General features: G+C 72.6%; 108 protein-coding genes and 1 tRNA gene (2 of these 109 cut by a window edge). 57 read left to right on the forward strand and 52 right to left on the reverse strand.

The window, feature by feature from the left end:
• Positions 1-137 carry the final stretch of an MFS transporter gene (locus tag ABZX67_RS10700; protein WP_355357051.1) on the forward strand. It extends 1,594 nt beyond the left edge of the window, so 137 of the gene's 1,731 nt are visible here — the last part of the coding sequence; its start codon lies off the left edge, out of view; its stop codon occupies positions 135-137.
• 111 nt (positions 138-248) lie between these two features.
• On the forward strand, positions 249-1,439 hold the full coding sequence (locus tag ABZX67_RS10705) for an acyl-CoA dehydrogenase family protein (RefSeq protein ID WP_355357053.1): 1,191 nt from the start codon (positions 249-251) through the stop codon (positions 1,437-1,439).
• A gap of 236 nt (positions 1,440-1,675) precedes the next feature.
• Here the strand turns inward: ABZX67_RS10705 and sepF are convergent, their stop codons facing one another.
• The gene (gene sepF, locus ABZX67_RS10710) at positions 1,676-2,110 is read right to left on the reverse strand and encodes a cell division protein SepF (protein WP_355357055.1); all 435 of its coding nucleotides are present in this window, start codon (positions 2,108-2,110) and stop codon (positions 1,676-1,678) included.
• A gap of 296 nt (positions 2,111-2,406) precedes the next feature.
• Between sepF and ABZX67_RS10715 the strand changes: the two genes are divergently transcribed.
• From ABZX67_RS10715 to ABZX67_RS10725, 3 genes are all read left to right on the forward strand, one after another.
• Positions 2,407-3,627 (forward strand): DUF5685 family protein, encoded by a 1,221-nt coding sequence (locus ABZX67_RS10715; RefSeq protein WP_355357057.1) that lies wholly within the window; start codon positions 2,407-2,409, stop codon positions 3,625-3,627.
• 324 nt (positions 3,628-3,951) lie between these two features.
• Positions 3,952-4,854 (forward strand): S1 family peptidase, encoded by a 903-nt coding sequence (locus ABZX67_RS10720; protein WP_355357059.1) that lies wholly within the window; start codon positions 3,952-3,954, stop codon positions 4,852-4,854.
• A gap of 146 nt (positions 4,855-5,000) precedes the next feature.
• Positions 5,001-5,480: a hypothetical protein gene (locus ABZX67_RS10725; RefSeq protein ID WP_355357061.1), complete on the forward strand. Its 480-nt coding sequence runs from the start codon at positions 5,001-5,003 to the stop codon at positions 5,478-5,480.
• Positions 5,481-5,523: 43 nt separating this feature from the next.
• On the opposite strand, the gene ABZX67_RS10730 is transcribed toward ABZX67_RS10725, so the two are convergent.
• Positions 5,524-6,423, reverse strand: coding sequence for a DUF4231 domain-containing protein (locus ABZX67_RS10730; RefSeq protein ID WP_355357063.1), 900 nt, complete (start codon positions 6,421-6,423; stop codon positions 5,524-5,526).
• 249 nt (positions 6,424-6,672) lie between these two features.
• Here ABZX67_RS10730 and ABZX67_RS10735 point away from each other — a divergent pair, with 249 nt between their 5' ends.
• The 4 genes from ABZX67_RS10735 to fxsT all read left to right on the forward strand — a co-directional run bounded on the left by ABZX67_RS10735 (position 6,673) and on the right by fxsT (position 14,449).
• Positions 6,673-6,819, forward strand: a complete 147-nt coding sequence (locus tag ABZX67_RS10735; protein WP_355357065.1) for an FXSXX-COOH protein — start codon at positions 6,673-6,675, stop codon at positions 6,817-6,819.
• Positions 6,820-6,860: 41 nt separating this feature from the next.
• A complete protein-coding gene (gene fxsB / locus ABZX67_RS10740; RefSeq protein WP_355357067.1) occupies positions 6,861-9,068 on the forward strand; it encodes a radical SAM/SPASM protein FxsB, inactivated metallohydrolase extension form in 2,208 nt (735 codons plus the stop codon).
• Between the two features lie 121 nt (positions 9,069-9,189).
• Positions 9,190-10,521, forward strand: a complete 1,332-nt coding sequence (gene fsxC, locus ABZX67_RS10745) for an FxsC protein (RefSeq protein WP_355357069.1) — start codon at positions 9,190-9,192, stop codon at positions 10,519-10,521.
• Entirely contained in the window at positions 10,505-14,449 is a 3,945-nt protein-coding gene (gene fxsT, locus ABZX67_RS10750) for an FxSxx-COOH system tetratricopeptide repeat protein (RefSeq protein WP_355357071.1), read from the forward strand. Before fsxC ends, fxsT begins: the two co-directional genes overlap by 17 nt.
• Before the next feature lie 11 nt (positions 14,450-14,460).
• On the opposite strand, the gene ABZX67_RS10755 is transcribed toward fxsT, so the two are convergent.
• The 6 genes from ABZX67_RS10755 to ABZX67_RS10780 all read right to left on the reverse strand — a co-directional run bounded on the left by ABZX67_RS10755 (position 14,461) and on the right by ABZX67_RS10780 (position 20,150).
• Positions 14,461-15,339, reverse strand: coding sequence for a glycosyltransferase (locus ABZX67_RS10755; protein ID WP_355357073.1), 879 nt, complete (start codon positions 15,337-15,339; stop codon positions 14,461-14,463).
• 44 nt (positions 15,340-15,383) lie between these two features.
• On the reverse strand, positions 15,384-16,178 hold the full coding sequence (locus ABZX67_RS10760; RefSeq protein WP_355357075.1) for a nucleoside phosphorylase: 795 nt from the start codon (positions 16,176-16,178) through the stop codon (positions 15,384-15,386).
• Positions 16,175-17,977, reverse strand: a complete 1,803-nt coding sequence (locus ABZX67_RS10765) for a radical SAM protein (protein ID WP_355357077.1) — start codon at positions 17,975-17,977, stop codon at positions 16,175-16,177. The genes ABZX67_RS10760 and ABZX67_RS10765 overlap by 4 nt, the downstream gene beginning before the upstream one ends.
• A 12-nt stretch (positions 17,978-17,989) precedes the next feature.
• The gene (locus ABZX67_RS10770) at positions 17,990-19,195 is read right to left on the reverse strand and encodes a DegT/DnrJ/EryC1/StrS family aminotransferase (RefSeq protein WP_355357079.1); all 1,206 of its coding nucleotides are present in this window, start codon (positions 19,193-19,195) and stop codon (positions 17,990-17,992) included.
• Positions 19,195-19,698, reverse strand: coding sequence for an RpiB/LacA/LacB family sugar-phosphate isomerase (locus tag ABZX67_RS10775; protein ID WP_355357081.1), 504 nt, complete (start codon positions 19,696-19,698; stop codon positions 19,195-19,197). The genes ABZX67_RS10770 and ABZX67_RS10775 overlap by 1 nt, the downstream gene beginning before the upstream one ends.
• A gap of 62 nt (positions 19,699-19,760) precedes the next feature.
• The gene (locus ABZX67_RS10780; protein ID WP_355357083.1) at positions 19,761-20,150 is read right to left on the reverse strand and encodes a DUF6415 family natural product biosynthesis protein; all 390 of its coding nucleotides are present in this window, start codon (positions 20,148-20,150) and stop codon (positions 19,761-19,763) included.
• A 147-nt stretch (positions 20,151-20,297) separates the two neighbouring features.
• Between ABZX67_RS10780 and ABZX67_RS10785 the strand changes: the two genes are divergently transcribed.
• Positions 20,298-21,623 (forward strand): helix-turn-helix transcriptional regulator, encoded by a 1,326-nt coding sequence (locus ABZX67_RS10785; RefSeq protein WP_355357085.1) that lies wholly within the window; start codon positions 20,298-20,300, stop codon positions 21,621-21,623.
• Positions 21,624-21,642: 19 nt separating this feature from the next.
• Here ABZX67_RS10785 and ABZX67_RS10790 read toward each other — a convergent pair whose 3' ends face one another.
• Entirely contained in the window at positions 21,643-22,530 is an 888-nt protein-coding gene (locus ABZX67_RS10790; protein WP_355357087.1) for an alpha/beta fold hydrolase, read from the reverse strand.
• Between the two features lie 234 nt (positions 22,531-22,764).
• Here ABZX67_RS10790 and ABZX67_RS10795 point away from each other — a divergent pair, with 234 nt between their 5' ends.
• Complete coding sequence (locus ABZX67_RS10795) at positions 22,765-23,838, forward strand: S1 family peptidase (protein WP_355357089.1); 1,074 nt, start codon at positions 22,765-22,767, stop codon at positions 23,836-23,838.
• Positions 23,839-23,910: 72 nt separating this feature from the next.
• Here the strand turns inward: ABZX67_RS10795 and ABZX67_RS10800 are convergent, their stop codons facing one another.
• Positions 23,911-24,918 carry a DUF3533 domain-containing protein gene (locus tag ABZX67_RS10800; protein ID WP_355357091.1) on the reverse strand — a complete coding sequence of 336 codons (1,008 nt, stop codon included), beginning with the start codon at positions 24,916-24,918 and terminating at the stop codon, positions 23,911-23,913.
• A 174-nt stretch (positions 24,919-25,092) separates the two neighbouring features.
• On the opposite strand from ABZX67_RS10800, the gene ABZX67_RS10805 reads away from it, so the two are divergent.
• From ABZX67_RS10805 to ABZX67_RS10815, 3 genes are all read left to right on the forward strand, one after another.
• Positions 25,093-28,539: a DNA polymerase III subunit alpha gene (locus ABZX67_RS10805; protein WP_355357093.1), complete on the forward strand. Its 3,447-nt coding sequence runs from the start codon at positions 25,093-25,095 to the stop codon at positions 28,537-28,539.
• Positions 28,536-29,495 (forward strand): hypothetical protein, encoded by a 960-nt coding sequence (locus tag ABZX67_RS10810; RefSeq protein WP_355357095.1) that lies wholly within the window; start codon positions 28,536-28,538, stop codon positions 29,493-29,495. Before ABZX67_RS10805 ends, ABZX67_RS10810 begins: the two co-directional genes overlap by 4 nt.
• 331 nt (positions 29,496-29,826) lie before the next feature.
• Positions 29,827-30,708, forward strand: coding sequence for an alpha/beta fold hydrolase (locus ABZX67_RS10815; protein ID WP_355357097.1), 882 nt, complete (start codon positions 29,827-29,829; stop codon positions 30,706-30,708).
• A gap of 83 nt (positions 30,709-30,791) precedes the next feature.
• On the opposite strand, the gene ABZX67_RS10820 is transcribed toward ABZX67_RS10815, so the two are convergent.
• Positions 30,792-31,826, reverse strand: a complete 1,035-nt coding sequence (locus ABZX67_RS10820) for a lytic polysaccharide monooxygenase (RefSeq protein WP_355357291.1) — start codon at positions 31,824-31,826, stop codon at positions 30,792-30,794.
• Positions 31,827-32,220: 394 nt separating this feature from the next.
• Here ABZX67_RS10820 and ABZX67_RS10825 point away from each other — a divergent pair, with 394 nt between their 5' ends.
• Positions 32,221-33,006: a hypothetical protein gene (locus ABZX67_RS10825; RefSeq protein ID WP_355357099.1), complete on the forward strand. Its 786-nt coding sequence runs from the start codon at positions 32,221-32,223 to the stop codon at positions 33,004-33,006.
• 74 nt (positions 33,007-33,080) lie between these two features.
• On the opposite strand, the gene ABZX67_RS10830 is transcribed toward ABZX67_RS10825, so the two are convergent.
• Complete coding sequence (locus ABZX67_RS10830; protein ID WP_355357101.1) at positions 33,081-33,749, reverse strand: response regulator; 669 nt, start codon at positions 33,747-33,749, stop codon at positions 33,081-33,083.
• A gap of 123 nt (positions 33,750-33,872) precedes the next feature.
• On the opposite strand from ABZX67_RS10830, the gene ABZX67_RS10835 reads away from it, so the two are divergent.
• The 4 genes from ABZX67_RS10835 to ABZX67_RS10850 are packed head-to-tail and all read left to right on the forward strand — an operon-like array spanning position 33,873 to position 37,310.
• Positions 33,873-34,856, forward strand: coding sequence for a tripartite tricarboxylate transporter substrate binding protein (locus ABZX67_RS10835; RefSeq protein ID WP_355357103.1), 984 nt, complete (start codon positions 33,873-33,875; stop codon positions 34,854-34,856).
• The gene (locus tag ABZX67_RS10840; protein ID WP_355357105.1) at positions 34,853-35,368 is read left to right on the forward strand and encodes a tripartite tricarboxylate transporter TctB family protein; all 516 of its coding nucleotides are present in this window, start codon (positions 34,853-34,855) and stop codon (positions 35,366-35,368) included. The genes ABZX67_RS10835 and ABZX67_RS10840 overlap by 4 nt, the downstream gene beginning before the upstream one ends.
• Positions 35,368-36,864, forward strand: a complete 1,497-nt coding sequence (locus tag ABZX67_RS10845; protein ID WP_355357108.1) for a tripartite tricarboxylate transporter permease — start codon at positions 35,368-35,370, stop codon at positions 36,862-36,864. The genes ABZX67_RS10840 and ABZX67_RS10845 overlap by 1 nt, the downstream gene beginning before the upstream one ends.
• Complete coding sequence (locus ABZX67_RS10850; RefSeq protein ID WP_355357110.1) at positions 36,861-37,310, forward strand: GNAT family N-acetyltransferase; 450 nt, start codon at positions 36,861-36,863, stop codon at positions 37,308-37,310. Before ABZX67_RS10845 ends, ABZX67_RS10850 begins: the two co-directional genes overlap by 4 nt.
• Here ABZX67_RS10850 and ABZX67_RS10855 read toward each other — a convergent pair.
• On the reverse strand, positions 37,289-37,810 hold the full coding sequence (locus ABZX67_RS10855; protein WP_355357112.1) for a DUF402 domain-containing protein: 522 nt from the start codon (positions 37,808-37,810) through the stop codon (positions 37,289-37,291). The two genes, ABZX67_RS10850 and ABZX67_RS10855, sit on opposite strands and share 22 nt — an antisense overlap.
• On the reverse strand, positions 37,791-38,714 hold the full coding sequence (locus tag ABZX67_RS10860) for a GNAT family N-acetyltransferase (RefSeq protein WP_355357114.1): 924 nt from the start codon (positions 38,712-38,714) through the stop codon (positions 37,791-37,793). Before ABZX67_RS10860 ends, ABZX67_RS10855 begins: the two co-directional genes overlap by 20 nt.
• 83 nt (positions 38,715-38,797) lie before the next feature.
• Here ABZX67_RS10860 and ABZX67_RS10865 point away from each other — a divergent pair, with 83 nt between their 5' ends.
• Positions 38,798-39,184 (forward strand): GntR family transcriptional regulator, encoded by a 387-nt coding sequence (locus ABZX67_RS10865; protein ID WP_355357116.1) that lies wholly within the window; start codon positions 38,798-38,800, stop codon positions 39,182-39,184.
• A gap of 25 nt (positions 39,185-39,209) precedes the next feature.
• Here ABZX67_RS10865 and ABZX67_RS10870 read toward each other — a convergent pair whose 3' ends face one another.
• Positions 39,210-40,319 carry a DUF5925 domain-containing protein gene (locus ABZX67_RS10870; RefSeq protein ID WP_355357118.1) on the reverse strand — a complete coding sequence of 370 codons (1,110 nt, stop codon included), beginning with the start codon at positions 40,317-40,319 and terminating at the stop codon, positions 39,210-39,212.
• A gap of 458 nt (positions 40,320-40,777) precedes the next feature.
• Between ABZX67_RS10870 and ABZX67_RS10875 the strand changes: the two genes are divergently transcribed.
• On the forward strand, positions 40,778-41,584 hold the full coding sequence (locus ABZX67_RS10875; protein ID WP_355357120.1) for an SGNH/GDSL hydrolase family protein: 807 nt from the start codon (positions 40,778-40,780) through the stop codon (positions 41,582-41,584).
• Here the strand turns inward: ABZX67_RS10875 and ABZX67_RS10880 are convergent.
• On the reverse strand, positions 41,568-43,154 hold the full coding sequence (locus ABZX67_RS10880) for a serine/threonine-protein kinase (protein WP_355357122.1): 1,587 nt from the start codon (positions 43,152-43,154) through the stop codon (positions 41,568-41,570). The genes ABZX67_RS10875 and ABZX67_RS10880 overlap by 17 nt on opposite strands.
• A 223-nt stretch (positions 43,155-43,377) precedes the next feature.
• Here ABZX67_RS10880 and ABZX67_RS10885 point away from each other — a divergent pair, with 223 nt between their 5' ends.
• Entirely contained in the window at positions 43,378-43,641 is a 264-nt protein-coding gene (locus ABZX67_RS10885; RefSeq protein WP_355357124.1) for a hypothetical protein, read from the forward strand.
• 183 nt (positions 43,642-43,824) lie between these two features.
• Here the strand turns inward: ABZX67_RS10885 and ABZX67_RS10890 are convergent, their stop codons facing one another.
• Genes ABZX67_RS10890 through ABZX67_RS10900 form a run of 3 tightly spaced genes read right to left on the reverse strand, consistent with a single transcriptional unit; the run spans position 43,825 to position 46,794 of the window.
• Complete coding sequence (locus ABZX67_RS10890) at positions 43,825-45,027, reverse strand: CaiB/BaiF CoA-transferase family protein (RefSeq protein ID WP_355357126.1); 1,203 nt, start codon at positions 45,025-45,027, stop codon at positions 43,825-43,827.
• Between the two features lie 49 nt (positions 45,028-45,076).
• Positions 45,077-45,859: an ABC transporter permease gene (locus tag ABZX67_RS10895; protein WP_355357128.1), complete on the reverse strand. Its 783-nt coding sequence runs from the start codon at positions 45,857-45,859 to the stop codon at positions 45,077-45,079.
• Entirely contained in the window at positions 45,856-46,794 is a 939-nt protein-coding gene (locus ABZX67_RS10900; RefSeq protein ID WP_355357130.1) for an ATP-binding cassette domain-containing protein, read from the reverse strand. Before ABZX67_RS10900 ends, ABZX67_RS10895 begins: the two co-directional genes overlap by 4 nt.
• A gap of 63 nt (positions 46,795-46,857) precedes the next feature.
• Between ABZX67_RS10900 and ABZX67_RS10905 the strand changes: the two genes are divergently transcribed.
• Positions 46,858-47,565: a TetR/AcrR family transcriptional regulator C-terminal domain-containing protein gene (locus tag ABZX67_RS10905; protein ID WP_355357132.1), complete on the forward strand. Its 708-nt coding sequence runs from the start codon at positions 46,858-46,860 to the stop codon at positions 47,563-47,565.
• 22 nt (positions 47,566-47,587) lie between these two features.
• Here ABZX67_RS10905 and ABZX67_RS10910 read toward each other — a convergent pair whose 3' ends face one another.
• From ABZX67_RS10910 to hmgA, 3 genes are read right to left on the reverse strand one after another with little or no spacing between them, the layout of a single operon-like run.
• The gene (locus ABZX67_RS10910; RefSeq protein WP_355357134.1) at positions 47,588-48,805 is read right to left on the reverse strand and encodes a type ISP restriction/modification enzyme; all 1,218 of its coding nucleotides are present in this window, start codon (positions 48,803-48,805) and stop codon (positions 47,588-47,590) included.
• Between the two features lie 14 nt (positions 48,806-48,819).
• Positions 48,820-49,569 (reverse strand): GntR family transcriptional regulator, encoded by a 750-nt coding sequence (locus ABZX67_RS10915; protein ID WP_355357136.1) that lies wholly within the window; start codon positions 49,567-49,569, stop codon positions 48,820-48,822.
• A gap of 12 nt (positions 49,570-49,581) precedes the next feature.
• The gene (gene hmgA / locus ABZX67_RS10920; protein ID WP_355357138.1) at positions 49,582-50,913 is read right to left on the reverse strand and encodes a homogentisate 1,2-dioxygenase; all 1,332 of its coding nucleotides are present in this window, start codon (positions 50,911-50,913) and stop codon (positions 49,582-49,584) included.
• Positions 50,914-51,466: 553 nt separating this feature from the next.
• Here hmgA and ABZX67_RS10925 point away from each other — a divergent pair.
• The 3 genes from ABZX67_RS10925 to ABZX67_RS10935 all read left to right on the forward strand — a co-directional run bounded on the left by ABZX67_RS10925 (position 51,467) and on the right by ABZX67_RS10935 (position 56,421).
• Complete coding sequence (locus ABZX67_RS10925) at positions 51,467-53,665, forward strand: molybdopterin oxidoreductase family protein (RefSeq protein ID WP_355357140.1); 2,199 nt, start codon at positions 51,467-51,469, stop codon at positions 53,663-53,665.
• 123 nt (positions 53,666-53,788) lie between these two features.
• Positions 53,789-55,183: a CitMHS family transporter gene (locus tag ABZX67_RS10930; protein ID WP_355357142.1), complete on the forward strand. Its 1,395-nt coding sequence runs from the start codon at positions 53,789-53,791 to the stop codon at positions 55,181-55,183.
• Entirely contained in the window at positions 55,183-56,421 is a 1,239-nt protein-coding gene (locus tag ABZX67_RS10935; protein ID WP_355357144.1) for an MFS transporter, read from the forward strand. The genes ABZX67_RS10930 and ABZX67_RS10935 overlap by 1 nt, the downstream gene beginning before the upstream one ends.
• Here the strand turns inward: ABZX67_RS10935 and ABZX67_RS10940 are convergent.
• Positions 56,406-57,056 (reverse strand): TetR/AcrR family transcriptional regulator, encoded by a 651-nt coding sequence (locus ABZX67_RS10940; RefSeq protein ID WP_355357146.1) that lies wholly within the window; start codon positions 57,054-57,056, stop codon positions 56,406-56,408. The genes ABZX67_RS10935 and ABZX67_RS10940 overlap by 16 nt on opposite strands.
• 134 nt (positions 57,057-57,190) lie before the next feature.
• Here ABZX67_RS10940 and ABZX67_RS10945 point away from each other — a divergent pair, with 134 nt between their 5' ends.
• The 5 genes from ABZX67_RS10945 (at position 57,191) to ABZX67_RS10965 (ending at position 63,489) form a co-directional block, all read left to right on the forward strand.
• Entirely contained in the window at positions 57,191-58,681 is a 1,491-nt protein-coding gene (locus ABZX67_RS10945) for an APC family permease (protein ID WP_355357148.1), read from the forward strand.
• A 12-nt stretch (positions 58,682-58,693) separates the two neighbouring features.
• Positions 58,694-60,274 (forward strand): amidohydrolase, encoded by a 1,581-nt coding sequence (locus ABZX67_RS10950; RefSeq protein WP_355357150.1) that lies wholly within the window; start codon positions 58,694-58,696, stop codon positions 60,272-60,274.
• Positions 60,275-60,407: 133 nt separating this feature from the next.
• Entirely contained in the window at positions 60,408-60,887 is a 480-nt protein-coding gene (locus ABZX67_RS10955; RefSeq protein ID WP_355357152.1) for a DUF3574 domain-containing protein, read from the forward strand.
• Positions 60,888-60,994: 107 nt separating this feature from the next.
• Positions 60,995-62,389, forward strand: coding sequence for an aldehyde dehydrogenase family protein (locus tag ABZX67_RS10960; protein ID WP_355357154.1), 1,395 nt, complete (start codon positions 60,995-60,997; stop codon positions 62,387-62,389).
• Positions 62,390-62,409: 20 nt separating this feature from the next.
• Entirely contained in the window at positions 62,410-63,489 is a 1,080-nt protein-coding gene (locus ABZX67_RS10965; RefSeq protein ID WP_355357156.1) for a Zn-dependent alcohol dehydrogenase, read from the forward strand.
• 13 nt (positions 63,490-63,502) lie between these two features.
• On the opposite strand, the gene ABZX67_RS10970 is transcribed toward ABZX67_RS10965, so the two are convergent.
• Genes ABZX67_RS10970 through ABZX67_RS10980 form a run of 3 tightly spaced genes read right to left on the reverse strand, consistent with a single transcriptional unit; the run spans position 63,503 to position 65,856 of the window.
• The gene (locus ABZX67_RS10970) at positions 63,503-64,438 is read right to left on the reverse strand and encodes a DMT family transporter (RefSeq protein WP_355357158.1); all 936 of its coding nucleotides are present in this window, start codon (positions 64,436-64,438) and stop codon (positions 63,503-63,505) included.
• 32 nt (positions 64,439-64,470) lie between these two features.
• A complete protein-coding gene (locus ABZX67_RS10975; protein ID WP_355357160.1) occupies positions 64,471-65,169 on the reverse strand; it encodes a winged helix-turn-helix domain-containing protein in 699 nt (232 codons plus the stop codon).
• A gap of 18 nt (positions 65,170-65,187) precedes the next feature.
• On the reverse strand, positions 65,188-65,856 hold the full coding sequence (locus ABZX67_RS10980; RefSeq protein WP_355357162.1) for a TetR/AcrR family transcriptional regulator C-terminal domain-containing protein: 669 nt from the start codon (positions 65,854-65,856) through the stop codon (positions 65,188-65,190).
• A gap of 64 nt (positions 65,857-65,920) precedes the next feature.
• On the opposite strand from ABZX67_RS10980, the gene ABZX67_RS10985 reads away from it, so the two are divergent.
• Positions 65,921-67,072, forward strand: coding sequence for an acyl-CoA dehydrogenase family protein (locus ABZX67_RS10985; protein ID WP_355357293.1), 1,152 nt, complete (start codon positions 65,921-65,923; stop codon positions 67,070-67,072).
• A gap of 74 nt (positions 67,073-67,146) precedes the next feature.
• Positions 67,147-67,434, forward strand: a complete 288-nt coding sequence (locus tag ABZX67_RS10990; protein ID WP_355357164.1) for a YiaA/YiaB family inner membrane protein — start codon at positions 67,147-67,149, stop codon at positions 67,432-67,434.
• Between the two features lie 72 nt (positions 67,435-67,506).
• Here ABZX67_RS10990 and ABZX67_RS10995 read toward each other — a convergent pair whose 3' ends face one another.
• The 3 genes from ABZX67_RS10995 to ABZX67_RS11005 form a co-directional block, all read right to left on the reverse strand.
• The gene (locus tag ABZX67_RS10995) at positions 67,507-68,058 is read right to left on the reverse strand and encodes a hypothetical protein (protein ID WP_355357166.1); all 552 of its coding nucleotides are present in this window, start codon (positions 68,056-68,058) and stop codon (positions 67,507-67,509) included.
• Positions 68,059-68,266: 208 nt separating this feature from the next.
• Positions 68,267-69,601, reverse strand: coding sequence for a hypothetical protein (locus ABZX67_RS11000; protein WP_355357168.1), 1,335 nt, complete (start codon positions 69,599-69,601; stop codon positions 68,267-68,269).
• A gap of 25 nt (positions 69,602-69,626) precedes the next feature.
• Positions 69,627-70,085, reverse strand: coding sequence for a hypothetical protein (locus tag ABZX67_RS11005; RefSeq protein WP_355357295.1), 459 nt, complete (start codon positions 70,083-70,085; stop codon positions 69,627-69,629).
• A 60-nt stretch (positions 70,086-70,145) separates the two neighbouring features.
• Here ABZX67_RS11005 and ABZX67_RS11010 point away from each other — a divergent pair, with 60 nt between their 5' ends.
• From ABZX67_RS11010 to ABZX67_RS11045, 8 genes are all read left to right on the forward strand, one after another.
• Entirely contained in the window at positions 70,146-70,640 is a 495-nt protein-coding gene (locus ABZX67_RS11010) for an ATP-binding protein (RefSeq protein WP_355357170.1), read from the forward strand.
• Positions 70,619-71,092, forward strand: coding sequence for a hypothetical protein (locus ABZX67_RS11015; protein ID WP_355357172.1), 474 nt, complete (start codon positions 70,619-70,621; stop codon positions 71,090-71,092). The genes ABZX67_RS11010 and ABZX67_RS11015 overlap by 22 nt, the downstream gene beginning before the upstream one ends.
• Positions 71,093-71,178: 86 nt before the next feature.
• On the forward strand, positions 71,179-71,472 hold the full coding sequence (gene tgmA / locus ABZX67_RS11020; protein WP_355357174.1) for a putative ATP-grasp-modified RiPP: 294 nt from the start codon (positions 71,179-71,181) through the stop codon (positions 71,470-71,472).
• Positions 71,469-72,431, forward strand: coding sequence for an ATP-grasp ribosomal peptide maturase (gene tgmB / locus ABZX67_RS11025; protein ID WP_355357176.1), 963 nt, complete (start codon positions 71,469-71,471; stop codon positions 72,429-72,431). The genes tgmA and tgmB overlap by 4 nt, the downstream gene beginning before the upstream one ends.
• On the forward strand, positions 72,428-73,672 hold the full coding sequence (gene tgmC, locus ABZX67_RS11030; protein WP_355357178.1) for an ATP-grasp peptide maturase system methyltransferase: 1,245 nt from the start codon (positions 72,428-72,430) through the stop codon (positions 73,670-73,672). The genes tgmB and tgmC overlap by 4 nt, the downstream gene beginning before the upstream one ends.
• Positions 73,673-73,769: 97 nt before the next feature.
• Positions 73,770-74,309, forward strand: a complete 540-nt coding sequence (locus ABZX67_RS11035; RefSeq protein ID WP_355357180.1) for a GNAT family N-acetyltransferase — start codon at positions 73,770-73,772, stop codon at positions 74,307-74,309.
• Between the two features lie 240 nt (positions 74,310-74,549).
• Positions 74,550-74,789, forward strand: coding sequence for a hypothetical protein (locus ABZX67_RS11040; RefSeq protein ID WP_355357182.1), 240 nt, complete (start codon positions 74,550-74,552; stop codon positions 74,787-74,789).
• A gap of 139 nt (positions 74,790-74,928) precedes the next feature.
• Positions 74,929-75,573, forward strand: a complete 645-nt coding sequence (locus ABZX67_RS11045) for a TetR/AcrR family transcriptional regulator (RefSeq protein WP_355357297.1) — start codon at positions 74,929-74,931, stop codon at positions 75,571-75,573.
• Here ABZX67_RS11045 and ABZX67_RS11050 read toward each other — a convergent pair.
• On the reverse strand, positions 75,564-76,025 hold the full coding sequence (locus ABZX67_RS11050; RefSeq protein WP_355357184.1) for a MaoC family dehydratase: 462 nt from the start codon (positions 76,023-76,025) through the stop codon (positions 75,564-75,566). The two genes, ABZX67_RS11045 and ABZX67_RS11050, sit on opposite strands and share 10 nt — an antisense overlap.
• Before the next feature lie 123 nt (positions 76,026-76,148).
• On the opposite strand from ABZX67_RS11050, the gene soxR reads away from it, so the two are divergent.
• A complete protein-coding gene (soxR, locus tag ABZX67_RS11055) occupies positions 76,149-76,637 on the forward strand; it encodes a redox-sensitive transcriptional activator SoxR (RefSeq protein WP_355357186.1) in 489 nt (162 codons plus the stop codon).
• Positions 76,638-76,656: 19 nt separating this feature from the next.
• On the opposite strand, the gene ABZX67_RS11060 is transcribed toward soxR, so the two are convergent.
• The 6 genes from ABZX67_RS11060 to ABZX67_RS11085 all read right to left on the reverse strand — a co-directional run bounded on the left by ABZX67_RS11060 (position 76,657) and on the right by ABZX67_RS11085 (position 80,996).
• Complete coding sequence (locus ABZX67_RS11060) at positions 76,657-77,124, reverse strand: DUF2267 domain-containing protein (RefSeq protein WP_355357188.1); 468 nt, start codon at positions 77,122-77,124, stop codon at positions 76,657-76,659.
• A 139-nt stretch (positions 77,125-77,263) separates the two neighbouring features.
• On the reverse strand, positions 77,264-77,689 hold the full coding sequence (locus tag ABZX67_RS11065; protein WP_355357190.1) for an Hsp20/alpha crystallin family protein: 426 nt from the start codon (positions 77,687-77,689) through the stop codon (positions 77,264-77,266).
• A gap of 105 nt (positions 77,690-77,794) precedes the next feature.
• Positions 77,795-78,055 (reverse strand): hypothetical protein, encoded by a 261-nt coding sequence (locus tag ABZX67_RS11070; RefSeq protein WP_355357192.1) that lies wholly within the window; start codon positions 78,053-78,055, stop codon positions 77,795-77,797.
• Positions 78,056-78,059: 4 nt separating this feature from the next.
• The gene (locus tag ABZX67_RS11075; protein WP_355357194.1) at positions 78,060-78,782 is read right to left on the reverse strand and encodes a 3-keto-5-aminohexanoate cleavage protein; all 723 of its coding nucleotides are present in this window, start codon (positions 78,780-78,782) and stop codon (positions 78,060-78,062) included.
• Between the two features lie 164 nt (positions 78,783-78,946).
• On the reverse strand, positions 78,947-79,588 hold the full coding sequence (locus ABZX67_RS11080) for a hypothetical protein (protein WP_355357196.1): 642 nt from the start codon (positions 79,586-79,588) through the stop codon (positions 78,947-78,949).
• A 166-nt stretch (positions 79,589-79,754) separates the two neighbouring features.
• A complete protein-coding gene (locus tag ABZX67_RS11085) occupies positions 79,755-80,996 on the reverse strand; it encodes a DUF1343 domain-containing protein (protein WP_355357198.1) in 1,242 nt (413 codons plus the stop codon).
• A gap of 156 nt (positions 80,997-81,152) precedes the next feature.
• On the opposite strand from ABZX67_RS11085, the gene ABZX67_RS11090 reads away from it, so the two are divergent.
• The 3 genes from ABZX67_RS11090 to ABZX67_RS11100 all read left to right on the forward strand — a co-directional run bounded on the left by ABZX67_RS11090 (position 81,153) and on the right by ABZX67_RS11100 (position 84,242).
• The gene (locus ABZX67_RS11090) at positions 81,153-81,920 is read left to right on the forward strand and encodes an SDR family oxidoreductase (protein WP_355357200.1); all 768 of its coding nucleotides are present in this window, start codon (positions 81,153-81,155) and stop codon (positions 81,918-81,920) included.
• Positions 81,899-83,575: an AMP-binding protein gene (locus ABZX67_RS11095; RefSeq protein WP_355357202.1), complete on the forward strand. Its 1,677-nt coding sequence runs from the start codon at positions 81,899-81,901 to the stop codon at positions 83,573-83,575. The genes ABZX67_RS11090 and ABZX67_RS11095 overlap by 22 nt, the downstream gene beginning before the upstream one ends.
• A gap of 73 nt (positions 83,576-83,648) precedes the next feature.
• Complete coding sequence (locus tag ABZX67_RS11100; protein WP_355357204.1) at positions 83,649-84,242, forward strand: TetR/AcrR family transcriptional regulator; 594 nt, start codon at positions 83,649-83,651, stop codon at positions 84,240-84,242.
• 48 nt (positions 84,243-84,290) lie between these two features.
• Here ABZX67_RS11100 and ABZX67_RS11105 read toward each other — a convergent pair whose 3' ends face one another.
• The gene (locus ABZX67_RS11105; RefSeq protein WP_355357206.1) at positions 84,291-85,505 is read right to left on the reverse strand and encodes an acyl-CoA dehydrogenase family protein; all 1,215 of its coding nucleotides are present in this window, start codon (positions 85,503-85,505) and stop codon (positions 84,291-84,293) included.
• 7 nt (positions 85,506-85,512) lie between these two features.
• On the reverse strand, positions 85,513-86,541 hold the full coding sequence (locus ABZX67_RS11110) for a phosphotransferase family protein (protein WP_355357208.1): 1,029 nt from the start codon (positions 86,539-86,541) through the stop codon (positions 85,513-85,515).
• 179 nt (positions 86,542-86,720) lie between these two features.
• On the opposite strand from ABZX67_RS11110, the gene ABZX67_RS11115 reads away from it, so the two are divergent.
• Positions 86,721-88,037, forward strand: coding sequence for an enolase C-terminal domain-like protein (locus tag ABZX67_RS11115; RefSeq protein ID WP_355357210.1), 1,317 nt, complete (start codon positions 86,721-86,723; stop codon positions 88,035-88,037).
• Positions 88,038-88,056: 19 nt separating this feature from the next.
• Here ABZX67_RS11115 and ABZX67_RS11120 read toward each other — a convergent pair whose 3' ends face one another.
• Positions 88,057-88,968 (reverse strand): MBL fold metallo-hydrolase, encoded by a 912-nt coding sequence (locus ABZX67_RS11120; protein WP_355357213.1) that lies wholly within the window; start codon positions 88,966-88,968, stop codon positions 88,057-88,059.
• Positions 88,969-89,258: 290 nt separating this feature from the next.
• Between ABZX67_RS11120 and ABZX67_RS11125 the strand changes: the two genes are divergently transcribed.
• Genes ABZX67_RS11125 through ABZX67_RS11140 form a run of 4 tightly spaced genes read left to right on the forward strand, consistent with a single transcriptional unit; the run spans position 89,259 to position 92,181 of the window.
• Positions 89,259-89,453: a hypothetical protein gene (locus ABZX67_RS11125; RefSeq protein ID WP_355357215.1), complete on the forward strand. Its 195-nt coding sequence runs from the start codon at positions 89,259-89,261 to the stop codon at positions 89,451-89,453.
• Positions 89,454-89,499: 46 nt separating this feature from the next.
• Entirely contained in the window at positions 89,500-90,213 is a 714-nt protein-coding gene (locus ABZX67_RS11130) for a hypothetical protein (RefSeq protein WP_355357217.1), read from the forward strand.
• Positions 90,210-91,142 carry a hypothetical protein gene (locus tag ABZX67_RS11135; RefSeq protein WP_355357219.1) on the forward strand — a complete coding sequence of 311 codons (933 nt, stop codon included), beginning with the start codon at positions 90,210-90,212 and terminating at the stop codon, positions 91,140-91,142. The genes ABZX67_RS11130 and ABZX67_RS11135 overlap by 4 nt, the downstream gene beginning before the upstream one ends.
• Entirely contained in the window at positions 91,123-92,181 is a 1,059-nt protein-coding gene (locus ABZX67_RS11140; RefSeq protein WP_355357221.1) for a serine hydrolase domain-containing protein, read from the forward strand. Before ABZX67_RS11135 ends, ABZX67_RS11140 begins: the two co-directional genes overlap by 20 nt.
• Here the strand turns inward: ABZX67_RS11140 and ABZX67_RS11145 are convergent.
• On the reverse strand, positions 92,178-92,477 hold the full coding sequence (locus ABZX67_RS11145) for a hypothetical protein (RefSeq protein ID WP_355357223.1): 300 nt from the start codon (positions 92,475-92,477) through the stop codon (positions 92,178-92,180). The genes ABZX67_RS11140 and ABZX67_RS11145 overlap by 4 nt on opposite strands.
• Positions 92,478-92,593: 116 nt before the next feature.
• On the opposite strand from ABZX67_RS11145, the gene ABZX67_RS11150 reads away from it, so the two are divergent.
• The gene (locus ABZX67_RS11150; RefSeq protein WP_355357225.1) at positions 92,594-93,529 is read left to right on the forward strand and encodes an NADP-dependent oxidoreductase; all 936 of its coding nucleotides are present in this window, start codon (positions 92,594-92,596) and stop codon (positions 93,527-93,529) included.
• A 10-nt stretch (positions 93,530-93,539) separates the two neighbouring features.
• Here ABZX67_RS11150 and ABZX67_RS11155 read toward each other — a convergent pair whose 3' ends face one another.
• Genes ABZX67_RS11155 through ABZX67_RS11165 form a run of 3 tightly spaced genes read right to left on the reverse strand, consistent with a single transcriptional unit; the run spans position 93,540 to position 94,840 of the window.
• Positions 93,540-93,905, reverse strand: coding sequence for a DUF202 domain-containing protein (locus tag ABZX67_RS11155; protein WP_355357227.1), 366 nt, complete (start codon positions 93,903-93,905; stop codon positions 93,540-93,542).
• Positions 93,905-94,297, reverse strand: a complete 393-nt coding sequence (locus tag ABZX67_RS11160) for a DUF202 domain-containing protein (RefSeq protein ID WP_355357229.1) — start codon at positions 94,295-94,297, stop codon at positions 93,905-93,907. Before ABZX67_RS11160 ends, ABZX67_RS11155 begins: the two co-directional genes overlap by 1 nt.
• Positions 94,298-94,306: 9 nt before the next feature.
• Positions 94,307-94,840, reverse strand: coding sequence for an NUDIX domain-containing protein (locus ABZX67_RS11165; protein ID WP_355357231.1), 534 nt, complete (start codon positions 94,838-94,840; stop codon positions 94,307-94,309).
• A gap of 89 nt (positions 94,841-94,929) precedes the next feature.
• Between ABZX67_RS11165 and ABZX67_RS11170 the strand changes: the two genes are divergently transcribed.
• Together ABZX67_RS11170 and ABZX67_RS11175 are read left to right on the forward strand one after the other, a co-directional pair.
• Positions 94,930-96,585, forward strand: coding sequence for an FAD-binding dehydrogenase (locus ABZX67_RS11170; protein ID WP_355357234.1), 1,656 nt, complete (start codon positions 94,930-94,932; stop codon positions 96,583-96,585).
• A gap of 120 nt (positions 96,586-96,705) precedes the next feature.
• On the forward strand, positions 96,706-97,308 hold the full coding sequence (locus ABZX67_RS11175) for a hypothetical protein (RefSeq protein ID WP_355357236.1): 603 nt from the start codon (positions 96,706-96,708) through the stop codon (positions 97,306-97,308).
• Between the two features lie 7 nt (positions 97,309-97,315).
• On the opposite strand, the gene ABZX67_RS11180 is transcribed toward ABZX67_RS11175, so the two are convergent.
• The 3 genes from ABZX67_RS11180 to ABZX67_RS11190 are packed head-to-tail and all read right to left on the reverse strand — an operon-like array spanning position 97,316 to position 99,712.
• On the reverse strand, positions 97,316-97,702 hold the full coding sequence (locus ABZX67_RS11180) for a VOC family protein (RefSeq protein ID WP_355357238.1): 387 nt from the start codon (positions 97,700-97,702) through the stop codon (positions 97,316-97,318).
• A 50-nt stretch (positions 97,703-97,752) separates the two neighbouring features.
• A complete protein-coding gene (locus ABZX67_RS11185; protein ID WP_355357240.1) occupies positions 97,753-99,150 on the reverse strand; it encodes a gluconate:H+ symporter in 1,398 nt (465 codons plus the stop codon).
• A gap of 46 nt (positions 99,151-99,196) precedes the next feature.
• Positions 99,197-99,712 carry a gluconokinase gene (locus ABZX67_RS11190; RefSeq protein WP_355357243.1) on the reverse strand — a complete coding sequence of 172 codons (516 nt, stop codon included), beginning with the start codon at positions 99,710-99,712 and terminating at the stop codon, positions 99,197-99,199.
• Between the two features lie 119 nt (positions 99,713-99,831).
• Between ABZX67_RS11190 and ABZX67_RS11195 the strand changes: the two genes are divergently transcribed.
• Entirely contained in the window at positions 99,832-100,533 is a 702-nt protein-coding gene (locus ABZX67_RS11195; RefSeq protein WP_355357245.1) for a FadR/GntR family transcriptional regulator, read from the forward strand.
• Positions 100,534-100,734: 201 nt separating this feature from the next.
• Positions 100,735-102,201, forward strand: coding sequence for an amino acid permease (locus ABZX67_RS11200; protein WP_355357247.1), 1,467 nt, complete (start codon positions 100,735-100,737; stop codon positions 102,199-102,201).
• A 71-nt stretch (positions 102,202-102,272) separates the two neighbouring features.
• On the opposite strand, the gene phsA is transcribed toward ABZX67_RS11200, so the two are convergent.
• The 4 genes from phsA to xylB are packed head-to-tail and all read right to left on the reverse strand — an operon-like array spanning position 102,273 to position 108,926.
• Positions 102,273-104,159 carry an O-aminophenol oxidase PhsA gene (gene phsA, locus ABZX67_RS11205; protein ID WP_355357249.1) on the reverse strand — a complete coding sequence of 629 codons (1,887 nt, stop codon included), beginning with the start codon at positions 104,157-104,159 and terminating at the stop codon, positions 102,273-102,275.
• Positions 104,160-104,218: 59 nt separating this feature from the next.
• Positions 104,219-105,190 (reverse strand): RluA family pseudouridine synthase, encoded by a 972-nt coding sequence (locus ABZX67_RS11210; RefSeq protein WP_355357251.1) that lies wholly within the window; start codon positions 105,188-105,190, stop codon positions 104,219-104,221.
• Positions 105,191-105,213: 23 nt separating this feature from the next.
• A complete protein-coding gene (yicI, locus tag ABZX67_RS11215; protein ID WP_355357253.1) occupies positions 105,214-107,484 on the reverse strand; it encodes an alpha-xylosidase in 2,271 nt (756 codons plus the stop codon).
• Positions 107,481-108,926 (reverse strand): xylulokinase, encoded by a 1,446-nt coding sequence (gene xylB, locus ABZX67_RS11220; protein ID WP_355357255.1) that lies wholly within the window; start codon positions 108,924-108,926, stop codon positions 107,481-107,483. The genes yicI and xylB overlap by 4 nt, the downstream gene beginning before the upstream one ends.
• Positions 108,927-109,028: 102 nt before the next feature.
• Here xylB and xylA point away from each other — a divergent pair, with 102 nt between their 5' ends.
• A complete protein-coding gene (gene xylA, locus ABZX67_RS11225; protein ID WP_355357257.1) occupies positions 109,029-110,207 on the forward strand; it encodes a xylose isomerase in 1,179 nt (392 codons plus the stop codon).
• Positions 110,208-110,253: 46 nt separating this feature from the next.
• Here the strand turns inward: xylA and ABZX67_RS11230 are convergent, their stop codons facing one another.
• Both ABZX67_RS11230 and ABZX67_RS11235 read right to left on the reverse strand, forming a co-directional pair.
• The gene (locus ABZX67_RS11230) at positions 110,254-111,516 is read right to left on the reverse strand and encodes an ROK family protein (protein WP_355357259.1); all 1,263 of its coding nucleotides are present in this window, start codon (positions 111,514-111,516) and stop codon (positions 110,254-110,256) included.
• 79 nt (positions 111,517-111,595) lie between these two features.
• Positions 111,596-111,680: transfer RNA gene (locus ABZX67_RS11235), tRNA-Leu, on the reverse strand.
• A gap of 142 nt (positions 111,681-111,822) precedes the next feature.
• Between ABZX67_RS11235 and ABZX67_RS11240 the strand changes: the two genes are divergently transcribed.
• Positions 111,823-112,065 carry the 5' portion of a M20/M25/M40 family metallo-hydrolase gene (locus tag ABZX67_RS11240; RefSeq protein ID WP_355357261.1) on the forward strand. 1,092 nt of this gene lie beyond the right edge of the window, so 243 of the gene's 1,335 nt are visible here — the first part of the coding sequence; the start codon lies at positions 111,823-111,825; its stop codon lies beyond the right edge, outside the window.

Consider the following 112,065-nt stretch of genomic DNA (forward strand, 5'->3'; position numbering starts at 1 on the left):
CGGAGGCCCGGCCGGACACCGTGCCCGGCGCGCGCCCGGCGCCGTCCCAGGAACGCGAGCTGCTGCACGTGCCCGCGCGGCGCGAGCCCGCGGAGCCGGCCAGGTCGGGGCGTACGGCAGGGCGTACGGCACACTGAGCCCGCGCCGGGCGGTGGGGGCTGGACGCTGCGGCACACCGCGTCGTAACGTCGGCGCCGAGCCGTACCTAACGGCGTTAGTTTTAGTCGCCGGCCTCCGGAGGTCCCGTCGTGTCCGCACCCGCGAAGCTCCCGCCCTTCGACCCCAGCGACCCCCTCGGCATCGACGACCTCCTCGAACCCGAGGACCTCGCCATCCGCGACACCGTCCGCGACTGGGCCGCCGACCGGGTGCTGCCGCACATCGCCGAGTGGTACGAGAAGGGCGAGCTGCCCGGCATCCGCGAGCTGGCGCGCGAGCTCGGCTCCATCGGAGCGCTCGGCATGTCGCTGGAGGGGTACGGCTGCGCGGGCGCGAGCGCCGTCCAGTACGGACTGGCCTGCCTGGAGCTGGAGGCCGCCGACTCCGGCATCCGCTCCCTGGTCTCGGTCCAGGGCTCGCTCGCCATGTACGCCATCCACCGCTTCGGCTCCGAGGAGCAGAAGCAGCGCTGGCTGCCGTCGATGGCGGCGGGCGAGACCATCGGCTGCTTCGGCCTGACCGAGCCCGACCACGGCTCGGACCCGGCCGCGATGCGGACGTACGCCAAGAAGGACGGCACCGACTGGGTCCTCAACGGCCGCAAGATGTGGATCACCAACGGCTCGGTCGCCGGGGTCGCCGTCGTCTGGGCGCAGACGGACGAGGGCATCCGCGGCTTCGCCGTACCGACCGACAGCCCCGGTTTCTCCGCGCCCGAGATCACGCACAAGTGGTCGCTGCGCGCGAGCGTCACCAGCGAGCTGGTCCTGGACGACGTACGGCTCCCGGCCGACGCGGTGCTGCCGGGCGTCACCGGGCTGAAGGGGCCGCTCAGCTGTCTGAGCCATGCCCGTTACGGAATCGTGTGGGGCGCCATGGGCGCCGCGCGCTCCTCGTTCGAGGCGGCGCTTCAGTACGCGAAGACGCGTGAGCAGTTCGGCAAGCCCATCGGTGGCTTCCAGCTCACCCAGGCCAAGCTCGCCGACATGGCCGTGGAGCTGCACAAGGGCGTCCTGCTCGCCCATCACCTCGGGCGCCGGCTCGACGCCGGGAAGCTCCGCCCCGAGCAGGTCAGCTTCGGCAAGCTGAACAACGTGCGGGAGGCCATCGAGATCTGCCGCACCTCGCGGACGATCCTCGGCGCCAACGGGATCTCCCTCGAATACCCCGTCATGCGGCACGCCACCAACCTGGAATCGGTGCTCACCTACGAGGGCACCGTGGAGATGCACCAGCTCGTGCTGGGCAAGGCGCTCACCGGACTCGACGCCTTCCGGTAGGCGCCGGGCCCGGCCTGGGGGTGTCTCGTCGATCAGGCCGGATCAGGGAGCGGGGTCTGGGGGTCCCCCCAGGCGAAGCCGAGGGGGAGCGTGCAGACGCAAGGCGGAGGAGGGAGCCACTGCGGTGGGGGCACCTCCCGTGCCCGCAGGGCTACGGGGGACATGGGCGACCGACGACAACGCGGCAGATGCGCGTGCCAGGCGACGCGAGCCCGGCGTGATTGGCGAGACACCCCCTAGCTCTGGTTGAAGAAGCCGTCCTCGGTACGCGACCCGGCCTCGCCGTTGACGATCTCCGTGTTCGCGGGCGTCAGCAGGAAGACCCGGGTCGCCACGCGCTCGATCGAGCCGCGCAGCCCGAAGGTCAGGCCGGCCGCGAAGTCGACCACGCGCTTGGCGTCGGCGGGCTCCATGGTGGTGAGGTTCATGATGACCGGGACGCCGTCCCGGAAGAGCTCGCCGATCGCCCGGGCGTCCCGGAAGCCGTCCGGGGAGACCGTGGCGATCCGCCGGCCTTCCTCCTGCGCGGTCTCGGAGGCGACCCGCACCCGCGGGTCGGTCACCCAGGCGTCGCCGTCGCGGTCGCTTCCGGCGTACTCGTCGTCGTAGTAGCGCTCGTCGTTGTCCTCGACGAGACCCAGCCATGCACTCGCCTTGCGCACCGATCCCATGGACGCCTCCTTTCGTCGCGGTCACTTGTGGTTCCGCTATCCCTATGGTCGACCATCATGCGGATCGCGCGCCAAGTGGATAGTCGCCGCGCAGGCGATTCGTGACGGTACTGGTGCAGAGGATGTGGCGATTCGTCAAGATTCTGCGGGCATACGGCCCCTGAAGGAGGGCTTCCGCAACTCATATATGACATTCGGGCCGGATGGGTGAGCGAGCGGACGTACGGGTGAACGGATCAGGCCGATACGATGCCCGCCGCACAGTCGCACGACACACGGGGGAGCGGGAAAAGCACGTGTTCGGAATCGTCAGGCCCTGCACGCACAGACTCACCGACGGGCTCAAGACGGAGTGGATGGCCCATCTCTGCGGCCTCTGCCTGGCCCTGAGGGCGGATCACGGGCAGTTCGCCCGGATCGCCACCAACTACGACGGCCTCATCATCTCCGTTCTGACGGAGGCTCAGGCCGGGCCCGACCCGGCCGCGCGCCGCACCGCCGGACCCTGCCCGCTGCGCGCGATGCGCACCGCGCCGGTCGCGCGGGGCGAGGGCGCGCGGCTGGCCGCCGCCGTCTCGCTGGTGCTGGCCTCCGCGAAGGTACGGGACCATGTCGCCGACCGGGACGGGCTCCTGGCCCGCCGCCCGATGGCCGCCGCCGCCCGGCGCGTCGCCCGGGGCTGGGACCGCGCCGGCGCGAGGACCGGGCGCGAGCTCGGCTTCGACACGGCCGTCCTGGTCGACGCGGTGGACCGGCAGACCGGCATCGAGGCGCTGGCCGGCCCCGGTACGCCGCTGCTCGCGGTCACCGAGCCGACGGAGACCGCCACCGCCGCGGCCTTCGCGCACACCGCCGTCCTGGCGGGCCGGCCGTCGAACGCCGAGCCGCTGGCCGAGGCGGGCCGGCTCTTCGGACGCCTCGCGCACCTCCTCGACGCCGTCGAGGACCGGGAGGCCGACGCCGCGTCCGGCTCCTGGAACCCCCTCACCGCGACCGGCACCCCGCTCGCCGAGGCGCGGCGCCTCGCGGACGACGCGCTGCACGGGATACGGCTGGCCCTGCGGGACGCGGAGTTCGCGGACGACAAGCTGCTGCACGTGCTGCTCGCCCACGAGCTGCGCCGGTCGGTGGACCGGGCGTTCGGTTCGGCGAGCTGCTCGCACCAGGGGTACGGGAGCCAGGGGGCGTACGGCCCGCCGCAGCAGCCCGGCGGCCCGTACCCGGGAGGCCCGTACCAGGGCGCGCCCCACCCGTACGGCGGCCACCCCGGAGGGCCGGGCGGCGGCATGCCGCCCGGCTACGGCGGCGGGCCCGGTGGCGGGGAGCCGCCCCGGCCCAAGCCCCGCGGCTTCCTGGCCGGGTGTGCGGCCTTCACCTGGCTCTTCTGCACCTGCCAGATCTGCTGCGCCAAGGAGTACGAGGGCCCCTGGTCGCGCAAGAAGCGCGAGGGGTGCTGCCGCGACTGCGACTGCAACGTCGGAAGCTGCGACTGCTGCTGCCCCTGCGACGGCTGCTGACGCCCCGTACCGCAGGCCGGTCTCGCCGATTGCCCGGAAGGTCGAATCCGGCCGTCCCGGGCATCCGGCGCGACGCGGGCAACCGCGTCCTGCCGCACGTGACCGGTACGGCCGAAAGGCACCCTTGCGCGCAGTAGTTGATCCCGCGAATACTCCCGGAGCAGCGCTTGTCAGGGGCACGACGTGTTCGCAATCCGAACATCGCCGCGCCAAGGGCGAGTGAGCCTCTCCCCCAGAGGTGAACCGAGCCTCAAAAAGACCTGACTGCGCCTCACGGGCCCGACACCCCACGGCGGGCCCCCGATTCCCTCGGAGGAACGTGAAGTGAGGATCAAGCGCACCACCCCCCGCGGCGGCATAGCCAGACGCACCCGTCTGCTCGCCGTCTCCGTCGGTCTGGTCTCCGCCGCCGCCCTCGCGGTCCCCGCCGCGAACGCGGACTCTCCCCGGACCTACAGCGCGGCCGACCTGTCCGCCGCCGGCGCCGCCGTGCTGGAGGCCGACGTACCGGGCACCGCCTGGCACGTCGACGCCAAGACCAACACCCTGGTCGTGACCGCCGACTCGACCGTCTCGAAGGACGAGATCGCGAAGATCAAGCGCGAGGCCGGCGCCAACGCCGGCGCTCTGCGCATCGAGCGCACCCCGGGCAAGTTCACCAAGCTCATCTCCGGTGGCGACGCCATCTACGCCAGCAGCTGGCGCTGCTCCCTCGGCTTCAACGTCCGCGACAGCGCGGGCGCGTACTACTTCCTCACCGCCGGCCACTGCACCGACGGCGCGGGCACCTGGTACTCCAACTCCGGTCGCACCACGGTTCTGGGCTCCACCTCCGGGTCCAGCTTCCCGAACAACGACTACGGGATCGTCCGCTACACCAACAGCTCCGTCACCAAGTCCGGCACCGTCGGCAACGTGGACATCACCAGCGCCGCCAACGCCACCGTCGGCATGTCCGTCACCCGCCGCGGTTCCACCACCGGCACCCACAGCGGCAGCGTCACCGGCCTGAACGCCACGGTGAACTACGGCGGCGGCGACGTCGTCTACGGCATGATCCGGACGAACGTGTGCGCCGAGCCCGGCGACAGCGGCGGCCCGCTCTACTCCGGCAGCCGCGCCATCGGCCTCACCTCCGGCGGCAGCGGCAACTGCTCCTCCGGCGGGACCACCTTCTTCCAGCCGGTCACCGAGGCGCTGAGCGCGTACGGCGTCAGCGTCTACTGATCGGTCCGCCGACGCGCCCTTCCGGGTGAGTCCCCCGGCCGGAATCCGGCCGGGGGACTCGACGCGCTGCCCGCGGTCGTCCACATTTGAGGGGATGTGAGGACGGTCGGGCACAGGACGGTCGGGCACAGGGGAGCGGGGGGCGGATGAAGCGCATCGGAGTGACCGGCCACAGGGACATCCCCGACGAGCTCCACGCCCATGTCCGCGCCGCGATGCAGGCGGCGTTCCTGGGGCACGACGGAGCCCTGGAGGCGTTCTCCAGCCTCGCCACCGGGGCGGACCAGCTCTTCGCGGACATCGCGCTGGCGTGCGGGGCCGAGCTGGTCGCCGTCATCCCGAGCGGGGACTACGAGGACGGCTTCGCGGACGCCGCCGAACTGGCCCGCTACCGGTGCCTGAGGAAGCGCGCCACCCGGGAGGTCCGGATGGCGTTCCCGCACTCCACCGACGAGGCGTACTACGCGGCCGGCACGTACATCGCCGACCACTGCGACCGGCTGCTCGCGGTCTGGGACGGCCGCCCGGCGCGCGGCCTGGGCGGCACGGGCGACATCGTGCGGTACGCCCGCGAGCGGGGCAAACCGGTGACGGTCATCTGGCGCGCGGGCGTCGAGCGTGCCTGAGGGCGCGGCGCTGAGGCCGCGGCGCTGACGGCAGCCCTGATCCCTACCTGCGGTGCTGCACCAGCCAGTCCGTGTGCTGCGGCGAGACGATGCGCTCGGTCTCGTACACCGCCGCCGACCACCTGTCCTCGCCGACCGTCGTCTCCATCGCGGTGTGCATCGCCGCGAGGTCCTCCTCCACCAGCGAGTGCGCGGCGATGAGCGGCTGGTGCCGGCGGATCTCGCTCCAGGCGACACCGGAGGCCGCCGCGGCGGACAACAGGCCCGCGAGCACGGCCGACCCGCCGGCGGAGAAGGTCTGGAACAGCCCGAGGAGGAAGGCGACGAGGGTGAGCACGGCGGTGCTGGCCCGCCACAGGGCGGTGGCCCGCCGCGACACCTCCGTCCGCCGGTGGTACCAGTTGCGCTGCTCGATCAGCCGGTCCCGTACGTACGTCTCCTTGCGTACCCGGAAGGGCTTGTCGCGCAGCATCCGCATGGCCGGGGTGATGAGGTCGGCTCCGGTGTCGTGGCCCTGTTCCCGGGGGTCCAGCCAGCCGACCTTGCGCAGTTCGGCGAGCCCCTCCTCCAGGCGGAGGAGGAATTCCCCTTCCGGGTCGCGGGAGTCGGCGTCGAAGGGGGCGCCGTGGACCGCGTACCGCCAGCACATCGATTTGATGAACTCCGCCGCGGAACGGTTCAGTTGCCAATGCGACTTCGCGCGGCGCCTGGAGGCGCGGTAGCCGGCCAGGAGTACGCCGGCGTACGCCAAAGCGCTGAGCGCGCCCGCGAGTTGGAAGGTGGATCCGATCCGCCAGCCACCGGGCATCGCCGCCAGGCAGGCGCCGAGCACCAGCAGGAGCAGCTGTGTCCGGGTGTCCCGCACCGCCTCGCGCTGCCGGGCGATGGCTATCTCGTCCGCCCGGTGGAACAGCGCCGGCAGATCCGCGTTTCGGAAGACCATGCTCTGCAGTGGGCCCTGATACCCGGTCATACGCACCCCCGTCTGCGGTTTTGTGTCACTCTTTCGGTGGAATGGATCGTTCCGGGGAGGTCGGGGAATACTGGCGCAACGCATTTGTTTCAACTGTTCGCGCTGATTTGCCGTGAGTGGCCACGAGAGTAAAGTCGTGCCGCCGACACTGCAACGGTGCGGTTCCCCTCAGATCGCCACATATGCCCAAGGACGGCCGCCGTGAGCTTTCAGACCTCTATGACATTCGCTGTCGCGAAGAAGAATCGTGTCCCGCTCGCCGAGATCGACGTGCGGGCGGCGGAAGCGGCCAAGAAGATCAGCCGGGTGATGCCCGCCATCGGTGACCGTACCGGACGCGGGGCGACGTTCAACTCCGCGCTCTGAAGCGGCCGAAAACAGCCCTGAAGTAGCTCTAAACTGGCGGAATGACCGGACCGCTGGTCCCTTTCCGCGAGATCGTTCTGAAAGTGCACAGCAGGTGCGATCTCGCATGCGACCACTGCTATGTGTACGAACACGCTGATCAGAGCTGGCGTACCCGCCCGAAGGCGATCTCTGACGAGGCGATTTCCTGGACAGCTCTGCGACTGGCCGAGCATGCGAAGGAACATGCCCTGCCCTCCGTGACAGTGATCCTGCACGGAGGGGAGCCGCTGCTGGCAGGACCGGCCCGGCTGCGGCGCGTCTGTGAGGAACTGACCCGGACGCTCGGCCCCCATACCGCGCTCGACCTGCGCATCCACACCAACGGCCTCCAGCTCGGCCCCCGCTACCTCGACCTCTTCGCCGAGTACGACGTCCGCGTGGGCATCTCCCTCGACGGCGACAAGGCCGCCAACGACCGCCACCGCCGCTTCGCCGACGGCCGCTCCAGCCACCCCCTCGTCCTCCGGGCCGTCGGGCTGCTGCGCCAGGAGCGCTACCGCCACCTCGACCTCGGGCTGCTCTGCACCATCGACGTGGCCAACGACCCCGTCGCCGTCTACGACGCGCTGGCCGCGCTCGAACCGCCGCGCATCGACTTCCTGCTGCCGCACGCCACCTGGCAGAACCCGCCGCCCCGCCCGGACGGCTCGCCCACCGCGTACGCCGACTGGATCCTCACCGTCTTCGACCGGTGGGACCGGCAGGGCAGGCCCGTCCCCGTACGGCTCTTCGAGTCGGTGCTCTCCACCCTCAGCGGCGGCCCCAGCCTCACCGAATCCCTCGGCCTCGCCCCCACCGACCTCGTCGTGGTGGAGACCGACGGCACCCTCGAACAGGTCGACTCGCTCAAGAGCGCCTACGACGGCGCCGCCGCCACCGGGTTCGACGTGTACCGGCACTCCTTCGACGAGGTGGCCGCCCACCCCGGCGTCCGCGTCCGCCAGCTCGGGCTCGCCGGGGTGAGCGCCACCTGCCGGCGCTGCCCCGTGGTCCGCTCCTGCGGCGGCGGGCTCTACACCCACCGCTACCGCGCGGACGGCACCGGCTTCGCCAACCCCTCCGTCTACTGCGCCGACCTCGAAGCACTGGTGCGCGGCATCGAGGACCGCACGGCGGCGCGGACGGCGTCCCCCGCCGTGGCCGACCCGGCCGCCCTCGTCGCCGAACAGCACGACCTGACCCGCGTCCTCCTCGCCGAGCTGCACAGCCGGCTCGACGGGCGCGGCGGCGAGCCGTGGGACGAGGCCTGGGAGCTCGCCGCCGCCGTCGAACACCGCTCCGACGGCCTCGACGAGGTGCTGGCCCACCCCTACACCCGCACCTGGCTCCTCGAATCCCTCGACGCCCTGCACGAGGACCGCCCCACCGCACCCGCCCTCGCCCGCCAGCTGGCGCGGTACGTCGCCGCCGCGGCCGTGCGCGGCCGGGTCGACACCCGGGTCCGCGTCCCGCACCCGGGCGGCCCGCTGCACCTGCCGACGCTCGGCGTGCTGGCCGGCCACGCCTCCGGCGCCGTGGAGGTACGGGCGACCGCGGACGGCTTCGTCGTCCGGGCCGGCCGCGCCGAGCAGCGCGTCGAACGGCTCGACGAGGAGGGCCCCCGCTGGCTCCCCGTGCGGCGCCCCGCGGGCGGCGGCCGCGCGCTCGACGACCTCGACCCGTACCGCGACCGCTTCGCCGCGCCCGCCACCGGGCGGCTCACCGCCGCCGACGCCGCCGACTGGAGCGGGCGCCTGGAGGCCGCCTGGCGGCTGCTGCGGGACACCGTGCCCGGCCAGGCCGCCGAGGCCGCCGCCCATCTGACGACCCTGACCCCGGTCACCGGGACCGCGCCCTGCGTGGGACGCCACGGCTACGGCGCGCTCGGGCTGCCGATGCGGGGCGGCGCCGACGAGCTGGCACGGGCGCTGCTGCGCGGTTTCCGGCGCGCCAAGCTGCGGGCGCTGTGCGACGTGACGGACCTCTACGCGCAGGACGGCGCCTGGAGCCACCCCGCACCCTGGCAGCAGGCGCCGGTTCCGGTCTCCGCGCTGCTCGCCGGGGCGTACGAACGGGCCGGCCTCGCGGCGTACGAACCCGGCCACCGGGAACACGCCGCACACGCCGAGCGGGCCCTGGACCGACTCGACGGCGCCGCCGAGCTCACCGTCAGCGGCAAAGCGCTGGTGGCCGCCTTGCGGGAAGAGCTGCGCCATGGCCACGGATGACTGAAAAGCGGCGTTGATTGACTGAACGTCGTGGGGGCGGAGCGAACCTGCTCCGGAATGATTGATTCGCTCGTATCCTTCCCATCCTTGATGCGAGTGGTTCACACAGGACGGGGGTCGCGTGACGTCACCGCAGCGGCGAGGGGCGGACCATCGGCCGTACTTTTTTCTGAGTTACGCGCACACGCCGAGGTACGGAGCCGGAGGCCCCGATCCCGACATGTGGGTGGAGCGGCTGTTCCGCGATCTGTGCGGCCATGTAATGGCCATGACCGATCTGCCGGCCGGGGCCGAAGCCGGATTCATGGACCGGGAGATACGCTCCGGAGAAGGCTGGTCGGAACGGCTGGGTGAGGTCCTGGCCAACTGCCGGGTCTTCGTCCCGCTCTTCTCACCGCGCTATTTCGCCAGCGAGATGTGCGGCAAGGAATGGTTCGCCTTCGCCCAGCGCGCCATCTACCACCAGGCGAAACACAACAGACCCGCCGACGCCATCGTCCCCGCCCTCTGGGTCCCCGTCCCCCCGGAACAGCTCCCCGGCCCCGCCGAACGGCTCCAGTTCAACCACCGCGCCTTCGGCGACCGCTACGTCACCGACGGACTGTACGGCCTGATCAAACTCCGCATATTCGCCGAGGAGTACGAAAGGGCCGTCTACGAACTGGCCAAACGGATCGTCTCCGTCGCCGACTCCACCGCCATCGGACCCGGCAGACCCGTCGACTACCGGCTCGCCCCCAGCGCCTTCGGCCAGCCCGGCGGCGGCCCCCGCCCCATCCAGGTCACCGTCGCCGCCCCCACCCGCCACGACCTCCCCGAGGGCCGCGCCCCCGAGTACTACGGCGACCTGCCGCAGGACTGGAACCCGTACCACCCCGAATCCTCCCGGCCCCTCGCCTACGTCGCCCAGGACCTCGTCCGCGCGCTCAACTACCAGGCCACGGTCGCCTCCTTCGACCACGACACCGGGCCGCTGGACGCCAAGCAGCCCCCCACCCGGCCCGAGATACTCCTCGTCGACCGCTGGGCCCTCCAGGACGAGGACCGCCGCGAGCGGCTGGCCGCCTTCGACGCCGAACACCGGCCCTGGGTCAGCGTCGTCGTCCCCCGCAACCACATGGACTACCAGAGCCGCGCCGCCGACACCGAGCTCACCCAGAAGCTCGAGGCGACCATGCCCGTCAAGATGAGCCAGGGCCGCGCCGCCAGCCGCGCCGCCGCCCGCGGCGTACCGAGCATGGAGGCCTTCGGCCAGATCCTGCCCCAGGTGGTCGAGGCGGCCGCCCAGCAGTACCTGCGGCACGCCGCGGTCTACCCGCCGGCCGGCGGCCGCCACACCGAGCGGCCACGGCTGCGCGGCCCGATGGCGGGCGAGTTCGGCACCACGCACTTCATCCCCGAGACGCACGAGATCGCGCCCGATGCGGAGGACTTGGATGACCGCCAGTCGTGACGGACGCCGTGACGGACGCATCGTCACCTTCTACTCGTACAAGGGTGGTACGGGACGGACGATGGCCCTGGCCAACACGGCCTGGATCCTCGCCGCGAACGGCAAGCGGGTCCTGGCCGTCGACTGGGACCTGGAGGCGCCCGGCCTGCACCGCTTCTTCCACCCCTTCCTCGACCCGTCCACGCTCGGCGCCACCACCGGCGTCATCGACCTGATCACCGAGTACGCCTGGGCCGCCACCAGCCCCGTCCAGCGGCCCGACGACTGGCACCGCGACTACGCGCGCATCCAGCCGCACGCCGTCTCCCTCACCCCCGAGGCGCTCGGCTGGCAGTTCCCCGACGGCGGCACCCTCGACTTCGTCTCCGCCGGACGGCAGAACCGCGAGTACTCCGCCACCGTCTCCACCTTCGACTGGGACAACTTCTACGACCGCCTCGGCGGCGGGCACTTCTTCGACGCCCTGCGCGACGACATGAAGGCCGCCTACGACTACGTCCTCATCGACAGCCGCACCGGCCTCAGCGACATCGCCGACATCTGCACCGTCCACCTCCCGGACGCCCTGGTCGACTGCTTCACCCTGAGCGACCAGTCCATGGACGGCGCCGCCGCCGTCGCCCGCCAGATCGACGAGCGGTACGGCGGCCGCGGCATCCGGATCTTCCCCGTCCCCATGCGCATCGACGAGGGCGAGAAGGAGAAGGCCGACGCCGGGCGCGCCCTGGCCCGGCTGAAGTTCGACGGCTTCCCCAGCGGGCTCACCGGCGAGGAGCTCGCCTCCTACTGGGGCGCCGTCGAGATCCCGTACCGGCCCTACTACGCCTACGAGGAGACCCTCGCCACCTTCGGCGACGACGCCGGCATCGCCAACTCGCTGCTCTCCGCCTTCGAGCGGCTCACCGCCGTCATCACCGACGGCGAGGTCACCGCCATGCCGTCCGTCAACGACGAGGTGCGGCTGCGGATCCGGGACGCCTTCACCCGCCGCCGCCCCGCGCAGCCCGCCGACCTGTTCCTGTCGTACGTCGCCGAGAACCGCATGTGGGCCGACTGGATCGAGTCCGTCCTCACCCGGGCCGGCTTCCGCGTCGTCCCCCGCGACGTCTCCGCCGACCCCGCCGTCTCCGGCAGCGATCCCCTGGAGGCCGCCGAGAGCGCCGCCCGCACGGTGGTCCTGCTCTCCAGCGCCTACCTGAAGTCCTCCCGCGCCGTGCAGGTCTGGGAGCGGGCCGCCGCCGAGGACCCGGGCGGCGGGCGGCGCCAGCTGCTGCCGGTGCGCGTCGGCGACGTCCGGCTCACCGCCCCGTACATCGACAGGAACCCCGTGGACCTGTACCGGCTCGACGAGGTGGGCGCCACCGCCGCGCTGCTGCGCGCCCTGGACCGGCCCGTCAAGCTCAACGAAGGCGTGCCGCCCGGGCCGCGGTTCCCCGGCACCGTGCCCAAGATCTGGAACGCGCCGCCCCGCAACCCCGGCTTCACCGGCCGGTCGATGGTGCTGGAGCGGATGCGCGACCAGCTCGGCGGCGGGCTGGCCGTCGTCCTGCCGCAGCCGCAGACCCTGTACGGGCTCGGCGGCGTCGGCAAGACGCAGGTGGCGCTGGAGTACGTGCACCGCTTCATGGCCGACTACGACCTGGTGTGGTGGATTTCCGCCGAGCAGACGGACGACGTCATCGCCTCGCTGGCCGAGCTCGCCGTACGGCTCGGCGCGCAGGTCGGCGAGGACATGGCCTCCGCGTCCCAGGAGGCCATCGACCTGCTGCGGCGCGGGGTGCCCACCAACCGCTGGCTGCTCGTCTTCGACAACGCCGACGACCCCGACGCGCTGAAGCGCTTCTTCCCCACGGGCGGCCACATCCTGGTCACTTCCCGGAACCAGACGTGGTCGCAGTACGGGGACGCGCTGCCCGTCGACGTGTTCCTGCGCGAGGAGTCCATCGAGCACCTCCAGCGCCGCGCCAAGGGGCTGAGCGTCGAGGACGCCGACAAGGTGGCGACCGCCGTCGGCGACCTGCCGCTCGCCGTCGAGCAGGCGGCCGCCTGGATCGCGGAGACCGCCACGCCCGTCTCCGCCTACCTGGAGCAGCTGGATCAGGCCGCCGCCAGGACCCTGGCCCTCAACCAGCCGGCCGGCTACCCGGAGCCGGTCGCCGCCACCTGGAACGTCTCCATCGAGCGGCTCCAGGAGCGCTCACCGGCCGCCGTGCGGCTGCTCCAGCTGTGCGCCTTCTTCGCGCCCGAACCGATCCACGCCAACCTGCTGTACAGCAAGCAGATGATCGAGGCGCTCAAGCCGTACGACGCGTCGCTCCAGGAGAAGCTGGTGCTGGGGCGGGTGATCCGGGAGATCGGGCGGTTCGCCCTCGCCAAGGTCGACCAGGTCTCCAACTCCATCCAGGTGCACCGGCTGGTGCAGGCCGTCATCCGCGCCCAGCTCTCCGAGGAGGAGCAGAAGGAGGCCCGGCACGCCGTCCACCGCATCCTCGCCGGGGCGCGCCCCGACGACGACGAGCCGATCGACAACCCCGAGACCTGGCCCCGGTTCGCCACCATCTGGCCCCACCTCGGCCCGTCGGAGGCGCGCCTGTGCCGGGACCCCGAGACCCGGCGGCTCCTCATCGACCGGGTGCGCTACCTGTGGAAGCGCGGCGACTGGCAGACCGCGTGGTCGCTCGGCACCGAGCTGCGTGACGCGTGGCGCGAGATGCTGGGCAACGACGACCTCCAGTACCTCTACCTGCGCTTCCACCTGTCGAACATCCTGCGGTCGCAGGGCCGTTACGTGGAGGCCCGGGAGCTCGACGAGGTCACCCTGGAGCGGCAGCGGGAGGTCCTCGGCCCCTCGCACCCGCACACGTACATGACGACCAGCGGGCTCGCCATGGACCTGGGCACGCTGGGCGAGTACGGCAGAGCCATGGAGCTGGCGACCGAGGCGCACGAGGGCTTCAGCCAGATCTTCCACGAGGCCCACCCGAGGACGCTGGCCGCCGCCAACAACCTGGCGCTCAACCTGCGCATGGTCGGGCAGTACGCCCGGGCCCGGGAGATCGACCAGGAGGTCTTCGACCGCCGCACCGAGGTGCTGGGGCCCGAGCACCCGTACACCCTGTCGTCCGCCACCTCGCTCGCCCGCGACCTGCGGGAGGTCGGGCGGTACGAGGACTCGGTGACGCTGCTGAGCCGGACGTACCAGATCTACAAGGACACCCTCGGCCGGGCCTTCCCCGGCACGCTCGCGGCGGCCAAGTCGCTCGCCGTGTCGCTGCGGCGGGCCGGGCGCCTGGAGGACGCGCGGCGGCTCACCACCGCCACCCGGAACCGGTACCGCGCCAAGTACACCTCGGCCAACCCCGACTCCCTCGCCTGCGACCTCAACCTGGCGGCGGACCTGTACGCGGCCGGGGAGCCGGTGGCGGCGCGGGACCTCGCGCAGGAGGTCGTGGACCAGTACATGAAGGTGCCGGGGGAGCGGCACCCTTACACCCTCGCCGCGCTCAACAACCTCGGCATCTACCAGTGGGGCTGCGGGATGCCCGACACCGCCGAGCAGACCCTCCAGGCCACGCTGCGGGTGCTGCGGGAGGTGCTCGGCGACCGGCACCCGCACGTGCTGTTCTGCACGGTGAACCTCGCCAACGCCAAGGCGGATCTCGGCGAGCTGGAGGAGGCGCTGGGCATCGAGCGCCGCACGGTGGGCGCCCTGCGCGAGGTGCTGGGCGGCAACCACCCGGAGGTGCTGGCCGTCGCCTCCAACATGTCCGTGACGCTCGGCGCGCTGGGCCGCAAGGACGAGGCGTCGCACCTGCGCGCCGAGACCGCGGAGGAGCTCTCGCGCCAGCTCGGAGAGGACCACGCGCTGACGCGCCTGGCCCGCGACGAGCGCCGGGTGCACCGGGACCTGGAGCCGCTGGCGGTGTGAGGCCGGTCCGCTCAGAGGACGGGTGGCCTGCCGGCGCGAGTCAGTCGGGCCACCGTGCCCCAGCTCATCGGCGAGCGTTGCCCGTACCCGCCGCGCAGCCCGTCCCGGAACCCGTCGAAGGAGGCCCGCAGCGCGGCCTTGTCCCGGAACCGCCACAGGGTCAGCAGGACAAAGGTGGTCAGGTTGAGCGGCACCAGGACGCGAGGCAGGTTCCGGCGGGCCAGCCACACTCGGTTGCGGGCGTTGAGCCGGTAGAACGTGGCGTGCCGGGCGGGGTCGGTCGCGGGGTGGTGCACGACAATGTCCGGCAGGTACTTGCCCGTTCCGCCTTTGTTCCAGAGTCGCCAGGCCAGGTCGATGCCCTCGTGGAACAGGAAGAAGTGCCCGGGCCAGCCGCCGACCGCCTCGAACACCGCGCGCCGGACCATGACGACCCCTTCGGCCATGACGGTCACGACGCCGGGCCGTGCCGGGTCGGAGGCTCGCAGCCGGGGCACCCAGCGGCGCAGGGTGACGCCCGTGTCCGGGTCGGCGATGCGCGGCTGCGCGTACGCCAGGCCGGGTTCGCCGTCGAGCGCGGCGGCCAGCCGGGCCAGGGCATCGGTGTCCGGCAGGTGGGCGTCGTTGTCGAAGAAGAACAGGTAGTCGCCGGTGACGTTCGCGGCCCCGACGTTACGTCCCTCGGGGATGCCGACGTTCTCGGCGAGCTCGACCGTCCGCACGCCGGGTGGCACCTGCTGGGGCGCGCAGCCGTTGCCCACGACGATCACGTCCAGCTCGATGTTTTCCTGAGCGAGGAGCGACGCCATGGCCCGAGGAAACTCCTTGGGCCGGTCGTTCATGGTCAAGACCACGGCGCCGACGGTCGGGCGGTGTACACCAGGGCTCATGAGGACGGGTCCTTCACTGCGATGACCGTATGGACCGGGCTACCTTAGCCCTGGCTCGGTCGACCCCGGGCGGCCGAGCTCAGGGCACTCAGGGCGCACTCCAGGGCCGTGAAGAGCGCTGGGTCGGTCTCGGGCCGGTCATGACGCGGTCGGCGATCCACGAGTGAATCGGTGACGGCGAAGACGGCTGCCGCGTCGATGCCCCGGTATTCGGCGACGGTGAAGACCCCTGCTGCTTCCATGTCGGCGGTCAGGACGCCGAGGCCGCTGTATCGGGCGACCTCGGCAGCCGTTTCCCGGTACGGGGCGTCCGTCGTCCATCCCGTTCCCCGCCGCACGGTGACACCCCGGCCGCGCAGAGCCTCGGCGACGCGCTCGCTGAGGTCCATGGAAGGCCTGACGTGCGTGCCGGGAGGGAGGTAGTGGTAGGAGACTCCCTCGTCGCGTAGTGCGTTGTCGCACACCACCAGCTCGCCAGCGGGCAGGTCGGTGCGGAGGGAGGCGGCGGTGCCGACGGTGATGACCCGCTTCACACCGAGGGCGACGAGCTGTTCCAGTACCAGGGCGGCCGCCGGTGCCCCGAGGCCGAAACCGCCGCACACACCGAGTCGGCGGCCCTGGCGTTCCAGTACCAGGAGGCCTCCCCGGACCCAGTTCAAGCGCCGACTCGGGTAGGCCGATGCGGCGTGATCGAGGACGCGCCGCTGGTAGACCAGGACCACCCCGTCAACGTAGGCCAGCGTCGCGGTGGGCAGTCGAGCCCGCAGGTAGTCGGCGTGCTCTCCCGGATCGGTGACCGCCGGGAGAGCGTGCTTGCCGAGGTACAGCGGAAAGCTCATGCTCGGGATTCCCGTTCGACGAGCGCGGCCGCGAACTGCTGCTCGGCGCCCACGCTGACGTGGTTCACCACGTGCCACGGCAACGTGGATTCCTCCATGTGCCGGAGGTGGCGGTCGTAGTCCAGGCCATGCTTGGCCAGCGCGGTGACGAGCTGGTCCTTGGTGATGGTATGCAGGTCGATACCGGCGTCGTAAAGGTCTTCCAGCACGTGGCCGACGCGCCGGTCGCCGCGTGAACAGACGACCTCCAGATGCATCCGACTCACTGCGAACTGTTCCACCCGGTAGTGCTGCTCGTACTCCTCGTCACCGACGAGTTGGCGGAGCCGGGCGGCGACCCGGTCTCCGTACTCCTGGACCAGGTCCGGGTCCGCCATGCGGAGACGCTGGCTGACCGTGCCGGGCTTGGGCATGAACTGGTGGAGCTTGACGATCACGGCCCCGTCAGGGTGGCCGAGCCGCTGGCGGACATCGAGCGCGTAGTCGGCGATGGCGAGCCGGTCGGCTTCGTGCTCGCCGGGTGCGCCGATGATGAAGTACAGCATCACCGTGTTGACGTGCTCGCTTTCGCGGCACAGGTCGATGGCCTTGTGCACGCGCTCGCGCTTCTGCGTCTTGCCGTACAGGGCGACGAGGTCGGGCGCCGCCCACTCGGGGGCGATGGTGACGATGCCACGCGCCTGGGACAGGTTCAGTTCGGTGAACAGGTGGCCGAAGTCGCCGAGTTCGGTCACTGCCTTCAGGTAGTCGGCGCTGATCTCGTCGGCGCGGATGGAGCCGATGATCGTGGTGACCTTCCTACCCTGGTCCGCCGCGCGGTCGGCATAGGCGCGAATGTGGTCCAGCAGCTCACGCCGGTACTTGTACTGGGTGAACGTCGGCGCACTGATGATGATCTTGGGGATCTTGTGGGCTTCGAGCCGGTCCACGTAGTCCTTGAGCAGGTCGAGCGGAGCTTGCCGAAACGGCGGGACGCCGAGGTTGCAGTACCCGCAGTCGTGGAGGCAGCCGAGGACCGGGTAGAGGCCGGCGGCTGTGCCGTCGGTGACCGGGTAGCAGAAGTGGGCAGGGTGCAGAGTGTCGACGGTGAGGTACTGGGCGAACACCCGGTCCGGGACCATGAGGCTGGTGGGGCGGACTGCGGAGACGCCACCGCCGGGCAGGAACTCGCACTCGTACATCGAGGGCACGTACAGGCCGGGGACGCGGGCGATCTGCTCGTGCAGCGACGCGCGGTCGGCGGGCTTCTCGCGGTGGGCGTAGACGATCCGCAGTAGCTCGGGCAACGACTGCTCGGCCTCGCCGATGGCCACGACGTCGAGATAGTCGGCCAGCGGCTCGGGGTCCGCGAGGCCACTGTTCCCACCCACGACCAGAGGGTGCAGTCCGGGCACGCGGTCGGCCGTGCGCCGGGGGACGCCCGCGAGGTCGAGGAGGCGGAGCACGCTGTGCAGGTCACCGGAGTTGATGACCGAGATGCCGATGACGTCGGCCTGAGCGACCGGCAGCGGGGATTCGATGCTGCGGTACGGCTCCCCGCCGGGTGTGGTCAGCCGGTTGCCGTCCCGTACGAGGCAGTCGTACTCGATGGCGCGCTCGGCGACGGCCGGGATGTCCGGGGTACGGTTGATCAGGTCGCGCAGCGACATGGGCCCGTTGCACATCAGGCTGTAGGCGTGCCCGAACGGCATGAGGAACACCATGCGTAGCAACCCATCCGGGTCCTTGGGCTCGTACGGGTCGGCGAGCGGGATCTCACGGGCACGGATGCCGTCGATCTCGCGCTGGAGCAGGGACATGCGGATCTCCTTTCAGTCAGTGGCGCGTGTGCGAGCGACGTCGGCGGTTGCCTGGCGGATGGCGTCGCAGATCGCGGCCTCCTCGTCGGCGCTGATACGTGGGTGGAGGACGGGGCACAGCAGGCGGGCGGCGAGTTGTTCGGCGCGCGGGCAGTGCTGGCCGTGGGTGTGCTCGCGGATCAGGCCGTGGCCGAGGTAGGTCACCGGGTCGTTGATGATGGAGCCGACGCCGTACCGGGTGGCGAGGACGTTCATCAGCTCGTCGCGGCCCCGGCCTGCCCAGGTCTCGGGCACGAGGAGGTTGTGCCGGTAGTACAGGTGCTGCCCGTCGTCCAGCGTCGGCGGCAGCGTCAGCTCCTCGATGTCGGCGAGCGCGCGGGTGCGGAGGTGGGCGCGGGCGATGCGGGCGGTGTTCATCTCGTCCAGCCGGGCGAGTTGGACCAGGCCCACCGCGGCTTGGACCTTGGACATCATCTGGTTGGTGCCCCAGTGGTCCCGGCCGCCGTACGCGCGCAGCCACCGCAGCCGTTCGGCAAGCGCAGGGTCATTGGTGGTGACCATGCCGCCCTGGCCGAAGGTGGTCATGAGCTTCTTCGACTCGAAGCTGAACACGGTGGCCCAGCCCTCCCCGCCGACCCGAGCGCCGGTCGCTGTGCGGCCGCCACAGGCCCGCGCGGCGTCGACGATGACGACCGGCGGCCCGTGCACCGGGTGCGGGTGGGCGGTGGCGAGGTCGAGGAACGGTCGCAGATCGGCCACGGCCCCGTTCCAGTGGGTCAGCAGGATCGCACGCGTGCGCTGGGACATCAGCCGCTCGGTGTCGGCCGGGTCCAGGCTGAGCGTCACCGGATCTGGTTCAGCCAGGACCAAGTGGCCGCCCTGCCCGGTTACGGCGATGTGCGGGCCGACGAAGTTGAGCGCGCAGGAGATCACCTCGTCCCCCGGCGCGAGTTGCAGGTAGCGAAGGACCATCTCCATCGCGGTGCCGCCGGAGTTGAACGCCACAGCGTGGCCGACACCCGTGTGCTCGGCGAAGGCGCCCTCGAAGGCGTCGGTGTAGGGCAGGGCCTTCCAACCCGTGCGCCAGTCGTCGGACTCGTCCAGCACCTCCCGTACGGCCTCGTGCTCGGCGTCGGTGTACCAGCCGCCCTGGGCAGGTTCGACCGGCCAGCGCAGGTCTGCGGTGATGCTCGGCACGGTGTCCGGGTTCGTGGGCATCAGCGTTCCCCCCGCGCGGCCGGGGCGGCGGGGCCGTGGTGCTCGAAGGCGCTGATCGCCTCCACCTTCACGGCGGCCGACGAATGCGAGTCGAAGCGGTGCGTGAGCCATTCGGCAGCCAGACGGCGTGCCAGGCCGAGGCCGATGATGCCTTGGCCCAAGGCGAGTACCTGGGCATTGTTGGAGCACACCGCGGCTCGCACGGACAGCGAGTCGTGCGCGGTTACGGCCCGGATGCCCTTGACCTTGTTGGCGGCGATGGCCATCCCAAGGCCGGTATGGCATACCAGCAGGGCTCGGTCCGCCCGCCCGTCGGCGATGATCTGAGCGGCTGCGAGGGCGATCCCCGGGTAGCCGGCCCGGGAGGGGACGTCGATCCCCACGTCGATGACCTCGGCGACCAGTTCGCTTGCCCGAAGGTCGTCGGCTAGTTCGTCCTTGTAGTGGCGGCCCGCGTCGTCGGAGCCGATGACGACGCGCAGCCGGTTCGGTTCCGTGCTCATGCACGTCCTCCTCGGTAGTGGTAGGGGGTGTCGGGGCGGACCAGGGGGTCTGTCCGGTCCGGCTATCGCTGACCCGACCGGCGGGCTGCGGAAACCGCGTAGCGGAACAGGTGGTCGACGGACTTGGCGAGCAGCCGCAAGTTCGCGGCCGGGTCATGCACCGGGTCTTCGGCGACTGCGCGAGCGTGGCGGATGGTGTTCGTCGCGATGTCGCGGGCGCGGGTGTCGGCGAGGCCGGCCGCGTACACGTCCGCCGGATCCGCCAGGACGGCGATGTAGCCGCGCAAACGGGCGCGTACCGCATCTGCGGCCTCACCCGTGGGTCGGCCATTGGCCAGGTCGAGCGCCAGGCGGACGTCTGAGGCCACTGCGGCGGGGCTGATGGGCATCTGGGGCAGGCGGCTTGCGGTAGCCAGGACGTTGTGGACGGGGTTGTTGTCGGTGGGTTGCACGGGTGTGACCGTCCCTTTCCGTTGAGCGACGCCGTTCTTCGGTGTGGTGTTGAGTCAACGGCCAACCACGGACGGTGAGGAGGTGCCAGGCTGTAGGCCCGCGTAGGCCCGTGTAGGCCAGCCCGGCAAACGGAGAAGGGGGCGGAGGTGCCCGGGAATCCACAGATCAGCGAGCTGATCCGGCAGGCGTGCACGGCACGGGGTTGGGGTCCGGCCAAGCTCGCCCGTGAGTTAGGCATCGTCGAAGGCCGGGGCCCCGAAGGTCTCGACCGGCAGTCGGTCAGACGGTGGATGGCCGGGAAACGCAAGCCGACGTACTGGCTGCCCTACCTTGTCCAAGTCCTGGACCTGGACGCGGACCCGGTGCACGCCGTGCAAACTGCGGGGACGGCAGACCCGGACGCGGATACCGTGGCATCAGTCATCGAGTTGGGAAGGAGCGACGTGCTACGGCGGAACTTCCTCGCCGCGACGAGCGCATACGCCCTCGGCGCTCTGAACCTGCCGGATCCGGAGAGCATCACGCGCCGCACCAACCGGCCCGGTGCTCCACGGGTCGGTGCGGGTGAAGTGGCTGCGATCCGGCAGATGACGAAGGGTCTCGGTGACGCTGCGGCCGAGCTGGGCGGTGGTCACGCGCGGCACCTGGCCGTGCGCTACCTCATTGAGGACGTGGGACCGTGGCTTGAAGGTACGTACACCGAAAAGGTGGGCCGAGCCCTCTTCGCCGAGACCTCCCAACTCGTCCACCTGGCTGGGTGGATGGCCCAGGACGAAGGCAACGAAGGTATGGCCCAGCGGTACTACGCGCACGCCTACCGGCTGGCAGCCGAAGCAGGAGATCCCGAGCTCGCCGCCACGGCTCTGCGCGGCTTGGCCGTGCAGGCAATCGAGCTGGGGCCGAAGTTCCACGCCGTAGCTCTGAGGCTGTCCGAGCGGTGCGTGGAGGAGGCCAAGACACTCGACGACCCGAGGGTCGTGTCGTACTACCAGACGACCTTGGCGGACGCCGCCGCACTCGACGGCGACCGGCGGCTTGCCACCCGCGCGCTGGCCGCCTCCCAGACGGCAATCGAGAAGATGCCGGACGCCTCGCCTGGAGAAACATGGGCGTCGCACTTCAGCATCGGCCGGTGGGCTCATCACTCCGGGATGATCCTCGCCCGGCTCGGGGACCTGAACGGGGCAACCGAGCACCTGCACCAGGCTTTGGAGATCCACGGACTCGACCGCCGCCGCAGCCGCGCGATCGTCCTCGCCGACCTCGGACAGGTCCAGCTTCGGCAAGGTGACCTCGACGCGGCCCTGTCCACGTGGACCGCCTTCCTCGACTGCGCGGACGGCATTCGGTCCGTGAAGATCGCGGGCGCTGTGAGTGATATGCACGTCCGACTGGACCGGTACGGACACGTGCCCGAGGCCGAAGAACTGCGGCAGCGGGCGGAACCGCTCCTGCCCACTCCAGACGCCTGACGGCCCGGAGCCCCGGGCCCTAGGGCACCGGCCGGGCCGGGGGCTCCTCCAGGAGCCAGGTCAGTACGCGGGGCAGTGCGTGCAGCGCGTCGAAGTGCGCGGCCGACGGCTCCAGTACGGCCGTCGCGCCGGGGATGCGGGCGGCCAGCCAGCGTGAGTGGCCCACCGGCGAGAAGACGTCCTGCTCGCCGTGCCAGAGGAGCACCTCGCCCGGTATGTCCGCCGGGTCGAAGCCCCACGGGCTGCAGAAGGCCAGGGCGTCGTCGATCCAGCCGTACGCCGAGGTCCGCAGCGCTTCCTGGTAGTTGCGCAGCAGCATCGAGCGGACGCCCGCGTCGGAGACCACCATCCGGTCGGAGGCGGTCAGTTCGCGGCGCAGGTCGTCCAGGAGCCGGACCGGGTCCTTGCGGATCGCGTCGGCGCGGGGGGTGAGGCGGGCGGCGACGCCGTCGGGGTCGGTGGTGGCGGCCGTGTACTCGATGACGTTCGACGCGGCCATGCCCTCGAACCAGTCGAGCCCGTCCGCGTCACGGGGCGCCAGCGTGACGAGCGCGGCGGTGCGCGTCACCCGCTCGGGGATGAGCGCCGCGCAGGCCAGCGCGTGCGGGGCGCCGCCGGAGCGGCCCACCACCGCGAACCGCTCCAGCTCCAGCGCGTCGGCGATGGCAGTGACGTCCTGGACCACGTCCGCCACGCTGCGGCCGGGCAGGCGGTCCGAGCCGCCGTAGCCGGGGCGGTCGTAGGCGATGAGCTGCATTCCGCGCTGATAGAGCACCATGCCGCGGGGTGCCGGACCGAGTCTGCTGCCCGGTGTGCCGTGGAGCAGGAAGACGGGACGGCCCCGCGGGTCCCCGAGGCGCTCCACCATGAGATGCCGGCCGTCCGCCGTGCGTACGCGACGTCGCAAGCCCCCGCCTCCTCCGCTGGGTCACAGGTCTGATGATGACCCATCAGAGGGGGCGCGCGGGGGACGCATTGGCGCCTTACCGGCGTGGGAGCGCCGGGGGCGCATAGTGAAAATCGCGTGCGCGTCCCGAAGTCGACCTTGTGTGCTACCTGTTTGCGTCGGGATAGTGGACTCCCATCCTCCGTGTCAGGTCACCCCACTTGTCCTGGTACGGCCCCCCACAGGAGGTCCAAGTTGAAGCATCGACGCATACCCAAAAGGCGTGCGGCGCTGGCCGGCGGAGCCGCGGTGGCCCTGCTGGGCGCGGGCATCACGTTCCAGACGGCGAACGCCAGCGACGCGGAGGTGAGGCCGCTGTCGGTGACGGCGGCCGGAAACCTTGCCTCGACGCTCACCGAGCGGCTCGGCGGCGACGCGGCCGGCGCGTACTACGACGCGAAGTCCAGGGCGCTCGTGGTCAACGTGGTCGACGAGGCCGCGGCCGACACCGTACGCGAGGCGGGCGGTGAGGCGAGAGTCGTCGAGCACAGCCTGGCCGAGCTCACCGAGGCCGGTCGGACACTGCGGGAGCGGGCGACCATACCGGGCACCTCCTGGGCCCTGGACCCGGTGACGAACAAGATGGTCGTCACGGCGGACGGGACCGTGAAGGGCGCGTCGTGGGAGAAGCTGAGCGGCGTGGTGCGGGACCTGGGGTCGAAGGCCGAACTGAAGCGCACCTCGGGTGTGTTCCGGCCGTTCCTCCGGGGCGGTGACGCCATCCACAGCGGGGGCGGGCGCTGCTCGCTGGGCTTCAACGTGGTGAAGGACGGCCAGCCGTACTTCCTCACCGCGGGCCACTGCGGCGAGGCAGGCAGCCGCTGGTCGGCGACCGCGGGCGGCCCCGCGATCGGCACGATGGTCGACTCCCGCTTCCCGGGCGACGACTTCTCGCTGGTCAGGTACCACAGCATGGCCCCGGAGCCGAGCGAGGTGAACCTCTACAACGGCAGCGTGCAGAAGATCACCAAGGCGGGCGAGGCGACCGTCGGGATGAAGGTGACCCGCAGCGGCTCGACCACCCAGGTGCATTCCGGCGAGGTCACCGGCCTCAACGCCACGGTCAACTACGGCAACGGCCAGATCGTGCACGGCCTCATCCAGACCAACGTCTGCGCCGAGCCGGGCGACAGCGGCGGCCCGCTCTTCGCGGGCGACACCGCGATCGGTATGACCTCCGGCGGCAGCGGCAACTGCACGACAGGCGGGACGACCTTTTTCCAGCCGGTGACGGAGGCGCTGGCGGCGTACGGCGCGCGGATCGGCTGACACGCATCAGCCGACCCGTTCGGCTGACACGGTCACAAGGTCCGGGTCGTCTTGGTGGCGACCCGGGCCTTGTCATGCCGGCAGGTTCTTCTCCCTGCGCACGGCGGACGCCACCAGCGTGATCACCGTGCCGATCAGCGCCCAGATGGCGAGCACCTGCGCCGGGCCGGAGACCGCGTTGCCCCGGAAGTACGCGATCGAGCGCGCCGCCCACGTACCGGCGCCCGGCGGCAGGCCGGGGCCGATCGCGCGCCAGAAGTCGGGGAGCATCGGGGCCGGGAAGGCGCCGCCCGCGCTCGGGTTTCCGGCGATCACGATGAGCAGGACCGCCAGGCCGATGCCGACGACACCGGTGACCGCCTGGAGCGCGAGGGTGGCCGCGCCGACCGCGAAGACGACGAGGGCGCCCAGGCCCCACAGGCCCAGGATGCTGCCGGGCAGCGCGTCGAGCGCGGGACCGACGATGAGCGCGCCGCCGAGGCCGCCGGCGATTCCGGAGAGCGCGAGGACGGCGAGGCGGATGATCGCGCGCTGGGGGTTCGAGGGGCGGGAGCCCGCGCTGATCGCGACGATCGACGCGCACAGGTAGCCGCCCACGCACCAGCCGACGACGAGGTAGAAGGCCGAGAGGCCGTTGAAGTCGCCGGGGGAGGCCGGGGCGACGTCGACGGTCCGGACGGCGCGCCGCTGGTTCTGTTCGACCTCGGTGGTGATCCGGGTCAGGGCGTTGGCGAGGGCGGCGCCCCCGCCGGAGGCGACCAGCAGGGTGTCGGTGGTGCCCCGCGGGTCGACGAGCAGGGCGCCGTCGATCTTCCGGTCCATGATCTGCCGGCGCGCCTCCGCCTCGTCGCGGAGCACCCGGGGGTCGAGCGGGTCCCCGGGCAGCCGGCCCAGGCGGTCGGCCGCCTGGGCGGCGGCGGGGCCGGGGGCCACCACGCCGAAGGGCACGTCCCGAGGTTTCGGATGGTGCAGGGCGCCCACGTAGGAGGCGATGAAGAGCAGCTGCAGGGCGAGGACGCCGACGACCAGCAGCGCGGCCCGCGGGGTGACGGCGTTCTTGACCTCGTCGGCGAACTTCATGCCCCCACGCTCCGGGGCGGTCCGCGTCTTCGCAGGTGGAGTGGGCTGAATGGCGGACCCGGAGGGGCGGAGGCGTTCGGCGGCGGCGTTCGGAAAGGGTGTCGTACAGGCGTTCGAAATTGGTCTATGGTGGTGAGTGGGGGAGGTGAGAGCGGATCGATCCAGGAGGTGCGGGTGCCAGGCTTCACGCATCTGCACACCGTTTCGGGCTTCTCCCTGCGATACGGGGCCTCCCACCCGGAGCGGCTCGCGGCGCGCGCCGCCGAGCGCGGCATGGACGCCGTCGCCCTGACCGACCGCGACACCGTCGCGGGCGCGGTCCGCTTCGCCCTGGCCTGCGCCAAGGAGGGCGTCCGCCCGCTGTTCGGCGTCGACCTCGCGATCGGCGCGCCCGTACGGGAGGAGGGCTCGCGCACCGAGCGCCGCCGCACCCCCGTGCGCGGCGGCGCCTTCGTCGACGAGTCCGCGCCCCGCGCGCTCTTCCTCGCCCGCTCCCGGGAGGGCTGGGCCACCGTGTGCCGGCTGATCACCGCCGCGCACGCCGCCGAAGGCCCCTGCCCGCTGCTGCCGTGGCAGGAGAACCACGGCGACGACGTGACCGTCCTGCTCGGGCCCGACTCCGAGGTCGGCCGCGCCCTCGCCGCCGGACGGCCCGACCGCGCCGCCCGGCTCCTCGCCCCCTGGCGCGAGACGTACGGCGACGCCCTGCGCCTGGAGGTCGTCCACCACGGCCGCACCGGCACCGGCCCCGGCTCCCTGCGGCACGCCGCCCGCACCCTCGGCCTCGCCGCCGAACAGGGCGTCCGGGCCGTGCTCAGCAACGCCGTGCGGTACGCCGACCCCGGCCTCGGCCCGGTCGCCGACGTCCTCGACGCGGCCCGCCGCCTGGTGCCGATCGACCCCCGCAAGGGCCTCGACAGCGGGGAGCGCTGGCTCAAGGACCCGGCCGCGATGGCGGCCACCGCCGAGCGCGTCGCCGAGGCCGCCGGCTTCCGCCGCGGCACCGCGCACCGGCTGCTCGCCCTCACCGAGGAGACCGCCGCCGCGTGCCTGGTCGACCCCGAGGACGACCTCGGCATCGGCAGCGTGCACTTCCCCGAGGCGCACCTCGTCGGCGCGGACCGGCGCACCGCCGAGCGGGTGCTGCGCTCGCGCTGCGCCGCCGGGATGGTGCTGCGCGGCCACGACCGGAAGCGCGCGTACTGGTCCCGCCTGGAGGACGAGCTGCGGACGATCGAGCGGCTCGGCTTCGCCACGTACTTCCTCACCGTCGCCCAGGTCGTCGAGGACACCCGGAAGATGGGCATCCGGGTCGCCGCGCGCGGCTCCGGCGCCGGGTCGCTCGTCAACCACCTCCTCGGCATCGCCCACGCCGACCCCGTCGAACAGGGCCTGCTCATGGAGCGGTTCCTCTCCGTGCGACGGCCCGCGCTGCCCGACATCGACATCGACGTGGAGTCCGCGCGCCGCCTGGAGGTCTACCGCGCGATCCTCGACCGCTTCGGCCCCGAGCGGGTCGCCGCCGTCGCCATGCCCGAGACGTACCGGGTGCGCCACGCCGTACGGGACGTGGGCGCCGCGCTGTCCATGGACCCGGCCGACATCGACCGGATCGCCAAGTCCTTCCCGCACATCCGCGCCCGCGACGCCCGCGCCGCGCTGGACGAGCTGCCCGAGCTGCGCGCGCTCGCGGGCGAGAAGGAGAAGTACGGCAGGCTGTGGGAGCTGGTCGAGGCGCTGGACGCGCTGCCGCGCGGCGTCGCCATGCACCCGTGCGGGGTGCTGCTCTCGGACGCCTCGCTGCTGCGGCGTACGCCGGTGGTGCCGACCAGCGGCGAGGGCTTCCCCATGTCCCAGTTCGACAAGGACGACGTGGAGGAGCTCGGCCTGCTCAAGCTCGACGTGCTCGGGGTGCGGATGCAGTCGGCGATGGCGCACGCGGTCGCCGAGGTCGAGCGGGCGAGCGGCGAGGTCGTCGACATCGACGACCCGGAGCAGGTGCGGCCCGGCGACCCCGCCACGTACGGGCTGATCAGGTCGGCCGAGACGCTCGGCTGCTTCCAGATCGAGTCGCCGGGCCAGCGCGACCTGGTCGGACGGCTCCAGCCGTCCACCTTCCACGACCTGGTCGTGGACATCTCCCTCTTCCGGCCCGGACCGGTCGCGGCCGACATGGTGCGGCCGTTCATCGAGGCCCGGCACGGCCGCGCGCCCGTCCGCTACCCGCACCCGGACCTGGAGGACGCGCTGAAGGAGACGTACGGAGTCGTCGTCTTCCACGAGCAGATCATCAAGATCCTCGACATCATGACCGGCTGCGGGCGGGAGGAGGCCGACGCGGTGCGGCGCGGGCTGTCCGACCCCGAGTCGCAGGGCCGCATCAAGGTCTGGTTCGAGCACCACGCGCGGGCGAAGGGGTACGCGGAGGACGTGGTCGCCCGGACCTGGGAGATCGTCGAGGCCTTCGGGTCGTACGGCTTCTGCAAGGCGCACGCGGTGGCCTTCGCCGTACCGACGTACCAGTCGGCGTGGCTGAAGGCGCATTACCCGGCCGCCTTCTACGCCGGTTTGCTCACGCACGATCCCGGGATGTACCCCAAGCGGCTGCTGCTGGCGGACGCGCGGCGGCGCGGGGTGCCGGTGCTGCCGGTGGATGTGAACCGGTCGGCGGTCGCCCACCGGATCGAACTGGTGTCCGGTTCGCTGGGGAAGTGGGGCCTGCGGCTCGCCCTCGCGGACGTCCACGGGATGAGCGAGGCGGAGGCGGCGCGCATCGAGGCCGGGCAGCCGTACGCCTCGCTGCTCGACTTCTGGGAGCGGGCCAGGCCCAGCCGGCCCGTCGCCGAACGGCTCGCCCAGGTCGGCGCGTTGGACGCCTTCGGCGGCAACCGCCGCGACCTGCTGCTGCACCTCTCCGAACTCCACCGCATGCAGCGGGGCTCCGGCTCCTACGGCGACCAGCTGCCGCTCGCCGGCGGCCGGAGGTCCGCGCCGATCGGGCTGCCGGACCTCACCGAAGAGGAGCGGCTCAGCGCCGAGCTGGGCGTGCTGTCCATGGACGCCTCGCGGAACCTGATGAGCGATCACCAGGCCTTCCTCGCCGAGCTCGGCGTCGTCTCCGCGCAGCGGCTGCGCACGGCACCGCACGGGCAGACCGTGCTGGTCGCGGGCGCCAAGGCGGCCACCCAGACCCCGCCGATCCGGTCCGGCAAGCGCGTCATCTTCACCACGCTCGACGACGGGACCGGCCTGGTCGACCTCGCCTTCTTCGACGACAGCCACGAGCGGTGCGCGCACACCGTCTTCCACTCCTGGCTGCTGCTCGTACGCGGCGTGGTGCAGCGGCGCGGCCCGCGCAGCCTCAGCGTGGTCGGCTCCGCCGCCTGGAACCTCGCCGAACTGGTGGAGCTGCGGTGCGAGGGCGGCCTGGACGCGGTCGCGGCGCGGCTGGCCGAGCCGGCGCCGGGCGGTGCCCCGCCGTCGCCCTCCGACAGCGGGCGGCGCATCACGATGCCGACGGGCTACGAGATGAACCCCTGGGCAGACCTGCGCCCGGCGGGCGAGGGGACGGCGAAGGTCCCGAAGAAGCTGTGGCACCAGAGTCAGGGGAGCGCGGGATGATCCTCTACGTACGATTCCGGCTGGAGCCGATGTACGAGGCCTTGCTGCCGCAACTCGTGGGCATGCTCGGCCAGTTCACACCCGTCGTCGAGGCGGCGCCGCCCGACGCCGCGCTCGCCGACGTACGCGGGGCCGTACGGTACTTCGGGCGCGGCCCCGCCGAGCTGGCCGCCGTGATCCGCGTCCGGGCGCTCGCCCTGTACGGCGTCGAGTGCGCCATAGGGGCCGGGCCGAACCCCATGCTCGCGCGCATGGCGGCGCGCGACGCGGCACCCGGGACGACGCTGGTGGTGGAGGACGCCGAGGCGTTCCTGCGGGACAAGCCGGTCGCCGCGCTGTACGGCGTCGGCCCCGCCACCGCGCGCACGCTCTGCTCGTACGGGCTCGACTCCATCGGGCGCGTGGCCGCCGCGCCGCTCGCCGTGCTCCAGCGGATCGTCGGCGCGCGGGCCGGGCGCGAACTGTGGGAGCGGGCGCGGGGCGTCGACCGCACGGCCGTCGTCCCGAACGCCGCCTCCCGCTCCGTCGCCGCCGAACGGCCCTTCGACCGCGACGAGCTGGACCAGGAGCGGCACCGGCGCGCCCTGCTGTCGCTCGCCGGGGAGCTGGGCGCGCGGATGCGGGGCGAGGGGCAGGTGTGCCGCTCGCTGACGCTGACCGTGCGGTACGCCGACCGGACTTCGACCACGCGGACGCGTACGCTGCGCGAACCGAGCGCCCACTCGGCGGACCTGGCCGCCACCGCGTACGCGATGCACGAGGCGCTCGGGCTGCAGCGGGCGCGCGTGCGGGCCGTGGGGCTGCGCGCGGAGGGGCTGATGCCCGCCGAACACGCCGCGCACCAGCTGACGTTCGACGCGGCGGACGAGAAGGCGCGGCGGCTGGAGGCGGTGGCGGACAAGGCGCGGGCGCGGTTCGGGCCGGGCATCATCGGGCCGGGCTCGCTGGCGGCGTAGGCGTAGGCGTAGGCGTAGGCGTCGGGGGCGAGCGGGGCGGCGTACGGTCGGCGCGGGCCGGGGTGCGGTCGACGCGGCGTACGGTCAGCGGGGCGCGCGGTGCGGTCGAGGCGGCGCCGGCGCGCCTCCTGTCGTCCCGTCACGCGCGGGCGGGGTCGACGTGGTAACTCCGCTTCTTTTTTACCGACGCGTAACTTCCCACCCTCCGCTACCCGCACGTAACTTGGCATGAACGCGGCAGTCCCCATGTCGCGTCCCCCATCAGTGGTCCGGGCCACGGGGCGTCCCGCCGACGCCTCACCCATTCCTTGAGCCGCAGGGAGACCACTCGATGCTGCCCTCACGCATGCCCTCGCGCCTCCGGCGCGCGTTCAGAGCGACGCTGGCCGTCCTCGCCCTCGCCGCCGCGACCCTCGCCCCGGGCGCGGGAACCGCCCAGGCCGCCACCGCGCCCAGCAGCGGCTGGAACGACTACTCCTGCAAGCCGTCCGCCGCCCACCCCCGGCCCGTCGTGCTCGTCCACGGCACGTTCGCCAACTCCGTCGACAACTGGCTCGGCCTCGCGCCGTACCTGGTCCGGCGCGGCTACTGCGTCTTCTCGCTCGACTACGGGCAGCTGCCCGGCGTGCCGTTCGTCCACGGCCTCGGCCCCATCGCGAAGTCGGCCGAACAACTCGACGCGTACGTCGACGAGGTCCTCGCCGCGACCGGCGCCGCCGAAGCCGACCTCGTCGGCCACTCGCAGGGCGGCATGATGCCCCGCTACTACCTCAAGTTCCTCGGCGGCGCGGAGAAGGTGAACGCCCTCGTCGGCATCGCGCCCGACAACCACGGCACCACGCTGCTCGGCCTGACCGCGCTGCTGCCGTACTTCCCCGGCGTGGCCGACCTGCTGAACGAGAAGACCCCGGCCCTCGCCGACCAGGTGGCCGGCTCGCCGTTCATGACGAAGCTCAACGAGGGCGGCGACACCGTCCCGGGCGTCGACTACACCGTCATCGCCACCAAGTACGACCAGGTCGTCACGCCGTACCGCTCCCAGTTCCTCGACGGCCCGAACGTCCGCAACGTGCTGCTTCAGGACCTGTGCCCGCTGGACCTCTCCGAGCACGTGGCGATCGGGCTGTCCGACCGGATCACGTTCCACGAGGTCGTGAACGCGCTCGACCCGGCGCACGCGACGCCCACCACCTGCGGGTCCGTCCTCGGCTGACGCCCCGGCGCCCGCGCCCGGCGGACATGACGGTGCCGGGGCCCGCCTCCGCGCGGACCCCGGCACCGTCGGTCTGCCAGCCGTCAGCGGCCGTGCCGCCCCGCCGGGGCGGACTTGCGGCGCGCGGCGCCGAAGAGCACCGCGGCACCGATCGCCAGGACGGCCGCGCCGCCGACCGCCACGTACGGGGTCATGCCGTCGGCCCCGGTCTCGGCGAGGTTCTCCCCGCCGGGCGCGGTCGCGGGCGCGGCGGCGGGCGACGGGGTGCCCGCACCGTTCGCCTGCGGCGCGTTGGCCTCGGGCGTGTCGTTCGTGTCCTTCGCCTGCTCCTGCTCCTTGGGCTCCGTCGACGGCTGCGGGGTGTGGTGGTGGTCGTCGCCGCCGTGGCCGCCGTGGTCGACCGTCGACTGGTCGGCGCCGTCCTGGATCTGCTGGTCGGAGGGGGCCGAGGCGGTCGGCGCCGGGGCGGAGCCGCCGCTGTCCTTGCCGAAGACCACGTCGGAACAGGTGTAGAACGCCTCGGGAGAGTCGGAGCGCTGCCAGATCGAGTAGATCAGGTGGCGCCCGGACTTCGCCGGGACGACGCCGTCGAAGACGTACGAGCCGTTCTCCAGCTTCGGGTTGGTGACTGTCGCGAACGGCCTGGCCTCCAGGTCCGACCACTTCAGCGGCTTGGACGGGTCGTAGCCGTCCTTCGTGATGTACAGCTCGAAGGAGCCCTTGTGCGGCGCGGTCGCCTTGTACTGGAAGGTGTGCCTGCCGGCGGCGAGCGGCGAGGACGGCCAGTCGGCCCGGGGCAGGTCGAGCCCCTTGTACTTGTCGCGGTTGGCACTGCAGAGCTTGCCGTCCGGGATGAGCCGCTTGTGGTTCCCGGCGGCGTTGGCGATGTTGACCTCGTTCCAGTCGTAGAACGCCTGCGCTCCGCTCGCCGCGACCGCCGCCTTGCAGGCTGCCGAGTCGGGGCTCTCGGGCCCCTCGGCGTAACAGGCGGACACCCGGCTGACGGGGTCCGTCATCGTCCCGTGCGCGGCGGCCGGGGAGGCGGCCAGTCCTGCCAGCGCGAGCGGCGCGGCCCCGAGGACGGCGGCTGCGGCGGCCGTACGGCGGCGAGGGCTCATGGTGACGTACTCCTTCGAGGGAACGGCGATGTGGGGGGTGGCTACGGAAACGGATCCGGACGGGCGGCGCAGCCCCCCGATGAGCTCGGCGCCGACGGCCCGGATCAGCCCGGTGATCAGCAAGCTAGCCCCTCGAAACCGCGAAATCGCCTGCTGGGAGCGGCTGATGGGGATTCTTATGCTCCACTTAAGGAGGCGCTAAGAGCAGCCTCAGGTAGCGGCGCCTTCCGCCCCCCGCCCCGCCCCCCGCCCCGGCCCCGCGTCGGCCTCGGCAGGCTGCCGAGACGGCCCTTCGCCGCCTGTGTCGGACATCACGTTTGAGGCGTACATCCCTGGTGTGACCTCAAGGGTCTGGCATGACGCGCTGAAGCGCATGCGAATGAGGAGAACAATCATGGCGATCAACAAGACGCTCGTGAGCGCGGCCGTGTGCGCCGCTGTGGCCCTGGCCCTGACGGGGTGCTCGAAGAGTGACGGCGGCTCGTCCGACAAGGCCGGCAAGGCGGCTCCGAGCGCGTCGCCGTCGCCGGCCAAGCCGGTCGACCCCTTCGCGGGGATGACGGCCGACCAGATCGCCGACAAGTCGCTGGACGTCACCAAGGCCGTCGACTCCCTCAAGGCCAAGGTCACCGACACGGTGGAGAAGGTGCCCGAGACCTTCGAGGTCGTGGTGAGCAAGACCGGCGAGTGCGATGGCACGCTGACCAGCGAAGGGGCGAGCGTGCAGTTCCGGCACGCCGCGAAGGCCTACTACCTGAAGGGCGACGAGAAGTACTGGCGGCAGGGCGAGGAGGACAGCCCCAAGGAGGAGGTCGACGCCATGGTCGAGATCCTCAAGGGCCGCTGGGTGGAGATGCCGCAGGCGGACGCCGAGGCGGAGGGCATGGCCGAGATGTGCGACTCCGACGGCCTCCTCGACGTCGGCGACGACGTCACCGGCCTCACCCGGGGCGCCGACACCACCGTCGACGGGCAGCCCGCGGCCGTCCTGACCAAGAAGGACGGCGCCGAGACCACGACGCTCTACGTCGCCGCCAAGGGCGAGCCGTACCTGCTCAAGTACACCGTGGTGGGCGGCGAGGCGCCCGCTTCGGGCGACTTCCGCGACTTCGGCAAGCCCGTCACCGTGACGGCGCCGCCCGCCGACCAGATCGTCGACCTGGAGAAGCTCGGCGGCTGACACCACCGCCGGACCCCGTCCGGCCCGTCCAGGCCCGTCCCGCCCCCCGGGGCAGGGCGGGCCTCGGCCGTGTCTCACCCCACCCTCCGGTACCGCCGTTCCGGCCGGCCCGTGCCGCCGTACCGCAGGGTCACCTCCGCCCGGCCCGTCTCCGCGAAGTACTCCAGGTAGCGGCGGGCGCTCACGCGCGACAGCGAGCCCGCCTCCGCGCACTCCGTGGCCGACAGGCCCGACGGGTGGGCTCGCAGGATGCGGTCCACCAGCTCCGCCGTGTGCGGCGCCAGGCCCTTCGGGAGCTCGCGCGAGCCCGGCGGCCGCGTCCCGAAGATCTGGTCCACGTCCTCCTGGCGCGCCTCGCCCAGCGCGTCCAGCCGGCTGCGCAACGCCGCCACGTGCAGCAACTGCTCCCGCAGCGCCGCCTGGCTGAAGGGCTTGATCAGATAGTGCAGCGCCCCGGCGCGCAGCGCCGAGCGGACCGTGCCCGCGTCCCGCGCCGCCGTGATGAACAGCGCGTCCACGCCGTGCCCCGCCGCCCGCAGCGCGCGCAGCACGCCGATCCCGTCCATGTCGGGCAGATACACGTCCAGCAGGATCAGGTCCGGACGCAGGGCGCCGGCCGCGCGCAGCGCCTCCGCGCCGGTGTGCGCGACCCCGACGACCTCGAAGCCGTCCACGGCGGACACATAGCGGCCGTGCAGCTTGGCGACCATGAAGTCGTCGTCGACCACCAGCACCTTCGTCACGGCGACACGCTAGGTCGCGACCACAAGGACCACAACGTCCGTTGGTTGCGGAAGGGAGACAGCTTCTTAACGCGCGGGCAACATGTGGGCCACTTCACACCCTTCCGAAGAAAGGCGGCTCCGTTGCGCTTGCGCACCCCGCTCGCCCTGCTCGGCGCGGCGCTGCTGGTCCTCGTGGGACCGCCGCTGCTCACGACGGGCAGCGGCTCCGACACGGGCACGCAGATCCCCGGCCTGCGCCTCATGGTGCCCAACACCCCCGGCGGCGGCTACGACATCACCGCGCGCACCGCGGCCAAGAACGCCGAGGACGCGGGCCTCACCCACAACATCGAGGTCTTCAACCTCCCCGGCGCCGGCGGCACCGTCGGCCTCACCCGGCTCGTCGGCGAGCACGGCAACGGCAAGCTCGCCATGTCCATGGGCCTCGGCGTCGTCGGAGCCGTACACACCAACAAGACCCCCGCGACCCTCGCCGACACGACGCCCATCGCCCGGCTCACCGAGGAGCAGGACATCGTGGTCGTCGGCAAGGACTCCCCGTACAAGACCATCCAGGACCTGCTGGCGGCCTGGCGGAAGAACCCCGGCAAACTGCCCGTCGGCGGCGGCTCGTCGCCCGGCGGGCCCGACCACCTCGCGCCCATGCTGATGGCGCAGGCCGCCGGGATCGCCCCGAAATCCGTCAACTACATTCCGTTCGACGGCGGCGGTGAGCTGCTCGCCTCCATCCTCGGCAACAAGGTCGCCTTCGGCGTCTCGGGCGTCGGCGAGTACCTCGACCAGATCAAGGCGGGCGAACTGCGGCTGCTGGCCGTCACCGGCCCGAAGCGCGTCCCCGGCCTCGACGCGCCGACCCTCCGCGAGGCGGGCCTCGACACCGAGTTCACCAACTGGCGCGGCGTCGTCGCCCCGCCCGGCCTCTCCGCCGCCGAGCGCGACAAGCTCATCGGCCTCGTCACCGCACTGCACGACTCCCCGCAGTGGCGCGACTCCCTCAAGAAGAACGGCTGGGACGACGCCTTCCTCGCCGGGGACGAGTTCGGCGCGTTCCTCGACGAGCAGGACCGGCGGGTCGACTCGGTGCTGAAGGAGCTGGGGCTGTGAGCACACCCACCACATCAGGACGTGCCTGGCTGCGCGAGCACTCCGAGCTCGGCGTCGGCCTGCTCCTCGCCGTCCTCGGCGTCCTCGTCCTCACGGACGCGCTGACGATGGACGTCGACATCGCGCAGCGCGGGCCCGTCGGACCCACCACCGTCCCCGTCGTCGTCGGCGCGGGCCTCCTCGCCGTCGCCGTCCTCCTCGCCGTGGACGTCCTGCGCGGCGGCCGGGGCGAAGCCGAGGGCGGCGAGGACGTCGACCTGTCCGAGCCGAGCGACTGGCGCACGGTCCTCCTCCTCGCCGGGGTGTTCCTCGCGAACGCCGTCCTCATCGGCCCGCTCGGCTTCCCGGTCTCCGGCGCGCTGCTCTTCTGGGGCTCCGCGTACGCGCTCGGCAGCCGGCGCCTCGACCGCGACCCGCTCATCGCGGCCGTCCTCTCCCTCCTCACCTACGTCGTCTTCACCCACCTGCTCGGCGTCCCGCTCCCCGGCGGCCCGCTGATGGGAGTGCTCTGATGGATGCCCTCAACTCCCTCCTCGGCGGCTTCTCCACCGCCCTCACCCCCATGAACCTCCTGTGGGCGGCGACAGGGGTGCTGCTCGGCACCGCCATCGGCGTCCTGCCCGGCATCGGCCCCGCCATGGCCGTCGCGCTGCTGCTGCCCGTGACGTACGGGCTGGAGCCCACCGGCGCGTTCATCATGTTCGCGGGCATCTACTACGGCGCGATGTTCGGCGGCTCGACCACCTCCATCCTGCTCAACACCCCGGGCGAGAGCGCCGCCGTCGTCGCCGCCATCGAGGGCAACCCGATGGCCAAGGCGGGGCGCGGCGCCCAGGCGCTCGCCGCCGCGGCCGGCGGGCACTTCGCGGGCGGCATGATCGGCACGATCCTGCTCGTCGCCCTCGCCCCGACCGTCGCCGACCTGGCGGTGGACATCGGCGCGCCCGACTACTTCGCCCTCATGGTGCTGGCGTTCATCGCCGTGACCTCGGTCCTGGGCTCGTCCCGCGTCCGGGGCCTGGCCTCCCTCCTCATCGGCCTCACCCTCGGCCTCGTCGGCCTGGACCAGATGACGGGCCAGCAGCGGCTCACCTTCGGCTCGCTCCAGCTCGCCGACGGCATCGACGTCGTCATTGTCGCGGTCGGCCTCTTCGCGATCGGCGAGGCCCTGTGGGTCGCCGCCCATCTGCGGCGTACCGGCGGCGACGCGATCCCCGTCGGACGGCCCTGGCTGGGCAGGGCGGACATCCGGCGCACGTGGAAGCCGTGGCTGCGCGGACCGCTGATCGGCTTCCCCTTCGGCGCGATCCCGGCCGGCGGCGCGGAGATCCCGACCTTCCTGTCGTACGTCACCGAGAAGCGGCTGTCGAAGCACAAGGACGAGTTCGGGCGCGGCGCCATCGAGGGCGTCGCCGGACCGGAGTCCGCCGCCTCCGCCTCCGCCGCAGGCACCCTCGTCTCGATGCTCACCCTCGGGCTGCCCACCACGGCCGTCGCCGCCGTGATGCTCGCCGCCTTCCAGCAGTACGGCATCCAGCCCGGACCGCTGCTCTTCCAGCGCGAACCGGACCTGGTGTGGGGCCTGATCGCCTCGCTCTTCGTCGGCATGGTGCTGCTGCTCGCGCTGAACCTGCCGCTCGCGCCCCTGTGGGCCAAGCTGCTGCGCATCCCGCGCCCGTACCTGTACGCCGGGATCCTGTTCTTCGCGGCGGTCGGCGCGTACGCGGTCGGCGGCGAGGCCCTCGACCTGGTGATCCTGCTGGTCATCGGGCTCATCGGGTTCGGCATGCGCCGCTACGGGCTGCCGGTGCTGCCCGCCGTCATCGGCGTCATCCTCGGCCCGGCCGCCGAGCAGCAGCTGCGCCGGGCGCTCCAGATCAGCGACGGCAGCGTCACCGGCCTGGTCAACACCCCGTTCTCGGTGGCCGTGTACGCGGTGATCGTGCTGCTGCTGGCCTGGCCCCTCCTGAGGAAGGCGCTCGCCCGCCGCCGTAACGTACCGGCATGAACGATCTTGAGATCCGGCTCGCGACCGCCGCCGACGCCGACCGCGTGAAGGCCGTCACGGACGCGGCCTACCACCACTACATCGAGCGGATCGGTCTCGTACCGGCCCCGATGGAGGCGGACCACGCGGCCGATGTCGCGGCGGGCCGGGTGTTCGTCCTCGGTGACCCGGTGGCCGGCCTGGTGGTGGTGCGGACCGAGGCCGACCACCTGTACCTCGACAACCTCGCCGTCCACCCCGACGCGCAGGGCACCGGCCTGGGCCGGCGCCTGCTCGCCTTCGTGGAGGAGCGCGCCCGCGCACTCGGGCTCCCCGAGGTGCGGCTGCTGACGAACGCGATGATGTGGGAGAACCAGAAGATGTACGAGCGGTACGGCTACGAGGTCGTCGAGCGGCGCCTCGACGGCCCGTACGACCGGATCCACTACCGCAAGCCCGTCTCCTGAACGGGCTCTTCAACGGGCCCCGCACCCGGCAGGCGGCCGTCGTGGGCCAGAAGCTCCAGCGCGTCCAGCGCCTCGCGGGCCGCGGCGGCCGCCGCCGGCTCCCGCTCCGCGAGGCCGCTCGCCTCGAACTCGTCCTCGTCCAGGCGCAGGACCTCACCGCAGTCCGCCGACACCCACAGGTCGAGGTCCAGGTCCTCGACCACCACCTCGCCGCCCTCGACGACGGCGGGCCGGGTGATGTCGCAGTACCAGCCCTTGAGGGTGCCGGTCCCGTCGCGGACCTCCTTCACCGCGTACCACCGGTCCCGCCAGTAGTGCTCCGTGAAGACGTCCCCCGGTTCGAACCGTACGAAGCCGAAGTCCCGCACCCCGTCCACGGCCCAGGGCGCGCGGACGGTGAGGCGCGTGCCGTCGTCCGCGACCAGCTCCGCCGGGTAGCGGATCTTCGTCCGGCCCGCCTTGACGAGCCGGACGGCGATCTCAGCCGAGCGCGCGGACATGCCGGACCTCCGTCGCGCAGATCTCGTACCCGAACCACTTGTTGATGGCCAGCATCGGCTCGTTCGCCCCGTCGTTGCTGGTGTACGCGTCGGTGTAGCCGGCCGCGCGGGCGCGGTGCAGCGAGTCCGTCTTGGCCAGCTTGGCCAGGCCCCGGCCGCGGTACGCGCGCAGGGTGCCGGTCATGCCGGAGACGTACCGGGTCCCGCCGTCCGTGTAGGCGGCGGTGTACGACGCCACCCGGCCGTCCACGGTCACGACCGTCGACAGGCCGCGGTGCAGCAGCGGGTTGTTCCAGACGTGGGCGAGCCAGTCCTCGTAGTCGTCGAGGTCCGTGGCGATGTCGCTCGGCTCGTCCGACGTGGCCTCCGCGTCCGCCTCGAACATCGGGCGCGGGTCGGCCTCGTAGTCCGCGGCGGTACGCAGCTCGACGCCCGGCGGAAGCGTGCCGGGCACCTCGGGGAGGGCCGCGCGCGCCAGGTCCAGGCGCTGGAAGTGCGCGGTCCGGGTGGGGCGGTAGCCGCGCTTCTCGGCGAACGCCCGGTTCTCGGGTGCGTCCATCACCCAGGTGTACATCGTCGTGGCACCCTCGGCGGCCAGGTGTTCCTCGGCCGCGCGCAGCAGGAGGCCGCCCGCACCCTGGCCCCGGTGGTCCGGATGGACCTGCGGGGTCGCGTGGGACTGGCCCGGTTCGCTGCTGTCGTACGCGACGCCGGCATAGGCCGTACCGATGATCTCGCCGTCCTTCTCGGCGACCAGCAGCCGCATCTTCTGGGCGGCGTTCGCCGTCTCCACGTCGAAGAGGACGGAGCGGGGCGTCACCGCGATGAAAGGCAGGAGGGCACGCCGCGACGCCGCCACGGCCTCGGCATCCTCGGGACGGAAGTCACGCACGATCACAGTCATGGGGCCGCACGCTACGCGCGGCCCGACGACGACCGCCTCCCAATTTCCGCCCGCCGCCCGCTCCGTGGGGGACAATCGGCCCCGTGACCTTGAAGATCTCCATCGACGCGGGCTCCCCGACCGCCCCGTACGAACAGCTCCGCGCCCAGATCTCCGAGCAGGCCCGCTCCGGCGGCCTCCCGGTCGGCTACAAGCTGCCGACGGTCCGCGGCCTCGCGGAGGAGCTGGGCCTCGCCGCGAACACGGTCGCCAAGGCGTACCGGGTGCTGGAGGCGGACGGCGTGATCGAAACCCGCGGCCGCGCCGGCACGTTCATCGCCCCGGCGGCCGACGCCGCCGCCCGCCAGGCCGCCACGGCCGCCGCCGCGTACGCGACGGCGGCCCACCGCCTGGGCCTCACCCGCGCCGAGGCCCTCGCGGCGGTCACGGACGCGCTGCGCGCGGCGTACGGCGACGACGACACCCCCTAGCCAACCACCGGCCACCACCCGACCCCTACAGGTACAGCCCCGCGTCGCGGCCCTTCGGCTGGTCCGGGATCGACGCAGGGCCCGTGCCGCGCCGCAGGGCGTACAGCTCGGCCAGGGTCGCGCCGTCGCGGCCGACGGCTTCCTCCCGGCCGGGGACCTCGTCGCCCAGCCAGGCCATCGACTCCTCGCGCGTGAGCGGCCCCACCTCGATGCGGGCGAGGCAGCGGCCGGGGCGGACCACCGCAGGGTGGAGGCGCTCCAGGTCCTCGTTGGTGGTGACGCCCACCAGGACGTTGCGGCCCTGGCCCAGCAGGCCGTCCGTCAGGTTCAGCAGCCGGGACAGGGCCTGGCCCGCCGTGTGCCGGGCCTCGCCGCGGATCAGCTCGTCGCAGTCCTCCAGGAGCAGCAGCCGCCAGCGGCCGTTGGCCGTGCCCTCGTCCTCGCCGATCGCGATGTCCATCAGATAGCCGACGTCGTTGAACAGCCGCTCCGGGTCCAGCACGCAGTCCACCTGGCACCAGTCGCGCCACGACCGGGCCAGCGTGCGCAGCGCGGACGTCTTGCCCGTGCCCGGCGGGCCGTGCAGGAGCAGCAGCCGGCCCGCGATGTCGTCCGGCGTGACCTTCATCAGCCGGTCCATCGTGTCGGCCACCGGAGCCGTGTAGTTGGGCCGCACCTCCTCCCACGTGCCCGCCGCGATCCGGCGGGTCGTACGGTGCGGGCCACGCCGCGGCGACACGTACCAGAAGCCCATGGTGACGTCGTCGGGCTGCGGCTCCGGCTCGTCCTGGGCGCCCTCGGTCGCCTGCGTGAGGATCCGCTCGGCCAGCTCCGCGTCGACCGCAGTGACGGTGACGTCGGCGCCGCGGCTCCAGCGGGAGACCAGCAGCGTCCAGCCGTCGCCCTCGGCGAGGGTCGCGCTGCGGTCGTCGTCGCGCGCCGCGCGCAGCACCGCGCCGCCCGGAGGGAGCAGCTCCACGCCGGGCTTGACGCGGTCGATGGTGGTGCTTCGCGCGTACGGCTGCTCGCCCGTCGCGAAGCGCCCGAGGAACAGCGCGTCGACGACATCGGCGGGGGAGTCGCTGTCGTCGACGTTGAGCCGGATCGGCAGGGCCTCATGCGGGTTGGCAGACATGGCCCCATGATCCGGCATGCCCGCCGTCACCGCACGGCGTTTATGTACGGATGTCGCGGATGCGCCCCGGGACCGCCCCGGCGCGCCCGCACCGCGCGCACCACCGCGTACTCCTTCGTGAGCGCCCGGTCCTTCGCGAACGTCCGCCCGACGGCCCGCCCTTTGAGTAGCCGTACGGGTAGGCGGTTGCGGATGCGTGTGGGTGTGGCCGCCGATCTCGGTTCCCGAGGCGGCCAGTTCGCACACCTGGCCCCGGTCGAGCATGGTGTCCAGGGCGCCGCCCTCCTCGCTACACCCGGTTCATGCCGCCCGGTGACGGCTGACGGAGGCCCGCTCCCCAACTCCCGTGCTTCCGTGCGCCGTCCGCCGGCCATCCGGGAGCCTCCCGCAAGTCTTGGCATGGACACTCCACGCTGCTACCACCAGAGCAGGCAGAAACACTGCTCAAGGGAGGTTCCATGAAACTGTCCCGAGCCGCGGCATTCTCATCCTCACTGCTCCTGAGCGCCGTCCTCGCCCTGACCGGAGCGGGGGCCGCACAGGCCGCCTCGTCATCGGCCGTCGACTACGTGGCGCTCGGCGACTCGTACTCCTCCGGAGTCGGCGCCGGCAACTACGACAGCGCCAGCGGCGACTGCAAGCGCACCCCCCGCGCCTACCCCGCGCTGTGGGCGGCCGCCAACTCCCCCTCGTCGTTCGCGTTCACCGCCTGCTCCGGCGCCCGCACGACCGACGTGACCGCCAACCAGCTCGGCCCGCTCTCCGCCGCCACCGACCTCGTCTCCCTCACCGCGGGCGGCAACGACGCCGGCTTCGCCGACGTCATGACCACCTGCGTCCTCCAGTCCGAAGCCACCTGCGTCGCCCGCGTCAACGAAGCCAAGAGATACGTCGACACCACCCTCCCGGGCCGCCTCGACACCCTGTACCGGGCGATCCGCGCCAAAGCCCCCTCGGCGCGCGTCGTCGTCCTCGGCTACCCCCGCTTCTACAAGCTGGACGGCAGCTGCATCGCCGGCCTCACCGAGAACGAGCGCCGCGCCATCAACAGCGGCTCCGACCACCTCAACGCGGCCACCGCCAAGCGCGCCGCCGACCACGGCTACACCTTCGCCGGCGTCACCGGGGCCTTTACCGGCCACGAGATCTGCTCGGGCGCGTCCTGGCTGCACAGCGTCAACTGGCTCAACATCGGCGAGTCGTACCACCCCACCGCCACCGGCCAGTCCAGTGGCTACCTGCCTGTCTTCAGGGCGACGGCGTGACGCTCTGACCCGACGAGGGGGAACCGCTCGCGGAACCCCCGGGCGACCCGCCGCCCGTGGGGCTCGCGTCGTGGCACGTGACCGAGAACCCCACCCAGTTCGACCGCGCCGCGACCGGGCTCCGGACCTCCATCCGGACCCGGTCGCGGTACGTCTCGCCGTCCCGGTACGCCTCCACCGTGTGCCGCACCTGCTGCTCCTCGCGGCCGCCCGCGGCGAACTCCAGCGACGTCCACCCGGAGCCCCCGCCGTTCTCGCCGCCCTCGGTGACCCAGCGGTACTCGACCGTCGCCGGCGTACGCCCCACCGTGACCGTCCCCGAGAAGGCCGGCACCTCGGCGGCCGGGGGCGGGCAGGCCCCGCTGTAACTCCCGCGTACGGCGCGCGCGTACACCAGCACCGACTGCTGCGGCGTCGCCGTCGGTGTGGAGGTCGGCGACGGCTTCTGCGCGGACGGCGTCGGGCTCGGCGTCGTCCGCGTGGGCACGGGCGACGGCGAGGCGGTGGTGCCGTTGGCGGCGGCCGGGTCCTTGTCGCCATCGCGCAGCAGCGCGTACGCGAGCCCCGCCACCACCAGGAGGAGCACGGCGACCCCCACCGCGAGGACCCCCACCGCGCCCCGTGGATGCCGCTCCTCCGGCTCCTCCGCCGGGACCGGCCGCCCCACCGGCCCCTCGCCCGTGCCGACGACGGCCGTCGGCGCGTACGGTTCCGACGACGCGAGCGGAACCGTCCGCGCGGTGCCGCCCGCGGCCACGACCCGCAACAGGTGCTCGGCCTCCTCGGCCGCGAGCCGCTCGGCGGGGTCCTTGCGCAGCAGCCCCTCGATCACCGGCTCCAGCGCCCCGGCCCGGCGCGGCGGCGGCAGCTCCTCGTCGACCACCGCGCGCAGCGTGCTGAGCGGCGTGTGCTGCCGGAACGGCGAATGGCCCTCGACCGCCGCGTACAGCAGCACACCCAGCGACCACAAGTCCGAGGCGGGACCCGGCGTCTGCCCAAGGGCCCGCTCCGGCGCGAGGAACTCCGGCGAGCCGATCAGCTCACCCGTCATGGTGAGGTTCGAGGCGCCCTCCACCACCGCGATGCCGAAGTCCGTCAGCACCACGCGGCCGTCGTTGGAGAGCAGCACGTTGGCCGGCTTGACGTCCCGGTGCAGCACCCCCGCCCCGTGCGCGGCGCGCAGGGCCGCCAGCACCTCCGCCCCGACGCGCGCGGCCCGCCGCGGCGGCATCGGGCCCTCGGCGTCGAGGACCTCGGCGAGCGTCACCCCGCGGACCAGCTCCATCACGATCCAGGGCCGGTCGTCCTCGGTCGCCACGTCGTACACCGTGACCACGTTGCGGTGCGCCACCCGGGCCGCCGCCCACGCCTCCCGCTCCAGCCGCGCGTACAGCCGCCGCACGTCCGCCGCGCCGAGCCCGGCGGGCGCGCGCACCTCCTTGACGGCGACCTCGCGCCCCAGCACCTCGTCACGGGCCCGCCACACGACGCCCATGCCGCCTTCGCCGAGCGGCCCCCGCAGTCGGTAACGGCCCGCCACCAGCCGTTCTCCGCCCGTCCCTTCGGTCACCGGGGCCCCCTTCAGACGATGCGGCGGAAACCACTCCAAGCTAGCCGAAGTCGGCCCGACTGGGAATGTGTCCAACTCGCCCTGGAATCAGACGTATTCGGAGAGTAATCGTCAACACCCGTACATGGGTGGTGAATCACGCCACCGGGATACACGCGTGAGTTGCGGGAACGATAGGGTTAACCTGCCCGGGCCGGGTGCCTTCGTACGGGTGGGGAGTGTCATGGAACGGATAACAGTGCGCAGCAGGCCGCGTGTGCCTGCCATCACCTGCGGGAGCAGCGCGACGAGTTCGCGCCTCGACCGCCATCTCTCGGTGCTCGGCGGCCCGGCGGTGCCGCAGCGGGAGACGGCCGAGGCGACGTTGCTCATGCGGGAGCTGACGACGCGTGACGTCGTGCACACCCGCGCGAGCAAGAGCGCGCGCGTTCGCCTCTTCGCGCCGCTGCGCCGCCTGCGCCGCTCGCTCTTCGGCAACCACGGCTGAGCCCCGGCCTCCGAGCGCCCAGGCCCCGCCCCGCTTCCCACCCGTTCCGCCGCGCGGAACGACGGCCCACGACCAGGTGCGGCCTCCGGCCCGCGGTCGCCCACCGGCCGGGGTGGGGCCGGAGGGGCCCCGCACCGCACCCCACCGGCAGGTGCAGGGCCCACCGACTCGCGGCCGCCCGCCTCAGGCCACCACGCCCTCCCGTCGCAGCCGGGCGCGGGTCTCCTCCGCGATGCCCAGTTCCTCCAGGACCGCGTCCGTGTGTTCGCCCAGTGCCGGGACCGCGCCCATGCGGGGCTCCGGACCGCCCGGGAGGGTGATCGGCGGCAGCATGGCCCGCAGGGGGCCCGCCGGGGTGGGGACCTCGCGCCAGCGGTCGCGGGCCGCGAGCTGGGGGTGGGCCGCCACGTCGGCGACCGTGTTCAGGCGGGCGCAGGCGATGCCCGCCGTCTCCAGCCGGGCGACCGCCTCCGCCGTCGCCAGCCGGGCCAGCGCCTCCGCGACCACCGCGTCCGTCTTCTCGCGGTGCGCGACCCGCGCCGTGTTCGTCGCGAACGCCGGGTCGTCGCCCAGCTCCGGCCGCTCCAGCACCTGCTCGGCCAGCCGCCGCCACTCCCGGTCGTTCTGCACCGACAGCAGCACCTGGCCCCCGTCGGCCGTCGCGTACGCGTCGTACGGCGCGATGACGGCGTGCGCGACCCCCGTGCGCGCCGGGGCCTCGCCCCCGTGCATGCCGTGGTGCAGCGGATGCCCCATCCACTCGGCGAGCGACTCCAGCATGGAGATCTCCAGCGGCCCGCCGCGCCCCGTCGCCGCCCGCCGCAGCAGCGCCGCCAGCACCCCCGAGAAGGCGTACATCGCCGCCGAGATGTCGGCCGCCGGGATGCCCGCCTTCACCGGCTGCTCCGGCGTGCCGGTGACCGACACCAGGCCCGCCTCGCACTGCACGAGCATGTCGTACGCCCGCTTGTGCGCGTATGGCCCGCGCGCCCCGTACCCGGAGATGTCCACCGCGATCAGCCGGGGATCCGCCGCGCAGAGCGTCGCCGCGTCGAGGCCCAGCCGCGCCGCCGCGCCGTGCGCCAGGTTCTGGACGAACACATCGGCACCGGCCACCAGCCGGCGCGCCACCTCCAGACCGCGCGGGTCCTTCAGGTCGAGGGCCACCGACTCCTTGCCCCGGTTGCACCAGACGAAGTGCGAGGCGAGGCCGGCCGCCGCCGTGTCGTAGCCGCGCGCGAAGTCACCGCCGTCGGGGCGCTCGATCTTGATGACGCGGGCGCCGAGATCGGCGAGCTGGCGGGTGGCGAAGGGCGCGGAGACGGCCTGCTCGACGGCGACGACGGTGACGCCTTCGAGGGGCAGGGGCAGCGGCTGAGTGCTCATGACAGCCGTACCTATCGTGTACGTACCACCTTTGTCACCCCCCGCGGCCTCACCGTTCCGGCGCCGCGTACCTCCGCACGGCCAGCGGTGCGCACACCGCCACCAGCAGCAGAGACCAGCACATCGCGCCCGCGACCGGGTGCGCCACCGGCCAGGCGGCGCCCTCCGGCACGGGGGCGTTGCCGAACAGGACCCGTACCGCCGTCGTCACCGCCGAGATGGGGTTCCACTCCGCGACCGTCCGCAGCCAGCCGGGCATGTCGTCGGTGGGGATGTACGCGTTCGACAGCAGCGGCAGCATGAACGTGGCGCTGCCCAGCTGGCCCGCCGCCTCCTCGCTGCGCGAGGCGAGCCCCAGCAGGATCCCGAGCCAGGTCGTCGCGAACCGGAACAGCAGCAACAGCCCGAAGGCGCCCGCTGCTTCGAGGGTGCTTCCCTCGACGCGCCAGCCCATCGCGAGACCCACCAGCAGCAGCGGCACGAGCCCGGTGGCCGTCGTCAGCAGGTCGGCCGCCGCCTGGCCCAGCGGTACGGCCGCCCGGCTCATCGGCAGCGTACGGAACCGCTCCATCACGCCCCGGTGCGCGTCCTGGGCGGCGGTGAACATCCCGGTCATGACGCCGTTCGCGGCCGTGGCGACCAGCAGCCCCGGCACCAGGTAGGCCCGGTACTCGGTGCCCGGCATGGCGAGCGCGCTGCCGAAGACATACCCGAAGAAGAGCAGGAAGACGATCGGCATCGTCTGTGTCATCACCAGCATTGCGGGCGCGTGCCTGACGCGCTGGAGGTGACGGCCGAGTACGGCGACCCCGTCGTGGAGGACGGCGCTCATATCGCGAGCTCCTTACGGGTGGTGAGGCGGAGGAACACCTCGTCGAGAGTGGGCGGGCGCAGAGCCGCGTCGACGATCAGGACGCCCGCCGCGTCGAGCTCGCGGACGATCCGGGGGAGCGTCAGGGTGGGGTCGGTCGTGACCGCCCCGGCGGTGCGTGCTTCGGCGTCCAGGTCCGGCTCTGAGCCGGTGAGCTGGTCGAGGACTGCCGCGGCGGTGGGCAGGCCGGACGGATCGGCGACGACGACGTGGGCGTAACTGCCGATCATCGCCTTGAGCTGGGCGGGCGTGCCGCTGTGCGCGGCCCGGCCCTCGTCGATGAGCACGATGTCGTCGGCGAGCCGGTCGGCCTCCTCCAGGTACTGGGTGGTGAGCAGCACGGTCGTGCCCTGGGACGCCAACCCCCGTACGGCGTCCCAGATGGCATTGCGGCTGTGCGGGTCGAGGCCGGTGGTCGGCTCGTCGAGGAAGAGCACCCTGGGCCGGACGAGCAGGCTCGCGGCGAGGTCGAGGCGGCGGCGCATGCCGCCGGAGTAGGTGCGCGCCGGCCGCCCGGCCGCCTCCGACAGCCCGAACCGCTCCAGGAGCTCGTCGGCGCGGGCACGCGGCGCGCGCAGCAGCCGGGCGAACAGGCGCAGGTTCTCGGCGCCGGTCAGGTCCCCGTCTACGGAGGCGTACTGGCCGGTGACACCGATGTGGCGGCGTACGGCGGCGGGATCGCGCACCACGTCGTGGCCGGCGACCCGGGCGCTGCCGGAGTCCGGTGTGGTGAGCGTGGTGAGCACCCGGACAGCGGTGGTCTTGCCGGCGCCGTTGGGGCCCAGGACGCCGCAGACCGTGCCCTCCCGGACCGCCAGGTCGAGCCCGCGGAGCGCGCGCACCTCGCCGTAACGCTTGCACAGACCCTCACTAAGTACAGCGTACGTAGTAGTCATGGCGTGACCATAGCGCACTACGTACGCTGTACGTAACTAGGATGGGGGGCGAGGTGATGATCCATGGCGGGCCGAGCGGCCGAACCGGAAGTGATCTGGGCGCGCCCCGAGCGCGCGGGCCGCGGCCCCAAACCGGCCTACAGCCGCGCGGACATCGCGGCGGCGGCGGTCGGGATCGCGGACGCCGACGGCATCGACGGGGTGTCCATGCGGCGCGTGGCTGCCGAGCTGGGCTGCGGCACGATGTCGCTGTACAACTACGTGCCGCGCAAGGAGGACCTGTACGAGCTGATGGTCGACGCGGTCAGCGGCGAGTACGAGCTGTCCGACACTCCCAGCGGTGACTGGAAGGCCGACATGCTGACGCTGGGCCGGCAGACCCGGGCCATCATGTACCGGCACCCGTGGCTCACCCGGGTGATGTCGACCGTGTACGGCTTCAGCCCCCACGCCCTGCGCTACCTGGAGCACTGCCTGGAGGTCCTGGCGCCGCTCGACGCGCCCGGCGGAGCCAAGATGGAGCTGATCGCGATGGTCAACGGTACTGCCATGGTCACCGTCGCGAACGAGCTCGCCATGGCGGAGCGCAGCCGCGGGCTGCCGTGGTCGGAGGAGCAGGAGCAGGCCGTGCGTGCCGCCTACCTCGGGCGGGAGGTGGCGGGCGGGGCGTACCCGCGGCTCGCCGCGCTGCTCGCGGAGGGGCCCGTGCCGGATGATCCGGACGAGGTCTTCGACCGGGCACTCCGGCGGTTGCTGGACTCGTTCGGCTAGCCGCCGGCCGGCCTCGGGCCGACTACAGCAGGGCCAGCTGGCCCTCGGGGCCCTCTTCCTCCCGGTCCAGCACGGACGCGGGCCGGCGGGTCGGGGCAGGGGCGGGGAGCACCCCGGCCGCGCGGAGGTCGGCGCGGGTGATGAGGTCCGCGCCGGACAGGTCCGGCCGCTGCGCCTCCAGCCCGGCCTGCAGCGCCAGCACCGTGATCAGCTCCAGCAGCTCGGACGTCCACTCCTGCGGCCACGCGGCGGGGCGGATCGCCTCCAGGGAGCCTGGCTCGGCGGCCGGGGCGGCGCGCTGCTCGAACCAGAGCTCCAGCATCCGGACCCCGCCCACCCGGTACTCCCACGCCTCGGCCGGTACGGGCGCGATGCGGCCGCCGTCGCCGACCAGCAGCGCCTCGCCCTCGGCGTCGTACGCCAAGGAGGCCGGGCGCGGCGGCAGCGCGGCGCGGACGTAGGGCCGGCGGCCGCCGGGCAGGCGGGGGCGGTCGCCGCCCCGGGCGCCGCGCAGCTGGACCTCCGCCATGCGGCGGCCCAGCGCCACGCCGGACGCCCACACGGCCGGGTCGGCGGGGAGCGGGACGACGCACCCGGCGGGGGAGGGGCGGGCGGCGGCCAGCGCCCAGGCCGGCAGGTCCTCGGGCCCGACCTCGGAGCCGTACCGCGCGCTCAGCACCGCGAGAAGCCCCGGCGTGAGGTTCGGCTCCCGGTTGCCGGGCCGCCGGTACAGCGGCCTGATGCGGCCCGGGCGGCCCGCCGGGGAGCGGCCGTCCGGCAGCACGGCCGTCACTAGCAGCGCCGGCCCCGGCGCCGGGGTGCCGGGGCCCTGCGGCACGTACCCCTGCTCGACGGCGAAGAGCTGCCGGTCGTCCGCCACCCGCCACAGCTCCGGGCGGGCCACGTCCAGCAGCCGGTGATCCGGCAGCAGCCACTGCTCGTCGAAGGGCCCGTGCGCCAGCCGCACCGGCTCCGGGCACGGCCCCGCCTCCCGCGCGAACCGGGCCGTCCCGGTCCGCTGCCCCGGCAGCGCGGCGACCGCCGTCGTGAGCGTCCGCGCCCGGCTGGGCCGGAACAGGGCCTCCCGCTCGCCGCCCTCCGCCCGTACCAGCGCGTCCCAGCGGGCCCGCAGCGTCCGCGCGTCCGGGGCGACGACCCAGGAACGCCCGAGTCGCAGGGGCGCCACGGACCACGGCATGAGGTCGTCGAGCAGCGGGACATCCTCGTTCACGCGCTGCATGCTAGTGACCGCGCTCAGTCCGCCTCCACCGTGACCGTGAAGGAGAACCGGTCGCCCCGATAGCGGATCCGCGCCACATCCACCACCCGGCCGCCCTCGTCGTACGTCACGCCCGTGTAGTGCAGGATCGGCGACAGCAGCGGCACTTGCAGGAGCTCGGCCGTCTCCGGGTCGGCGAGCCGGGCCTCGACCGTGTCGGTGATCCGGCTGATCCGCACGCCGACCGCGTCCCGCAGCACCTTCGTCATCGGCCAGCGCTCCAGGTCGGCGAGGTCGATTCCGGCCGCCACCTCGGGGCGGACGGCGTTCTCCGCCCAGTTCGTCGGCTCGCCGCTCTCGCCGTCGCGGCGCAGCCGCTTGTACGTGACCACCTCCGCCAGGTCCGGGAAGTGCTCGGCGAGTTCGCCGGGGACCTTGGCCTCGCCGTGGTCGAGGATCGTGGTCAGCTCGCCCGACTGCTGCGCCACGATGGCGTCGATCGAACCGAGCAGCCGGCGCGGTGTGCTGCGCCGGGCGCCCGGTTCGATGAAGGTGCCGCGCCGCCGGTGCCGACTGATCAGGCCCTCCGCCTCCAGCTCCTTGAGCGCCTGCCGCATGGTCAGCACGCTCACGCCGTAGTGCGCGGCGAGCTGCTCCTCCGTGGGCAGGCGCAGCGAGGCGTCCGGCGCGCGCCCGAGTATGGAGGCGCGCAGGGACTGCGAGACCTGGTACCAGAGCGGGAGCTTCCGGTTCAGGACGAGCGAGTCGGGGGCGAAGGCGGTCACGTGTACTCCGTACTACGACCGAAAGTGGCGCTCAAGACCCTGCCACACGTCGTCGTACCCCCGCTGAAGGTGGTCGGCGTTCGCCGCCTGGGCGGTGGCCGTGACCGGCCAGCGCGTCTCGAACATGAAGGCCAGACCGTCGTCGATCTTCTGCGGCCGCAGTTCGGCGGCGCTCGCCTTGTCGAAGGTCTCCCGGTCGGGGCCGTGCGCGGACATCATGTTGTGCAGCGAGCCGCCGCCGGGCACGAAGCCTTCGGCCTTGGCGTCGTACGCGCCCTCGATCAGGCCCATGTACTCGCTCATCACGTTGCGGTGGAAGTACGGCGGGCGGAAGGTGTCCTCGCCGACCAGCCAGCGCGGCGCGAAGACGACGAAGTCGACGCCCGCGAGGCCGGGGGTGTCGGACGGCGAGGTGAGCACCGTGAAGATCGACGGGTCGGGGTGGTCGTAGGAGATCGTCCCGATGACGTTGAAGGTGCGCAGGTCGTAGACGTACGGCACGTGGTTGCCGTGCCAGGCGACGACGTCGAGCGGGGAGTGGCCGTACGTCGCGGTCCAGAGGTTGCCGCAGTACTTGTTCACCACCTCGACCTCGCCCTCGACGTCCTCGTACGCGGCGACCGGCGCCCGGAAGTCGCGGGGGTTGGCGAGGCCGTTGGCGCCGATCGGGCCGAGGTCGGGGAGCTGGAAGGGCTGGCCGTAGTTCTCGCACACGTACCCGCGCGCCGTAGCGTCGAGCAGCTCGACGCGGAAGCGCACGCCGCGCGGGATCAGGGCCACGTCGCCGGGGCGGGCGGCGAGGACGCCGAACTCCGTGCGCAGCAGCAGCCCGCCGCGCTCGGGGACGATCAGCAGCTCGCCGTCGGCGTCGCTGAAGACGCGGTCCATGGGCGCGTTCGCGTGGTAGAGGTGCACGGCCATGCCGGTGCGCTGCGTGACGTCGCCGTTGCCGCCGAGGGTCCACAGGCCGGCCAGCCAGTCGGTGCCGGGCGCCGGGTCCGGGAGCGGGTTCCAGCGCAGCCGGTTGGGGTCGGGGACGGTCTCGGTGAAGGGGGCCGTGCGCAGGGCGCCGTTGTCGGTGCGGACGAAAGGCGGGTGCGCGGCCGAGGGGCGGATGCGGTAGAGCCACGAGCGGCGGTTGTGGGCGCGCGGCTCGGTGAACGCGGTGCCGCTCAGCTGCTCGGCGTACAAGCCGAGGGGCGCGCGCTGGGGCGAGTTCCGGCCGAGCGGCAGCGCGCCGGGCAGGGCCTCGGAGCTGTGCTCGTTGCCGAAGCCGGGGGAGTACTCCAGGGCGTCGGCGAGCTTTCGCGCCTGGGCCGCCCGTTCGTTGTCGTTGATCGTCATCGCCCGCTCCTGCTCAGAAGGAATCCTATGTAAGACCGTAGGATTCCGTGGCGCCGCCGTCAACGGGGCACTGGCGGGAGGCGTGCGGCTTGGACGGTCTCTGCGCGGGCGCGGTTCCCGGTGCGGGGGCGGTTCCACTGCGGGCGCAGTTCCCGGCGTGGGTGTGGCTTCCGGCGCGGGCGTGGTTCCCGGCGGCGAGGGCGGCCCGGGTCCCGGCCCGGGCCCGGGTTCTGGCCGCGGGGGTGGTTTCCTGCGCGGGTGTGGCTCCCGGCCGCGGGCCCGGCTTCCTGCGTGGGTGCGGTTCCGGGCGCGGCGCGGTTCCCGGTCGGCAGGGCGGTTCCAGGTCCGGGCCGGGGCTCCGGCCGGCGGCCCGGTTCCCAGTGCGGGCGTGGCCTCGGGCGGCGGCCCGGTTCCCGGTAGCCGGGCCCGGTTCCCGGCCCAGGTGCGGGTCCCGCGTCCGCGCGGTTCCGGCCGGCAAGGCCATCGCCACCGTGCCTACCGGTCGGTATGCTCGCCGCACCCGCGCGTCACCGCCGCTGTCCCGGAGGCCTCCATGCCCACCGCCCTGCGCATATGCCCGCTCTGCGAAGCCACCTGCGGGCTCACCCTCACCCTCGACGGCCCTCGCGTCGCCGGCGCCCGCGGCGACCGGGACGACGTCTTCAGCCAGGGCTTCATCTGCCCCAAGGGCGCGTCCTTCGCCGAGATCGACGCCGATCCCGACCGGCTCCGCACGCCGCTCCTCCGCGAGGGCGGCGCTCTGCGGGAAGCGACCTGGGAGGAGGCGTTCGACGCCATCGCCCGCCGCCTGCCGCCGCTCGTCGAGCGGTACGGCGCCGACGCCCTCGGTGTCGTCCTCGGCAACCCCAACGTCCACACCATGGCCGGCGCCCTCTACCCGCCCGTGCTGCTCGGGGCGGTGCGCACCCGCAACGTCTTCACCGCCTCCACGGTCGACCAGATGCCCAAGCACGTCTCCAGCGGGCTGCTCTTCGGTGACGCGTTCGCCATCCCGGTCCCCGACCTGGACCGCACCGCGCACCTGCTGGTGATCGGCGCCAACCCCGTGGAGTCCAACGGCAGCCTCTGCACCGCCCCCGACTTCCCGGGCAGGCTGAAGGCCCTGCGCAAGCGCGGCGGCACCCTCACGGTCGTCGACCCGCGCCGCACCCGCACCGCGCGCCTCGCCGACCGGCACGTCGCCATCCGCCCCGGCACCGACGCGCTGCTGCTCGCGGCCCTCGCCCAGGTGCTCTTCGCCGAGGGCCTCACCGGCCTGGGCGACCTCGCGGACCACGTCCAGGGTGTCGCGGAAGTCGAGGCGGCCCTATGGGACTTCACCCCCGAGGCCGTCGCCGACGCGTGCGACGTGGACGCCGCCACCATCCGTGCGCTCGCCCGCGAGCTGGCGACGGCCCCCTCGGCCGCCGTCTACGGGCGCGTCGGCGGCAGCACCGTCGCGTACGGCACCCTCACCAACTGGCTCGTCGACGTCCTCAACATCCTCACCGGCAACCTCGACCGGCCCGGCGGCGCCCTCTTCCCGCTCTCCGCCACCGCCCCCGCGCCCCGCCCCGCCGGGCCCGGCCGGGGCTTCGCCCTGGGCCGCTGGAAGAGCCGGGTCTCCGGCCACCCCGAGGCCAAGGGCGAACTCCCGCTCGCCGCCCTCGCGGAGGAGATCGAGACCCCCGGCGACGGCCGCGTCCGCGCCCTGATCTCCATCGCCGCCAACCCGGTCCTCTCCGCGCCCGACGGCGACCGGCTCGACCGGGCGCTCGCCGGGCTGGACTTCATGGTGAGCGTGGACCCGTACCTCAACGAGACCTCCCGCCACGCCGATGTGGTCCTGCCCCCGCCGCCGCCCTCCCAAAGCGCCCACTTCGACTTCGCGTTCAACGCCTTCGCCGTCCGCGACCAGGTCCGCTACACCCCGGCGGCCGTCCCCCTGGAGCCCGGGCGGATGGACGAGTGCGAGATCCACGCCCGCCTCATCCTCGCCGTGACCGGCGGGCACGGTGCCGAGCCCGACACCGTCGACGCCCTCGTCGTCGAGCGCACCCTCGCCAAGGCCGTGACCGAGCCGCACTCACCCGCGTACGGCCGGGATCCGAAGGAGTACGCGGCCGGGCTCGGCGGCCGCACGGGCCCGGAGCGGCGCCTGGACCTGATGCTGCGCCTCGGCCCGTACGACGGCCTCACCCTCGACCGGCTCCGCGAGCACCCGCACGGCATCGACCTGGGCCCGCTGAAGCCGCGCCTCGCGCAGGTCCTCAAGACCCGCAGCGGGCGCGTCGAGCTCCTGCCGGAGCCCCTCGCCGCCGACCTGCCCCGGCTGCGCGCCGCCCTGGAGCCGCGCGGCGACTCCCTCGTCCTGGTCGGGCGCCGCCACCTGCGCTCCAACAACAGCTGGCTGCACAACATCCCCGCCCTCAACAGCGGCACCAACACCTGCACCCTTCAGGTCCACCCCGACGACGCCACCCGCCTCGGCCTCACCGACGGCGCCCCGGCCCGGATCAAGGGGGACGGCGGGGAGCTGGAGGCCCCGGTGGAGATCACCGACGCGGTGCGCCGGGGAGTGGTGAGCCTGCCGCACGGCTGGGGGCACGACCGGCCCGGCACGCGCATGGCGGTCGCCGGGGCGCGGCCGGGCGTCAACGTCAACCAGCTCCTCGACGGGAGCCTGCTCGACCCGCTGTCGGGGACCGCCGTGCTGAACGGCTTCCCCGTCGACGTATCAGCACTGCATTGACCTGGGGTTTTGCTCGTATTGCTCACGCGTCAACACCTTGTTAACGGCTGAACGAGGCACCTAACGTCATCCGGACCGCCGCTCCCCCCGGTGGAGTTCAAGGGTGAACGTTAGGTGTCCTCCATGCTGACAATCCTCGGCTTCGCCATGATCGCGACCTTCCTGGTCCTGATCATGATGAAGAAGATGTCGCCGATCGCGGCGCTCGTCCTGATCCCCGCACTCTTCTGCGTCCTCGTCGGACAAGGCGCGCAACTGGGCGACTACGTCATCGAAGGGGTCGGCAACCTCGCGCCCACCGCCGCGATGCTGATGTTCGCCATCGTCTACTTCGGCGTGATGATCGACGTCGGCCTCTTCGACCCGATCGTCCGGGGCATCCTGCGCTTCTGCAAGGCAGACCCGATGCGCGTCGTGGTCGGTACGGCCGTGCTCGCCGCGATCGTCTCGCTCGACGGCGACGGCTCCACCACCTTCATGATCACGGTCTCGGCGATGTACCCGCTCTACAAGCGCCTGAAGATGAGCCTGGTCGTGATGACGGGCGTCGCCGCCACCGCCAACGGCGTCATGAACACCCTCCCCTGGGGCGGCCCGACGGCCCGCGCCGCCACCGCCCTCAAGCTGGACGCCGGCGACATCTTCGTCCCGATGATCCCGGCCCTCGGCGTCGGCCTGCTCTTCGTCTTCGCCCTGGCGTACGTGCTCGGGCGGCGCGAGCGCAAGCGGCTCGGCTACCTGACGCTGGACGAGGTGCTGGAGCCGCAGGCCGACACCGTGCTGGTCAAGGCCGGCGGCGGCGAGGAGGCTCCGAAGGTCACGGGTCCCGGCGTCGGTGACGGACCGGAGGCGGACGTGCCGGAGGCCGAGGACGGCTTCCAGGGCCTCGACCCGAACCGGCCCACCCTCCGCCCCAGGCTGTACTGGTTCAACGCGGCCCTCACGGTGGCCCTCCTCACCGCCATGATCATGGAAGTGCTGCCGATCCCGGTGCTCTTCCTGATCGGCGCGGCCCTCGCCCTCACCGTCAACTTCCCCCACATGCCCGACCAGAAGGCCCGCATCGCCGCCCACGCCGACAACGTCCTCAACGTCTCCGGCATGGTCTTCGCCGCGGCCGTCTTCACCGGCGTCCTCACCGGCACCGGCATGGTCAAGCACATGGCCGACTGGCTCGTCGGCGCCATCCCCGAGGGCATGGGCCCGCACATGGCCCTCGTCACCGGTCTGCTCAGCCTCCCGCTCACGTACTTCATGTCGAACGACGGCTTCTACTTCGGCGTCCTGCCGGTCCTCGCCGAGGCCGGTGCCGCGCACGGGGTGTCGCCGCTGGAGATCGCCCGCGCCTCGCTCGTCGGCCAGGCCCTCCACATGTCGAGCCCGCTGGTGCCGGCGGTCTACGTCCTGGTCGGCATGGCGAAGGTCGAGTTCGGCGACCACACCCGCTTCACCGTGAAGTGGGCGGCGCTCACCTCGCTCGTGGTGCTCGGCGCGGGAATCCTCTTCGGCATCATCTGATGCGTCCGAACCGGTACTGGCTGCTGCGCCTCGTCCTCGCCTTCGGCTTCGCGCAGGCGGCGGTGTCGATGGCGCGGCCCGCCGTCTCGTACCGCGCCCTCTCCCTGGGCGCGGACGAGCGCGCGGTCGGCGTCATCGCCGGTGTGTACGCGCTGCTGCCGCTGTTCGCGGCCGTACCGCTCGGGCGCAGGACCGACCGGGGGCGGTGCGCGCCGCTGCTGCCCGCCGGGGTGGTGCTGATAGCGGGCGGCTGCGCGCTCAGCGGGACGGCGGGGTCCCTGCCCGCGATGGCCGCGTGGAGCGGCGTGATGGGGCTCGGGCACCTGTGCTTCGTGATCGGCGCCCAGTCGATCGTCGCCCGCCAGTCCCCGCCCGCCGCGGCCGAGCAGGACCGCAACTTCGGGCACTTCACCATCGGTGCCTCGCTGGGACAGCTCGTCGGGCCGGTCGCGGCCGGGCTGCTGATCTCCGGCGAGGACGGCGCCCTGGGCCGTACGAGCGCCCTCGCCCTCGTCGTGTCGGCGGCCGTCGGCGCCGTGTCGCTGGCGTCGCTCTGGCGCATCGAGCACCGTACGGAACGGCCGCAGGCGCGCGCGGCGGCGGGCAAGGTCCCCGTCCGCCGCATCCTGCGGGCGCGCGGCGTGCCGGCCGGGATCTTCATCAGCCTCGCCGTGCTGTCGGCGACGGACATCCTCACCGCCTACCTGCCGGTCATCGGCGAGCGCCGCTCCATCGCCCCCGCCACCGTCGGGCTCCTGCTGAGCCTGCGCGCCGCCGCCACGATCGCCTGCCGCCTGGTCATGCCCCCGATGATCCGGCTGCTGGGCCGCACGGTGCTGCTGACCGGCACCTGTCTGCTCGCCGGGCTGCTGTGCGCGGCCATCGCGCTGCCCGTCCCGGTGTCCGCGCTCGCGCCGATGCTGCTGGCGCTGGGCTTCTGCCTCGGTGTCGGCCAGCCGCTGTCGATGACGACCGTGGTCCGGGCCGCCCCCGACCGCGCCCGGTCCACCGCGCTGGCCCTGCGCCTGACCGGCAACCGCCTCGGCCAGGTCGCGGCGCCCGCCTCCGCGGGCCTGGTGGCGGGCGCCGCCGGCCCGGCCGCACCGTTCGTGGTGCTCGGCGGGCTGCTGCTGGTGGCGGCGGGCCTGGGGGTACGGGTGGGTCGGCAGCCCGGCGCGGCGGACGGCGAGCCTGAGCCGGCCGCCCGGCGCCGTCGGGCGCGTCAGCCGTCCCGCTGAGGCCCGTGCGGCTCCGGGCGCGCCGCCTTCGTCGCCGCCAGCACCGCCCGGCAGTGCGCCACCAGCCCCTCCAGCGCCGCCTCGAAGGCCGCCTCGGCGCGCCCCGCACCCACCGCCGCCAGGGCGCGCGCCAGCCGGGGCGTGCTCGTCTCGTCGGGCAGCTCCCACATCGTCTCGGGCGCCGACAGGTCGAGCGCCGAGCCGAGGACCAGGTTCTCCAGGCCGGTGAGCAGGGGCATGACGTCCTGTGCCGCGAAGCCCGCGCCCAGCAGCAGGCCGACGGCCTGCTCGTACTGCTCCAGCACCTTCGGCGCGCGCACCGGTGACGTCATGAGCAGCGGGATGACGCGCGGATGCGCGGCGAAGGCGGCGCGGTAGGAGCGGGCCCAGGCGGTCAGGGCCTCGTCCCACGGGGCCGCCTCGAGGGTGGCGGTGTCGACGGCCGCGCACACCCGTTCGCGCATCAGCTCGACGATGCCGTCCCGCCCGTCCACATGGTGGTACACCGAGGCCGTCTGCACCCCGAGCCGCCGGGCGATCTGCGGAACGCTGAACTCCCCTTGCTCCGCCACGAGTTCGAGAGCCGTCGTGGTGATGCGTGCCCGGTCGAGCAGTGGCGTGCGCGGCCGTCCCATCGTCGCGTCCCCTTCGTGAGGTCTTCCCGGATGCCCTCACGGAGGCTACATTGCCGCAACCGAAAGCCTTTAGGTTTTCGTTTCCCCCAGGCCGTAGCCCCCCTTTTCGTACGCAGAAGGGCTCACCCACATCCATGTCCGTGACCTCCGACCAGGCCTCCCCGGAGAGAGCCGACGGTCCCGCGTCGCCCGCCGTACGGCTCCGTACCGGCACGCTCGGAACCTCCGACATCGCCTTCTTCGTCGTCTCCGCCGCCGCCCCGCTCACCGTCATGGCGGGCGTCGCCCCCATCGCCCTCGTACTCGGCGGGATCGGCGCGCCCGTCGGCTACCTCATCGCCGGCGTCACCCTCGCGATCTTCGCCGTCGGCTTCACCACCATGAGCCGCCACGTCCGCAGCGGCGGCGCCTTCTACGCGTACATCACCCAGGGCCTCGGCAAACCCGTCGGCGTCGGCGCCGCGCTCCTCGCCCTGATCGGCTACAACGGCATGGAGATCGGGGTGTACGGGCTCCTCGGCACCGCCACCGCCGACACCGCCCACGCCCTGTGGGGCGTCGACATCCCGTGGCTGCCGGTCTCCCTCGCCGGGCTGCTGCTCATCTGGTACGGCGGTTACCGCTCCATCGACTTCGGCGCCAAGGTCCTCGGCGTCCTGCTCGTCGCCGAGACCGGCATACTCGTCCTCCTCGCGGGCGGCGTCCTCCTCAAGGGGGGCGCGGACGGGCTCTCGCTCGCGTCCTTCGCGCCCGACAGCTTCCTGGTGCCCGGCACGGCCGCCGTCCTCGCCTTCGCGTTCACCGCCTTCACCGGCTTCGAGTCCACGGTGATCTACCGCCGCGAGGCCCGCGAGCCCGGCCGCACCATTCCCCGGGCGACGTACATCGCCGTGTGCTTCCTGGGGCTGTTCTACGCCTTCATCGTCTGGACCGTGATCCAGGCCTTCGGCGACGCGCAGGTCGTCAAGGCGGCGGGCGACGACCCCGGCGGGCTGTTCTTCGCCGCCATCACCACCTTCGTGGGCGGCTGGGCCGCGGACCTGATGCACGTCTTCATCGTGACCAGCATCCTCGCCTCGCTGCTCGCCTTCCACAACGCCATCAACCGCTACGGCCTCGCCCTCGCCGAGGAGGGCGTCCTGCCCCGGGCCCTCGCCAAGGTGCAGCCGCGCCACCGCTCGCCGTACGTCGTCGGCGCCGTCCAGACCGCCCTGGGCCTGGCCCTGGTCCTCGCCTTCGCGCTCGCCGGCGCCGACCCGTACACCCAGCTCCTGCTGTGGCTCAACACCCCCGGCGGCATCGGCCTGATGGCGCTCCAGCTGCTCGCCGCCCTCGCCATCCCGTTCTATTTCCGCCGCGTCCGCCACAGCGAGGGCGTGGTGCGGACGGTGGTCGCGCCCGTCGCCGCCGCCGTCCTGCTCACCGCCGCGATCGCGTTGGTCGTCTCGAAGATCGACGTCTTCACCGGGGCCTCCACCACCGTCAACACCATCCTGGTCGCGCTCGTACCGGGCGTCTTCGTCCTCGGCGTGCTGCTCGCCTTCCGGCTGCGGCGCACCCGCCCTGAGGTGTACGCGCGCTTCGCCGAGGAGCCGGCGGACACCACGACCAGCAGCACCGAATAGGGGAGTACGCACGTGACCGCAGCCGACCTCGTCCTCACCGGCGCCCGGGTCCGCACCCTCGACCCCGCCCGTCCGCACGCCACCGCCGTGGCCGTACGGGACGGCCTCATCGCCGCCGTCGGCGACGCCGCCGACGCGCGCGCGTGGACCGGCCCCGGCACCGAGACGCTCGACCTCGCCGGAGCCACCCTCACCCCCGGCCTCACCGACTCCCACAGCCACCCCGTCTGGGGCCTGGAGATGGCCACGGGACTCGACCTCTCCGCCGTCACCGACCTCGACGGCCTGCGGGCGGCGCTGCGCGGCGCCGAGCGCACCGGCGGTTGGGTCGTCGCGTACGGCCTCGACCACAACGCCTTCGGCGGCCGCCCCGTCGACCGGGCGCTGATCGAGGAGGCGCTGCCCGGCGTCCCCGTCTTCATCCGCCTGTACGACGGCCACTCCGCCCTCGCCAACGCAGCAGCGCTGCGGGCCGCGGGCATCGACGGGCCCCGCTCCTTCGACCAGCGCTCCGAGATCGTGTGCGACGCGGAGGGCCGGCCCACCGGCCATCTGATCGAGCACGCCGCCATGGCCCTGGTCACCGCGGTGATGCCGAAGCCGTCGCACGCGCAGCGGCGCGCCCGGCTCGTCGAGCTGCTGTCCGCCATGGCCGCCACCGGCCTGACCGGCGCCCATGTCATGGACCTCGGCGACGGCGACGTACCGGAGCTGCTGACGACCGTCGAGGAGGCGGCCGACCTGCCGTTGCGGCTGCGCCTGGCCCCCTGGTGCATGCCCGGCGCCGACGAGGAGGCGCTGGACGAACTGGTCGCCCTGCAGCGGCTGCGCGGACGGGACTGGCTCGTCGGCGGCGTGAAGTTCTTCATGGACGGCACCGTCGAGGGCGGCACCGCCTGGCTGGAGCACGCCGACTGCCACGGCCAGGGCACGGACGCCTTCTGGCCCGACCCGGCCGCGTACAGCGCCGCCGTACGCCGGCTGCACGCGGCGGGCGTACGGACCGCCACCCACGCGATCGGCGACGCCGCCGTACGGCACGTCCTCGACACCGTCGCGTCACTGGGGGAGGGCGGGTGGCTCAGACACCGGATCGAGCACATCGAGACACTCCCCGCCGACCAGCTCCCCCGCTTCGCCGAGTTGGGCGTCATCGCCTCCATGCAGCCGCCGCACACCGCGTACACGCGCGCCGACCACACCGACGAGTGGTCCAGGCGGCTCGGCGACGAGCGCGCCGCGCGGGCGTGGCGCTGCCGCGACCTGCGGGACGCGGGGGCGTACCTCGCGCTCGGCTCCGACTGGCCGATCGCCCACTACGACGCCCGGCAGGTGCTCGCCACCGGCCGCGCGCCGCGCGGGGCCGCGTCGGCGGGCCGGGGGCTGACGGGGCTGATGGCCCTGGAGGGGTGCACCACGCACGCGGCGGTCGCGGCGGGCGAGCAGTCCGTGGCGGGCCGCGTCGCGCCGGGCCTGCGCGCCGACCTCACCGCGTTCGCGGTGGACCCGGTGGAGGCGCCGGCCGACGAGGTCGCCGACGCGCCGATCCGGCTCACGGTCACGGCGGGGCGGGTGACGCACCGGGCGGCGTGAACGGCGCGCCGCTGCGGTGGGATCCGGCCGAACCCGCGGTTCGGGCCGGACCGCGCGGCGGCGGACTGCCAGAGTGATCGGCGCCCGCGCACCCTGCGCACGCCCGCGTACCCCCGCACGGAAAGGGCCCGCCATGCCGATCCTCACCACCACCCGCGCCCGCACCCGCGCCCGCCTGGCCGTCACCACGGCGACCGTGCTGCTCGCCGCCGGCGCCCCCGCCGCGTACGCGACCCTCGGCGACGAGCCGGCCCCGGCCGCCACGGTGACGACCGTCCGGGGCGCGGCCCATCTGGAGACGCGGCTCCTCTTCGGTACCGAGCGGTCCGACGGCGGCCCGGACGTCACGGACGCGCAGTTCACGGCGTTCGTCGACCGGGAGGTCACGCCCGCCTTCCCGGAGGGGCTGACCGTGCGGGTCGGGCGCGGGCAGTGGCGGGACACGAGCGGCCGGATCCAGCGGGAGCGGTCGTACGAACTGGTCCTGCTGTACCCGGCGGCGGAGGCCGAGGCCCGCCACCCGAGGATCGAGCGCATCCGCGACGCCTACCGGGCCGCCTTCGGCCAGGAGTCGGTGGCCCGCCTCGACGAACGCACCTCCGTGGACTTCTGATGTGATGTGGTCGGTCCCGCACCCCCTGGCGCCAGAAAACTACCATCGCTAGTTTGGGTGGGGACGACTCAGTGGCACAGCTCCGAAGGCCCATGAAGGAGAAGCGGATGAAGGCCCACGACGGCTTGTACATCGGCGGGGCGTGGCGGCCCGCCGCCGGCACCGACACCATCGCCGTGGTGAACCCGGCGGACGAGCAGGTCATCGCCCACGTCCCGGCCGGCACGGCCGAGGACGTCGACGCCGCGGTACGGGCCGCCCGCGCGGCCTTCCCGGCGTGGGCCGCCACCGCGCCCGCCGAGCGGGCCGCCCTGCTCGCCGCCCTGCGCGACATACTCACCGCGCGCCAGGAGGAGATCGCCGAGACCGTGACGGCGGAGCTCGGCGCGCCCCGGCAGCTCGCCCAGCAGGTGCACGTCGGCCTGCCGGTCATGGTCACCGGCACGTACGCCGAGATGGCGGCCACCTACCCGTTCGAGGAGAAGGTGGGCAACTCCACCGTGCTGCTCGAACCGGTCGGCGTGGTGGGCGCGATCACGCCCTGGAACTACCCGCTGCACCAGGTCGTCGCCAAGGTGGCGCCCGCCTTGGCCGCCGGGTGCACCGTCGTCCTCAAGCCCGCCGAGGACACCCCCCTGACGGCGCAGCTCTTCGCCCAGGCCGTCCACGACGCCGGGTTCCCCGCCGGGGTGTTCAACCTGGTGACGGGCCTCGGCCCGGTCGCCGGCCAGGCCCTGGCCGAGCACGACGGCGTGGACCTGATCTCCTTCACCGGCTCGACCGCCGTCGGCCGGAAGATCGGCGCGATCGCGGGCGCCGCCGTCAAGAAGGTCGCGCTGGAGCTCGGCGGCAAGTCCGCCAACGTCATCCTGCCCTCCGCCGACCTGGCCAAGGCGGTCCACACCGGCCTCGCCAACGCCCTGTCCAACTCCGGCCAGCGGTGCAGCGCCCTCACCCGCGTCCTGGTGCACAAGGACCAGTACGACGAGGCCGTCGCCCTCGCCGCGGAGGCCGTCGCCAAGTACACCCCGGGCGACCGGATCGGGCCGATGGTCAACGCCAAGCAGCTGCAGCGCGTGCGCGGTTACATCGAGAAGGGCGTCGAGGAGGGCGCGCGGCTCGTCGTGGGCGGCGCCGAGGCACCCCTCGACCGGGGCTACTACGTCAGCCCGACGATCTTCGCGGACGTCACGCCCGAGATGACGATCGCCCAGGAGGAGATCTTCGGGCCGGTCGTCTCCTTCCTCCGGTACGAGGACGAGGACGACGCCCTGCGCATCGCCAACGGCACGGTGTACGGCCTCGCGGGCGCGGTGTGGGCCGGCGAGGAGGCGGAGGCGGCCGCCTTCGCGCGGCGCATGGAGGCGGGCCAGGTCGACATCAACGGCGGACGGTTCAACCCGCTGGCCCCCTTCGGCGGTTACAAGCAGTCGGGCGTCGGGCGCGAGCTCGGGACCCACGGCCTCGCCGAGTACCTCCAGACCAAGTCCCTCCAGTTCTGACCGCCCGGGAGAAGAAGATCGTGGTCCGCGCCGCCGTCCTGCCCGCCATAGGTGCTCCGCTGGAGATCACCGGCATCGAGCTCCCGGAGCCCGGACCCGGCCAGGTGAGGGTCCGCCTCGCCGCCGCCGGTGTCTGCCACTCCGACCTGTCCCTGTCCAACGGCACCATGCGCGTGCCCGTCCCCGCCGTCCTCGGCCACGAGGGCGCCGGCACCGTCCTGGCCGTCGGCGAGGGCGTCACGCACGTCGCCCCCGGCGACGGTGTCGTCCTCAACTGGGCGCCGTCCTGCGGCTCCTGCCACCCCTGCTCGCTCGGCGAGGTGTGGCTGTGCGCCGACGCCCTCAGCGGCGCGGGCAGCGTCTACGCCGTCACCGAGGACGGCACGGAGCTCCACCCGGGCCTGAACGTCGCCGCGTTCGCCGAGGAGACCGTCGTCGCCGCCAACTGCGTCCTGCCCGTCCCGGACGGCGTCCCGCTCGTCGACGCCGCCCTGCTCGGCTGCGCCGTCCTCACCGGCTGGGGCGCGGTCCACCACTCCGCCCGCGTCCGCGCGGGCGAGTCGGTCGTCGTGTTCGGCGTCGGCGGCGTGGGCCTCGCCACCCTCCAGGCGGCGCGGATCGCGGGAGCGGGCCCCCTCATCGCCGTCGACGTGTCGCCGGAGAAGGAGGAGCTGGCCCGCCGGGCCGGTGCCACGGAGTACGTGGTCGCCTCCGAGACCACCGCCAAGGAGATCCGCAAGCTCACCGGCGGCCACGGCGCCGACGTGGCCATCGAGTGCGTCGGCCGCGCCGCCACCATCCGTACCGCCTGGGACTCCACCCGGCGCGGCGGCCGCACCACGGTCGTCGGCATCGGCGGCAAGGACCAGCAGGTCACCTTCAACGCCCTGGAGATCTTCCACTGGGGGCGCACCCTGTCCGGCTGCGTGTACGGCAACTCCAACCCCGCCGAGGACCTGCCGCTCCTCGCCGGGCACATCCGGGCCGGCCGCCTCGACCTGGGCGCCCTGGTGACCGAGCGAATCGCGCTGGACGGCATCCCCGCCGCCTTCGAGAACATGATCGCGGGCAAGGGCGGCCGGGCGCTGGTCGTCTTCTAGGGCCTCTTTCGGATCATGCCCTGGTCTCCGGAGCTCCCGGCCGCGCCGCGCGCCGCGGCCGGGAGCGCGACACCGCCACGCCCGCGAGGCACAGGGCGCCACCGGCCAGCGTCAGGGCCCCCGGCAGCTCGTCGAGGAAGAGCCACGACATGGCCACCACCAGCGCGGGCACGGCGTACGTCGTGGCGCCCAGCCGCCCCGCCGTCGTACGGGCCAGCGCGTACGCCCACGTCGTGAACGCCAGCGCGGTCGGGAAGACGCCCAGGTAGACCATGTTGAGCGTGGCGGCCAGCGGCGCGCGGCCCGCCTCGTCGACGAGCTGCCCGGCGAACGGCAGGCACAGCACCGCGCCGGTCAGGCAGCCGTACGCCGTCACCTGCAGCGCGCTCGCGTGCGCCAGCGCCGGCTTCTGCGCCACGACCCCGGCCGCGTACCCGACCGCCGCCAGCAGGCACAGCAGCACCCCGAGGACCGAGGCGTGCCCCTCGCCGTCCCGGCCCGACATGGACACGCCCACGGCGACCGCGCCCGCGAACGACACCGCCATCCCGGCGAGCAGGCGCGGCGGCAGCGCCTCGCCCAGCAGCCGCGCGCCCAGCAGGACGATCAGGACCGGCCCGATGTTCACGATCATCGCGGCGGTGCCCGCGTCGACCTCCTGCTCGCCCCAGTTGAGCACCACCATGTAGACGCCGAACCACAGCAGGCCGGACACCGCGATCCCGGGCCAGGCGGCGCGCGGCGGCAGCCCTTCGCGGCGGATCAGCAGGACGCACCCGAGCGTGAGCGCCCCCGCGAGCAGCCGCCCGAGGGCGAGGGCGCCGGGCGAGTACGCGGCGCCGGCGCTGCGGATCGACACGAAGGCCGAGGCCCACAGCACGACGGTGACACCGGCGGCGGCGAGCGGAAGGACCCTTGAGGAGGGGGCCGGGGAGTGGGGGTTTGTCATGGGCCGACCGTACGGGCGGAACCGTTCGGCACTCACCGCAATATCCCGGGCTCGATCCCGAGCAGCGCGTACAGCGCCCGCTCGCCGTCCGCCGTCACCTTCACCGCGCGCTCGGACCCGATCCGTACGCACCAGCCGGCGTCGAGCGCGTGCCGGCACAGTGCCGCGCCCGCGATCCCCGCCAGATGGGGTTGGCGTTCCGTCCAGTCCAGACAGCCGCGTGCCATCGGACGCCGCCCCTTCGGCTCCAGCGGGATCCCCCGCGCGCCGAACCAGCCCACGCCCGCGTCGGTGAGCGCGAACCCGGTGTCCTGCCGCAGCAGCCCCCGTACGGTCAGGGCCTGAGTGATCGCGATGCCGAGCCTCCCGGCGAGGTGGTCGTAACAGGTGCGCCCGCGCGCCATGGCGCTGTCCGCGCTCGCCGCCCGCAGCGAGCGCGGCGCCGACGGCTCCCGCCCGCCCCCCGCCTGCGCCGCCAGGTCCTCGACCAGGTGTGCGACGCGCTCCCCGGCCAGCCGCACGTACCGGTGCCGCCCCTGCCGCTCCTCCACGAGCACCCCGCCCGCGACGAGCCGCCCCAGGTGCTCACTGGTGGTCGACGCCGCCACCCGTGCGTGCCGGGCCAGCTCCCCGGCCGTCCAGGCCCGCCCGTCGAGCAGGGCGAGGCAGAAGGAGGCACGCGTCTCGTCGGCGAAGAGCGCCGCGAACGCGGCGAGGTCTTTGGGAGCCATGCCCCCAGGATGGGGCACCTACTGTTCGGCGGTGGCCGAAGCGTGCCCGCCGCGTACGGCTCCGTACCGCACCGCCAGCCCGTCCAGCAGCGCCCGCAGGCCCGTCTCGAAGGCGCCCTCGTCGACCTGCTTCTGGTGCTCGGCGAGCAGGTGCGCCTGGCCCAGGTGCGGATAGTCGGCGGGGTCGTACGCCGTCTCGTCGTCGACGAAGCCGCGCGCGAAGGAGCCGAGCGCCGAGCCGGTGATGAAGTACCGCATGAGCGCGCCGATGTGCGTGGCGTGCGCGGGGGGCCAGCCCGCGCGGACCATCGCGCCGAAGACGGCGTCGGCCACGCGCAGGCCGGCCGGGCGGCGGCCGGGGCCGCGGGCGAGGACGGGGACGATGTGGGGGTGGTCGGCCAGCGCGGCGCGGTAGGAGACCGCCCAGTCGTGCAGCGCCGTACGCCAGTCGCGGCCGTCGGCCTCGTCGAACATCGACAGGTCGACCTGGGCGCTGACGGAGTCGGCGACCGCGTCCAGGATCTCGTCCTTGTTGCGGAAGTGGTTGTAGAGCGAGGGTCCGCTGACGCCCAGCTCGGCGGCGAGGCGGCGGGTCGAGACCGCTTCCAGGCCCTCCGCGTCCACGAGCGCGAGCGCCGTGGTGACGATGCGTTCTTTGTTGAGGAGGGGCTTGCGCGGTCGGGCCATGCGGCACATAGTAGGCCCTGCCGAAAAGAAACTAGCAGTGATAGTTAAGGGGAGGGTGTCCGCCGTGGACCTGGAGCTGAGCGAGGAGCAGGCAGCCGTCCGGCAACTCGCCGAGGAGTTCGTGCGGCGCGAGATCGCCCCGCACGTCGTCGCCTGGGACCGCGCCGAGAGCGTCGACCGGTCGATCGTGAAGAAGCTCGGCGAGGTCGGCTTCCTCGGCCTCACCATCCCCGAGGAGTACGGCGGCAGCGGCGGCGACCACCTCGCGTACTGCCTGGTCACCGAGGAGCTCGGGCGCGGCGACTCGTCCGTGCGCGGCATCGTCTCCGTCTCGCTCGGCCTGGTGACCAAGACCATCGCCGCCTGGGGCAGCGAGGCACAGAAGCGCCACTGGCTGCCCCGCCTCACCGCCGGTGACGCCCTGGGCTGCTTCGGCCTCACCGAGCCCGGTACCGGCTCCGACGCCGGAAGCCTCACCACGCGCGCGGTGCGCGACGGCGAGGAGTACGTGATCAACGGCAGCAAGATGTTCATCACCAACGGCACCTGGGCCGATGTGGTGCTCCTCTTCGCCCGCACCAACGACACCCCCGGCCACCGGGGCGTCTCCGCCTTCCTCGTACCGGCCGACACCCCCGGCCTGACCCGCCGCACCGTCCACGGCAAGCTCGGCCTGCGCGGCCAGGCCACCGCCGAGCTGGTCCTCGAGGACGTGCGGGTGCCCGCCTCCGCGCTCCTCGGCCCGGAGGGCAAGGGCTTCTCGATCGCGATGTCCGCGCTCGCCAAGGGCCGCATGTCGGTCGCCGCCGGGTGCGTCGGCATCGCGCAGGCCGCGCTGGACGCGGCCGTACGGTACGCGGGCGAGCGCGAGCAGTTCGGCAAGCCGATCGCCTCGTACCAGCTCGTACAGGAGCTGATCAGCGACATCGCCGTGGACGTCGACGCGGCGCGGCTGCTGACCTGGCGGGTCGCCGACCTCGTCGACCGCGGCGAGGAGTTCGCCACCGCCGCCTCCCAGGCGAAGCTGTTCGCCTCCGAGGCCGCCGTACGCTGCGCCAACAACGCCCTCCAGGTCTTCGGCGGTTACGGCTACATCGACGAGTACCCGGTCGGCAAGCTGCTGCGGGACGCACGCGTGATGACCCTGTACGAAGGCACCAGCCAGATCCAGAAGCTCATCATCGGGCGGGCGCTGACAGGGGTTTCCGCCTTCTGAGTACGGCTTCTGAGTACGGCTTCTGAGTACGGGAGCGGATGAGGGCCGGGCCGCGGCCGCGCATGCTCGTGGCCATGAGCGACACACCGGTCAAGCAGCAGAACACGGCCGCCTACTACGGCCAGGCCCTGGCCTCCTTCGCGATCGCCCTGGGCGCGGTGGCCATCGGCATCTTCAACCTGGACGCCGACGCCTGGGTGCGGGCCTTCCTGGGTATCGCGGTCCTGTACCTCACCACCTCCGCCTTCACCCTCGCCAAGGTCGTACGCGACCGGCAGGAGGCCGGCCAGATCGTCAGCCGGGTCGACCAGGCCCGCCTGGAGAAGCTGCTCGCCGAGCACGACCCGTTCCAGAAGCTCTGAAGCCCCGCCTCCTCGCGCTTGGCGCGAATTCCGGTCCTGCCGGTCCGTTGACGGCGCGGGCCGGGGCGCGCTCTAGTTCGTTCCCACTCCGAAGACGAGTACGCCCAGGCTGGTGGCGTAGCTGGCCAGCGCGGCTTCGATCAGAGCGTAGTTCCGCTTCCATGCCAGCGCGGCCCCGCCAGCGTCGCCATCAGCGGCAGCGATCGCTGCCGCTGCTTCAAGGCTGGCCTCGAGTTCCTTGCAAAGCCTCTCCGCAGCGTCCGCAGCGTTGGTGTCGCCCAAGGGGACCACGTGCTTCAGGAGGCTGATTCTTGCCTGAGTGACTGCGTGCCGCGTCTCCTGCGGGGTCACAGTTCCGGGACCTGCTGCTCCTTCGCCAGCGAGGTCGATGAGCTTCTGCACTGCGTCTATCGCCGCATCGCGGAAGGCGAAGTACCCCGCCTGACGCGCTTCCTGGAGCCGCTTGCTCGCGTCCGCGTCCAGCTTGTCTCGCTCAATACGTGCGGCGTTGGCAGCCTGACTCACGGCAGTGCGTCCAGTGATCAGCGCACTCAACGTCACGCCCAAGGCGCTCGAAACACCCGCAACAGTCGCAGCCAGAACTGCGGCGGCCCCCGCATCCACGATGTGTCATTCTTCCGTGCGTGCCGGCCGGGAACGGGCCTCACATGGAACTCCGGCCGAAATCCGTCGCTGCCATACGGCAAGGGATTGGTGCGAGGCGCTACTCGTCCCGCAGTTGGCTGAAACGAACACGGTGTGACTCGGCGAAGTCTGGAGGCCGCTCCTGTCTCACCTCACGGCCGGGAGGGGTGCCCTCGGTGTTCCGAGGTCAGATCGCGTCGAGTAGATGATCGTCAAGGTCGGCGACGAACGACTCGCTGCGCCACGGCCGAAGCTCGCGCCGAGCCTGCCGTAGCCGCTGCATCACCACCCGACCGCCCGTGCTGGACGCGGCGTCGACGCAGTCGTGCAGCAGCTCGGCAGCTGCTTGCGGCTCGTCGAGCCGGATGCGGGCAAGTGCCTGATCGGTGGTGACGATCGCCCGCTGTACTTGCTCACGCGGCGCAGTGAGTGCGGCGGCAGACCCAGCGAAAACGTCATGTGCCTTGACCGGGTCGCCGACGTACAACTCGCACACGCCCTCGAAGCCACGTAGGTGTCCGGGGGTGAAGCTGCTCGCCGAGGGGTCGTCGTCGCGCGGGGCGTCAAGGTCGTACGCAGCGAGTGAAAGAGCCGCTTGCGCGTGGCGCTCCGATCCGGAGCGCGCGGCGATCTCCGCCTGCAGGGCGTGCGCTCGAGCCCGCACGGTCTGGCTGTCGCCGGTCCGAGCGTCGCGTACCGCGGCGTCGACGAGGGTGCGGGCTCCGTTGAGGCCCTGTGTCGAGTACAGGGTGACCAGGGCGTGGCTCATGTGCACGACCGCTCTCTGCCATGGCGCGAGGGAGCCTGCTGCGGCGGTTGCCTCGGCGTACAATCCCCGTGAGGCTGAGTCGTCGCGCATCTCGAACGCCATGCGGCCGGCGAGGGTGTACGCCCGTGCGGCGACGCTTCGCAGGCCCGGGGCGACGGGTGTCGGCACCCCTGCAGCGAGCAGTCGGCGGCACGATTCGACGACGGGTGCGAGGAGCAACTGCAGGCGCACGAACGGGACGCTGCCCACGTGCGCGTTGACGTCCGCGACGGCGCTGTTCATGGCGGCGAGCAGTCGCTCGTCGACGCGGTCGGAGTCGGCGAGTGCCGCTGTCAGGGCGTCTTGCGTGGCGGGGCCGAGCAGTGCGAGCAGTCCGGCGCCGCTGTCCGTGGCGGTGCGCACGAGCAACGCACGCAGCTCGGTAAGGCGCCGTTCGCTCTCGCCGAGGTACGCGAGGGCGTCGAGGGCTTCAGCGGTGTCGCTGCCCGGTCCGATGTGGTACTGCCCGTCGCGGGTGCGGGCATAGGTGTGCACGAGCAGCAGTTGATAACGCTCGCTCGGCAGTAGGGGTGCGGTCGGTGATTCCCACCGGGCGACCGTGCGCTGCACGCTTGCGGCTGTGCTGTCGAGAGGCTGTCCGAGCCGGTGTGCCGTGTCGATGATCATCCGTGCCGCGTCGGCGAGCGACCAGCCGCGGGACTGACGCAGCCGCTTCAATGTGGCGGCTCCGGCGCTCTTTGCGTACGCGCTCATGGGCACATGATGCCCGCGATCTGCGTCATACGGGCACGATCAGCCGGGGTTTCCCGTGCTCGGCAGCATGGTTGATCGTCTGCCACGTGCCGGACGCGCCCGGTGGGCCGTCGAGGGGAAAGCCGATGACCATGTCGCTCCTGTCGACCATCCACCGGTTGCGGGCGAAGTAGGCCGGCGTGCTCAGCGATTCGGCTCGCAGCTCGACGACCTCGTCGATCCGGTCGCGGCATCGGCTGATCGCCTGTCGGGCCTCGGCGGGTTGCTGCTCGACGGTCCCGGGAGCCACGATCGTGATCTTTGGCTGCGAGTTTCCGGCGAGCCACAGCAGCGTCAGGCTGTCGATTCCCTTCGCGCCACCGATGTAGAAGTGCGTCTCCGACGTGGCGAAGGGTCCGAGGTATGCCGCGAAGAGCTCGGCGTACGACGCTGCCTCGCGGTGGCTGGTCGAGCGCGTCCCCGTGATGGTGACCGTTCGCAAGATCAACTCCGTGTCATAGGTTGTCAGATCCCGGTGGACACCGGGCTGCGGTGAGATCGACGCATGGACGCGAAGACCGCTTCACCGGTCATTCTGGCCGACCCGCTCGCCGAGAAGGGGCGGCGAGCCATGACAGACACGGCGACGAAGCGCTTCCCTCACCAGGACGCCGCCGTACCGGCCGTCCGCGCTTGGGTCCGCGAAACCCTCGCCAGCTGGCAGCACTTCGCCGACCGCGCCGACGACGTGTTGCTGTGCGTCTCCGAGCTTGCGACAAACGCGGTTCGACACGTCGAGGACGGCGAGTTCCTCGTCGAGCTGCGCGCAACCGAAGGAGGACTACGAGTCGGGGTGCTCGACAGCAGCGAGCAAGTGCCGTACGTCCGGCATCCGACCGCCGAGGAGCGCAGCGGCCGCGGGCTGCTGCTCGTGCAGGGCCTCGCCGACGACTGGGGCGTCGACACCCGTGTGACGCCCGGCAAGTACGTGTGGAGCGAATTCAAGAGGACATCCCTCTCGAGAACGGAGACCCGCGCATGCCGAGCGGACCGCACCTGATCATCGAACCCGACGAGAGGCTGCTACGACGCCTCAAGCCGGTTCACTGGGTCGACCGCACGACGTCGGCAACAGCGTACGTACTGCTCGCGCACCCGCCTGAGCCCCGTTCCGACGGCACCGCAGACCTGATCGAGGCGCGGATGCGCGGACTCGCCGCGGCGCTGCGGCTGTCGACGCCGGGCCCCGGCACGGTCGTCCCGAACCTGCACCGCCGCCTCTCCATGCACCACGGCGCCGCCGTCATGGAGCTCGACGGCTGCTCGTTCGACATGAGCATCCCGATCGGCGGCGACTGGGCGAAGTTCGCGCACTCCGGGGCGCAGATCGTCGTCGCCGTCGGGCTCGACCCGTTGCCGTCGGCCGCGCCGAAAACGACGGTCGCCGCCTACATCGCGAGTCGCTGGTACAGCGGCCGAGTCCTGATGGGCGCTACCTGCTCTCTCACCTAGTCCCCAGTCGCAGCCGCAGCTTTGCAGCCGACTGCGACGGACGCACTACAGCACATGCCCGTTCCTCGTCAGCGGAAAGGCACAGGATGCTCATCCACGCCGACCGATTCCCCACCGGAACACCGCTCCCACAGGGAATCATCACGCCGCGCCCCTGGGGCGCGCACCACTTCGCGCCGTACCCCGCCGCACCGGCGCCCGGCTACGTGCGGGTCGAGCTCGACCCCGTCACGCAGACCGGCCGCTACCTCGACGCGAACGGCACCGTCTTGGAGTACCCGAACCACGGCACGTCGTCGGGCACCAACCCCCCGACCGGGACCTCGCCCGACGGCTTCGGCGGCCACGACACGGACACCGGGAACGACACCGACCAGTGACGACCCCGTCCGTTCGTCCGGTCCTGGTGGTCACGAACGTGGACGACCCGACCGCCGACCTGGTGATTGACGAGCTGCACGGCCGGGGTGTCCCGGTCGTGCGGTTCGACTCCGGTGACTTCCCCGCCACCCTGTCGTGTTCCGCCTACATCGGCGGCGGCACGACGCGGTGGGGCGGAAGCGTCGCGACCCCGACCCGCCTCGCGGAACTGGGCGGGGTTCGCTCCCTGTATTACCGGCGCCCGAGCGGGTTCACCTTGCCGCACCTCGACGTCCAAGACGAGCGATTCGCCATCACGCAGGCCCGGTACGGGCTCGGCGGGGTTCTCACTTCGTTGCCCGACTGCTTGTACGTCAATCATCCGAACCGGATCGGCGACGCGGAGTACAAACCTGCCGGGCTCGCCGTCGCGGCGGTGTGCGGGTTCGAGCTGCCACCCACCCTCATCACGAACCGGCCCGATGACGCCCGCGCGTTCATCAAGGCAGAGGGACCGGTGATCTACAAACCGTTGTGGGTTCCGCTGTACCAGGTGGAGGGGCAAGCGCAGACGATTCCCGTCACCGTGGTGGAGGCGGCCGAGATCGCCGAGTCGGTCGCCGGGACCATGCACCTGTTTCAGGCGCTCGTCGACAAGGTCGCCGATGTCCGCGTGACCGTGATCGGTGATCAGGTATTCACCGTCCGGATCGACTGCGGTCTGCTCGACTGGCGCACCGACTACAGCACGCACACCTACACCCCGCTCGCCCCTCCCCCCGACGTCGAGCGAGCTCTGCACGCCTACCTACGGCACTTCGGGCTCGTCTTCGGCGCGTTCGACTTCACGCTGTCGGCAGACGGCACGTGGACGTTCATCGAATGCAACCCGTCGGGGCAGTGGGCATGGATGGAACCGCCGACCGGGCTGCCGATGACCTCGGCGCTCGCTGACCTACTGGAACGAGGCACATCATGATCGGTGACCCCGAGATCGAGGTGACTGCCGCGAAGCTGCGGCACGAGCTCGCCGACCACCTCGCCGCCGAGGGCTGGCTGCGGTCGCCGGACTGGCGAGCCGCAGTTGAGGCTGTCCCCCGGCACGCGTTCGCTCCCCGGTTCTACCGTGCGTCGGACGCGCCGGGCTCGTCTTCCTGGCTGCCGGTGACGCGCGAGCTCGTCGGCGTCGACGAGTGGCTGCGGCTGGTGTACGCCGACGAGTCGCTGATCACCCAGTTCGATGGACACGAACCGGATTGGACGGACCCGCAGCCCATGAGCGACGCCAACCCGACGTCGTCGTCGACGCTGCCCTCGCTGGTCGTCCGGATGCTCGAGGAGCTGCAGGTCGACGACGGACAGAATGCGCTGGAGATCGGCACCGGCACCGGCTACCCGACCGCGCTGATGTGCCACCAGCTCGGCGCAGCCCACGTGACCTCGATCGAGACCGACCACGGCGTCGCCGCACGAGCGCGCGACGCACTGAGCGCGTGCGGATACCTGCCCCGGCTGCTGACTCGCGACGGGCTCGCCGGCGACCCGGGCGGCGCCCCGTACGACCGGACGATCGCGACGGTAGGTGTGCGCAGCATCCCCAAAGCGTGGGTCGAGCAGACCCGGCCGGGCGGGTTCATCGTCGCCACCGTGCGCGGCTGGATGCGCTCGCTCGGGCTCGTTCGGCTCACGGTCGGCGCCGACGACAACGCCGAAGGCCGGTTCCTCGACCCGGGCCCGACCTTCATGATCGCGCGGCAGCAGTCGGGCCCGACGTCCTTCGGGATGATCCCACAGCCCGACGACGGAGAGGCGCGGGAAACGTCGTACGGCCCCGAGCTGCTCACCATGACCGACAGCGGGTTCGTCGCACAACTCGCCCTACCCGACGCCCGGTGCTTCACGATGCTGGACGAGAACGGCACCACCAGGACGTACGTCCTCGACGCGGTAACGCACGCCTTCGCTGTGCTGACGCAGAACGACGACGGCACCTGGGTCGTACAGCAGGGCGGCACCGACCGGCTGTGGGACCATGTCGAGGAAGCCCTCGCGCTGTGGCACGCGGCCGACGCGCCACCGCCGACCGAGTTCGGGCTCACCGTACGCGGCGCCGTGCAGCGCGTATGGATGGGCACGCCCGATGGCCCCTCTTGGTTCCTGCGCGCAGAGGAATCGACCCCGCCCGGCACCGGCCGTCCGCCGGGGACGGTTCCTCGCTAACGGCCCGGTCCGCGATTGAGGTCGCGCTGGGATTGGGTACTTTGGGTTGAGCTGCCCGTGCGCCTGTCCAGAGCGGGCGGACTGAGATACTCAGGCCATGGATGCCGGGGTGACGGGGAGCGGTACGCGATCGGACGTGGCGGTGCCTGCACGGACCACGTCGGCGCGCGCCGCAGGCTGGGGATTCCGTTCTGCAATAGCAGCGGACATCGAGGTGATCGCGGAGTTGCGGGCCACGGTCATGCGTGCGGACTTGGAACGCCTTGGGCGCTACGACGAGTACCGGGTACGGCAACGGCTGCGGGACTCCTTCTCCCCGCAGCACATGTCGATCATCATGATCGACAGTGACCTCGCAGGTTGCGTCACGGTTCGGCCTGCCGAAGGCAGGCAGTGGCTGGAGCACTTCTACCTTGCTCCGCACCATCAGGGCCGAGGGCTCGGGTTCGCTGTGTTGCGCACGGTGCTGAAGCGAGCGGATGCGCAGGGCATGACCGTGGGCTTGAACGTGTTGCAGGGCAGTGCTGCCCGTCGGCTCTACGAGCGCCACGGATTCGTCGTGGAAGCCCAGGATCCGATCGACGTCTGCATGATGCGCCCGCCGGGGGCGATGGCGAGCACTCCTGCGAAAATCTGACCCGCGCCGCTGCGACGGCCTGGCTCGGTCCGCGAGGCTGTCTCCTACGGCTGTGACGTGACAGCGGCCGCACGGTTCTTCGAGTGTGACCGAGAAGTGGGCCCGTGCGGCCTTGTCCCATCCCGCCTTCTGCGGCGTCTCCCATGCACATCTCGGCTATCTGATCGAGAGTTGGCAGACCCGTGGCTGGCACGGTGCGAGTCGGCACTGCGTGGGCGGCGAGGTGCTGCGCGGCGGCGGGTGGCTGGTGCCCGCCCCAAGCACGACCTGGTCTTCGCCGACCGGGTGCTGGTCACCCTGGTCCACCTGCGCACAGGGCTCCCGCACGCCGTGCTCGCTGCCTACGCCGAAGCCGAGGGAATCCGGCTGAGAACCCGACGACAGTCCTCTGATCGGATCCGCGTCGAGCACGCCCATGCCGAACTGACCCCACGCAAGCCGAGCGACGAACTGGTCCTCGCTCGACAGACCGCCTACTGATCAACCACCAGCCGAATCGGCAGGTCGGCACGCCCCGACCCCAATCGCGGACCGGGTCGTAAGCGATTACATCATCTAAGCGCTTGCTCACCGTCGCGGTATGGTGTTCGTCCTGGAGGTCATGGAAGGGGCGCACACGATGAGCACGGCGGAGGAGACGGCCGGCGGCGAGGACACGCCGTGGGACGAGGTCACACCCGAGGCGGCCAGGAGGCTGCTGGTCGCCGCCGTCGACGCCTTCGCCGAGCGCGGCTACCACGCCACCACCACGCGTGACATCGCGAGCCGCGCCGGCATGAGCCCGGCCGCGCTCTACATCCACTACAAGACGAAGGAAGAGCTGCTCCACCGGATCAGCCGGATCGGCCACGACAAGGCCCTGAAGATACTGGAAGCGGCGGAGAACGGCCCCGGCACCGCCGCCGAGCGGCTCGCCGACGCCGTCCGCTCCTTCGTCCGCTGGCACGCGGGGCGGCGCACCACCGCGCGGGTCGTCCAGTACGAGCTCGACTCGCTGAGCGAGGAGCACCGCGCCGAGATCTTCGAGCTGCGCCGCAGGAGCGACGCGGTAGTGCGCCGCATCCTCAAGGAGGGCGTCGCGGCGGGCGAGTTCGATGTGCCCGACGTCTCCGGGACCACCCTCGCGGTGCTCTCGCTCTGCATCGACGTGGCCCGCTGGTTCAACACCGCGGGGCGCCGGACGCCCGACGAGGTCGGCGCGCTCTACGCCGACCTCGTCCTGCGCATGGTGGGGGCCCAGCCGACCCCCGAGGCTCAGAAGTAGTAGCGGGACACCGACTCGGCGACGCACACCGGCTTGTCGCCGCCCTCGCGCTCCACCGTCACCAGCGCGGTCACCTGCACGCCGCCGCCCGCCTCTTCGACGGCCTTGAGCACGGCGGTCGCGCGCAGCCGCGAGCCGACCGGCACGGGGGCGGGGAAGCGGACCTTGTTGGCCCCGTAGTTGACGCCCATCTTCACGCCGTCGACCCGCAGGACCTGCGGCACGAACAGCGGCAGCAGCGACAGCGTGAGGTAGCCGTGCGCGATGGTCGTGCCGAACGGCCCGGTCGCCGCGCGCTCCGGGTCCACGTGGATCCACTGGTGATCGCCGGTCGCCTCGGCGAAGAGGTCGATCCGCTTCTGGTCGATCTCCAGCCAGTCGCTGTGGCCCAGCTGTTCGCCGACCGCGGCGCGCAGCTCGTCGGCGGACGTGAAGATCCTCGGCTCTGCCATGTCCCAGCTCCCCTGACCTGACTCTCACTGACTCGACTCGGGTGTCTAAGCGCTTGCTCAGCATGGTCGGGGGGAGGTACTCCTGTCAACGGACGCTCCGGCGCGGCCAGTAGGGTGCGGCGGGTGCCGAAGATTCCAGAGAAGATCCACGAGCTCACGGTCGGACAGCTGTCCGCGCGCAGCGGCGCGGCCGTGTCCGCCCTGCACTTCTACGAGTCCAAGGGCCTGATCAGCAGCCGGCGCACCAGTGGCAACCAGCGCCGCTACGGCAGGGACGCGCTGCGCCGCGTGGCCTTCGTCCGCGCCGCGCAGCGCGTCGGCATCCCGCTCGCCACGATCCGGGACGCCCTCGCCGAACTCCCCGAGGAGCGCACGCCGACCCGGGAGGACTGGGCCCGCCTCTCCGAGGCCTGGCGCTCGGAGCTGGACGAACGCATCAAGCAGTTGAGCCGGCTGCGGGACCACCTCACCGACTGCATCGGATGCGGCTGCCTGTCGCTGAAGACCTGCGTGCTCTCCAACCCGGACGACGTCTTCGGCGAGCGCATGACCGGCTCACGCCTCATGCCCGAAACCGGCCGACCGAAGCCCGGACAGCCGGCAGAGGGCTGACCGGGCCGAGGCCGGCCGGCTACTCGGAAGCCGCGAACCGCTCGGGCGGCTCGGCCCGGTCCCGGTACGGCTGCTCGGGCTCCGGCTCCCGCTCCGTCATGCCGGGCCGGCCGAAGAGCAGGTCGTAGCCCGGCGGCAGCTGGAGCAGGATCCGGCGCATCAGGTCCTCGTCCGCCGTGTCGGCCACGACGCTCAGCACGGCGCCGATGTCCCACTTGGCGGTCTCCTCGGTGGCTCCCTCTATCCACGCGGCGGTCGCGCGCACGAACCGCTCGGGGCTGAGGGGTTCCGCCGCGGTGAGCGGGTTGAGCAGGACCAGGGCGCACGTCTCCGGCAGCCCGGCGGCCAGCTCCGCCCGCTCGTTGCCCACCAGGTGGGCGCCGAGCAGGGCGAGGACGACACGGGCGGCGCGGTCGGCCTCCCGTGTGGACGGGTATTCGCCGCGTTCCTGCACCGCGGTCAGGAACGCGTCCCACTGCATGCGCATGGTTCTCCCTGGCGTTCTCCCTGGGCCTTTCGGCCGGTGGGCCGGGGACGATGGGGCCGGGGGCGGGGCGTGGCCCGGCGCGGGGAGCAGCCCGCTCGGACCGGGCCCCGCCCCGTACGGCGGGATGCGGCGGCCCGGCTCAGCCGCTGATCTCCTTGCGGTCGCCGCCCCCGCTGACGGAGATCTTGCGCGGCTTCGCCTGCTCGGCGACCGGGATCCGCAGCGTCAGGACCCCCATGTCGTAGGTGGCCTCGATACGGTCGGTGTCCAGGGTCTCGCCGAGGAACAGCTGACGGCTGAAGGTGCCGGCCGGTCGCTCCGCGATCACCATCTCGGCCCCCTCCTCCGGGGCCGTACGGCGCTCGGCCCGGACGGTCAGGACGTTCCGCTCGACGTCCAGGTCGATGCTCTCCGGTGTGACACCCGGGAGGTCGAGCCTCACGACGAAGGTGTCTCCCTCGCGGTACGCGTCCATCGGCATGGCAGCGGGGTGCGCGGCGGTGCCCATCAGCCGCTCGGTGAGCCGGTCGAGCTCACGGAAGGGGTCGGTACGCATCAGCATCATCGGTCCCTCCTCTGTCTGCTCCAACGTCCTCACAGATGGTGCTGACCGTTACATTTCTTCTATAGCGCGCCACTCCGAAGTTGACAAGAGGAGACTCAAGAAAGCTCACTCGTATTCCGTGCCGCCCTTCCGGGTGAGATACGCCGGGCTGACCGCCTTCGCGATGGCCCTCCCGCCCACGACCGGGCTCGCCGGCTCGCCCGGCTCCAAGACGTCCGGATACCGCTGGACGTTCTCGATGTCGACCCACGGCAGCAGGTCGGGCGCCGCCTCCACCTCGCCGTCCATCGTCGTCGGCACCGGCGGCACCCACTTGGTGATGCCCAGCAGCTCCGCGACGTCCGTCCCCTCGGCGGCGGCACGCACCAGGTCACGCGCCTTCGGGCAGCCGCAGTCGCCGAAGCGCCTCCACCAACTCGGCGTTGGACCGGGCGGGCCGCCCGTCCGGCAGGAACAGGGTGTCCTCCAGGCCGATGCGGGTGTCCAGCCCGAGCCGTATCGCCAGCCGCGCCACGGGCCACGCCCCGCCGTCCTCGCCGTGCAGCAGCACCGGTACGCCGTGGGCCGAGCCCAGCTCGTCCAGCAAGGCCCGGGCCGTGGCACTCGCGGTCGCGGGGTCCGGGTCCGTCACCTCGGCCAGCACGCGTGTCACGCGGGGAGCCAGGGGAGAGGCCAGGAAGCGGCGAGCCGCGTCCGTACCCGACCAGATGCCCGCCTCCACGCCCACTCCGCGCTCCAGCAGCGCGGCCGCGACCTCCTCGGCGCCGCGCTCGTGCCAGTTGACCGAGGCGTGATCGGGCAGCACCGTCCAGGAACGCACCCGCTGCGCACGGCACTCCGGGTCCGGCTCGGCCCACGCGCCGGTGGTCACCCCGACCGGTACGTCCACCGCGTCCCGTATCGCCGTGAGGACGGGTGCCAGCACGCGCGCTGACAGCGTGTCAAGACCGCACGGCGTCTTGGGATGCACGTGCACCTCCGCGGCGCCGGCCGCCACGGCCGCGGCCGCCGACTCGGCCATGGCCGCCGGAGACATGGGCACGGCCGCGGAATCACCGGCGCCGCGCGGCCCGTTGAGACAGACCTGAATCATGCCTCGATGGTGGCACCCACCACTGACAACGGACCGGTACGCCGGCGCCGGGACCCCACCCGGCCCGGCGCGCGCACCACGCCCCCGCGGCCCCCGCGGCCGTGCGCCCCCCGTAAACCCCGTGTGTCCCCCGTGCCCCCGTTGCCCCGTTGTGTCGACTCGTCTCACCCCACCGACACGAGTTCCCTGCGCGGTCGCGGCGCCGTCCGTACTCCCATCCGCATCCGCCGCTTGGCCTCCGCCAGCGCCTCGGGGCTCAGCACGGGCTGCGGCACCACGATCCCGCAGCCCGTGCAGACGGGCCCGAACCACGGCTCCGCGCCCAGTTCGGGCCGCCACACGATCCGGTCGTCCGCGCACACCGGGCAGTTCTCCCCGGGCGCCGACTCCAGTGCCGTGATCAGTCGGCGCAGGGCCTCCGCCAGCGGCAGGGTGGGATGCAGCGACGGGTCGTCGCACCGGGCGATGCCGTTGCCGCCCCAGGTACGCCGGTGCCAGTCGTCGATCCAGCCCGGCCGGCGCAGCCCGTCGTGCTTCTCGCGCTTGCGGCGCGCCGCGAACTCCTCCTCGTACGCGAGCCACACGGCCCGCGCCTCCTCCACCTCGTCGAGCGCGGCCACCAGCCGCGCCGGATCCGGCGCCCGGTCCTCGGGCCCGAACCTGTGCCTGCCGCACAGGTGGTCCCAAGTGGCGCGGTGCCCGTAAGGGGCGAACCGCTCCAGGCACTTGCGCAGCGAATACCGCCGCAGCGCCAGATCGCACCCCGGATCGCGTACTTGTCTCGCAAGACTGCGGAAACCGGCCATCGCACTGCCACCTCCGTCGCTCGTACTTCGGCGTCGATGAATGGACGTACGAGTGCCCGTTCCGGCTCCATCGAAAAACGGATGGGAGCCATCATCGGTACATCTGGCGCGAAACGTGCCCGTCGCGCCGGTTGGGGCGAGCGGCAAAAAGTGACGGCCGCTCACCTCACCGGTACGCCAAGTACCGCCGCCGTACCGCCCGGAAGGCCGCCAGGTCCGCTTCCCAGGCCGCCGCGACGTCGTCCGTTCCCGCGCCCGCGTCGATCAGGGTGCGCACCTTCGCGGAGCCGGTCAGCTTGTCGATCCAGTGGTCCGGGCGCCACGTGAAGCCGCTCCAGGTGCGCTTCGCCGTCACCAGGAGCCCGATCCCCGTCCGTACCGGGTCGTACGCCGCGCGGTCGTGGACGTGCAGCTGCACCCCGCCCACCGTCTTGCCCTGGAACTTGGAGAAGGTGGGGGTGAAGTACGCCTCCCGGAACCGCACTCCGGGCAGCTCCAGCGCGTTCGCCGCCTCCGCCCAGCGCCGGTCGACGCCCTCCGCCCCGAGCAGTTCGAAGGGGCGGGTGGTGCCCCGCCCCTCGGACAGGTTCGTCCCCTCGAACAGGCAGGTGCCCGCGTACACCAGTGCGGTGTCCGGGGTCGGCATGTTGGGGCTCGGCGGCACCCAGGGCAGACCCGTCGAGTCGAAGAAGTCCGTCCGCCGCCACCCCGACATCCGTACCGTCGCGAGCTCCAGCGGCCGCGTCAGGAACTCGGCCTGGAACAGCCGCGCCAGCTCCGCCACCGTCATCCCGTGCGCCTGCGCGATCGGCTCGCGGCCGACGAAGGTCGCGAACGCCTTGTCCAGTACGGGCCCGAGGGCCGCACGCCCGGTCACCGGGTTCGGCCGGTCCAGCACCACGAAACGTTTCTCCGCCAGCGCGGCCGCCACCATGCAGTCGTACAGCGTCCAGATGTACGTGTAGAACCGCGCGCCCACGTCCTGGATGTCGAACACCACCGTGTCGACGCCCGAGGCGGTGAAGACGTCCGCCAGCGCCTGCCCGCTCTTCAGGTACGTGTCGTACACCGGCAGCCCGGTCGCCGGGTCGTCGTACCGGCCTTCCGAGCCGCCCGCCTGCGCGGTGCCCCGGAAGCCGTGCTCGGGGCCGAACACGGCCGCCAGGTCCACCCGTTCGTCGGCGTGCATGACGTCCACGATGTGCCGCACCTCGGCCGTGACCCCGGTGGGGTTGGTCACCACGCCCACGCGCTGCCCCGCCAGCGCCGCGTACCCGTCCGCCGCGAGCCGGTCGAAACCGGTCCGCACCCGGCGGCCGCGCTCGTGCGCGCCGGCACGGGCGGGCGCGGCGGCCGCCGCCCCCGCCGCGCCGCCGGCGATCAGCAGACCCCGTCTGGACACGCTCATCCGCACACCTCCGTGACGTTCGACCGATCCGGTCACGCACGCTAGCGCGCGCCCCGGCCGCAGGGAACGAAGCGCGCGCCGTGGCCTTCCCCCCGTACATACCGACTGGTTAGTCTGTGGCCGTTGCCGCAGTCACGACGAAAGAGGCGGGTCTCGATGAGTACGACGGTCCAGGGCGCGGGCGTGGTGGTCACCGGAGCGGGCGGCGGCATCGGCGCCGCACTCGCCCGCAGGTTCGTCGCCGAAGGCGCGCGTGTCGTCGTCAACGACATCGACCCGGGCCGCACCAAGGCCATCGCCGACGAGATCGGCGCGACGCCCGTCCCCGGCGACGCCTCCGCCATCGTGGAGGAGGCCCGTGAGGCGCTCGGCGGCACCGTCGACGTCTACTGCGCCAACGCCGGACTGGCCTCACCCGGCGACGCCTTCGCCGACGAGGACGTCTGGGCGGCCGCCTGGGACGTCAACGTCATGGCCCACGTGCGCGCGGCCCGGGGCCTGCTGCCCGACTGGCTGGAGCGCGGGCAGGGCCGCTTCGTCTCCACCGTCTCCGCCGCCGGACTGCTCACCATGGTCGGCGCCGCGCCGTACAGCGTCTCCAAGCACGGCGCGTACGCCTTCGCCGAATGGCTCTCCCTCACCTACCGCCACCGCGGCCTCAAGGTGCACGCCATCTGCCCGCAAGGCGTCCGTACGGACATGCTCACGGCCGCCGGAACGGCCGGCGAGCTCGTCCTCGCGCCCACCGCCATCGAGCCGGAGGACGTCGCCGACGCGCTCTTCGAGGGCATCGAGGCCGACCGGTTCCTGATCCTGCCCCACCCCGAGGTGGCCGGTTACTACCGGGCCCGGGCGAGCGACCCGGAGCGCTGGCTGAACAATATGAGCCACATCCAGCAGAAGTGGGAGGGCACCGGACAGTGACCGCGACCTCGATCTACGCGGCCAAGCCGTGGCTCGCACAGCTCAGCGACGCCCAGCGGGCACCGATACGGCCCGCGCCGACCGTGGTGCACGCCTTCCGCGCGGCCGTGGCCCGCGCCCCCGAGCACACCGCCCTCGCCTACTTCGACGGGCGCCTGACCTACCGCGAGACCGACGACCTCTCCGACTCGGTGGCCGGATTCCTCGCCGACCGCGGCGTACGTCACGGTGACCGGGTCGCGATCATGCTCCAGAACACCCCGCACTTCGTGCTCGCGCTGCTCGGCGCCTGGAAGGCGGGCGCCACCGTCGTCCCGCTCAACCCGATGTACAAGTCCGCCGAGGTCGCGCACGTCCTGAAGGACTCCGGGGCCACCGCCCTCGTCTGCGCGGACCGCGCCTGGGAGGCGTACCTGCGCGACACGGCCGCCGGCTCCTCCGTACGCGTCGCCCTCACCGCGTGCGAGAAGGACCTGCAGACCCGCGACGACCCGCGCGTGCTCGGTTTCGAACGGCTCCCCGCGCCGGCCGACACCGACGACCTCACCGCCGTCGCCCGCGCCGGCCACCCGGCACCCGCGGACCGGGAGCTCGGCGCCGCCGACGTGGCGCTCATCAGCTACACCTCCGGCACCAGCGGCACGCCCAAGGGCGCCATGAACCTGCACGGCGGCATCACGTACAACGCCGAACGGCAGCGCACCGGCCACGCCATCGCCGAAGGCTCCGCCTACTTCGCGCTCGCGCCGCTGTTCCACATCACCGGCATGGTCTGCGAGCTCGGCGCCTGCGTCGCCAACGCCGGCACCCTCGTCCTCGCGTACCGCTTCGAGGCGGGCGTCGTCCTCGACGCCTTCGCCGAGCACCGCCCGGCCTACACCGTGGGCCCCTCCACCGCCTTCATGGCGCTGGCCGCCCACCCCTCCGCCACGCCGGACCACTTCGCTTCCTTCCGGGTGATCTCCTCGGGCGGCGCGCCGCTGCCGCCGGCCCTGGTCGAGAAGTTCCGCGCCGGCTTCGGCCCGTACATCCGCAACGGCTACGGCCTGACCGAGTGCACCGCCCCCTGCGCGTCCGTCCCGCCCGAGAAGGAGGCCCCCGTCGACCCGGCGTCCGGCACCCTCTCGGTCGGCGTCCCGGGGCCCGACACTGTCGTCCGGATCCTGGACGAGAACGGCCGCGAGGTGCCCTTCGGGGAGCTCGGCGAGATCGCCGTACGCGGCCCCCAGGTGGTCCCCGGTTACTGGCGGCTCCCCGACGCCACCGCCGAGGCCTTCCCGGACGGTGAACTGCGCACCGGCGACATCGGCTTCATGGACCCGGACGGCTGGCTGTACGTCGTCGACCGCAAGAAGGACATGATCAACGCGTCCGGCTTCAAGGTCTGGCCGCGCGAGGTCGAGGACGTGCTCTACACCCATCCCGCGGTGCGCGAGGCGGCCGTCGTCGGCGTCCCCGACGCGTACCGGGGCGAGACGGTCAAGGCGTACGTCAGCCTGCGGCCGGGCGCCTCGGCCGAGCCCGCCGAGCTCTCCGCCTACTGCGAGCAGCGCCTGGCGGCGTACAAGTATCCCCGCGAGGTCGAGATCCTGCCGGAGCTGCCCAAGACGACGAGTGGGAAGATCCTCAGGCGGGAACTGCGTTCCCCCGCGTAGGAAGCATCGAGATCCGGACACTCGACGGACACTCGACCGACGGACTTGAGAGACACGAGAGAGGTGGCGGCACATGGCCAGGACGACGGACGGGAGCGGCACCCCCGTCCCCCAGAGGCTGCTGGCCGCCGCCACCCGGCTCTTCGCCGAACAGGGCTACGACCGCACCTCGGTCCAGGAGATCGTCGAATCGGCCGGCGTCACCAAGGGCGCCCTCTACCACTACTTCGGCTCCAAGGAGGACCTCCTCCAGGAGGTCTACGCGCGCGTGCTGCGGCTCCAGCAGGAGCGGCTGGACGCCTTCGCGGACGCCGACGCGCCCGTGGAGGAGCGGCTGCGCGACGCCGCCGCCGACGTGGTGGTCACCACCATCGAGAACCTCGACGACGCGTCCATCTTCTTCCGCTCCATGCACCACCTCAGCCCCGAGAAGAACAAGCAGGTACGGGCCGAGCGGCGCCGCTACCACGAGCGGTTCCGGGCGCTCATCCAGGAGGGACAGACCGCCGGCGTCTTCTCCTCCGCCACCCCGGCCGACCTGGTGGTGGACTACCACTTCGGCTCCGTCCACCACCTGTCCACCTGGTACCGCCCGGACGGGCCCCTCACCCCCCAGCAGGTGGCCGACCACCTGGCCGACCTCCTGCTGAGGACCCTGCGGCCGTGAAACCCGGGTCCCGGCCTTCCTGGCCGTGAATCCCCGGCCCTCGGCCTCCTAGGCGTACTTCTTCAGCTCCCGGCGGGCCAGCGACCGCTGGTGCACCTCGTCCGGCCCGTCCGCCAGCTTCAGGGTCCGCGCCGCGGCCCACAGTTCGGCGAGCGGGAAGTCCTGGCTGACGCCGCCCGCGCCGTGCACCTGGACGGCCTTGTCCAGGATGTCCACCACCGCGCGGGGGGTGGCGATCTTGATGGCCTGGATCTCGGTGTGCGCTCCCCGGTTGCCGACCGTGTCCATCAGCCAGGCCGTCTTCAGCACCAGCAGCCGCAGCTGCTCGACCGTCACCCGGGCGTCCGCGATCCACGCCTGGACCTGGCCCTGCGCGGCCAGCGGCTTGCCGAAGGCCGTACGGGACACCGCCCGGCGGCACATCAGCTCGATGGCCCGCTCGGCCATGCCGATCAACCGCATGCAATGGTGGATCCGGCCGGGACCGAGCCGCGCCTGGGCGATGGCGAAGCCGCCGCCCTCCTCTCCGATCAGGTTGGCGGCCGGGACGCGGACGCCGTCGAAGACCACCTCGGCGTGGCCGCCGTGGGAGTGGTCCTCGTACCCGTACACCTGCATCGCGCGTCGCACCTGGACGCCGGGGGTGTCGCGCGGGACCAGGATCATCGACTGCTGGCGCCGGATGTCCTCGCCGTCCGGGTCCGTCTTGCCCATGACGATGAAGATCGTGCAGTCCGGGTTCATCGCCCCGGAGATGTACCACTTGCGGCCGTTGACGACGTACGTGTCGCCGTCCCGCTCGATCCGGGTCTCGATGTTCGTCGCGTCGGACGAGGCCACCTCCGGCTCCGTCATCGCGAAGGCGGAACGGATCTCCCCGGCCAGCAGCGGCTCCAGCCACTGCTTCCTCTGGCGCTCGTCGCCGAACTGGGCGAGCACCTCGATGTTCCCGGTGTCGGGCGCCGCGCAGTTCAGCGCGGTGGGCGCCAGCTGCGGCGAGCGGCCGGTGATCTCGGCGAGCGGCGCGTACTGGAGGTTCGTCAGCCCGGCGCCGTACTCCGTGTCGGGGAGGAAGAGGTTCCACAGGCCCTGCCTGCGCGCCTCCGCCTTGAGCTCCTCCACGACCGGCGGGGTGTCCCACGGCGAGGCGAGCTCCGCCCGCTGCGCGTGCGCCACGGCCTCCGCCGGGTACACGTGCTCGTCCATGAAGGCCAGCAGCCTGGCCCGCAGCTCCTCGGTACGCGCGTCGAATGCGAAGTCCATGGGTGGGTCAGCCTTCCTGGCGGCGGAGGGTGGTGAGGCCGTGTTCGATGAAGACGGGGACCAGCTCGCCGATCCGGTCGAAACCGGCTCCGACGGTCTGCCCGAGCGTGTAGCGGTAGTGGATGCCCTCCAGGATCACGGCGAGCTTGAACCAGGCGAACGCCGTGTACCAGGGGAGGGCGGAGACGTCGCGGCCGGAGCGCTCGGCGTACCGCTCGATCAGCTCGCCGGGGGAGGGGTGGCCGGGGGCGGCCGCCGTGGTGGAGATGGGCGAGCCGGGCAGGTCCAGCCGGACGCTGTACATCGACAGCAGGCCCACGTCCGTGAGCGGGTCGCCGAGCGTGGACATCTCCCAGTCCAGTACGGCGTTGACGCGGTCGTCCTCGCCGAGCAGGACGTTGTCGAGGCGGTAGTCGCCGTGGACGACGGTGGCGGCGGGCGAGGCCGGGAGCCGGCGCCCCAGTGTGGCGTGCAGCTCGTCGATCCCGGGCAGCTCGCGGCTGCGCGAGGCGTCCAGCTGCTTGCCCCAGCGGCGCAACTGCCGGTCCAGGAAGCCGTCGGGCCGCCCGAAGTCACCGAGGCCCACCGCCTTCGGCTCCACGGCGTGCAGGTCGACCAGCGTGTCGACGAGCCCGAGGAGCGCGGCGCGCGTGCGCTCGGCGCCGAGCGGGGCGAGCTGCTCCGCCGTGCGGTACGGGGTGCCGGTCACGAACTCCATGACGTAGAACGGCGCTCCGAGCACCGACTCGTCCTCGCAGAGCACCACCGGCTCCGGGACCGGGACGGGCGTCGGGTGCAGGGCGCTGATGACCCGGTGCTCGCGCTTCATGTCGTGCGCGGTGGCCAGCACGTGGCCGAGGGGCGGGCGGCGCACGACCCACCGGCCGGTGCCGTCGGTGACGACGTACGTGAGGTTCGACCGGCCGCCTTCCACGATCCGGGCGCTGAGCGGTCCGCTCACCAGTCCGGGCCGCTCGCGGTCGAGGAAGCCGCGCAACTGCTCGGGGTCGAGACCTGGTGGATGGACTGCGCTCATCGTTCGCACCTCCGGGGTGAAGGGACTGGGGCTGGGCCGCTGGGGCCGGTCGTACGGCCAGTCGTACGGCGGTCGTACGGAGCAGCATGACCGACCAGTCGGTATGTCGTCCAGTGCCGGGCCGGAAACCGCCTGCGCGGCTCTGGCCCCAAGGTCGTGACCATGAATAGGGTTCACGTATGGATACGAGCGCTGCGCTGCTGATCGAGGACGTCCGGCTGACCCCGGTCCTCATCGCCGACCCGCCCCTCCTCAACACCCAGGGAGTGCACCAGCCCTACACGCCGCGCCTCATCGTGGAGGTCGTCACCCGGGGCGGCGTGACCGGCGTCGGTGAGACCTACGGCGACGGGGTGTACCTCGACCTCGCCCGGTCGATCGCCGAGATCCTTCCCGGGCGCTCGGTCACGGACATGAACGGCCTGTTCCTCATCGCCGACGGGGTGGGCGGCGGTGCGCGTGTCACCGAGGACCTCTCCGAGGCGGGCGTCGACGCGGGCGGTCTGCGCGGCGTCCGCACCGTCGAGAAGCTGCGCCTCTCCGTCGTCTCCGGCTTCGAGGTCGCCTGCCTCGACGCCCTCGGCAAGACGCTCGGCCTGCCGGTCCACGCGCTGCTCGGCGGCAAGGTCCGCGACCACGTCGACTACAGCGCCTACCTCTTCTACCGCTGGGCCGAGCACCCCGCCGGCGCCGGCGGCGAGCGGGACGACTGGGGCGCCGCCCTCGACCCGCCCGGCATCGTCGCCCAGGCGCGGCGCCTCGTCCGCGACCACGGCTTCCGCTCCTTCAAGCTCAAGGGCGGTATCTTCCCGCCGGAGCAGGAGATCGCCGCCGTAGAGGCCCTCGCCGAGGCGTTCCCCGGCCTGCCGCTGCGCCTCGACCCGAACGGCGCCTGGTCCGTGGACACCTCCCTGTACGTCGCCGAGCGGCTCGCCGGCGTCCTGGAGTACCTGGAGGACCCGGCGAGCGGCACCCACCGCATGGCGGAGATCGCCGCCGCCCGCACCGGCGTGCCCCTCGCCACGAACATGTGCGTGACGACGTTCGCCGAGATCCCCGACGCGTTCGCCCGCGACGCCGTCCAGGTGGTGCTCTCCGACCACCACTACTGGGGCGGCCTGCACCGGACCCGCGAACTGGCCGCGATCTGCCGGACGTACGGGATCGGCCTGTCCATGCACTCCAACACCCACCTCGGCGTCAGCCTCGCCGCCATGAACCACGTCGCCGCGACCGTCCCCCGCCTCGACTACGCCTGCGACACCCACTACCCCTGGCAGTCCGAGGACGTCATCACCGCCCGCCATGTCTTCGAGGAGGGTCGGCTCGCCGTCTCCGACGCGCCGGGCCTCGGCGTGGAGCTCGACCGGGAGCGGCTCGCCGCCTTCCACCGCCGCTGGCTGGACGACGACGGCACGCTGCGCGAGCGCGACGACGCGGCGGCGATGCGCAGGGCGGACCCCACGTGGGTCACGCCCGCCGTGCCGCGCTGGTGAACGTGGAACTCGGAAGCGGTCAGGCGTGGCAGGCCACCGGCACCCCGCCGTTCATCGCCGTCATGTCCCCGAAGACGGCCGCTATGTCGAGCGGCGCACCCTCCGGCTCGCCGTCCAGCTCCGCGTACGCCCGGTGCACGTTGGCCACCAGCCGCTCGCTCTCGCGCCACTCGGCGAACTCGCCCAGGTCCGCCTGGCGCGCCACCTCCAGGGGCGTCAGCCCCTTCGCGTGCCCCTCCTCGGCGAGCTCGGCGACGTACCGCAGATAGCGCTCGGTCGCGTCGTACGCCGCCGGGCCGGTGAGCGGGCCGTGCCCGGGCACCACGGTGCGCGCGCCCAGCGAGCGCAGCAGCTCCACCGCGCGCAGCGACCCCCGCAGCGAGCCGGAGGCCAGGAACGGCGTACCGCCCTCGAAGACCAAATCTCCCGTGAAGACGACGGACTGCTCGGGCAGGTGCACGATCGTGTCCCCGGGCGTGTGCGCCACGCCCGGGTGGATCAGCTCCACCTCCGTGGAGCCGACGTGCAGCATGAGCCGGTCCTCGTACGTGAGCGAGGGCGCGGTGACCCGGATGTCGCCGAAGTCGGTCTGCGGCCACACCAGGTGCAGCTGCTTCCCCGCCGTCAGCACCTCCCGCCGGCAGGCCCCGTGACCGACGACCGTCGCGCCGGGCGTGAAGACGGAGTTGCCGTACGTGTGGTCCCCGTGGTGGTGCGTGTTGACCACGAACCGCGGCAGAGCGGCACCGTGCTCCAGCAGCGCGTCGCGCAACCACAGCGCACGCCGCTCGGTGGCGGCGGTGTCGACGAGGACGGTGGTCTCGCCGTCCGTGATGAAACCGGCGTTGTTGAGGCACCAGCCGCCGTCCGGCTGGACGTAGGCGTGCACGCCGGGGGCGAGCTGGACGGTGTACGGATCGGTGACGGGCACCGGCGCTCCCAGGGGTCGTTGGTCAACTGTTCCGAGCGAGCCTGCCAGTTGACGTAGGCGATGGGGACAGCGGCATCGGAGTCCGCGAGGGGGAAAGATCACCAAACCGTCGGTCAAGGCGAGTTGTCGACATTCCTCTTCACTCTTCCGGGTGGTGGTGGCCTCTGGGGAAATTCGTGCTCGGTGCAGCGGAAACGCTCCGGTGAGAGATGGGCGTCCGCGCCATCTTCCGCACCTTGACCGATCACGGTGACCGGGCTCGCGTCCCGGTACACCGGTTGGGAGGCAACATGTCCACATCAACTCTGCTCTCGCGCCCCGTGGCCCCGGCGACCGCACAGGAACAGGCCGCCGTCACCGCGCTGATCAGCGCCCCGGAAGCCGCCGTCAGCGGTGCACCGGTCTACGCACCGGAAGCAGCCGGCCTGCTCCTCAGCCTGGTGCTGCTCTCCCCGAAGGAGCCGAAGGAGCCCGGGGAGCGGTGACGGCGACGGGGGCCTGACAGCTTGCCGAGGGGAGGACCACGAGCAGATGCCGCTTTCGAACGCGCCGGTGGCGGCGTACGCCGCATCGGTCGAGAGCCTGGCGGAGTGCCTGCACGAAGCTCTGCGCGAGCCCGTGCCCAGTGACGGGGTGGTGGCCGGGCACGTCCGCCGGGCCGCCGACACGAAGGCGGCGTTGGCCGCGGTGCGGGTGCTGGGACCGGACGTCTTCGCACCCGCGCTGCTGGCCGGCGTGCTGCCCGGCCCCCTGGATCGCGAGGCGGTCGCGGAGGCGTTGCGCGCGTTCCCCGTCGGTCCGGGAGAGCCGGTCGAGGCGATCGTCCTGGCCGAGGCGCAGGCCGCGGTGATCGCGCGCCCGGAGCGCCCGGACGCCGGGACCCGGCAGCACCGGACGGACGCCAGGACCCTCGCCGACGCGGACTGGGTCTCCTTTGCGCAGTGTCTCGCGCGGATGTCCCCCCTGGCTCTGCCGGGTTGCGAGAGTGCCGTCGCCGAACTGGCCCGTCGGCGGAGCCTGGATGTGAGCAGGGGAGTGGTGCGGGCGATGCTGCGGCGGGACTACCCGACAGCGGCCCGGCTGGCCCGCTGGTCGGCGCTGGTGAACGGGCGTGGCGCGGCGGAGGCTCTGCGGCTGGAGCCCGTGGTGGCGCACGTGGTCCAGTGCGGCAGCAGCAGTGCCCGTATGGCGCTGGATGTGGCCGTCCTCCAGCGTCTGAGCCCGGCCCGGCAGGAGGAAGGATGAGTCGGGACGAGGCCGTGGAGCGGCGGGACCTGGCGCGTCAGGTGTCCGCACGCGCGCTGGGATGGCTGCACCGCAACCGCCACCTGGGCTCCTTCCCCGCCGACACGTCGGCTGAGCTCGCCGACCCCGACGGCGTGTACAAGCCGCTGGGCGAATCGGCGTTGGCCGCCGGCATGGCCCGGCGTGCCGCCGGGGTCCTGCCCGACGAGGAGAACGCCGCGCGAGCACTGCTGGAGTTCGGCTGGGACCAGTTGCGGCGCGGTGATCTGCTGTACGAGCGGCAGTTGCGCTACCCGGCCATGACCGACCCGCTGGAGGTCTACGCGCCCTTCGCCGCGGCGGGCTACCGGCACGGCCGGCTGGACGGGCTGCTGGCCCACCTCACCGCCACGGGTTCCTACTGGGCGGTGGAACAGCTGCCCAACCGGCGCCTGGCCGTCGCCAACGCCGCCCGCCTCACCGGCCTGCCGGTCGACGGCGACTGGGCCTCGCTCACGGAGGCGACCTGGCTCGGACGGCGGCCCGAACCGTGGTTGCTCGACTGGATGACGGCCTACTGCATGACCCACACCGTCTTCCACGTCACCGACTGGGGCCGGCGACCGCACGCGCTGCCCGACCCTGTGGTGGAGTACCTGACGCACTGGCTGCCGGTGTGGATGGAGGTGTGGGCGGAGATCTCCGAATGGGACCTGCTCGCCGAGCTCGTCATCGTCGACGCGTGCCTGCCGCAGCCCCGGTGCACGGCGGACGTGTGGCGGCGGTTGGCGTCCGTCCAGCGTGCCGACGGACTCGTGCCCCGCGACGGCAAGCCCGTCGACAGCGGGGAGCGGCAGGCGTTCACCGATCACCACCACACCACCGCCGTGGCGGTGATGGCCGGGGCCCTGACCCTGCTCCGCGACAGCGATGCCGTACCCGTCGACTGACTCCGGGCGCCCGGCGCCCGCACCGGCACGCGCCCAGGCCGCGATCGAGGCGGCAGGCCGCCACGCGGGCACCGTCGTGGCGGTGCACGGCCACGGGGTGACCTCCCTGCTGTGCCACGGTCACACCGACCGCACCCGTACGCTCCCGGTCACCGACCGCACCCGCTTCGAGATCGGGTCCGCCACGAAGACCTTCACCGCCCTGCTCCTGGCCACCCTGGCGGCCCACGGCACGCTCGCCCTGGACGAGCCCCTCGCCTGCCACGTCCCGAGCGGAGCACTCCCGCGCGGGCCCGGAGCCACCGATATCACCGCACGCCGCCTGGCCACCCACACGGCAGGGCTGCCCCGCCTGCCACCCGGCCTGCTCCGCACCGCCCTGGCCACCTGGACCACCAACCCCTACCAGTCCTACAGCCCCGACCTCCTGTGGGCCTCCCTGGCACGCACCCGGCTACGCCACCCACCGGGCACCCGGCGCCATTACTCGAACTTCGGCGTCGGCCTCCTCGGCCACCTCATGTCCCACGCCGCCGGCCGCAGCTACTCCACGCTGCTCCGCGACCACGTCCTCCACCCGCTGGGGCTCACCGACACCACCGACGACCCCGGCTGCGCCCAGGCCACCGGCCACTGGCACGGCCGCCCCCGCCCGCCGAGCCTCATCCCCGCCCTGCCCGCCGCGGGCGCCGTGCGCTCCAGCGCCCGCGACCTCCTGCACTACCTGCGCTGCCTGGCCGCACCCGACGCCTGCGCGGCGGAGCGGCTCCCACGGGGCACCGCCTTGCGCACCGCCCTGCACACCGTGCTCCACCCCGGGCCGCCGCAACCGGACACGCCCCTGGGCTGGAGCAGACGGACCGTGCGGGATCGCCACCTGTACTTCCACAGCGGCGGCACCAGGGGCTTCACCGCCTTCATCGGCTTCTGCCCCCACCCCCTCACCGCCGTCGTCGCCCTCACCAACACCAGCCCCGCCCCGACCAGCCGGTTCGTCCAGAACGCCTATCTCCTCCTGCGGAGCCAGGCGCTCACCTAGTGGTCGTCCCAGTGCCCGCCGTGGGCGGCGTGCCGGTGCCCCTCGTGGACGTAGTCGACGTGGTCGCCGTGTGCGACGGCCGGGTGTCCGCAGCCCGTGCCGTGCTCATGGGCGTGCCCGCTGTGGGCGATGTGCTCGCCCGGCTCGCACTCGTCCCAGTGGCCCGCGTGCGCGCGGTGCAGGTGCCCCTCGTGGACGTAGTCGAGATGATCGTTGTGGGTGACGGCCTCGTGCCCGCAGGCCGGACCGTGCGCGTGCTCGTGGGCCAGGTGCTCGTGGTGGAGCGGAACGGTCATGGCGCGCCCCTGGGGAGCCTGTACGGAGGGTCGATGACACTTCCAGGCTAATCCCCTTTGTCGTGGTTGATCCCTTTCGGCTTGCGCCCCTGCGGAGCGGACCGGAGGGTCGGACCATGAAGGCGATCAGCTACAGCCGTTACGGCGGCCCCGAGGTCCTGGAGTTCGGTGAGCATCCCGATCCCAAGGTCGGGCCGGACAAGGTGCTCGTCGAAGTGCGCGCCGCGGCCGTCAACCCGGTCGACTGGAAGGTGCAGGCCGGGTACATGGACACGGCTCTGGACGCCGTCTTCCCGGTCATCCCCGGGTGGGACGTCTCCGGGGTGGTCGTCCAGCCGGGGGTCGCCGTCACCGAGTTCGGGGTCGGTGACGAGGTCATGGGGTACGTCCGCGAGGACACCCTGTGGCACGGCACCTTCGCCGAGTACGTCGCCGCGCCCGTACGGACCCTGGCGCGCAAGCCCCGCACCCTGGGCTTCGAGGAGGCGGCGGGCCTGCCGCTGGCCGGACTGACCGCCTACCAGGTGCTCAAAGGGGCCCTCCAGGTGCGGCCGGGCGAGACCGTGCTGGTGCATGCGGCATCCGGGGGAGTCGGCTCCATGGCCGTCCAGATCGCCCGCCACCTCGGCGCCCGCGTCATCGGCGCGGCCCGCGCGTCGGGCGAGGAGCGGGTCCGCGAGCTCGGTGCCGAGCCGGTGCTGTACGGCGACGGCTTCACCCGACGGGTCAAGGCCCTGGCGCCGCACGGCGTCGACGCGGCCTTCGACACCCTCGGCGGCCAGGCCCTCAAGGACGCGGCCAACCTGCTGGCCCCCGAGGGCCGCCTCGCCTCCGTCGCGGACGGCGAGGTGATCGGCCTCGGCGGCCGCTACTGCTGGGTCCGCCCGGACCCGGCGGACCTGACGGCGCTCGCCGAGCTGGCGGAGCAGGGCGCGCTGGCCGTACGGGTCGCCAAGACGTTCCCGCTGGAGCAGGCCGCCGACGCCCAGCGGGCGAACAGGGAGGGCGGCCTCGGCGGCAAGGTCGTCGTCACCGTCGACCGGACCGACTGAAGGCGCTCCCTCACACCACCACCGCCACCGCGAACGCGGCGAGCGCGACCGTACAGGCCGCCGCCGCGAGCGCGCCCCGCGGCGCCAGCGACGGGGGCCGGACGGCGCCCAGGGCCCGCATCCGGCGGTGCGCCACGCCCAGGAACGCCAGCCAGACCAGCAGCGACAGCGCCGCCCCCACCAGGCCGCCCGCCGTGGTCTCGTCGTGCACCGCCTGCTTGGCGGCCAGCACCGCGGCGACCGTCGCCGAGAGCGTGGTACGCCGCCACGCGAGCCGCGTCCGCTCCGGCTGGAGGCCGGGGTCCCGCACCTCACCCGTGGAGCCCGCGCCCGCGCCGGAGTCCGCGCCCGCGGCCCCGGCCGGCCCCGCCCTCATCAGTCCCGCCACCCGAACAGCACGACCATCACCATCGCGCCGGCGACCACCCCCACCGCGATGCTCAGCAGCGCCGGGAACCGGCTCATCGGCAGGTCCTCGCCGCGCCGCATCGCCCGCTCGCACCGCACCCAGTGGTTCACCGCCCGCAAGGCGCACAGCGCCCCGGCGGCCAGCAGCGCGAGCGCCATCCCGACCCGTACGCCCCACCGCAGGTCGGGCAGGAACTGGTCGACGGCGAAGCCGCCCCCGACCAGCGCGAGCGCGGTGCGTATCCAGGCGAGGAACGTGCGCTCATTGGCGAGGGAGAAGCGGTAGTCCGGCGTGTCGCCCTCGTCCCGGATCCGCCGCGGCGCGATCCACAGCCGCAGCCCTCGCACGAAATCGCTCACATGATCACACTAGCGGGGTGTGGAGGAGCCCGCCCGGTACGCCCGCAGGCGCTCGTACGCGGCGGCGCCGTCCGGCACCCACGGCCAGTCGGCCAGCCGCGCCCGCACCTCCGCCTCCGGCAGGAAGGCGTGCCAGGCCACCTCCTCCGGCTGCGGCGCCACCGGGAGTGTGCACCGCACCTCGTAGACGGCCGACCACCAGGACCCGTGCCCGCTGCCGTCCCCGTACAGGAACCGGAAGAGCGGCGTGGGCCGCGGCAGGCCGCCCACCCCCAGCTCCTCCTCGGCCTCGCGCAGCGCCGCCTCGTCGTAGCTCTCGCCCGCGCCGACGACACCGCCGACGAACATGTCGTACATCGAGGGGAACACCAGCTTGGTGGGCGTCCGGCGGTGCACGAAGATCCGGTCCTCGGCGTCCCGCACCAGGACGAACGCGCAGCGGTGGCGCAGGCCCCGGGCGTACACCTCGCCGCGCGGGGCCTGCCCCACCACCACGTCGTTCTCGTCGACGACGTCCAGGATCTCGTCAGCGGGGTAAGTCATGCCGACATGAAACCACCCCAGGTGGTTGACGGGTTACTCCCGCGTACCGAAGATCGGAGCACCTGCCGGCGCCGACAAGGAAGAGGCCCATGGCGTACGACGCTGATGTGATCGTGATCGGGGCGGGCCTCGCCGGCCTGACCGCCACCGCCGAGCTGGTCGACGCGGGGCGCAGCGTCCTCCTCCTCGACCAGGAGCCGGAGCAGTCGATCGGCGGCCAGGCCCACTGGTCCTTCGGCGGCCTCTTCTTCGTCGACTCGCCCGAGCAGCGCCGGATGCGTATCCGGGACAGCCGCGACCTCGCCCTCCAGGACTGGCTCGGCACGGCCGGCTTCGACCGCCCCGAGGACCACTGGCCCCGCAAGTGGGCCGAGGCGTACGTCGACTTCGCGGCCGGCGAGAAGCGCCCCTGGCTGCACCGGCAGGGCGTCCGCTTCTTCCCGGTCGTCGGCTGGGCCGAGCGCGGCGGTTACGACGCCACCGGGCACGGCAATTCGGTGCCGCGCTTCCACATCACCTGGGGCACCGGCCCCGGACTCCTCGCCCCCTTCGAGCGGAGGGTCCGCGAGGGCGTCGCCAAGGGCCTCGTACGCCTGGGGTTCCGGCACCGCGTCACCGCCCTCGGCCGCACCGCCGGCTCCGTCGACACCGTCAGCGGCGAGATCCTGGAGCCGTCGGACGCCGAGCGCGGCACCGCCAGCAGCCGTGGCGTCACGGGGGCGTTCGAGTACCGGGCGCAGGCGGTGATCGTCACCTCGGGCGGCATCGGCGGCAACCACGACCTCGTGCGCGCCCACTGGCCGGAGCGGCTCGGCACCCCGCCCGAGAAGCTGCTCTCGGGCGTGCCCGCCCACGTCGACGGCCTGATGCTCGGCATCACGGAGAAGGCCGGCGCCCACCACATCAACCGCGACCGGATGTGGCACTACACCGAGGGCATCGAGAACTGGAACCCCATCTGGGCCCGGCACGGCATCCGCATCCTGCCCGGCCCGTCCTCCCTCTGGCTGGACGCCCGCGGCCGCCGCCTGCCCGTTCCGCTCTTCCCCGGCTTCGACACCCTCGGCACCCTCGAACACATCATGCGGTCCGGGTACGGCTACACCTGGTTCGTCCTCAACCAGCGCATCATCGGCAAGGAGTTCACCCTCTCCGGCTCCGAGCAGAACCCGGACCTGACCGGCAAGTCCGTACGCGGCGTCCTCGACCGCGCCCGCGCCGACGTGCCCGGCCCGGTGAAGGCGTTCATGGACCACGGCGCCGACTTCGTCATCGAGCGGGACCTGTCGTCCCTGGTGCGCGGCATGAACGCGCTCACCGAGGAACCGCTCATCGAAGAGGCCGCGCTGCGCCGCGAGATCGTGGCCCGCGACCGCGAGGTCGCCAACCCCTTCACCAAGGACCTCCAGGTGACGGCGATCCGCGGCGCCCGCAAGTACGTCGGTGACCGCCTGATCCGCACGGTCACACCCCACCGCATCCTCGACCCCAAGGCCGGCCCGCTGATCGCCGTGCGCCTCAACATCCTCACCCGCAAGTCCCTCGGCGGCCTGGCCACCGACCTCTCCGCCCGCGTCCTCACCCCGGACGGCGCCCCGCTGCCCGGCGTGTACGCGGCCGGTGAGGCCGCCGGCTTCGGCGGCGGCGGTGTCCACGGCTACCGCTCCCTGGAGGGCACCTTCCTCGGAGGCTGCCTCTTCTCCGGCCGTACGGCGGGCCGCGCGGCGGCGAAGGCGGTCGGCTGAGGCGGTCGGCTGAGGCGGTCGGCTGAGGCGGTCTCTGAAGCCGCCTGAGTACGGCGCCCCACGCGGAGTTGAGTAGTACACCGCAGGCCGGCGCGGTGGGCAGGCCGTAGCGTCAGGGGCATGACCAGCGACCCGCTCCTCACCGAGGGCCGTACGCCCCTGAGCTCCTTCCTCCGCATCCTGGCCTGGACGGTCGGCGGGGTCGTCCTCGCCGTCCTGGGCGTCTTCGTGGCGGGTGCCGTCTACCTGGAGCGGTCCCTGGCGGCGGAGAAGGACGCGGCGAGCATCGACCTGACCGGGGAGGGCTACGGCCTCGAGCCGGGGTGGACGGCCACGTACGAGGACGGCGTACGCGCCACGGTGAGCGAGGCGCGGCGCATCCCGCCCGTACCGAACGACGAGCGCAGGTCGGGCCAGGTGACGTTCGAGTTCTCCGTCACCTACCTCAACGACAGCGACAAGACCATCGAGATCGACGCGTTCGACGAGATCACGGAGGAGGGCGGCACCTCGGGCTACGGCGCGGAACTGGCGGTGAACCAGAAGGCCCCCCGCTCCGGCGGGGACTGGTTCCCCGAGACGCTCGCGCCCGGCGAGCGCGTCACGGTCCCGCTCCAGGTCAATGTCTCGGCGGACGCGGACGCCCTGTTCTTCGAGACCTTCGTCACCGAAGGTGATCCGGGCCGTGAAACCGCCCAGTGGAAGCTTCCCCTCGGCGGCTGACGGCCGGTCAGGGCCGGTAGCGCAGCGGGTGGTCCTCCGGTACCTCCACCACCGCGATGCGCACCCCGTCCGGGTCCGCGATCCACATCTCGACCAGCCCCCACGGCTCCTTCAGCGGCGGCCGCAGCACCTCCACCCCGCGCCCGCGCAGCTCCTCGTACGCGGCCTGGACGTCGGCCACTTGGAGCCACAGCCGCATGCCGGGGGAGGGCGGGACGTCCGAGCGGCCGGACAGTTCGAGGAACCCGCCGCCGAGGAAGTACACCGTGCCCCGCTCGGGCCCCGTGCCGAACTCCCGGTACACCGCGAGCCCCAGCGCCCCGCCGTAGAAGTCGCGCGAGCGCTGCGGATCCATGGGGCGCAGCAGGATCCTGCTGCCGAGTACATGCACCATGCGCGCAGCCTACGCCCGGGACGCCGGCACGCAGGCTGCGCGACGGGCGGCTACAACACCAGCGACAGCAGCAGCACCACGGCGATGCCGACGACCGAGATGATCGTCTCCATCACCGACCAGGTCTTGATGGTCTGGCCGACGTTCATCCCGAAGTACTCCTTCACCAGCCAGAACCCGGCGTCGTTCACATGGCTGAAGAAGAGCGAGCCGGCGCCGATCGCCAGCACCAGCAGCGCCGCGTGCGTCGTCGACATGTCGGCCGCCAGCGGTGCCACCAGGCCGGCCGCCGAGATGGTGGCCACCGTCGCCGAGCCGGTCGCGAGCCGGATGGCCACCGCGATCAGCCAGGCCAGCAGCAGCGCCGGGATCGACCAGTCCTCGGAGAACTCCAGGATCATCCGGCCGACGCCCACGTCGATGAGCGTCTGCTTGAAGCCGCCGCCCGCGCCCACGATCAGCAGCACGCCCGCGATGGGGGCGAGGGAGGTCTCGACCGTGGCGGAGATCCGCTCCTTGGTGAATCCGGCCGCGCGGCCCAGCGTGAAGATGCCCACGACGACCGCCGCCAGCAGGGCGATCAGCGGCGAGCCGACGACGTCGAAGACCCGCTGGACGTGGTTCTCGGGATCGTCGACGACGATGTCCACCAGCGCCTTGGCCAGCATCAGCACCACCGGCAGCAGCACCGTGGCGACGGTGGCGCCGAAGCCCGGCCGCCGCTCCAGGTCCTCGGTGGCCCGCTGGGGGATCATGCGGTCGGGCGCCGGGATGTCGACCCAGCGGGCCGCGTACCGCGAGAACAGCGGACCGGCGATGATCACCGTCGGGATGGCGACGAGCACGCCCAGCGCCAGCGTGACGCCGAGGTTCGCGCCGAGCGCGTCGATCGCGACGAGCGGCCCGGGGTGGGGCGGGACGAGCCCGTGCATCACGGACAGTCCGGCGAGCGCGGGGACGCCGATCCGCATGAGCGAGTAGTTGCCGCGCTTGGCGACCAACAGCACCACCGGGATCAGCAGCACGATGCCGACCTCGAAGAAGAGCGGCAGGCCGATCACGGAGGCGATCAGCACCATCGCCCACGGCATGGCGCGCCCGCCCGCCTTCGCGAGGATCGTGTCGACGATCTGGTCCGCGCCCCCGGAGTCCGCGAGCAGCTTGCCGAGGATCGCGCCCAGCGCGATGAGCACGCCCACGCTGGCGACGGTCGAGCCGAGGCCCTTGGTGAAGGACGCGATGGTCGCGTCGAGCGGGGCGGCGGCGAAGGCGCCGAGCCCCAGCGTGCCTATGGTCAGGGCCAGGAAGGCGTGGAGCTTGAACCTGGTGATGAGCAGGACGATGACGGCGATGCCCGCCAGCACGGCGATGCCCAGGTGAGCGTTGCCGGCCGAGGTGATCGGTTCGGTGGCGTCCGCTGCCAGCATCTCGACGTTGAGACTGGTCACAGGGGGGTCCTCGGGGGTCGGGGGGAAGGGTGCCCGGGGGTGGGAGTCAGGGGTTCGTCAGGAGCCGCCGCAGCGCCTCGACAGCGCGGTCGGCGATGGCCTCCGGGCCGCCGGAGACGTCGACGGCGACACCCGCCTCGTCGTCGGCCAGCGGCTGCAGCGTGGCGAACTGCGAGTCCAGCAGCGCCGTCGGCATGAAGTGCCCCTTGCGCGCCGCCATCCGCTCCTCGATCAGCGCCCGGTCGCCGGTCAGGTGCAGGAACACGACGCCGGGGGCGACCGCCCGCAGCCGGTCGCGGTAGGACCGCTTCAGCGCCGAGCTGCTCACCACCCCGCCGAGGCCCTCGCGGCCGTGCGCCCACCGCCCGATCGCGTCGAGCCAGGGCCACCGGTCGTCGTCGTCCAGCGGGGTGCCGGCCGACATCTTGGCGATGTTCGCCTCGGGGTGGAAGTCGTCGCCCTCGGCGTACGGCACGCCCAGGCGCTCGGCGACCAGCGGACCGATCGTCGTCTTGCCGGTGCCGGCGACGCCCATCACCACGACGACTGGGGGGTTCTGCATGGGTCTCCTGACATCGACACCGACTGACTGTCGCCGCACACTGAAACCCATCGGGTACGACATATTCAAGACCCTGTGACTTAATAGTCATACTTAATTGGGCCGGTTACGCTATGTGCATGACGACTCGGACCCGGGGCCTCCATACGCACGTGCTGGACACCCTGGGCCTGGCGATCTCCGCGGGGGAGTGCCCGCCCGGCAGCGTCCTGCGCACCGACGAGCTCGCGCAGCGCTTCGAGGTGTCCCGTACGGTCATCCGCGAGGTGGTCCGCGTCCTGGAGTCCATGCACCTCGTCGAGTCGCGCCGCCGCGTCGGTGTGACGGTCCGCCCGAGCGAGCAGTGGAACGTCTACGACCCGCAGGTGATCCGCTGGCGGCTGGCCGGCGCCGACCGCCCCCGCCAGCTGCGCTCGCTCACCGTCCTGCGCTCCGCCGTCGAACCGGTCGCCGCGGGCCTCGCCGCCGTCCATGCCACCCCCGAGCAGTGCCGGGAGCTGACCGAGCAGGCGCTCGGCATGGTCGCCACCTCGCGCGGCGGGCAGCTGGAGGGCTACCTGGTGCACGACATCGCCTTCCACCGCGTCATCCTCAACGCCTCCGGGAACGAGATGTTCGCCCGCCTCGGGGACGTCGTCGCCGAGGTCCTGGCCGGCCGCACCCACCACCACGTCATGTTCGAGGACCCCGACCCGGCGGCCGTCACGCTCCACGTCCAGGTCGCCGAGGCCGTACGGGAGCGGGACGCGGCGCGCGCCGAGGAGCTCACCCGGCAGATCGCGGTGGGAGCCCTGCGCGAGCTCGATGTGCTCGCCCCCTGAGCGGCGCGCTTAAACTGCTGACGCCGATTAACCGGCCGGTAACCTCAAAAACATCTCAGATCCGCCCGTACGTGACATAGGCCACAGCCAAAACGGCAGCGTAGCCGCGACTATGGCCCCTGGCCTGCGTGCCCCCGGTGACCACCCTCATCACCTGCGTACGGCTGATACCGCACGACCCCTCACAAAGGCGACTTCCAGATGAGTGACCGCACCATGCCTGCGGCCGACACCCTGAGCCCCGGATCCCCGGCGGCGACGGGCGCCCCCCACATCGACGCCGGTGACGCCGGTTACAGCAAGGACCTCAAGTCCCGCCACGTCAACATGATCGCCATCGGTGGTGCGATCGGTACCGGCCTCTTCCTCGGCGCCGGTGGCCGGCTGGCCGGCGCGGGCCCCTCGCTCGCCATCGCGTACGCCGTCTGCGGCGTCTTCGCCTTCTTCGTGGTCCGGGCACTCGGTGAGCTGGTGCTCTACCGCCCCTCCTCCGGCGCCTTCGTCTCCTACGCCCGTGAGTTCATGGGCGAGAAGGGCGCCTACACGGCCGGCTGGCTGTACTTCCTCAACTGGTCGACCACCGCCGTCGCCGACATCACCGCGGCCGCGACCTACGCCCACTTCTGGGCCATGTTCAGCGACATCCCGCAGTGGATCCTCGCCCTGATCGCCCTCGCCGTGGTCCTCACCGCGAACCTGATCTCGGTGAAGTACTTCGGCGAGATGGAGTTCTGGTTCGCGATCATCAAGGTCGCCGCGCTGGTGATCTTCATGTGCGTCGGCATCTTCCTGGTCGTCACCCAGCACGAGGTCGGCGGCCACACCCCGGGCCTCGCCACCATCACGGACAACGGCGGCATCTTCCCGACGGGCATGCTGCCGATGCTGATGGTCGTCCAGGGCGTCGTCTTCGCCTACGCCTCCGTCGAGCTGGTCGGCGTCGCCGCCGGTGAGACCGAGAACCCCGAGAAGATCATGCCGAAGGCGATCAACTCGATCATGTGGCGCGTGGGCCTGTTCTACGTCGGTTCGGTCGTCCTGCTCGCGCTCCTGCTGCCGTACACCTCGTTCTCCGGCGACCAGAGCCCGTTCGTCACCGTCTTCGACAAGCTCGGCATCCCGGGCACGGCCGGCATCATGAACCTGGTCGTCCTCACCGCCGCCCTGTCCAGCCTGAACTCCGGCCTGTACTCCACCGGCCGCATCCTGCGCTCGATGGCCATGTCCGGCTCCGCGCCCAAGTTCACCGCCCGCATGAACAAGGGCCAGGTGCCCTACGGCGGCATCCTGCTCACCGCCGGCTTCGGCGTGCTGGGCGTCGGCCTGAACTACGTCATGCCGGGCGAGGCCTTCGAGATCGTGCTGAACCTCGCCTCCATCGGCATCCTCGGCACCTGGGGCATGATCATGCTCTGCTCGCTGCTGTTCTGGTCCCGCTCCAAGGACGGCAGGGTCACCCGCCCCTCCTACAAGCTGCCCTGGGCCCCGTACACGCAGATCGTGACGCTGGTCTTCCTCGTCACCGTCCTGTTCCTGATGTGGTACGGCGGCGGCGTCGGCCGCACCACCGTCAATCTGCTGCCGGCCATCGCCGCGCTGCTGGTCGGCGGCTGGTTCGTGGTCCGCAAGCGCGTCCTCGCCCTCGCCGCGGCGCGGCAGCAGGACTGACCCCCTCCCGTACGAAGCACGAAGCCCCCGCCGGACAGCGTCGTCCGGCGGGGGCTTTCGTCGTGCGGGTGTCAGTGGTGTCCGCCGTGTCCGCCCCCGCCGTGGTCGAACTTCAGCGCCTCCCTCGGCATCACCACGAACGGCCGCATCATGCCCATGTCCTCGTGCTCCAGCAGGTGGCAGTGGTACATGAACCGCCCGTACGCCCCGTCGAACCGGCCCATCACCCGCACCATCTCGCCCTGAGCCACCCGGAACACGTCCTTCCAGCCCTGCTCGTTCGCCGGCACCGGAATCGGCCGCCCCGGGTCGTACGCCACCGGCGCCCGCGTCCCGCCCAGCGCCGGGTCGAACTCGGCGACCGAGTACGCGTCCCGGCCCACCACCTGGAAGTCCGCGAGGTGGATGTGCATGGGGTGCAGCGGTGCGCCCAGGTTCAGGAACGACCACTGCTCGTACGTGCCCTCCCCGATGGTGAAGCCGAGCCCGTCGTTGAAGGTGCGGGCCGTGCGCCGGTACGTGCGCACCTTGCCGTCGGGGCCCTTCACCTGGATGATCCCGGTCGTCGGCACCTGCACGTCGACATCCTTGACCTCGGTCATCTCCCAGATCTCCGGGTGACCGCCCCCGCCCACCGTCGTCGGCGGCGTCAGCACGATCAGCCGGTGCCCGTGGTCGATGTGGTCGTGGTCGAACCGCCGGAAGGACCCCGACAGCACCCGCGGCAGCTCGAAGGTGTCGGCGCACGCGCCCTCGGCCACCCGGAACTCCATCACCTGCGGATACGGCACGTTCCGCGTCGCGTCCGGCACACCGGGCGCCTGCCCCGCCGCCTTGTTCACCAGGCGCACCTTCCGCCCCGCGAGCCCCCGGAAGTCGAGCAGCAGGTCGAACCGCTCGGCCGGCGCGATCGTCAGCGGCTCACCGCCCTCGAAGTCCACCGCCACCGGCCGCGGCAGCAGCCCGCCGTCGCTGCCGATCTGGTGGACGACGCCCGGCACCGGGTTGTCCTCCCCGTCGACCAGCACCAGGTCGTACACGCGGGCGTTGGAGGCGTTCACCAGCCGGAAGCGGTACCAGCCGTCCTCCACGTCCAGGTACGGCCAGATCGTGCCGTTGACGGTCGTGTACGGACCCAGGAACGGCAGCGTCACCGGCTTGCCCGTCTCCGGGTGCTCCCGCGTCAGCACGGTCGTCTTGTGCAGCAGCCGCCCGTTCAGCCGCCCGTCCTCCTCGGTGTCCAGGTTCCGGTCGGCGAGGACCAGCGGCAGCTCCCGCGCACCGGACGGCAGCCCGAGCGCGTCCTCCTCGTCGTCCCGTACGAGGTACGTGCCGACGAGCCCCGCGTAGACGTTCCAGCGGGTGATGTTCATGGCGTGGTCGTGGTACCACCAGTGCACGGCCTGGTGGTCGTTCGGATACTCCGACAGCTGGGCGTCGCCGTACCCGACGGCGTTGTCCGCCCAGCCGTCGTTCCCGCCGCCCGTCTGGGCGCCGTGCAGGTGCGTCACGGACCAGGCGGGCAGCGCCGCCACGTCCTTGCCGGGCTCGACGCCCTCCCGCCCGGGCCGGTTGTGCGGGTCGGGCCGCCCCGCCACCCGCTCCACCTCCACGGCGGTGACCGGGTACTCGCTGCCCGGCGGGATGCGGTTGGTCCAGGCGATCCGGATGCGCTGCCCGCGCCGCACCTCGATGGTGGGGCCGGGGACGCTGCCCTCGTACCCCCACATCAGCGTCGGCGGCAGCTGCGAGTGCATCCGCACCCACGTCGGCCGGAGCGCGATCTCGATCTCCTGCCGTACGTCCGGCTGGTCGGGCCGGATGACGGGCGGGACGGTCAGCGGGTCGACGTACGGAACGAGCTCCCCGTCCCTCGTGGCGGCGCTGCCCGAGACTGCCTCGACGATCTTCTGGGCGAGGTTCTCGACGGTCTCGCCCTCTTCGACGGTCTGTGTCATGTTTCCCCCGTAGCGCAGTGGTGTGGCCCTGCACTCGTGAGGACGTCCCGGTCCGCCGATCAGTTTCCGCCCGTGTTCCCTTCGGCCGAAACCGGTCCCCGGGCGGACAGCTCGCCGAGCGTCAGCCCGCTGACGAAGCGCCGCTCCTCACCGGTGACCGGATCGGTGAACTCCAGCACCCGCGCGAGCAGCCGCAAGGGCCGCGCGTAGTCCTCCGTACCGTCCTCCCGTACGACCGGATACAGCGGGTCGTCGAGGATCGGTATGCCCAGGCGGTTCATGTGGACCCGCAGCTGATGGGTCTGGCCGGTCTCCGGGACCAGCCGGTACCGGCCGAGCCCCGCCCGCCGCTCCAGCAGCTCGACCCGGCTGACGCTGTTCGGCTCGCCCGGCTCCTCCCGGGCCGCCAGCACGCCCCGCTCCTTCACGATCCGGCTCCGTACGGTCACGGGCAGGGCCAGGTCCGGGTCGTACGGAGCCACCGCCTCGTACTCCTTGCGCACCCGCCGGTCCCGGAACAGCGTCTGGTACGCGCCCCGGTCCTCCGGCCGTACGACGAAGAGCGCGAGCCCGGCCGTCAGCCGGTCCAGCCGGTGCGCGGGCTGCAGCGCGGGCAGGCCCAGGTCGCGCCGCAGCCGGGCCAGCGCCGTCTCGGTCACATGCCGGCCGCGCGGCGTCGTCGCCAGGAAGTGCGGCTTGTCGGCGACGACGATCCGCTCGTCGCGGTACACGACGCCGACCTCGAACGGCACCCGCTCCTCGGCGGGGAAGTCCCGGTGGAACCACAGGTACCGGCCCTCCGCGTACGGCTCGTCCGCCGCGACCGGCACCCCGTCCGCGCCGACGAACCGGCCCTCGGCGAGCATCGCGTCCACCCGCCCCTCACCGATCGCCGCCGCGTACCGCCCGACCAGGTGGTCGCGTACGGTCGTCCAGCTCCCGCCGGGGTCCGCGGGCAGCCGCAGCCGCACCGGGTCGATGCCGGCGCGCTGCGGCAGCGGGGCCGCCGGGGGCTTCGTTCTGCGTCTCACCGCCCCACCGTAAACCGCGCCGTTCAGCGCGGCGGCACGGTCACCTCGCCCGCCCCGCGGGCCGACCCTCCGCCGACCACGCGCACCCGGAAGGGCCGGTCCGTACCGGTCGCCGTGACCCGCACAGCGCCTCCCTCGCGTTCGACGGTGTACGTGGCGGCCGGGGCCCCGCCGTGGTCCGGAACGGTCACCGATACCGCCCGGCCGTCCGGGCCCGGGGCGACGAGCAGTGTCAGGTCCGCCGTCCAGTCGCCGTCCGGCCGCTGGTCGTCCGCGCCGAGCGGCAGCACCGCGCCCGGCCGTACGTACAGCGGCAGGCTGTCGACACCGTGCCGCTCGCGCCGCCAGCCCGGCCCGGTCGCCGTCTCACCGGTCAGCAGATGCGTCCAGACGCCCTCCGGGAGGTAGAACTCGACGTCCCCCTCCGCCGTGAACACCGGCGCCACCAGCAGGTCCGGGCCGAGCATGTACTGCCGGTCCAGCGTCCGGCAGCCCGGGTCGTCCGGGAACTCCAGCAGCATGGGCCGCATCAGCGGCGTCCCCGTACGGTGCGCCTCCACCGCCGCCCCGTACAGGTACGGCATCAGCCGGTGCTTCAGCTCGGTGAACTGCCGCGCCACGTCCACCGCCTCGTCGCCGAACTCCCACGGCACGCGGTACGACATGTTCCCGTGCAGCCGGCTGTGCGACGACAGCAGGCCGAAGGCCAGCCACCGCTTGAACACCTCCGGGTCGGGCGTGCCCTCGAAGCCGCCGATGTCGTGGCTCCAGAAGCCGAACCCGGACAGGGACAGCGACAGCCCGCCCCGCAGCGACTCCGCCATCGCGCCGAACGACGAGAAGCAGTCGCCGCCCCAGTGCACCGGGAACCGCTGCCCGCCCGCCGTCGCCGACCGCGCGAACAGCACGGCCTCGCCCGCCCCGCGCTCCTTCTCCAGCAGCTCGAAGACGCAACTGTTGTACAGGTGCGCGTAGTAGTTGTGCATCCGCTCCGGGTCGGAGCCGTCGTGCCACACCACATCCGTCGGCACCCGCTCGCCGAAGTCCGTCTTGAAGCAGTCCACGCCCTGGTCGAGCAGGCCCCGCAGCTTCGACTGGAACCACGCCCGCGCCTCCGGATGGGTGAAGTCGACCAGCGCCATCCCGGCCTGCCACAGATCCCACTGCCAGACGTCGCCGTTCGCCCGCTTCACCAGGTAGCCCCGGCGGGCGCCCTCCTCGAAGAGCGCCGACTTCTGCGCGACGTACGGATTGATCCACAGACTGATCCGCAGCCCGCGCTCCTTGAGCCGGGACAGCATCCCCACCGGATCCGGAAAGGTGTCCGGATCCCACCGGAAGTCGCTCCACTGGTACTCGCGCATCCAGAAGCAGTCGAAGTGGAAGACGGACAAGGGAATGTTCCGCTCCGCCATCCCCTCCACGAAGGACGTCACCGTCTCCTCGTCGTACGGCGTGCAGAACGACGTCGTCAGCCACAGCCCGAACGACCAGGCCGGCGGCAGCGCGGGCCGCCCCGTCAGCGCCGTGTAGCGGGCCAGCACCTCCTTCGGCGTCGGCCCGGCGACGACGTAGTACTCGATCGACTGGTCCTCGACGCTGAACTGCACCTGCCCGACCGACTCGGAGCCGACCTCGTACGACACCCGCCCAGGATGGTTGACGAAGACGCCGTACCCCCGAGAGGAGAGGTGGAAGGGCACGTTCTTGTACGCCTGCTCGCTGCTGGTGCCGCCGTCGGCCTGCCAGATGTCGACGCTCTGCCCGTTCTTCACGAACGGCGTGAAGCGCTCGCCGAGCCCGTACACGTACTCGCCCACCCCGAGCGCCAGCTGCGCGACCATGTGATGGGCGCCGTCGCCGGTCGTGGCGAAGGCCGTGCCCTTGGCCTCGACGGCGGTCAGCCGCCGGCCCTCCGCGTCCAGGAAGGTCAGCCCCCAGGGCCCCTCCCGGTCCAGCCGCACCGTGAGCGGCCCGCTCGTCAGCTCCGTCACGGACCCCTCGCGGCGGGTGCGCGCCGCGTACGGCGTCCCGTCGCCCAGCAGGGCGAAGTCCGGCCCCCGGTGCGCCTTCCCGGCGTGGTGGGTGGCGCGGACGCCGATGACGCCCTCGGCGGGCGAGAAGCACTCCACGGTGATCAGCGGCGAGTTGAGGGTGTGCCCCCGGTGCTCCACGCGCCGGACGGCCGCGTACGCGGTGAAGTGGTCGTCGCTGACGTGCAGGTCCCGCACCTCGGTGGCGTACGCGACGTCGACGCCGTCGCGCATCAGCCAGAAGCCGTCGGTGAACTTCACAGCGCCCCCAGGGAGACGTAGGTGTCCAGGGCCGCGGCGATCCGGCCCCAGGTGGCATGGTCGCGCTCGACGGGCGGCAGCGTCTCGCCGTCCCCGGTGCCCCAGGCGGTCGCGATCGCCACCGGGTCCTCGCCCGTGGCCGCCCCGGCGGCGAGCGCGGCGGCGCCCAGGGCGACGAGCTCGGTGGTACGGGGCACGGTGACGGCCCGCCCGGACAGCCGGCGCACGGTCTCCACCCACGTACGCCCCTGGGCGCCGCCCCCGACGAGCCGCAGCGGCACATCCTCCCCGGCCCCGGGCAGCGCGTCCAGCGCCCGCAGCACGGTGAACGCGGCGCCCTCGTACGCCGCCCCGAGGAGCTGCTGCGGCGTGGTGGCGTGGCGCAGCCCCGTGAGCAGCCCGGAGGCGCGCGGCAGATCGGGGGTGCGCTCGCCGTCCAGGTACGGCAGGAGGACCGCCTCCCCGCCGGGCGCGGCGTCCTCGCGGTCCAGCCCGAGCAGAGCGGCGACCTTGTCGACGGCGAGCGTGCAGTTCAGCGTGCAGCCGAGCGGCAGGTACGTCCCGGGGGCATCGGCGGCGGCGAAACCGGCGAGCGCGGCCGTCGCCGGCCGGGTGCGGGTGGCCGCGAAGACGGTCCCGGAGGTGCCGAGCGAGACCACCGGGTGGTCCAGGAGCCCCGCCCGGCCGAGCCCGAGGCCCACGGCGGCGGCCATGTTGTCCCCGGTACCGGCGGCGACCGGGATGCCCTCCGGCAGCCCGAGTTCCTTCGCCGCGGCGGGGGTCAGCACGCCGACGGCTGTGGCCCCGCCCGGCGCGACGGCCGGCAGCAGCCCTTCGTCCAGCTCAAGGAGCTCCAGCAGGAACGGGTCGTACGCGCCCGTCGCGGTGCTGTACCAGCAGGTGCCCGACGCGTCGCCCGGGTCGGTCGCGGCCACCCCGCCCAGCCGCTCGGTGAGGAAGTCGTGCGGGAGCCGTACGGCGGCGGCCGCGTCGGCCGCAGCGGGCTCGTTCTCGCGCAGCCACCGCCACTTGGCGGCCGTCATGGACGCCACCGGCACCGACCCGGTGCGGTCCAGCCAGCCCTGGGCGCCGAGCTCGCGGGTGAGGGCGGCGGCCTGCGGCGCCGAGCGGGTGTCGTTCCACAGCACGGCGGGGCGCAGCGGCCGTCCGGCGCCGTCCAGGACCACCAGGCCGTGCTGCTGCCCCGCGACCGCGATGCCGGTGACGGCGCGCGGGTCCAGCCCGCGCAGCGCCTCGGCGACGGCCTCGGTGAGCGCCCGCCACCACTGCTCGGGGTCGCTCTCGCGGGCACCGTCCGAGCCGCTGACGGTGTGCGCGGCCCGGCCCATGGCCAGGGCTCGCCCGGAGGCGGCGTCCACCACCACCGCCTTGGTGGACTGCGTGGAGCTGTCCACGCCGATGACGGCCGGGGACGACGGCATCGCGTACCTCTCTCGGTTCTCTCGGTGCACTCGGTGCTTGGCGGCGGGGCATCCGTAGCGTATTAGTAATGCGAGAAAACAAATAGACCTGGAGGCCCGGACATGCCGGAACGACCGGAACGCTTCATCCCTACCCCCGAGGACAAGTTCACGTTCGGCCTGTGGACGGTGGGCTGGCAGGGAGTCGACCCCTTCGGCACCGCCACCCGCCCGGCGCTCGACCCCGTCGAGTCGGTGGAGCGCCTCGCCGAGCTCGGCGCGTACGGCGTGACCTTCCACGACGACGACCTCATCCCCTTCGGCTCCTCCGACGCCGAGCGGGAGGCCGCCGTCAAGCGGTTCCGCGCCGCCCTCGACCGCACCGGCCTCAAGGTGCCCATGGCCACGACGAACCTGTTCACGCACCCGGTCTTCAAGGACGGCGGCTTCACCGCCAACGACCGCGACGTCCGCCGCTTCGCCCTGCGCAAGACCCTCCGCAACATCGACCTCGCCGTCGAACTCGGCGCCACGGTGTACGTCGCCTGGGGCGGCCGCGAGGGCGCCGAGTCCGGCGCCGCGAAGGACGTCCGCGCCGCACTCGACCGCATGAAGGAGGCGTTCGACCTGCTCGGCCAGTACGTCACCGAGCAGGGCTACGACCTGCGCTTCGCCATCGAGCCCAAGCCCAACGAGCCGCGCGGCGACATCCTCCTGCCCACCATCGGCCACGCCCTGGCCTTCATCGAGCGCCTGGAACGCCCCGACCTGGTCGGCGTCAACCCCGAGGTCGGCCACGAGCAGATGGCGGGCCTCAACTTCCCGCACGGCATCGCCCAGGCCCTGTGGGCCGGCAAGCTGTTCCACATCGACCTCAACGGCCAGTCCGGCATCAAGTACGACCAGGACTTCCGCTTCGGCGCCGGCGACCTGCGCCAGGCGTTCTGGCTGGTCGACCTCCTGGAGAGCGCCGGCTACGAGGGCCCGCGCCACTTCGACTTCAAGCCCGTGCGCACGGACGGCTCCGACGGCGTCTGGGAGTCCGCGAAGAACTGCATGCGCAACTACCTGATCCTCAAGTCCCGCGCCGCCGCCTTCCGCGCCGACCCCGAGGTCCAGGAGGCCCTGGCCGCCTCCCGCCTCCCCGAACTCGCTCGCCCCACCGCCGAGGACGGCCTCGCGGGCCTCCTCGCGGACGCCTCCGCGTACGAGTCCTTCGACCCCGAGGCGGCGGCCGCCCGCTCCATGTCCTTCGAGCGCCTCGACCAGCTGGCGTGGGAGCACCTGCTCGCCACCCGCTGACACCCGCCGACACCCGCGCGAGACGCCCCGCGCCCCCTGCCGACGCTTACGGCAAGGGGGCGCGGGACGGGGCGGCGCCCGCCCGCTCCACGTACCCCGCCGGATCCGCGATCACGTCCCGCACCACCAGCGCCGCGGCCCCGCGCGCCGCGTCCCCCGAGGACGACGACGCCCGCAGTCGGCCGCTCCCCGCGGACCACAGGCCCGAGACGACCCGCGCCGTCAGCTCCCGGTCCGCCGCCGGGCCCAGCCACGGCATCAGGCCCCGGTAGATCCCGCCCAGCACCACCGCCTCCGGGTCCAGCAGATTCACCGCACCCGACACCACGAGACCCAGCATCCGCCCGGCGCGCTCCAGCGCCGCCACGGCCGCCGCGTCCCCGCGCCGGGCCCGCCGCTCCAGCCGCGCCACCCCCGGCATCCCGGCGGCCTCGTCGAGGCCCGCGCCCCGCAGCAGCGCCGCCTGGCCCGCGTACTGCTCCAGGCAGCCCCGCGAGCCGCACCGGCACTCCGGCCCGTCGCGGTCCACCACCACGTGCCCGATCTCCCCGGCGAAACCGTGCGCCCCGCGCAGCAGCTCGCCGTCGACGACGATCGCGCCGCCCACCCCGATCTCGCCCGACAGGTACAGGAAGCTGCGGACCCGGTCCGGCCCGCCGAACCACAGCTCCGCGAGGGCGGCCGCGTTGGCCTCGTTGTCCGACCCGACCGGCAGCGCCGGCCGCCCGGGCAGCAGCCCGCCCAGCGCCCGCCCGAAGAGCTCCTCCGCCGCCACCCCGTTCCAGCCCAGGTTCGGCGCCTGGCGCACGCTGCCACCCGACACCAGACCCGGCAGCGCGAGCCGCACCCCGGCGGGATTCAGCCGCTCCTCCGCCGCCGCCCGAAGCGCCCGCGCCGCGATCCGCGCCGCCCGCTCCAGCACCTCGCCCGGCTCGGCGCCGCGGTTGTCGAGGTGCTCGGTCAGCCGTACGCGGTCGGCGCCGGCGAGGTCCACGACGCAGACCGAGACGTAGTCGATGTTGATCTCCACGCCGAGCCCCGCGGGCCCGGTGCGCGCCACCCGCAGCGCCGTCCCCGGCCGCCCCGCGTGCCCGCTGAACGTCTTGCCCGACTCGGTGAGGAAACCGCTCACCATCAGCTGCTCGACCAGCGACGACACCGCCGCCCTGGTCAGCCCGACCCGCGCCGCGACCGCCGCGCGGGTCGCCTCGCCCTCGTCGTGCACGGCCCGCAGCACCAGGCTCAGGTTGTGCCGGCGCACGGTCGCCTTGTCGGCCTTGGGCTCCAGCGGATCCAGCGTGTTCCTCATCGTGCCGCCGAGCCTATGCGAAGCCCCGGCATGCGAAGAGCGGGCCCGGTCTGCCGACCGGACCCGCTCTCCTTCTCTGTGTCCGAGGGGGGACTTGAACCCCCACGCCCGATAAAGGGCACTAGCACCTCAAGCTAGCGCGTCTGCCATTCCGCCACCCGGACAAGGTGTCTGTCTCGCGGCCCGTGGCCGTTCCGACGTGGAAAACCATAGCAAACATTCGAGGTGCTCGATCACGCCCCCGTCCGTACCGGGAGAGGGGGCAGGATGAGAGGACCCAGCAGCAGCTACGCGGGAGGAACCAGCGTGAGCGAGTCGAGCACGGCACGGACCGCCAACGTCACGGCGGGCGAGGACGAGGTCACCGACCTCTGCCGCGACCTCATCCGGATCGACACCAGCAACTACGGCGACCACTCGGGCCCCGGGGAGCGCGCGGCCGCCGAGTACATCGCCGAGAAGCTCGCCGAGGTCGGGCTCGAACCGAAGATCATCGAGTCGCACCCGGGCCGCGCCTCCACGGTGGCCCGCATCGAGGGCGAGGACCCG

This window comes from Streptomyces sp. NPDC003036, from assembly GCF_040611175.1.
Lineage (GTDB): Bacteria > Actinomycetota > Actinomycetes > Streptomycetales > Streptomycetaceae > Streptomyces.

Coding starts and splice junctions, on each gene's coding strand:
- ABZX67_RS10925 (WP_355357140.1), top strand. CDS start 51,467: ATGCCCACCGCCCTGCGCATATGCCCGCTCTGCGAAGCCACCTGCGGG.
- ABZX67_RS11015 (WP_355357172.1), top strand. CDS start 70,619: ATGCCGAGCGGACCGCACCTGATCATCGAACCCGACGAGAGGCTGCTA.
- ABZX67_RS10860 (WP_355357114.1), bottom strand. CDS start 38,714: ATGACTGTGATCGTGCGTGACTTCCGTCCCGAGGATGCCGAGGCCGTG.
- ABZX67_RS10725 (WP_355357061.1), top strand. CDS start 5,001: ATGAAGCGCATCGGAGTGACCGGCCACAGGGACATCCCCGACGAGCTC.
- ABZX67_RS10955 (WP_355357152.1), top strand. CDS start 60,408: ATGCCGATCCTCACCACCACCCGCGCCCGCACCCGCGCCCGCCTGGCC.
- ABZX67_RS10765 (WP_355357077.1), bottom strand. CDS start 17,977: ATGTCCCTGCTCCAGCGCGAGATCGACGGCATCCGTGCCCGTGAGATC.
- ABZX67_RS10960 (WP_355357154.1), top strand. CDS start 60,995: ATGAAGGCCCACGACGGCTTGTACATCGGCGGGGCGTGGCGGCCCGCC.
- ABZX67_RS10770 (WP_355357079.1), bottom strand. CDS start 19,195: ATGCCCACGAACCCGGACACCGTGCCGAGCATCACCGCAGACCTGCGC.
- ABZX67_RS11175 (WP_355357236.1), top strand. CDS start 96,706: ATGACCAGCGACCCGCTCCTCACCGAGGGCCGTACGCCCCTGAGCTCC.
- tgmA (WP_355357174.1), top strand. CDS start 71,179: ATGCTCATCCACGCCGACCGATTCCCCACCGGAACACCGCTCCCACAG.
- ABZX67_RS11080 (WP_355357196.1), bottom strand. CDS start 79,588: ATGGCCGGTTTCCGCAGTCTTGCGAGACAAGTACGCGATCCGGGGTGC.
- ABZX67_RS10815 (WP_355357097.1), top strand. CDS start 29,827: ATGCTGCCCTCACGCATGCCCTCGCGCCTCCGGCGCGCGTTCAGAGCG.
- ABZX67_RS10760 (WP_355357075.1), bottom strand. CDS start 16,178: ATGAGCTTTCCGCTGTACCTCGGCAAGCACGCTCTCCCGGCGGTCACC.
- ABZX67_RS11045 (WP_355357297.1), top strand. CDS start 74,929: ATGAGCACGGCGGAGGAGACGGCCGGCGGCGAGGACACGCCGTGGGAC.
- ABZX67_RS10755 (WP_355357073.1), bottom strand. CDS start 15,339: ATGAGCCCTGGTGTACACCGCCCGACCGTCGGCGCCGTGGTCTTGACC.
- ABZX67_RS11125 (WP_355357215.1), top strand. CDS start 89,259: ATGTCCACATCAACTCTGCTCTCGCGCCCCGTGGCCCCGGCGACCGCA.
- ABZX67_RS10850 (WP_355357110.1), top strand. CDS start 36,861: ATGAACGATCTTGAGATCCGGCTCGCGACCGCCGCCGACGCCGACCGC.
- ABZX67_RS10855 (WP_355357112.1), bottom strand. CDS start 37,810: ATGTCCGCGCGCTCGGCTGAGATCGCCGTCCGGCTCGTCAAGGCGGGC.
- ABZX67_RS10990 (WP_355357164.1), top strand. CDS start 67,147: ATGAGCGACACACCGGTCAAGCAGCAGAACACGGCCGCCTACTACGGC.
- ABZX67_RS10775 (WP_355357081.1), bottom strand. CDS start 19,698: ATGAGCACGGAACCGAACCGGCTGCGCGTCGTCATCGGCTCCGACGAC.
- ABZX67_RS10970 (WP_355357158.1), bottom strand. CDS start 64,438: ATGACAAACCCCCACTCCCCGGCCCCCTCCTCAAGGGTCCTTCCGCTC.
- ABZX67_RS11145 (WP_355357223.1), bottom strand. CDS start 92,477: ATGACCGTTCCGCTCCACCACGAGCACCTGGCCCACGAGCACGCGCAC.
- ABZX67_RS10910 (WP_355357134.1), bottom strand. CDS start 48,805: ATGCAGCGCGTGAACGAGGATGTCCCGCTGCTCGACGACCTCATGCCG.
- ABZX67_RS10900 (WP_355357130.1), bottom strand. CDS start 46,794: ATGACTACTACGTACGCTGTACTTAGTGAGGGTCTGTGCAAGCGTTAC.
- ABZX67_RS10735 (WP_355357065.1), top strand. CDS start 6,673: ATGACATTCGCTGTCGCGAAGAAGAATCGTGTCCCGCTCGCCGAGATC.
- ABZX67_RS10870 (WP_355357118.1), bottom strand. CDS start 40,319: ATGTCTGCCAACCCGCATGAGGCCCTGCCGATCCGGCTCAACGTCGAC.
- ABZX67_RS10820 (WP_355357291.1), bottom strand. CDS start 31,826: ATGAGCCCTCGCCGCCGTACGGCCGCCGCAGCCGCCGTCCTCGGGGCC.
- ABZX67_RS11230 (WP_355357259.1), bottom strand. CDS start 111,516: ATGAGGAACACGCTGGATCCGCTGGAGCCCAAGGCCGACAAGGCGACC.
- ABZX67_RS11195 (WP_355357245.1), top strand. CDS start 99,832: ATGACGACTCGGACCCGGGGCCTCCATACGCACGTGCTGGACACCCTG.
- ABZX67_RS10895 (WP_355357128.1), bottom strand. CDS start 45,859: ATGAGCGCCGTCCTCCACGACGGGGTCGCCGTACTCGGCCGTCACCTC.
- ABZX67_RS11155 (WP_355357227.1), bottom strand. CDS start 93,905: ATGAGGGCGGGGCCGGCCGGGGCCGCGGGCGCGGACTCCGGCGCGGGC.
- ABZX67_RS11075 (WP_355357194.1), bottom strand. CDS start 78,782: ATGATTCAGGTCTGTCTCAACGGGCCGCGCGGCGCCGGTGATTCCGCG.
- ABZX67_RS10975 (WP_355357160.1), bottom strand. CDS start 65,169: ATGGCTCCCAAAGACCTCGCCGCGTTCGCGGCGCTCTTCGCCGACGAG.
- ABZX67_RS10730 (WP_355357063.1), bottom strand. CDS start 6,423: ATGGTCTTCCGAAACGCGGATCTGCCGGCGCTGTTCCACCGGGCGGAC.
- ABZX67_RS10875 (WP_355357120.1), top strand. CDS start 40,778: ATGAAACTGTCCCGAGCCGCGGCATTCTCATCCTCACTGCTCCTGAGC.
- ABZX67_RS10885 (WP_355357124.1), top strand. CDS start 43,378: ATGGAACGGATAACAGTGCGCAGCAGGCCGCGTGTGCCTGCCATCACC.
- tgmC (WP_355357178.1), top strand. CDS start 72,428: ATGATCGGTGACCCCGAGATCGAGGTGACTGCCGCGAAGCTGCGGCAC.
- ABZX67_RS11130 (WP_355357217.1), top strand. CDS start 89,500: ATGCCGCTTTCGAACGCGCCGGTGGCGGCGTACGCCGCATCGGTCGAG.
- ABZX67_RS10890 (WP_355357126.1), bottom strand. CDS start 45,027: ATGAGCACTCAGCCGCTGCCCCTGCCCCTCGAAGGCGTCACCGTCGTC.
- ABZX67_RS11180 (WP_355357238.1), bottom strand. CDS start 97,702: ATGGTGCATGTACTCGGCAGCAGGATCCTGCTGCGCCCCATGGATCCG.
- ABZX67_RS11105 (WP_355357206.1), bottom strand. CDS start 85,505: ATGGACTTCGCATTCGACGCGCGTACCGAGGAGCTGCGGGCCAGGCTG.
- xylA (WP_355357257.1), top strand. CDS start 109,029: ATGCCGGAACGACCGGAACGCTTCATCCCTACCCCCGAGGACAAGTTC.
- ABZX67_RS10825 (WP_355357099.1), top strand. CDS start 32,221: ATGGCGATCAACAAGACGCTCGTGAGCGCGGCCGTGTGCGCCGCTGTG.
- ABZX67_RS11060 (WP_355357188.1), bottom strand. CDS start 77,124: ATGCGCATGCAGTGGGACGCGTTCCTGACCGCGGTGCAGGAACGCGGC.
- ABZX67_RS11010 (WP_355357170.1), top strand. CDS start 70,146: ATGGACGCGAAGACCGCTTCACCGGTCATTCTGGCCGACCCGCTCGCC.
- ABZX67_RS10940 (WP_355357146.1), bottom strand. CDS start 57,056: ATGGGACGGCCGCGCACGCCACTGCTCGACCGGGCACGCATCACCACG.
- ABZX67_RS10935 (WP_355357144.1), top strand. CDS start 55,183: ATGCGTCCGAACCGGTACTGGCTGCTGCGCCTCGTCCTCGCCTTCGGC.
- xylB (WP_355357255.1), bottom strand. CDS start 108,926: ATGCCGTCGTCCCCGGCCGTCATCGGCGTGGACAGCTCCACGCAGTCC.
- ABZX67_RS11200 (WP_355357247.1), top strand. CDS start 100,735: ATGAGTGACCGCACCATGCCTGCGGCCGACACCCTGAGCCCCGGATCC.
- ABZX67_RS10845 (WP_355357108.1), top strand. CDS start 35,368: ATGGATGCCCTCAACTCCCTCCTCGGCGGCTTCTCCACCGCCCTCACC.
- ABZX67_RS10905 (WP_355357132.1), top strand. CDS start 46,858: ATGGCGGGCCGAGCGGCCGAACCGGAAGTGATCTGGGCGCGCCCCGAG.
- ABZX67_RS11150 (WP_355357225.1), top strand. CDS start 92,594: ATGAAGGCGATCAGCTACAGCCGTTACGGCGGCCCCGAGGTCCTGGAG.
- ABZX67_RS11110 (WP_355357208.1), bottom strand. CDS start 86,541: ATGAGCGCAGTCCATCCACCAGGTCTCGACCCCGAGCAGTTGCGCGGC.
- hmgA (WP_355357138.1), bottom strand. CDS start 50,913: ATGACGATCAACGACAACGAACGGGCGGCCCAGGCGCGAAAGCTCGCC.
- ABZX67_RS11100 (WP_355357204.1), top strand. CDS start 83,649: ATGGCCAGGACGACGGACGGGAGCGGCACCCCCGTCCCCCAGAGGCTG.
- ABZX67_RS11140 (WP_355357221.1), top strand. CDS start 91,123: ATGCCGTACCCGTCGACTGACTCCGGGCGCCCGGCGCCCGCACCGGCA.
- sepF (WP_355357055.1), bottom strand. CDS start 2,110: ATGGGATCGGTGCGCAAGGCGAGTGCATGGCTGGGTCTCGTCGAGGAC.
- ABZX67_RS10980 (WP_355357162.1), bottom strand. CDS start 65,856: ATGGCCCGACCGCGCAAGCCCCTCCTCAACAAAGAACGCATCGTCACC.
- ABZX67_RS11135 (WP_355357219.1), top strand. CDS start 90,210: ATGAGTCGGGACGAGGCCGTGGAGCGGCGGGACCTGGCGCGTCAGGTG.
- ABZX67_RS10945 (WP_355357148.1), top strand. CDS start 57,191: ATGTCCGTGACCTCCGACCAGGCCTCCCCGGAGAGAGCCGACGGTCCC.
- ABZX67_RS11115 (WP_355357210.1), top strand. CDS start 86,721: ATGGATACGAGCGCTGCGCTGCTGATCGAGGACGTCCGGCTGACCCCG.
- ABZX67_RS10930 (WP_355357142.1), top strand. CDS start 53,789: ATGCTGACAATCCTCGGCTTCGCCATGATCGCGACCTTCCTGGTCCTG.
- ABZX67_RS11000 (WP_355357168.1), bottom strand. CDS start 69,601: ATGAGCGCGTACGCAAAGAGCGCCGGAGCCGCCACATTGAAGCGGCTG.
- ABZX67_RS11035 (WP_355357180.1), top strand. CDS start 73,770: ATGGATGCCGGGGTGACGGGGAGCGGTACGCGATCGGACGTGGCGGTG.
- ABZX67_RS11065 (WP_355357190.1), bottom strand. CDS start 77,689: ATGATGCTGATGCGTACCGACCCCTTCCGTGAGCTCGACCGGCTCACC.
- ABZX67_RS11190 (WP_355357243.1), bottom strand. CDS start 99,712: ATGCAGAACCCCCCAGTCGTCGTGGTGATGGGCGTCGCCGGCACCGGC.
- ABZX67_RS11165 (WP_355357231.1), bottom strand. CDS start 94,840: ATGACTTACCCCGCTGACGAGATCCTGGACGTCGTCGACGAGAACGAC.
- ABZX67_RS11085 (WP_355357198.1), bottom strand. CDS start 80,996: ATGAGCGTGTCCAGACGGGGTCTGCTGATCGCCGGCGGCGCGGCGGGG.
- ABZX67_RS11170 (WP_355357234.1), top strand. CDS start 94,930: ATGGCGTACGACGCTGATGTGATCGTGATCGGGGCGGGCCTCGCCGGC.
- ABZX67_RS11050 (WP_355357184.1), bottom strand. CDS start 76,025: ATGGCAGAGCCGAGGATCTTCACGTCCGCCGACGAGCTGCGCGCCGCG.
- fxsT (WP_355357071.1), top strand. CDS start 10,505: ATGACCGCCAGTCGTGACGGACGCCGTGACGGACGCATCGTCACCTTC.
- fxsB (WP_355357067.1), top strand. CDS start 6,861: ATGACCGGACCGCTGGTCCCTTTCCGCGAGATCGTTCTGAAAGTGCAC.
- ABZX67_RS11090 (WP_355357200.1), top strand. CDS start 81,153: ATGAGTACGACGGTCCAGGGCGCGGGCGTGGTGGTCACCGGAGCGGGC.
- ABZX67_RS10810 (WP_355357095.1), top strand. CDS start 28,536: ATGATCCTCTACGTACGATTCCGGCTGGAGCCGATGTACGAGGCCTTG.
- phsA (WP_355357249.1), bottom strand. CDS start 104,159: ATGACACAGACCGTCGAAGAGGGCGAGACCGTCGAGAACCTCGCCCAG.
- ABZX67_RS10800 (WP_355357091.1), bottom strand. CDS start 24,918: ATGAAGTTCGCCGACGAGGTCAAGAACGCCGTCACCCCGCGGGCCGCG.